Below are 115,003 nucleotides of genomic sequence, written 5' to 3'. Positions count from 1 at the left end.
GCTGCCACTGCTGCTCGCCTCGCCGCACCCGCGCCGCTACGTCGTCGACGTGACGGCCGTCGAGGGCCGCTTCGCCGTCCGCAACAAGACGGCCGGCCATCCGCACACCAACATGGCCAAGGCAGCCCTCAACATGCTCACGCGGACCAGCGCCGCCGAACTGGCCGAGCGGGGCGTGCACATGTGCGCCGTCGACACGGGGTGGATCACCGACGAGAACCCCGCTCCGAAGAAGGAGCGCATGGCGGACGCGGGGTTCCGTACACCGCTGGACATCGTGGACGGTGCGGCCCGGGTGTACGACCCGATCGTGCGCGGTGAAGCGGGCGCGCCCGCGTCCGGGGTGTTCCTCAAGGACTATCGGGAGGCGGAGTGGTGAGCGGGCCCGAGTCGGAGCCACGGGCGGAGGTCCGAGTCGCGTTCGCGGGCGTGCCCTCCGTCGTGCCGCGTCCGGTGGCCGAACTGGCGCCACTGCTCGACTGGTTGCGCGGTGGCCGTCCGGCGGGGGAACGGCTGGACTTCACGACGGGTACGGCGCTGCCCGACGGCCGGCTCGATCTGTGCAAGCAGGGGATCGGTCCTGAGGGCGCCGCGCTCGTCGCCGAGGCGCTGTCCGAGCGGTACTCAGCGTCTGAAGGGGTCGCGGGGTCCGAAGGGCCGTCTCCCGTACGGCACTTGCTGCTCGGCACCGACGGGCTCGGCGACGAGGGCGCCGCGGCCGTCACCGCGAGCGCGGACGTCGAAACGCTCTACCTCGGCTGCAACGGCATCACCGCGGGCGGCGCCTGCCGCATCGCCGACAACCTGCGCGCCTCGCCGCGCGTCGTCACCGGCGTGTGGCTCAAGCGCAATCCGCTCGGCAGCGGGGGAGGACCGGCCGCCGCCGAACTCATTGAGGCCGCACGGTCGTTGCGCACGCTCGACCTCGTGCAGACCGGGCTCGACGCGACGGGCGCGGTCGTTCTCGCCGAAGCCCTCCTCGCCGCGGCGGACAGCGGTCGCCGCATCGAGCGGCTGTTCCTCGGCGGAAACCCCCTCGGCGCGGACGGCGCGGTGGCCTTGGCCGCGTTGATCGCCGCGGGTGCGACCGACGAACTCTATGTGTCGGCCGCGCGGTTGGGCGACCGGGGTGCGCTCCGTCTCGCCGACGCGCTCGACCGGGCGCCCTACGGGCGGCTTGCCCGGCTCTCCGTCGCCAGCAACGGCATCGGGCCGCAGGCCGCCGCCCGCCTGGTGACGGCGGCGACCGCGGCCGGGGTCACGCTCCTCGACCTGGGGCGGGTACGGGCGGCCGCCGTCCTCGGCGCGGCCGACAACCACGTCGACCTCACTGCCGCCCAGGCCATCGCGGACACCCTGGCCGGTGCCGAGAACCGCCTCAGCCATCTCGTCCTCACCCACACCGGCATGCGCAGCCGCGAGGCCCACCGCCTCCTCGACACCGCACCGCGCGCCGTCACCGCCACCCGCTTCGTCCTCGGCCAGGGCATCGCGGCCAGTATCAAGCGCCGCCTGGAAGCACTGAGCGCGCATGTCCCGCCACCGTCGGTCCCGGCTGACATCGCCGCCGTACGAAGCGTCCACCGCACGGCACCCCCCGACGGCGACGGCTGAGACGACGGCAAGGACTACGGCTGAGACGACCGGTGATCAGCGCCGCATCCCCATGAATATCTCCGTCCAGAACCGCTGCTGCTCCTGCGTCGCCCCCACCAGATACGTCGCCCGCAGCTTCGGCGGCAGCAGGGGAACCAGCCGTCCCACCACCTTCCGGTGCTTCTTCAGCTGGGACAGCTCGGCGTTGGCGAGGATCTGGTGGACCACGTCGCTGTCGTCGGCACCCTCGTCGGAGTGCTCCGCGGCGCGCCGCAGCCGGGCCTCCCAGACGTCCGCCTCGCGGGCGAGCTCGCGCAGACCGGCCACCGGGCGGCCGTTCAGCCGGTCGATGAGCGCCGTCAGCGGCACCGGCGCGTACTCGCCGTCGCCGAGGTAGACGGTCGCCATCTCCAGGGGCAGTCCGCGCCGGTGCAGCTTGATGAGCCGCTCCAGGGTCCGCTTGGTGATCCAGGCACGGCCGTCGTCGTCGATGTCGTGCTTCCACCACTCCAGGACGGTCTCGGCGTCCGGGCCATAGCGCGCGAGCAGCCACTCATTGGCCGGGATGTCTTCCGGCTCGACCGTCAGCGAGGCCGTGAAACGGGTCGCCTGCGCGATGTTGTTCCGCGAGACGAGCAGCTTGCGGCCCAGGTGGTACGGCGGATTCTGTACGGCTACCTGCGCCCGCAGGTTCTCGATCCGGCGCCCCGCGAGCGACCACTCCTGGGTGATCTCCATCAACTTGGCGAACGCGGCCTTGTCCTTGGGCCGGTTGTACTCGTCCCAGACGATCGCCTTCGGCTCGGGACCGGTGAAGTTCGCCGCGAGCAGATTGTCCAGCGTGCCGTCCGCCGACGGGATCGGCACGCACAGGTCCTCGACGTTGGTCACCGGCAGCGAGAAGTACAGCGGCTCCCGGCCCAGCCCCTCGCGCACCGTCTCCCGGACGAGCTCGGTCTTGCCGCAGCCCGGCGGGCCCTGCAGCAGCACCGTCCAGCGATTGCGCAGCGCGGCCCGGACGACCTGACGTACGGGATCGGGAAGCGTCGACGGGTTGGACACGCCCACGTACTCGGCGATCCGGTTCAAGATCTCCGCCGTCCGGTTCTGACCGGGCTTGCCGTCCGGACCGGGCTCGACGAGGCGCAGCCGCTCGCCGTCCACCAGGGGCAGGCCCCAGCGCAGCGGGAAGCCCTCCCGGGCGTTGGCCAGGATGTGGTCCAGGGTGCGTGGCGACAGCAGTTCGCGGAGCGTGGGGGAGAGGGACGCCCACAGCGAGAAGACCGGAGCCAGGTCCCATTCCCGGTATGTGGCCGCGAGGTGGCGGCGCCACGACGTGTCGTTCGCGGTGATCCGCATCGTGACCATGCGGTCCAGGAGGGCGAGGTCACTGCGCCGCGCCGACGTCTCGGCCAGGGACTCGTTGTCGGTGAGGAAGACGCCGATGCAGCCCAGGGCCCGCAGATCGTGCTCGCCCAGCGTCCAGTTGCAGGCAACCTGCATCAGCTGCGACTGGATGGTCTCGCCGGCCTGCAGCGAGTCGTCGATGAGCAGCACGAACGGCGTGCCGGGCTTGAGCTGGTTCATCACGAGCTGGCGCAGCACGAGTTCGCCGGTGCGCGGGTCCCGTACCGGCGCGTTGACGAGCAGATCGTCGGGGGTGAGATTCGCCGCGGGCACGTAGACCAGCGTGGCGTCGGGGTGGGCGCGCGCCATATGGGAGAAGAACGTCGCCGTCTTGCCGATGCCGTGCTCGCCGAAGACCTGGCCCGTCTGCCCCATGTCGATCATCGCGTCGATGAACGCCTCGAGGCGGGACGGCACGGGTGCGGTGCGGTCGGTGCGGCCGGGGTTGGTAACGGTGGTCATCCGTCCTGATCCTGTGCTGAGGGGTGCTGCCGAGAGGTGTTGAGGAGTGTCACCATGAGGTGCTGAGGGTTTTACCGCGATCCTGTGGTCACGCGATGGCAGTCCATGGCCGGTATGTGGGTCTCGGGCCACTCATGGCCGCCCTCTGTGATCAGCCAGATCCATTTGCCGGGCTCCGCGGGTGTGATCGGCGGAGCGTATCCGTCGGTGAGCATCACCACGGCGTCCGGACTGACCTCGCAGCGGCGGCCGTTCACCTCCGTGCGTCCCTCCACGTAGTCGGCGACGGCCTGGAAGCTCGTGCCGCCTCCGCCGTAGACCCGGCTGCCCGGCTCGAAGGGCATCACCACCGCGTCGAAGGACAGCCAGTGCGCCTCGACCCCGTCGATCCGGCCGACGAGTTCGGTGAGCCAGTCGATAACCCGGTCCGGCATGGAGCCCGAGGTGTCGTACGCGATGACGAGTACCTTGTCGCGCACCGGGCCGCGCCGCGAGAGCACCGGTCCCGCCTGCCGGACTCGGTGGGTGAACTTCGCGTGCGAGCCGAACTGGGCGCGCAGCGCGGGCGGGCAATTGGGCCGTACGGCGAGGGCCCAGCGCGCGTAGCCCGGCAGCGGGCGCTCCCGGTCCGCGTCGGCGACCGCCTGCCAGCCGGGGCGCCCGAGGACCATGGACGCGGCAGCCCTGGCCGGTCCCATGGAGGCCGACACCCGCAGTGCGCCGATGAGCCCGTACTTGACGAAGTGCTCGGGCGCCGGCGGCTCTTCTACGCGGCGCAGTGCTTGCGCGACCGGCACGGCACGCGTGCGGCCGGGGCCGTGGGGTATGCCGAGCACAACGGCCCGGCGCATCGCGTCGTCCGCCGATCTGTGTCCCCACACGACGGCGTTCCGCTCCGGATCGTCCTCCTCCAGAACCCACAGCAGGACGGAGGACGGCAGGGCCATGCGCTTCCCGTAGGCGTACAACGCGTGGCGGTTGTCCTGACCTTCGTCGGCATCGGGCCGCTCCAGCCCGATCCGCCGCCGTACCCGCTCGGCGTCGTCGGACTCGATCAGACCGAGGAGGAACTCCACCGGCCGATCCCACGTGGTGATGTCATGCATGGGCGCATGATGCCCCGGCGGCTCAGCGGCCCGCATCTGGAAACGATTACGCCGCACGCCTTCCGGCAGGCAGAATCCCCGCATGGCCCGCACCCGCACCCCCGATGAGCACGCCGAGAGTCTGCTGAACGCCCTCGACCCGCTTCCGTACCCGCAGCGCATGCGCGAACTCGCCCTGCGGGTGCGGGAGACGGTCCCGCTGCGGCCGGTGCTGGAGGTGCTCGAAACCCGCGGACCCTACGAACGCGGGATCGCCGTCGTCGCGGCGTCCATCGGCCGGGACGCCGAGTGGATCGCGGACCGCATCGCCGACCCGGACGCCTTCGTACGCGGACACGCCCTGCGCGTCGCCGAGAGCCTCCACGTTCCCGACTCCGCCTACGAAGCGGCGCTCGACGACGCCCCGGAGGCGGTCCGCAGAGAGCTGCTGCGCGCGATCGTCGTGGGGCGGCGCACCGCGCTCGCGGACGGGCTGGTGGACGGGGTGCGGCGCGACTGGGGCGACGCGGAGGCGGCGCGGCTGCTGCCCGGGTGCACGGCGGATACGGTCGTCGGACTGCTTCCCGGACTCTTCCACGCCGTCACCGGCTGGAAGACCCTCGCGAAGCGGCATCCCGGCATCCTTCTCGACGTCGCCGAACAGGAGTTGGCGGCGCTGCCCGAGGCCGTCCGCGCCACCTGGTGGGGCCGGTACGCGGAGGGGGTGGCCGCCACGGTCGGCGCGGAGCCCCTGCGCGTGCTCGGCCTGCTCGAACGCTTCGGGCCCGCCACCCTTCCGTACGAACTCCGCGCCTGCTTCGGAGCGTTCGCGAAGGCCGACCCGAGCCGGCTCCTGAGGCTGCTGCTCACGCCGACCGGATACGCCGCCCGCCGCGGCCGCGCCCTGGAGCCCGCCGTGCTGCGCAGGCTGGCCCGCTCCGGAGCGCCCGAACTCGCCGCGTACGGCAGGGCCCTGGCCGAGCGGGGCGATCTCGCGCCGCTGGTGAAGGCGCTCCCGCCCGCGCGACGCCACGCCTTCTACCGGGCCGCGCAGGAAGGCCGCGGAGCCGGACACGGCACCGTCGACACGGTCATCCTCGACGTGCTGCCCCGCAGCCGTGTCGCCGAGGAGGCCCGGCGGATGGCCGCCGCCGCGCGCGAACGCGGCGCCCAGCAGAACTCCCTGCTCCTCGCCGAGTCCTTCCTGCCCGTCGCCGAGGTGCGCGAACGGCTCGTCGAGGCCACCCGCCGTCCGGCCGCCGAAGACCGCACCGCGGCCTGGCCGTTGCTCATCCGCAACGCCGCCCGCTTGGGCGACGGCGCGGCCGTCACCTCCGTACTGGAGGAGATGGGGCGGCTGCGCAACGAACACGACCCGGTGCGCTCGGCCGCGCTGCACGCCCTGTCCGGGGTCAGGCCCGCGCTGTTCACCGAGGACGCCGAGCCGCACCTCGACCGCATCGCCGCGGACGCCGTCGAGGCCCGCGACTCCTCGCCTGTCACCCGGCAGCACCTCAGCGCACTCGCGCTGTCCGTGCTGCGCGAGCACGCGGCGGGCGGGCGGCGGGAGTTGGTGAACTGGGCGCTGCGCACCCTGGTCCGGATATCCGGCAACACCGGCGGCGCCGACCTCGGCCGGCTCGACGCCAGGCTGCGCCGCGGCCAGGAACACCAGGTGTACGAGGCGCTGCGCCCCTGGATCGAGGCGGGCGCCGAGAAGGCCGACTACAGCCTCGCCTTCGCGCTCGCCCGCGCGGTGGGCCGCCGCGCGGCGGGCATGCCCGAGCTGCAGGAACTCCTGTGGCAGGCCATCCGTTACGGCGATGACGCGACCGCGCGCACCGCGGTCGGGCTGTGGCTGGAGCCGCCCGCGACCCGGGACGAACGGGTGGCACGCGTCCTCGCGCTCGAACCCTCGGTGGGCGCACTGTGGCCGGTCCGGCAGATCATCACCTGGCGCCGCACCGATCTGCTCGACGTGCTGCTCGCCGAAGCCCCGCCGTACGGGCGCTTTCTGACCAAGGGGACCCCCTGGACCGTACCGGTGGGCTGTGCCGTACGGCGTTGGGTGCCACGCCAACAGCGGGCGGTGGCCCGGCAGTTGAAGGAGCAGGCCGAGGCTGCCGGGCTGCCGCTCAACCAGCGGGCCGCGGCCGTCGCGTGGGGCGCGCTGATCCCGGGCACCGGCGCCGGTCTCGTACGGCGCTGGACGGACTCCCCGGACGTGGTGCTCGCCGAGGCGGCGCTCGCCGCCCTCGCCCGCACCGACCGCCCGGCCGACGCGCTGCCCGAGTTGCTCGCGCACGCGGGCGGCGAGCGGGCGCGGGTCGCCGTGTACGCGGCCACGCAGGCGTCCCGGTACGCGGCGCCGTCGCTGCTGGCCGAGCAGCTGCGCGCGGTGCTGTTCGCGTCGCGTGCCAAGGTGACCAGCCGCAAGGAGGCCGCCCGGCTCGCCGCCGTACGGCTCCCGATGCCGCGGGCGGCGGCGCTGCTGACCGAGGCGTACGCGGCGCCGGGCGCCCACGTCGACGTACGTGCCGCCTGCGTGGCCTTCGCGGGCGGCCTGCTCGCCGAGGAACCGGTCTGGGGCCTGCTGCGCGACGCCGCCGGCGCCGAACCGGTGCTCCGCACCGCGGTCCTGCGCGTCACCCCGCTGGACCTGCCCGAGCCCCACCGCGAGCGGTACGCCCGCCTCGTACGCGATGTGTCGTCCACCGATGACCCGGAGACCGCCTCTCCGGCCTTCGTCGAGCTGGCCCGTTGGGCGCCCTGGTCGCCTGAAGCCCCGAAGGTCCTCGCCGACGCCGTCACCGATCTGACGCGACGCACGAGCTGGCGCGCCGCCGCCGACGGTCTGGTGACCGCCGCCGCGGGCTCGCCACGGGGTGGCCGCGGCCTTGAGCAGGCGCTGAAGTCGCTGGCCGAGAAGGAGATCGCGGCCTCGGACGCCATCGGCGACGCTGATGCCGGAGACGCCGGCGGCCGCGCCGACGCCGACGAGCGCCGCGACCGGCCCGCCCGGCAGCGCGTCGACTACCTTGTCACCCGCCTTGCCCAGCAGGCCCGGACGGCCCCGGGACCCATCCGTCCCGCCGCCCTCGCCGCCGCTGAACTGCTCGCCGAGTACGACAGCTTCGTACCGCAGTCCGCCGCGATCACCGCGTTCCACCTCGACCTGGACGCCGAGCCGGAGCGACTGGAGCGACTGGCGTCGCTCACCGAAGGCCGCCCCGCGCTCGCCGCCCGCACGGCCAGGGAACTCGGGGAGCGGCTGGGGCGGCAGGCGCACGAGGGGGATCCCGGGACGCTGCTCGACGCCGCACGGCGGCTCGCCGCGCACGGCGGGTACGGCGAGGGGCTGCTCGCGGCGGCCGTCACCGAGGCGATCGGCACCCGGACCGGCTGGGCCGCGCCCTGGCGGGAGCTGCTGAGATCACTGCGCCGCCACCCGGTGGCCGACGTGCGGGACGCGGCGCTCGACCAAGTGACGGCGTACGAGTGAGGTGACCGGGTGGGGTGGCCGAACGGGGTGACCGAACGGGGTGACCGAGTGAGGTGCCCGCGAGCGGAGGCCGTCAGCCGGCGGCCCGTGCCGCCATCCGCGCCTTACGGGCCGCGAGCTTCGCGTCGAACTTCGAGGCCTCCGCGTCCAGACCGTCCATGAAGAGGCCGAGCTCCTCCTGGGCCTTGAGGCCCTGGGGGCCGAGGCCGTCGATCTCCAGGACCTTGAGGTGGCGCAGCACCGGCTGGAGCACGTCGTCGTGGTGGATGCGCAGGTTGTAGACCTCGCCGATGGCCATCTGCGCGGCCGCGCGCTCGAAGCCGGGCATGCCGTGACCGGGCATCCGGAAGTCGACGACGACGTCGCGCACGGCCTGCATGGTCAGATCGGGGGCCAGCTGGAACGCGGCCTTCAGGAGGTTGCGGTAGAAGACCATGTGCAGGTTCTCGTCGGTCGCGATGCGCGCCAGCATGCGGTCGCAGACCGGGTCGCCCGACTGGTGGCCGGTGTTGCGGTGCGAGATGCGGGTCGCCAGCTCCTGGAAGGCGACATACGCGACGGAGTGCAGCATCGAGTGACGGTTGTCCGACTCGAAGCCCTCGCTCATGTGGGCCATGCGGAACGCCTCGAGCTTGTCGGGGTCGACGGCGCGGGAGGCGAGCAGGTAGTCGCGCATCACGATGCCGTGCCGGCCCTCTTCGGCGGTCCAGCGGTGCACCCAGGTGCCCCAGGCGCCGTCACGGCCGAAGAGCGTGGCGATCTCGTGGTGGTAGCTCGGCAGGTTGTCCTCGGTGAGGAGGTTGACGACGAGCGCGGTCCGGCCGATCTCGGTGACCTTGGACTGCTCCTTGTCCCAGGCCTCGCCGTCCTCGAAGAAGCCGGGGAAGTTACGGGCGTCGCCGAACGGCACGTACTCGTGCGGCATCCAGTCCTTGGCCACGTTCAGGTGGCGGTTGAGCTCCGTCTCGACCACTTCCTCCAGCGCGTACAGCAGTCGAGCGTCGGTCCAGGCGGCTGACGGGCTGCCGAGGTGAGGCGAAGTGATCGTCACGGGTGCTCCAGGGGACGTGTACAGCGAGCGGAATATAACGAACGGGATACAGCGAGCGAATACAACGAGCAGGGACGGAACCTACGGCATCGTAGGCTACGTCTCCGTAGGTTACGAAGCCGTAGGTTAAGTTCGCTGTAAAGCCGCTGATCAGCGCGGACCCGAGCGAGGCCGCGCGCCCCGGACGCGCCCCGGACGCGCCCGGGCGCACGCCGGAAGCGCCTCGGATCCCCAGGCCTCGCGGCCGAACGGGCCTCTCGATCCCCCGTTCAGATGTACAACTCCCGAAGCCGTACCGAGAGGCATGTCACACAGCCTTCGAGCTTCTCCAACTCGCTGATGTCCACGAGGACCGGTTCGTGGCCGAGGTCCGCGAGCAGCTCCGCCGTCTTCGGCGCGCTCGCGGCCATCAGCAGCCTGCCGCCGCCCAGGAGCACGACATGCGCTCCGGACTCCTCCGGCACCGGCAGGAAGCGCGGGAACAGCGACGGTGTGTCCACCAGCGGCTCGTGCCCGATGACCGTCCCGTCGGGCAGCGCGGTGACCGCCGACTTCAGGTGCAGCACCTTGCTCACGGGTACGGCGACGACCCGTGCACCGAGCGGCTCGAAGGCCTCCCGCAACTGCTGGACCCCGGCCGCGTTCGTGCGCCCGCCGCGGCCCACGTACACCGTGTCGCCGACCTTCAGGATGTCGCCGCCGTCGAGGGTGCCGGGCTCCCAGATCCAGTTCACCGAACAGCCCAGCCGGGCCACGGCCTCCTCGACCCCGGCGGTCTCGCCGCGCCGCGACTCGGCGCCGGGGCGCGCGATCAGGGCGACATTGCGGAAGACGACCACGGTGTCCTCGACGAACACCGAGTCCGGGCAGTCGTCGGCGGGGTCCACCTCGACGGTCTCCCAGCCGTTCGCGCGCAGTGCCTCCGCGTACGCCTCCCACTGCTCGACCGCCAGGCCGACGTCCACCTTCGCGCGCTCGATGTGCGTCACCAGCCCCTCGGCGAGACGGGGACTGGGCCGACGGATGAGGGCTTTCTGGCTGGGCACGGGGAGAACTCCGAATCGGCAGGGGGTGTCGGCGCACATCATGCAGCGCGGGTCGTGCGCGCAAAAGCCCCCTGCCTGAGGTCGGGCACCACCTGGAACCGACGCTATGCGGCCCGCGCACCGGGTACTAAGCGGGAGACCCGACAGATTCCGGATCGGTTTCTTTCAGTTCTCCTCCTTCCAGGAGCAGCCAGCGCGTGATGCCGATCGACTCCAGAAAGGGCACGTCGTGGCTGGCGACGATCAGCGCTCCCTCGTAGGACTCCAGGGCCGTGGTGAGCTGCCGGACACTCGCCATGTCGAGGTTGTTCGTCGGCTCGTCGAGCATCAGGAGCTGCGGCGCGGGCTCGGCCAGCATCAGCGCGGCGAGTGCGGCCCGGAAACGTTCGCCGCCCGAGAGGGTGGCCGCGCGCTGGTCGGCCTTCGCCCCCTTGAACAGGAAGCGGGCCAGACGTGCCCGGACCCGGTTGTTGGTGGCGGCAGGCGCGTATCGGGCCACGTTCTCGGCGACGGTCAGCTCCCCGTCGAGGACGTCGAGCCGCTGCGGCAGGAAACGCAGCGGCACATGGGTCCGCGCGTCGCCGGACACCGCGTCCAGCTCCCCGGCGATCGTGCGCAGCAGCGTCGTCTTGCCCGCGCCGTTGCGCCCGATCAGCGCGACGCGTTCAGGCCCGCGCAGGTCGAACACGCCGTCCACGCGCGCTCCGTACCGCACCTCCAGGTTCTCGAGCGTGAGGACGGTGCGGCCCGGCGGCACGGCCGTGTACGGCAGGTCGACGCGGATCTCGTCGTCGTCCCGTATGGCCTCCACCGCGTCGTCGAGACGCTCCTTCGCCTCGGCGAGCTTCTCCTCGTGCATGATGCGGTGCTTGCCCGCGGACTCCTGCGCCGCGCGCTTGCGCGCACCCATGACGATCTTCGGCTCGCGCTTCTGCTCGAACATCTTCTGGCCGTAGCGCTTGCGGCGGGCCAACTTGACCTGAGCGTCGACCAGTTCGCGCTTCTGCTTCTTCAGGTCGGCCTCGGCGACGCGCACCATGCGCTCCGCCGCCTCCTGTTCGCTCGCGAGCGCCTCCTCATACGCGGAGAAGTTGCCGCCGTACCAGGTGACCTTCCCGGAGCGCAGATCGGCGACCTGGTCCACCAGGTCGAGGAGTTCGCGGTCGTGGCTGACCACGACCATGACCCCCGACCAGGCCTCGACGGCCGCGTACAGCCGCCGCCGCGCGTACAGGTCGAGGTTGTTGGTGGGTTCGTCCAGCAGCAGGACGTCGGGCCGGCGCAGCAGCAGCGCGGCCAGGCGCAGCAGCACCGACTCGCCGCCCGAGACCTCGCCGATGGTGCGGTCCAGCCCGATGTGTCCGAGCCCGAGTTCGCCGAGTGTCGCAAGCGCCCGCTCCTCGACGTCCCAGTCGTCGCCGACGACGTCGAAGTGCTCCTCGGCGACGTCGCCCGCCTCGATGGCGTGCAGCGCGGCGCGGGCGGCGGCGATGCCGAGCGTCTCGTCGACCCGCAGACCGGTGTCGAGCGTGACGTTCTGCGGCAGATAGCCGACCTCGCCTGCGACCCGGACCGTGCCGTCGGCCGGGGCGAGTTCCCCGGCGATCAGCTTCAACAGGGTTGATTTTCCTGATCCGTTGACGCCGACGAGCCCGGTCCTGCCGGGGCCGAAGGCGACCTGGAGTCCGTCGAAGACGGTGGTGCCGTCCGGCCAGCCGAAGGAGAGGGAGGTACAGGTGATGGAGGTGGGGAAGGTAGACATGAGGGCCTCGCGGTTGCTGGATGTGGTCAGGGGTACGCGTTCGGGACACCGCGAGGTGACGACGATCCAGTTCGGAGGGCCAGTTCAGAGGGTGGCAAGAAGGGCCCGCACCGGAGGACGGCTCGTACGCCGAGGTCGCACGCTGCGCACACGAAGGCCGGGGGAAAGCCGACTGTGTGTGACGCGGTGTCTCAGACCTCAGACGAGCAACGTCCTTCTCCTATCGACGGCAACAGAACCGATATGCACCGTAGAGCCGCCCCTGAACGCTGTCAAAGGATTAAGGATCAGGGCTTGAGGATCAATGCCTCAGGGTGGACGTGGCCCCCGACGAGAAGACGAGAAGGAGATCCCTTGCCGAACGGCTCGCTCTCGCTGCCCGCCCGGCTCTACCTCCTGGCCTGGGACACCACGAGGCTCAAGGTCACCGGCGCGACCCACCTCCACCACCTGGTGCGCGCCGGCGCCCTCACCGAGCTCGCGCAGCGCGGACTGCTCGTCGACGACGACGGCATCGTCACCCCTGTCGACGCCGACTCCCGCACCGGGGACGCCGTCCTCGACGGGCTCCTGGAACTCGTCGCGGAGTCCCGGCCGCGGAAGTGGAAGGCATGGGTGACGGTGCGGGCGGCGCGCGACACTCTGGACGCCGTACGCGCGCAGCTCGCGCTCGAGGGATACCTCCGGCCGGAGAAGAAGCGGGTCCTCGGGCTCTTCCCCTCCGTGGAGTACAAGCTGGAACAGGTGTCCGCCGTGGACGCACTGCACGCCGAAGCCCGCCAGGTACTGGAAGGCCCCCTGCCCGTCGCCGAGGTCTCCGACCGCGACGCGGCCCTCATCGCCCTCGCCGCCGCGGCCGAACTCCGCTCCCTCGTCCCGACCAAGGACCGCAAGCTCCACAAGACCCGCATCGAAGCCCTGAACGAACGCAGCGGCGCGGCGACTCCGGCCCTGGCGAAGGCCATCCAGGAGGTGCGCGCGGCGATCATCGTGGCGGTGACGGCGGGGGCGGCGACGGGGGCGGCTGCGGGGAGTTGAGGGCACGCGGAGCCGAGCCGCGCGCCCGAGCCGGCGGTGTCTTCGTCGTCGGAGCCGTCGATCCGGTGACCGTGAACACCCTCGCCGAAGGCACGCCCGCTGAACGCGCCCCGCACGAACTTCAGCAAGGACCCCGCATCAGCTCCGCCAGGTCGTGGTCCAGGTCCACCTGCAGGTGCTCAAGACCGGCGGGCACCAGCTCCGTCGTGCGCTGCAGGAACCGCCGCACCTCGCCCGAGCGGACATGCACCACCGCGGTGCCCTCGGGGGCGTGGAACTCCAGAACGGTGCGGTCGTAGCCGTACGGCCGCACCCGTACGTCGCCCCAGCCCACCGACTCCTCCAGCCCCGACGCGAGCAGCTCGCGCGAGAAGGTCCAGCAGACCTCCACGCCCTCCAGCGTGGCCGGGGCGGGGAAGGCCATGCGAACGGCGAAGGGATCGCGCCGGTCGTAATGGAGCGTCGCGGGAATGCTCGGCATCCGCGGCGCGGCGGCGACGAGTCGGGCCTCTACGGGCTGCTCGATGACGGTGGACAACGCCTTGCTCCCTTGTGACGGCTGGTCGAACTCCGGGCGGATGAGGTCGGTCAATGGAAGAGACGAAGAAACGTGCCAGTGCGTGCACCTGGGACCCGAGTGACCTCTGTCACCGAGTTCATTCACTGTGGTGATCCACCTGTGGTGATCCACCTGTGGTGATCCACCTGTGGTGATCCACCTGTGGTGATCCACCTGTGGTGATCCACCTGTGGTGATCCATTTCTTGTCCCGTGCTCTCCGGACATCCGAGAGGACACTCGGTCGAGGCCCCGGGGTTCCCGGAGGACGCCATCTGGACGGCCTCGGGGGAGTGGGCTAGCTTCCCCCGCCATGAGGGGCTTGGGGAAGACGAGACGTACGCGTCGGACGGTCACCGTGGGACTCTGTGCGGCCGCGCTCGCCGCCGCGCTGACACCGCCCGCGCTCGCCGCCGCGCCGACGGCACCCGCGCGGGCGGACGAGGCGGCGAAGGCGCCGCACTGGGAACTCAAGGACAGCGGCACGGACGTACGGTTCCGGGGACTCTCGGCAGTCAGCCGGCACACGGCCTGGCTGGCCGGCTCCCAGGGCACCGTGCTGCGCACCACCGACGGCGGCGCGAACTGGCGGAACGTCTCCCCGCCCGCGGCCGGGGACCTGGAGTTCCGCGACATCGAGGCGTTCGACGCGCGCCGCGCCGTGGTCCTGGCCATCGGCGAGGGCGAGGCCTCCCGCGTGTTGCGCACCGACGACGGCGGCGCGACCTGGACGGAGTCCTTCCGCAACACCGAAGCCCAGGCCTTCTACGACTGCCTCACCTTCTTCGACCGCCGCCATGGCCTCGCGATGAGCGACCCGGTGGACGGCAGGTTCCGCATTCTGTCGACCCGTGACGGCGGCCGCTCCTGGAAGGTGCTGCCCAACGCCGGGATGCCCGCGGCGCAGGACGGCGAGGCGGGCTTCGCGGCCAGTGGGCAGTGCCTGGTCAGTTCGGGGCCGCGCGATGCGTGGCTGGCCACCGGCGGGGGTGCACGCGCGCGCGTGCTGCACTCCTCCGACCGAGGGCTGACCTGGACGGCCGCCGACACGCCGATCCCGGCCGGCGACCCCGCGCGCGGTGTCTTCGCCCTCGCCTTCCGCGACCGTACGCACGGCCTCGCGGTCGGCGGCGACTACCGCGCCGGCCAGGCCTCACCCCAGGCCGCGGCGCTCACCCCCGACGGCGGCCGCACCTGGACCCCCGCCGCCCAGCCCCCGCCTGCGTACCGCTCCGGCGTCACCTGGCTCCCGCACAGCCGCACCGCCGCGCTCGCGGTCGGCCCCACCGGCACCGACCTGACGACGGACGGCGGCCGCACCTGGCGCACCGTGGACACCGGCTCGTACGACACCGTGGACTGCGCCCCCGACCTGGGCTGCTGGGCCTCCGGTGAGAAGGGACGGGTGGCCCGGCTGGAGCGCTGACGGTGATCCCCGGGGAAGCGGGTACTCGTAGGTGACCCCCACCCCGAAAGGAAGTGACCGGTCATGCCACGCGGTTCGAGCCCCAAGCGGGAACGCCAGTACGAGCGCGTCAAGGAGAGCGCACTCGACCGGGGCGAGAGCAGGAAGCGCGCCGAGGAGATCGCCGCGCGGACGGTGGCTGTGTTTTCCGGGGGACACCCCCGGGCCCCCGGCGGAGCGCGCCCGGTCCGGTGAGTCGAAGACCGCCAGCCGTACGTCCCTCGATGACATGTCGTCCGGCAAGCGCGGCGGTCAGCGCTCGCACAAGGGCGTCCAGGGCCCCACCTACGACCAGCTGTACGAGGAGGCCAAGCGGCGCAACATCCACGGCCGTTCGGACATGAACACGAGCGAGCTGAAGCGCGCCCTCGGCGACAAGTGGCCGGGGCCGTCCGGCTCAGCGAAGGGTCTCCCGGTACCCCTCCAGGGCGGGCGCGGTCTTGGTCGCGACGAACTCGGTGACGCGGTACGCGCACACGTCCGCCGTGACGAACGGGTCGCCCGAGACGATTTTCTCGATGTGCGCCCGGTCCTCCGCGACGGCGAGGATCACACCGCCGTCGCGGGGGTTCTTGCGCCCCGAGGCGAGAAAGAGTCCGGCCGCGTAGTGCTCGTCGAGCCAGGCGACATGGGCTGCGTGCGCGGCGTCAACGGCTTCGATCGGTGCGGTGAAACTCAGCTCCAGCACGAACATGATCGAGAGGCTACCCCTGCCCGACCGCCCGCTGCTGAACCTCCTAGGCTCGACACCACCATGACGACCGTAAGGATTCCCGCGGGCTGGCCCGCCACCGAAGAGCAGGCCCGAGCCGTGCAGGACGAGCTGCGGGAGCGGGTGGTGCTCGGCGAGCCGGGGCCCCCGCCCGGCAGCGGCCGGGTGACGGGGGTCGACGTCGCCTACGACGACGAGAGGGACGTCGTCGCGGCCGCGGCCGTCGTGCTCGACGCGGCGACCCTCGACGTCGTCGCCGAGGCCACCGCCGTCGGCCAGGTGTCGTTCCCGTACGTGCCCGGACTGCTCGCCTTCCGCGAGATCCCGACCGTCCTGGCCGCACTCGACGCCCTGCCCTGCGCCCCCGGCCTCGTCGTCTGCGACGGCTACGGCCTGGCCCACCCGCGCCGCTTCGGCCTCGCCAGCCATCTCGGCGTCCTCACCGGGCTCCCCACGATCGGGGTCGCCAAGAACCCCTTCACCTTCTCGTACGAGGAACCGGGCGCCCGGCGCGGCAGCGCGTCCCCGCTCCTCGCGGACGGACGCACCGGCGCCGAGGAGGTCGGCCGCGCGCTGCGTACGCGGGACGGCGTCAAGCCGGTGTTCGTGTCGGCCGGCCACCGGGTGAGCCTCGACAACGCGTGCGCGCACACGCTCGCGCTCACCCCGAAGTACCGCCTCCCGGAGTCCACCCGACGCGCGGACTCCCTCTGCAGGCGGGCTCTTCGGAAGGTAACCCCCTGAGAGCCCCGACTCGTTGACGGAGTGCGGCTTCTGAGTACGCGTTCTGAGTACCTGTACGGATGTGCCGGTCCCGCCATGATCGGCAGGCTGTGGGACATGACGACGCACCGTGCCCCGAAGCCCGCCGCCCATCCCACCCAGCCCGTCGAGCGCGCCGTGACGGCCGCGCTGGTCCTCGCCGTGCTCGCCGGACTCGCGTGGCTGGGCGGGATGATCTACACGGTCACGGGCTGGTCGTCCTGACGTCCGCAACACCGCGATGACGGCGCGCCCGGAACAACGCGATGAGCGGCGCGCCCGCAACACTGCGGTCGCCCGCTACAGGGCAGCCGCCACCCGGAACGTGATCCCCGCCTCGCGGAGGCGCCGCGTCAGCGCGTCGCCCATCGCCACCGCCGTCGTGACCTGCCCGGACGTTGTCGGAAGGTCGTCGAAGACGAGGGACAGCGCGGACTCGGCGAGCATCTTGGCGGTCTCGTCGTAGCCGGGGTCGCCGCCCGCGACCTCGGTGAAGACACGCCGCCCGCCGCCCTCGCCCACGAACCGCACCGAGAACCAGCTCTTCGCGCGCCGCGCGTCACTCGGCCCTTCCCCGGGCTTGATCCGGCTGGACAACCAGCGCCGCGCGGGCGGCAGTTGGGCCGCGGTGAAGAGCGCGCCCACCGCAGCGACCCCGCCCATGGCGACCGGCAGCCGCTCGACGGCCGCGTAGTTGCGGTAGCGGAAGTCCGGCCCGTACCGCTCCAGGGCCCGCGCGGACCGCTGCACCACCTGGGCGTCGATGGTGGGCAGCGGCAGCGCCCACGCCCCGACCTCCTTGGCGAACCGCGGCGCGCCCAGCGGCGCCTGCGCCCGCCGGCCCATCAGCCGCGGCTCGTGCCGTTTGCGGTCCCGCGCCGCGGCGAGCATGTGGCGTCCGCGCGCGAACTGGTTGAGCGCCGAGGCGAAGGTGCCTCCCGAGATCATGGCCTGGGAGCTGACGAACGCGTCGACCCTCAGCGGCACGCCCTCGGGAAGCTGCCGCACGGTGAAGTACGCGCCCAGGTCGTGCGGAATCGAGTCGAAGCCGCAGCCGTGCACGAGCCGAGCGCCCGTCTCCCGCGCGCGGGCGTCGTGGCGGACGTACATCAGGTCCACGAACTCGGGCTCACCGGTGAGGTCCACGTAGTCGGTCCCGGTGTCCGCGCAGGCGGCCACCAACTCCTCGCCGTACTGGATGTACGGCCCGACCGTCGTGGCCACCACGCGCGCGTGCCGGGCGAGTTCGCGCAGCGACTCCGGATCGGACACGTCCGCCAGGAGCACGCCGGGGGTGCCGGAAAGCCGCTCGCGCAGCCGGTCCAGCTTCTGCGCGTTGCGCCCCGCGATCGCCCAGCGCAGTCCTTCGGGCGCGTGCGCGGCGAGGTACTCCGCGGTCAGTGTCCCGACGAACCCCGTGGCTCCGAAAAGCACGATGTCGTACGCGCGATCCGTAGCGTTTTGCCTGCTCATGACACCCCTTGACCCTGTGCGAAGCGCCGTTGTCGGTGGCTGAGGCTAGCGTGAGGGACGAGCGGCCGAACGATGAGGTCGCGCGAAGAGGTCGGACGACGAGGTCGGAGGTAGCCGTGGCCGTGCCGAGGAACGCCCTGAAAAAGTGGCAGAGGGTCCGGGAGTTCGCCCTCGGCCTGCCCGGCGCCACGGAGGAGTTCCCCTGGGGCGACACCGTCGCGAAGGTCAACAAGAAGGTGTTCGTCTTCCTCGGCACGGACGACGGCAGCTATCCGATGGGCGTCACCCTGAAGCTCAAGGACGAGGCCGCACACGCCCACGCGCTCACCTCACCCGGCGCCGAGCCCGCCGGATACGGCCTCGGCAGGTCCGGCTGGGTGCGCATACCCCTGGAGGAGCGAGGCGCCCCGGCCGCGGAGCTGCTGTGCGACTGGGTCGAGGAGAGCTACCGGACGATCGCGCCGAAGAAGCTGGTCGCGGAGCTGGACGAGCGCTGACGCGCCAAGTTTCGTCCCGTTTCGTCACGATCCATCGACGGGATCGTCGCGATCCACCTGCCGGAATTTAACTAAGCGCTTGCTCGTCAAGGGCTTGTCTGGTGTGGCACCGGTTCTTAACATCGTTGATGTCACATCAGTAGTGTCACAGTGCTGGGGGCTTAATGGCAGGGACGCCGGGGCAAGGACCCCTCACTGGCGTGCGCGTGGTCGAGCTGGCGGGCATCGGCCCCGGCCCGTTCGCCGCCATGCTCCTCGCCGACCTCGGCGCGGACGTCGTCCGAGTCGACCGGCCCGGTGGTGCGGGGCTCGCGATCAACCCGGAGTACGACATCACCAACCGCAACAAGCGGTCCGTGATCATCGACCTGAAGACCAAGGACGGCCAGGACCGCGTCCTCGACCTGGTCGGACGCGCCGACATCCTGATCGAGGGGTACCGCCCCGGCGTCGCCGAGCGCCTCGGCGTGGGCCCCGAGACCTGCCACGCACGCAACCCGAGGCTCGTCTACGGACGCATGACCGGCTGGGGCCAGGAGGGCCCGCTCGCCCAGCGCGCCGGGCACGACATCGCGTACATCGCCCTGACCGGCACCCTCGGCATGATCGGCAGGCCGGACGAGCCGCCCACGGTCCCCGCGAACCTCGTCGGTGACTACGCGGGCGGCTCCCTCTACCTGGTCGTCGGCGTCCTCGCCGGGCTTCACCACGCGCGCGCGACCGGCGCGGGACAGGTCGTGGACGCGGCCATCGTCGACGGCGCCGCGCACCTCGCCGCGATGATCCACGGCATGTTCGCCGCCGGCGGCTGGCAGGACCGGCGCGGCGCCAACCTCCTCGACGGCGGCTGCCCGTATTACGGGACGTACGAGACGGCCGACGGGCAATACATGGCGGTGGGAGCCCTGGAGCAGCAGTTCTACGACGAGTTCGTCGAACTGCTCGGCATCGGGGAACACGCCTCCGCCCGCAAGGACCTGGCCCGCTGGGGCGAGCTGCGCGAGACGGTCGCCGCCCGCTTCAAGACCCGTACGAGAGACGAGTGGACCGCGGTCTTCGAGGGCACGGACGCGTGCGTGGCACCGGTCCTGTCGCTCAGCGAGGCGCCCGCCCACCCGCATCTCGCCGCCCGCGGCACCTTCGTCGACCACGACGGCATCACCCAGCCGGCTCCCGCGCCCCGCTTCTCGGTCACCCGCACCGCCGTCCGCACGGGGCCGGCCCGACCGGGCGCCGACACCGCGGACGTGGCCCGCGACTGGGACGTACCCGCATTGATGAAGGACGGCCCGATGAAGGACGGCCCGATGAAGGACGGCCCGATGAAGGACGGCCCGATGAAGGACGGCCCGATGAAGGACGGCGACTGATGCGGCTCTCCCTCCCGCTCGACTACGCGGGCGATCCCCGGCAGGCCGCCGACGACGTCGCCGCCCTGGAAGCCGCGGGCCTCGACGCCGTCTGGCTCGCGGGCCCCGCCAACGTCCGGATGACCGCCGAACTCGCGGACGGCTGGCTGCCCACCCTGTTCATCCCGGAGAGGGCGCGCCAGGTGTGGGGCACACCCCTGGCGGAGGGCGCCGCGCGCCGGGACAAGGAGGCCGAGGCCGCCGTGCCGGACGAGTTCTGCGAGCTCATCTCGCTGTGCGGTCCCGAGGGGTACGTCCGCGAGCGTGTCGAGGCCTTCCGCGAGGCCGGAGTGACGATGCTCAACGTCATCCCCGTCGGACCGGAACCGGCCCGGCTCGTCGAAACCGTCAAGGGCTGGCTCTAGGAAGGCGTGTCCCGTATGAACTCCAGGAGGGCGTTTCCCGCATGAAGCGGCAGATCTTCACCGCCGAGCACGACGCGTTCCGCGACACCGCGCGCACCTTCCTCGCCAAAGAGGTGGTGCCCCACTACGAGCAGTGGGAGAAGGACGGCATCGTCTCGCGCGAGGCCTGGCGGGCGGCAGGGAAGCAGGGGCTCCTCGGGCTCGCCGTCCCCGAGGAGTACGGGGGCGGCGGCGATACCGACTTCCGCTACAGCGCCGTACTCGCCGAGGAGTTCACCCGCGCGGGAGCCGCCGGGCTCGCCCTCGGGCTGCACAACGACATCATCGGGCCGTATCTGACGGGCCTGGCCACCGAGGAGCAGAAGCGGCGCTGGCTGCCCGGCTTCTGCGACGGCTCGCTGATCACGGCGATCGCCATGACCGAGCCCGGCGCCGGATCCGACCTCCAGGGCATCGCGACGCATGCCGAGGACCAGGGCGATCACTGGCTTCTCAACGGCTCCAAGACCTTCATCTCCAACGGCATCCTGGCCGACCTCGTGATCGTGGTCGCGAAGACGACTCCTGAAGGGGGCGCCCACGGGCTCTCCCTGCTCGTCGTCGAGCGCGGCATGGAGGGCTTCGAGCGCGGCCGCAACCTCGACAAGATCGGCCAGAAGTCCCAGGACACGGCCGAGCTGTTCTTCAACGACGTACGCGTCCCCAAGGAGAACCTGCTCGGCGAGCTGAACGGCGCCTTCGTCCACCTCATGACGAACCTGGCGCAGGAGCGCATGGGCATCGCCGTCGCCGGGATCGCGGCCGCCGAGTACCTGCTGGAGATCACCACCGAGTACGTCAAGGAGCGCGAGGCCTTCGGACGGCCGCTCTCCAAGCTCCAGCACATCCGCTTCGAGATAGCCGAGATGGCCACCGAGTGCGCCGTCACCCGGACGTTCCTCGACCGCTGCATCGTCGATCACTCGAAGGGGGAACTCGACGCGGTGCATGCCTCGATGGCCAAGTGGTGGGCCACCGAACTGCAGAAGCGGGTCGCGGACCGCTGCCTCCAACTGCACGGCGGCTACGGCTACATGACGGAGTACCGCGTCGCCCGGGCCTTCACCGACGGACGTATCCAGACCATCTACGGCGGGACCACCGAGATCATGAAGGAGATCATCGGCCGTTCCCTGCTCGGCTAGCCCTGCCCTCCCCACCCTCCCTGAAAGGCTTGTCAGTGAGCACCGAAGCGTACGTGTACGACGCGATCCGCACCCCGCGCGGCCGCGGCAAGGCGAACGGCGCCCTGCACGGCACCAAGCCCATCGACCTGGTCGTTGGGCTCATCCACGAGATCCAGCGCCGCTTCCCGGGCCTCGACCCGGCCGCGATCGACGACATCGTGCTCGGTGTCGTGGGCCCGGTCGGCGACCAGGGCTCCGACATCGCCCGCATCGCGGCGATCGCCGCCGGACTGCCCGACACGGTGGCCGGCGTCCAGGAGAACCGCTTCTGTGCCTCGGGCCTCGAAGCCGTCAACCTGGCGGCGATGAAGGTCCGCTCGGGCTGGGAGGACCTGGTGCTCGCGGGCGGCGTCGAGTCGATGTCGCGGGTGCCGATGGCCTCGGACGGCGGCGCGTGGTTCGCCGACCCGATGACCAACATGGCCACCAACTTCGTGCCGCAGGGCATCGGTGCCGACCTCATCGCCACGATCGAAGGCTTCTCGCGCCGGGATGTCGACGAGTACGCGGCCCTGTCCCAGGAGCGCGCCGCCGCCGCGTGGAAGGACGGGCGCTTCGACAAGTCCGTCGTCCCCGTAAAGGACCGCAGCGGGCTCGTCGTCCTCGACCACGACGAGCACATGCGCCCGGGCACCACCGCCGACTCCCTCGGCAAGCTGAAGCCGTCGTTCGCGGACATCGGCGAGCTGGGCGGCTTCGACGCCGTGGCGCTGCAGAAGTACCACTGGGTCGAGGAGATCGACCACGTCCACCACGCGGGCAACTCCTCGGGCATCGTCGACGGCGCGTCCCTGGTCGCCATCGGCTCGAAGGAGGTCGGCGAGCGCCACGGCCTCACCCCGCGCGCCCGGATCGTCTCCGCGGCCGTCTCCGGCTCCGAGCCCACCATCATGCTCACCGGGCCCGCGCCCGCGACCCGCAAGGCGCTCGCCAAGGCCGGCCTGACCATCGACGACATCGACCTCGTCGAGATCAACGAGGCCTTCGCGGCCGTCGTCCTGCGCTTCGTGAAGGACATGGGCCTGTCCCTGGACAAGGTCAACGTCAACGGCGGCGCGATCGCGCTCGGCCACCCGCTCGGCGCGACCGGCGCGATGATTCTCGGCACCCTCGTCGACGAACTGGAGCGCCAGGACAAGCGCTACGGCCTCGCCACGCTGTGCGTGGGCGGCGGCATGGGCATCGCGACCATCGTCGAGCGTCTGTAACTCCCCGGCGGACCACCCGACTTCCACGGCTACACGGCTTCTACGGAGACCCTCCTCATGACCGAGAGCACCACCATCCGCTGGGAACAGGACGAGACCGGCATCGTCACGCTCGTCCTCGACGACCCCAACCAGTCGGCCAACACGATGAACCAGGCCTTCAAGGACTCGATCGCGGCGATCGCCGAGCGCGCCGAGGCCGAGAAGGACTCCATCCGCGGGATCATCTACACCTCCGCGAAGAAGACCTTCTTCGCCGGCGGCGACCTGAAGGACATGATCCAGGCCGGGCCGGAGAACGCCCAGCAGGCGTTCGACACCGGTACGGCCATCAAGTCCTCCCTGCGCCGCATCGAGACCCTCGGCAAGCCGGTCGTCGCCGCCATCAACGGCGCGGCGCTCGGCGGAGGTTACGAGATCGCCCTCGCCTCCCACCACCGCGTCGCCCTCGACGCGCCCGGCTCCAAGATCGGCCTGCCCGAGGTCACCCTCGGCCTGCTCCCCGCCGGCGGCGGCGTCACCCGCACCGTCCGCCTCATGGGCATCGCGGACGCCCTGCTGAAGGTGCTGCTCCAGGGCACCCAGTACTCGCCGCAGCGGGCCCTGGAGAACGGACTCGTCCACGAAGTCGCCGCCACCCCCGAGGAGCTGCTCGCCAAGGCGCGCGCCTTCATCGACGCCAACCCCGAGTCGCAGCAGCCCTGGGACAAGCCGGGCTACAAGATCCCGGGCGGCACGCCGTCCAACCCTAAGTTCGCCGCCAACCTGCCCGCCTTCCCGGCCAACCTGAAGAAGCAGCTGAACGGCGCCCCCTACCCGGCCCCGCGCAACATCCTCGCGGCCGCCGTCGAGGGCTCCCAGGTCGACTTCGAGACCGCCCTGATCATCGAGGCGCGCTACTTCACCGAGCTGGTGACCGGGCAGACCGCGAAGAACATGATCCAGGCGTTCTTCTTCGACCTCCAGGCGGTCAACTCCGGCGCCAACCGGCCCCAGGGCATCGAGCCGCGCCAGGTCCGCAAGGTCGCCGTCCTCGGCGCCGGGATGATGGGCGCGGGCATCGCCTACTCGTGCGCCCGCGCGGGCATCGACGTCGTCCTCAAGGACGTGTCGGCGGAGGCGGCGGCCAAGGGCAAGGCCTACTCCGAGAAGCTCTGCGCGAAGGCCGTCTCCCGGCGACGTACGGCGCAGGAGAAGGCGGACGAGCTGCTCGCCCGCATCACGCCCACCGCCGACCCTAAGGACCTGGCCGGCTGCGACGCCGTGATCGAAGCCGTCTTCGAGGACACGGCGCTCAAGCACAAGGTGTTCCAGGAGATCCAGAACATCGTCGAGCCGGACGCGCTGCTGTGCTCCAACACCTCGACCCTGCCGATCACCGTGCTCGCCGAGGGCGTCGAGCGGCAGAACGACTTCATCGGACTGCACTTCTTCTCGCCCGTCGACAAGATGCCGCTCGTCGAGATCATCAAGGGCGAGCAAACCGGCGACGAGGCACTGGCGCGCGCCTTCGACCTCGTCCGGCAGATCAAGAAGACCCCGATCGTCGTCAACGACTCGCGCGGCTTCTTCACCTCGCGTGTCATCGGGCACTTCATCAACGAGGGCGTCGCGATGGTCGGCGAGGGCATCGAGCCCGCGTCCGTCGAGCAGGCCGCCGCCCAGGCCGGCTACCCGGCCAAGGTCCTGTCCCTGATGGACGAGCTCACGCTCACCCTGCCGCGCAAGATCCGCAAGGAGTCGAAGCAGGCCGTCGAGGAGGCGGGCGGCACCTGGCAGACGCACCCGGCCGAGGCCGTGATCGACCGCATGGTCGACGAGTTCGGGCGCACCGGGCGCAGCGGCGGCGCGGGCTTCTACGAGTACGGCGAGGACGGCAAGCGCGGCAGACTCTGGCCGGGGCTGCGCGAGCACTTCACCAAGCCGGGCTACGAGATCCCCTTCAAGGACATGCAGGAGCGCATGCTCTTCGCCGAGGCGCTGGACACCGTCCGGCTCCTCGAGGAAGGTGTGCTGACGTCCGTCGCCGACGCCAACATCGGCTCCATCTTCGGCATCGGCTTCCCGGGCTGGACCGGCGGCGTGCTCCAGTACATCAACGGATACGACGGCGGTGCCGGCGCCGGGACGGGTACGGGGCTGCCCGGATTCGTGGCACGCGCGCGTGAGCTCGCCGAGCGCTACGGGGAGCGCTTCACGCCGCCCGCGCTGCTCGTCGAGAAGGCGGAGAAGGGCGAGAAGTTCGCCGACACGAAGTAACCCTCAGTGGCCCGCCACTGAGTCGTACGCGGGAGTGGCTCAGGACTCCTTGAGCCACTCCCGGAGCTCCTCCTTCAGCGAGCGCTGGAACGTGGTCAGCAGCGCCTGCACCACCAGCGGCTGCATGTGCGCCGACAGCGACTTCACCGCCGCCACGGACTCACGCCCGCTCACCGCCTCACGCAGCAGCGTGGACAGCTCGTGGGCCGCCGCGCGCGAATGCTCCAGGAGGACGGTCCGCGCCGCCAGGATCGTCTCGTGCGCGAGCGGTACGTCGAGCAGCTGTACGCCGAGCCGCAGCAGCCCCGGGTCCACGCGGAAGGAATCCCCGGTGTGCTCGATGACGTTCATCGCGGCGAGCCGGTCGAGATCCTCGTCGTCCAGGGCGCGCCCGGCCCGCCGCTCGAGCTCCTCGCGCGGCATGTCCTCCGCGGCGTCGGGTGTCCAAGAAGCCACCACGGCGCGGTGCAGGGCGAGGTCGTGGGCGCTCAGGTCGGGCGGCAGCTGCGTCAGATAGCGCTCGATCGCGGCGAGCGTCATGCCCTGGTGCTGCAGTTCCTCGATGAGCGCGAGCCGGGCCAGATGCTGCTGGCTGTAGTGGCCCACGCGCCGGGGACCGATCATGGGCGGCGGCAGCAGGCCCTTGGAGCTGTAGAAGCGGACCGTACGGACCGTGACGCCCGCGTGCGCGGCCAGCTCGTCGACCGTGAGCGTCGGCTCCTCGGTGTCCGTCGTCATGGCAGGTCCTGTCGTAACGTAGTGCGGCTGCCTGCGCCGTCGTGCGGCGATCAGATGCAACAGTATTGCTGTCTCACCAGTCGTGTGAAAGTGCCCGGAGCGGATGGTGGTCCTGGCTGACCACTATGTGAGATGTACTGCTATGTGACGCGTGTCATCGCATATGCGGTTTTGTGTGGGGGATGGTGGGCCTTCGGGCTGTGCCGCCTCAGAGGTGGCGCGGTCCGAGGCGCATCCGGACACCCGCGTACGCCGTGCGTCGGGCGCACCAGACAGTAGATGCACCTTTGAGGAAAGACGTCGTCGACACGGCCAAGGCCGCATCCCGCACCGAGGCTGCCCGCACGCCCGTGGACGCGGGCGATGCCGGTTACAGCAAGGACCTCAAGGCCCGCCACGTCAACATGATCGCGATCGGCGGGGCGATCGGCACCGGGCTCTTCCTCGGCGCCGACGGTCGCCTCCACAGCGCCGGTCCCGCGCTGGCCATCGCCTACCTCGTCTGCGGCGTCTTCGCGTTCTTCGTCGTCCGCGCGCCGGGCGAGCTGGTCCTCTACCGGCCGTCCTCCGGGTCCTTCGTGTCGTACGCGCGCCTGGTCGTCCTGACCGCCGCCATGTCGTCGCTGAACTCCGGCCCCGCCCGGGACCTCCGCCGTATACCCCAACTGGCAGCTGCCGGTGGCCGATCCGTCCGGGCGCACCGTAACGCTGGAGGACCTCTCCGAGCACCCCGGCCCGCGCGCGGTCGCCGAGGTCTACCGCGACGTGAAGGGCGCCGCCCCCAACGGCCGTGAACCGCAACGGAAATGACTTGCGGAAAGATTCTGCAAGTCATTGCCAGGATTCGGACGGCCTGCTTGACTCACCTGCCGAGAGAGCCGAGAGGAACCCCATGAGCAGTCGCGAGATCGACGTCCTCGTTCTGGGCGGCGCGGGTGTCGACACGATCGTGTATGTCCCCGAGCTGCCCCTCCCGTTCGCCGACAGCTACATGATCCGGCCCGGCATCGAGACCCGGGCCGGGCAGAGCGGAGACTTCGTCGCCCTCGGCGTACACGCCCTGGGCCTGCGCACCCACCATCTCGACATGATCGGCGACGACCACGAGGGCGAGCTGGTCCGCGCGCTGCACCGCGACCACGGCATCCCGCTCACCGACGTCCTCCAGCCCGGCGGCACCAAGCGCGCGGTCAACCTCGTCGACCCGCAGGGGCGCCGGCTGTCGCTGTACGACGAGAGCCGTTCGGGAGAGGAGGACCGGCTGCCCGAGGAAACGGTCAAGACGCTGGCCGCCGCGAGCTGCCACGCCCACGTCGTCATCACGTACCCGTGCTCGTTCACGCTCCCCGCGCTGCGCGAGGCCGGGCTCACCCTCTCGACCGACCTGCACAACTGGGACGGCGTGAACCCATACCACGAGCCCTTCGCCTACGCCGCTGACATCGTCTTCGTGTCGACCACCGCGCTCGCGGACCCGGAGTGCACGATGCGTCAGATCGTCGAGCGGGGCCGGGCGGAGGTGGTCGTCGCCACGGCCGGGGCCGACGGCGCGTATCTGCTGGCCGACGACGAGGTGACCCACATTCCGGCCGTCACGCCCCCCGGGCCGGTGGTGGACTCCAACGGCGCCGGCGACGCCTTCGCCTCCGGCTTCCTCCTCGGCCGGCTTGCCGGGGAGCCACCGCTGCGATGCGGCCTGTATGGCGCGGTGGCCGGAGCGTACGCCTGCACCGTGCCCTCGACGCGCGCCGACGCCATCAGCCGCTACGAACTCCTCACCCGAGTCCAGGAGTTGGATTCCAAGGGCGTCCTCGTGAGCGGAGGGGGTGCGTGAACATCCCCGGCGCGAGCGGGCGGTTACGACGTCGTGGTGCTCGGCGGGGGAGTGGCCGGTGGCCACTGGCCGCCACGACTACGAGGCAACGGTCGCGAGCATGCACGAGGGCCAACTCGCCTGGTGCCAGGGATATTTGGCGCGCTACTTCCGAGGCGGAGAGGCACTCGACACGACCGACTCCGTCGCCATGCTCGCCGATTTTGGCTGAGCGAGTACTGAGTCCCTGTGTGCCCGGGCGTGTCCACGGCCGCAGCTGTCACACGAATGCCATTCGGCCGACATGAGCCGACCGTCCCCGGAGCCATCACGGATCTCAGGCGCGTCTGATTGCCCTCTTCTGTACGGGAGTTGACCGATGTACCGTCCGCGCATGCCGATACGCATGCGCTTCACGACCTGGAGACCGCTCGTCGCGGCCGCCGTCGCCGCCCTGACGGCCGCCGTCCTCACCCCGGCCGCGGCCCACAGCGCCCCGCGCGAGAGCCGACCGCTCTACTCGTACGAGAACGCCGTCCGTGAATCCGTCTGGGTGGACACCGGCCTCGACGGCGACAGCGACGGCAAGAACGACCGCGTCGCCGTCGACATCGTCCGGCCCCGCGAACTCGCCCAGCAGGGCCGCAAGATACCCGTGATCATGGACGCCAGCCCGTACTACTCCTGCTGCGGGCGCGGCAACGAGAGCCAGAAGAAGACGTACGACGCGAACGGCAACGTCGTCCAGATGCCGCTGTTCTACGACAACTACTTCGTGCCGCGCGGCTACGCCTTCGTCGGCGTCGACCTGGCCGGCACCAACCGCTCCGACGGCTGCGTGGACGTCGGCGGCCGCTCCGACATCCAGTCCGCGAAAGCGGTCGTCGACTGGCTGAACGGCCGGGCCAAGGGCTACACCACCCGGACCGGCACCGGCACGGTCAAGGCGACCTGGACCAACGGCAAGACCGGAATGATCGGCAAGAGCTGGGACGGCACCATCGCCAACGGCGTCGCCGCCACCGGTGTCGAGGGCCTGAAGACCATCGTGCCGATCAGCGCCATCTCGTCCTGGTACGACTACTACTTCGCCAAGGGCGCCCCGCTCTACGACTCCGGCCCCGACTGGCTGTCCGACTACGTCGACAGCCCCGACGCCCGCGCCAAGTGCGCCGCCGTCCAGCAGAAGCTCGTCGACGGGGCACCGCGCACCGGCGACTGGACCCCGCTGTGGACCGAGCGCGACTACGTGAAGGACGCCCCGAAGGTGCAGGCGAGCGTCTTCCTGATCCACGGCATGCAGGACCTCAACGTCCGTATGCAGCACGTCGGCCCGTGGTGGGACGCCCTCGCCAGGAACGGCGTCGAGCGCAAGGTCTGGCTCTCCCAGACCGGCCACGTCGACCCCTTCGACTTCCGTCGCGCCACCTGGGTGGACACCCTGCACCGCTGGTTCGACCACGAACTCCTCGGCTATGACAACGGCATCGACGACGAGCCCATGGCCGACATCGAGCGCCACCCCGACCAGTGGGTCACCTCCAAGGTCTGGCCCCCGCGCGGCACGGCGGCGGCGACCCTGCACCCCGCCTCCGGCACCCAGGCCGGCGTCGGCACCCTCGGCCTCACGAAGAGCGAGGGCACCGAGACCTTCACCGACAACCCGCAGCTCAGCGAGACCGACTGGGCGGCCAGGATCGACACGCCGACGCCCGACAAGGCCGGCTTCGTCACCGGGCCGCTCACCGGGGACCTGCGCCTGTCCGGCTCCTCCAAGGTCACCGTCACCGCGACCCCGACCACCTCGACGGCCCACCTGACCGCCGTCCTCGCGGACCTCGGCCCCGACACCATCCGCGACTACGCCGCGAGCGGCGAGGGCATCACCACGCTCACCGACCGCACCTGCTGGGGCGCGAGCACCACGGGCGACAGCCCCTGCTTCAAGGAGACGCGGGCGACGACCGCCGCCGTCGACTACACGGTCGTCAGCCGCGGCTGGGCCGACCTCGGCAACCACGCCTCCGACCAGGGCGCCCCGCTCACCCCGGGCAGGGCGTACACGATCACCCTCGACCTGGCCGCCACCGACCACGTCGTCCCGGCCGGCCACCGCCTCGCGCTGATCGTCGCCGGCACGGACAAGGACCTGATCGACCCGCCGTCGAGCACTCCGACGCTGGCCGTGGACCTGTCCCGTACGTCGGCCCGCGTACCGTTCGTCGGCGGTGCGGCCGCGTTCGACCGCGCCACCGCCGGCGCCGGTTCCGCTGCGCCGGAGGCCACGACCCTGGACGGCGTAGGCGTGCCGCGCACCGTCCAGCGGATCCCGGGGGGAGGCCTGTGATGCGCCTGCCTGCCCTGACCCTGACCGCGGCGGCGATCGTCGCGTCCCTGGTGACGGTGCCCGCCCACGCCTCGGACGCCCCGCCCCGCACCGGCTTCGAACAGTCCAACGGCGCGCGCTGGACCACCCAGCCCGAGGAGCAGGACTTCCTCGCCGCCGTCGACCAGGCCACCGACCGGGTGTCGGTCGCGAGCATCGGCAGCACCGCACAGGGCCGCCCGCTCCAGCTCGTCCGGATCGGCAACCACCGCGCCGAACACCGGGTGCTGCTCGTCTGCTCCCAGCACGGCGACGAACCGTCGGGCCGCGAGGCCTGCCTGACCACGATCCGCGACCTGGCCTACGCAACCGATGGGCGCACGCGGCGCTTCCTGGACCGCACCACGGTGCTGGTCGTGCCCACCGCCAACCCGGACGGCCGGGCCGCCGACACCCGCGGCAACAGCGACGGCGTGGACATCAACCGTGACCACATCGCCCTCCAGACGGCGGAAGCCCGGGCACTGGCCGCCGTCGTGCGGGACCAACGACCGGACGTGGTCTACGACTTGCACGAATACGGCGCCACACCCCCGTACTACGACAAGGACCTCTTCGACCTCTGGCCCCGCAACCTCAACACGGCCGCGGCCGTCCACGACGAGGCCGAAACGCTCTCCCTGTCGTATGTACGACCCGCCGCGGAGAGCGCCGGGTACTCGACCGGCACCTACGGCATCTGGACCGACCCCGTCACCGGCGACCCGATCAAACAGACCGCCGGAGACGGCCAGGAGCGCATCCTGCGCAACATGTCCGGCATCAAGCACGGAGTCGGCCTCCTCATCGAGAGCCGCGTCGACGCGCTCACCGACGAGGAACAGGCCGACGAGTCGCTCAACAACCGCCGCCGGGTGAAATCCCAACTCGCGGCACTCAAAGGCCTGTTCGCGTTCGCGGGCGAGCGCCGCGCTGCGGTCGAATCGGCCACGCGCCGGGCCCTGCTGGCGGGTTGGCGTGACGAGGGCCCGGTCTACCTCGGCGGCGCCGACAACGACCCGGCCGAACCGTCCGAAATGATCCAGGACCCGCCCTGCGGCTACCGGCTCACCGCCGGCCAGTACACGGAGGTGAAGGACGAACTCGCCCTGCACGGCGTCAGGGTGAGGAAGGAAGCGACGGGCGCGTACGTCCCCCTGCGCCAGTCCCTGCGCGCCCTGGTCCCGCTCCTCTTCGACGAGCGCGCGCCGTACCATGTCACGGTCGGCGCGCCCGACACCGACTGCTGAGTTCACGAGTTCACGCGGAGGACACTGAGGGCAGGAGTGCTCACGACTTTGTTGTGGACAGTCCTGCCCTGGGCGCAGTGTCAGGGGGGGCGCTCGGGTGAGGACCCCTTCGACCATGCGTACGTCGGCCGGCCCGGGCCGCTCCGCCGGCTCCTCGTACAGGTCCCGTGACCGCAGCGCCCACCTGCGCGCCGGCCCGGCCGGCTCGATCCGGTGCGGCCACCACAGCGCCCCCGCAACCGCCGAGGTGGTCCGCTCGGCGGGCTCCCGCGCCACACCCGCACCCGCCGGCCCCGCTCGGCCGGCACCACGGCGGTCGTCATCCCGATGACGCCCCGGCCGACCACCATGACGTCGCCCTTCCGTTCGCCGGCCACGCCGGACGTTAGCGGAATATGTCATGCCGTGCTCAGACTGCTCCCACACTGGGGATACTCACAGCATGTCTGCCGAGTACGCGACCTTCGGCCTGGCACCGGCGATGCGTGCCGGTGGAGTCCTCGCCAACGGTGACTTCCAAGTGCACCGGGATTTCGTGGACTTCATCGTCGACGGTCGCCCGCTGCTGTTCCAGCTCTCCGACCTCGACGCGGTGTCCCCGCTCGCCTCCGACGTGCCGCCCGCGATCTTCACCGCCCAAGTGCGCAGCCTCCTCCTGGAGGCCGAGGCCCCGCTCGGCGGCGGCCGGTACGTCATCTACGGCTGCCCCGAGTGCGAGGGCCTCGAATGCGGTGCCGTCACCGCCGTCATCGAGAAGGCGGCCGACGACTATGTGTGGCGCGACTTCGCCTGGCAGACCGACGAACGGGTGGACCTGGAGCGCAACGGCTACCACGGGATAGGACCGTTCCGTTTCCACGGCACCGATTACCGCAGCGCACTGAACTCCCTCCTCGACGGCGACACGGGACCCCGCCGCGGCGTTCTGCTCATCGGCGACCGTGTCTCGCTGCTCGCCAAACTCGCCGCCGCCCTGCGCACCATCGGCATCGGCGCCGACATCACCCGCGACGCCACGGACGTCCCGGCCGACGAACTCCGTACGTACGGCGCGGTGGTCTTCGGCCGGACCGTCGGCGAGGGGGAGCGCGCCGCCGTACGGCAGTCCTTCCAGCGCGCGGGCGTCGAGGTCGCGTACGTCGAGGGCCTCGCCCCGATCGTTCCGCTCCTGGTCGCCCAGATCGAGCACGCCCTGGACCGCAGCCCTCTGGAGTTGCGGCGCCTCACACGTCTGGTCGCCGCCGACGGCGAGGCGGGCATCGAGGTCACCTCCACCTGCCGGGTCCAGCTGACCGCGTACCGGCTGGACCGCCTCTCCCGCAGCCACACGCACGAGGTCTTCGACGGGATCCTGGAGACGGGCCGGCACCGGGTCGCGCTGGACGCCAAGGCGGTGAAGGGGGAGTCGTTCATCGTGGCGCGCACGTCGGGGAGTGTGCTGGTGGAGGCGATGGCGCGCTGACATGCGGCTGATGACGCTGACGTGAGGGGCGGTGGCACCGACATGGGGCCGGTGGCACCAGACACGTGGCCGGTGACAATCGCGGCGCTGGTCGCCGGGCGGGGCCGTTAGGATCGGCCTCCTGATGACTGCCACTCTCGTCGCCAAGAACCTCGCCGCCGGACACGGCGACCGCTCGCTCTTCGCCGGGCTCGACCTCGTCGTCGCGCCCGGCGACGTGATCGGCCTCGTCGGTGCCAACGGCGCCGGCAAGTCCACGCTGCTGCGGCTGCTCGCCGGTCTGCTCACGCCGGAGCAGGGGGAGCTGCGGCTGTCCCCGCCGTCCGCGACCGTCGGGCATCTGCCGCAGGAGCCGGAGCGGCGGGAGGGCGAGACGGTACGGGAGTTCCTCGCGCGCCGCACGGGCGTCGCCGAGGCCCAGCGGGTGATGGACGAGGCGACCCAGGCGCTCGTCGACGGGGCGCCCGGCGCGGACGACGCGTACGCCACGAGCCTGGAGCGCTGGCTCGACCTCGGCGGCGCCGACCTCGACGAGCGTGCCGAGGACGTCTCCGACTCCCTGGGACTCGGCGTGGACCTGGACCAGCCGATGACGTCCCTGTCCGGCGGTCAGGCGGCCCGCGCGGGACTGGCCTCCCTCCTGCTCTCCCGCTACGACGTGTTCCTGCTCGACGAGCCGACGAACGACCTGGACCTGGACGGCCTGGAGCGCCTCGAACGCTTCGTGAGCGGCCTGCGCGCCGGAACCGTCGTCGTCAGCCACGACCGCGAGTTTCTGACCCGCACGGTCACCAAGGTGCTCGAACTCGACCTCGCGCAGCAGCAGATCACGCTGTACGGCGGTGGATACGAGGCCTATCTGGAGGAGCGGGACGTGGCGCGCCGGCACGCCCGCGACGACTACGAGGAGTACGCCGACAAGCGGGCCGCGCTCGAAGGCCGGGCCCAGATGCAGCGCTCCTGGATGGACAAGGGCGTCAAGAACGCCCGGCGCAAGGCGGGCAACGACAACGACAAGATCGGCCGCAAGTTCCGCAGCGAGGCCAGCGAGAAGCAGGCCGCGAAGGCCCGGCAGACCCAGCGCATGATCGAGCGGCTCGATGTCGTCGACGAGCCGCGCAAGGAGTGGGAACTGCGCATGGAGATCGCGGCGGCCCCGCGATCCGGCGCGGTCGTCGCCACGCTCCGTGACGCGGAGGTGCGGCGCGGCGACTACACCTTCGGCCCGGCGACCCTGCAGATCGACTGGGCGGACCGGGTCGCGGTCACCGGCGCGAACGGCGCGGGCAAGTCCACGCTGCTCGGCGCCCTGCTCGGCCGGATTCCCCTGGACGCGGGCCACGCCGCGGTCGGCTCGGGCGTGATCGTCGGCGAGGTCGACCAGGCCCGCAAGCTCTTCCACGGCTCGGAATCCCTGCTGGACGCGTTCTGCGCGGCCGTCCCCGACACGGAGCCGGGCGAAGTCCGCACCCTGCTCGCCAAGTTCGGCCTCAAGTCCGACCACGTCCTGCGCCCCGCGGCAACCCTCTCCCCAGGCGAACGCACCCGCTCAGCACTGGCCCTCCTCCAGGGCCGAGGCGTCAACCTCCTCGTCCTCGACGAGCCGACCAACCACCTCGACCTCCCAGCGATCGAACAACTGGAATCGGCCCTGGACTCCTACGAGGGCACCCTGCTCCTGGTCACCCACGACCGCCGCATGCTGGACGCGGTAAGCACAACACGCCGCTTGGAGGTCGCGAACGGCAAGGTGACGGAACTCCCGTAGGCGGAATGCCGCGGGCATTCGCGCCGCGAGGATCGGAAGCCCTGTGGCCCCCGCAGCTGCAGGAATGCGTGCCGCGAGGGCCGGCAGCCCACCCGCGTAGCTGCGGGCAATCGTGCCGCTGGGGCGGCACCCGTCCCCAAGAGAGCGGCACCCTGGGAGCGCCGGTAAGCGCACCCACCTCAAGCTCAGCCCCAGCGCCGGGGCCCTGTCACCAAGGCCCCGGCACCGGAAAACCTCAGCCCCGCCCCCGCTTGGGGTCAACCAACCCCGCGCGCCGCAGCGCATCAGCCATCGCACTGTTGGCGGGCGGCGGCGCCTGCCGCGACCCACCACCCCCGCGCCCCTGGCGCGGCTGCTGCCCCCGCTGCTGCGGCGGCCGCCCCCCACGCTGGGGGCGTCCACCGTCCTGGGCGGCCGGCGCCGCCTCGTCGTCCAACCGCAGCGTCAACGAGATCCGCTTACGCGGGATATCGACGTCCAGCACCTTCACCTCGACGATGTCACCGGGCTTCACAACGTCCCGCGGGTCCTTGACAAAGGTCTTGGACATCGCGGATACGTGCACGAGCCCGTCCTGGTGGACACCCACATCCACAAAGGCACCGAACGCCGCGACGTTGGTGACGACACCCTCCAGCACCATTCCGGAGGCCAGGTCGGAGATCTTCTCGACGCCCTCCTTGAACGTGGCCGTCTTGAAGGCGGGCCGCGGGTCGCGCCCGGGCTTCTCCAGCTCCTTCAGGATGTCGGTGACGGTCGGCAGACCGAACGTCTCGTCGACGAAGTCGTCCGGCCGCAGCGAGCGCAGCACACCGGTGTTGCCGATCAGGGAGGCGACCTCGCTCCCCGCCGTCTTCACCATGCGCCGCACCACGGGGTACGCCTCGGGGTGCACGCTGGACGCGTCCAGCGGATCGTCCCCGCCCCGGATGCGCAGGAAGCCCGCGCACTGCTCGTACGCCTTGGGGCCGAGCCGGGCCACGCCCTTGAGGGCCGTACGGGACCGGAAGGGCCCGTTGGCGTCGCGGTGCGCCACGATGTTCTCGGCGAGTCCGGAGGTGATGCCGGAGACGCGGGCGAGCAGCGGAGCAGACGCCGTGTTGACGTCCACGCCCACGCCGTTCACACAGTCCTCGACCACCGCGTCCAGCGAGCGGGACAGCTTCACCTCGGACAGGTCGTGCTGGTACTGCCCGACACCGATGGACTTCGGATCGATCTTCACCAGCTCGGCGAGCGGGTCCTGGAGCCGGCGCGCGATGGACACGGCGCCACGCAGCGACACGTCCATGTCGGGCAGCTCCTGCGAGGCGAACGCGGACGCCGAGTACACGGACGCCCCCGCCTCGGACACCATCACCTTGGTGAGCTTCAACTCCGGGTGCTTGGTGATGAGTTCACCGGCGAGCTTGTCGGTCTCGCGGGACGCCGTGCCGTTGCCGATCGCGATCAGCTCGACCGCGTGGTCCTTGGCGAGCCGCGCGAGCTTGGCGATGGCCTCGTCCCACTTGTTGGCGGGGACGTGCGGGTAGATGACGTCCGTGGCGACGACCTTGCCGGTCGCGTCGACGACGGCGACCTTCACACCCGTACGGAAGCCGGGGTCGAGGCCCAGCGTCGCGCGCGTGCCCGCCGGGGCGGCGAGCAGCAGGTCCCGCAGGTTCGCCGCGAAGACGTTCACCGCCTCGTCCTCGGCGGCCGTCCGCAGCCGCAGCCGCAGGTCGATGCCGAGGTGCACGAGAATCCGGGTCCGCCAGGCCCAGCGGACGGTGTCCGCGAGCCACTTGTCGGCGGGACGGCCACGGTCGGCGATCTGGAAGCGGTGGGCGACGATCCCCTCGTACGACGAAGGACCGGGCTGCTCGGACGGCTCCTCGGGCTCCAGGACGAGGTCGAGGACCTCCTCCTTCTCGCCGCGCAGCATGGCGAGGATGCGGTGCGAGGGCAGTTCCTTGAAGGGCTCGGCGAAGTCGAAGTAGTCGGCGAACTTGGCGCCCGCCTCCTCCTTGCCGTCCCGCACCTTGGCGGCGAGCCGCCCCCGTACCCACATGCGCTCGCGCAGCTCGCCGATCAGGTCGGCGTCCTCCGAGAACCGCTCGGTGAGAATCGCCCGGGCGCCGTCGAGGGCGGCCTGCGAGTCGGCCACCCCCTTGTCGGCGTCGACGAAGGCCGCCGCCACGGCGAGCGGCTCGACCGACGGGTCGCCGAGGAGGCCCTCGGCCAGCGGCTCCAGACCCGCCTCGCGCGCGATCTGCGCCTTCGTACGCCGCTTCGGCTTGAACGGCAGGTAAATGTCCTCGAGGCGCGCCTTCGTCTCGGCGCCTCTGATCTGGGCCTCGACCTCGGGGGTGAGCTTGCCCTGCTCGCGCACCGAGTCGAGGATCGCGGCGCGCCGCTCCTCCAGCTCCCGCAGATAGCGCAGCCGCTCCTCGACGGTGCGCAGCTGCGCATCGTCGAGCATCTCGGTCGCTTCCTTGCGGTAGCGGGCGATGAAGGGCACCGTCGAACCGCCGTCGAGCAAGTCGACGGCGGCCTTGACCTGCCGCTCCCGTACGCCGAGCTCCTCGGCGATCCTGCCTTCGATGGACCCTACGAGGGGTGTCGTCACGATCCCGTACCGCCTTCTCCACTGAGGTTGCGCGGCAATTGTGGCAGGTGACACCGACAACGAGGGATCAGGGCGGCACGACGACGTGTCCCGCGCCGGAAAACGGCACAGCGGACACGGAGTCCCTCAGGCCCTGCGGGTCCGCCCCGAGCGCGAGGCGCCGCCGAACAGCCGGGCCAGCGCCCGGAACGGCAGCGTCACGACCGTGGCGATCGCGCCGCCGGTCTGCCGCAGCACATCGGCGATAGCACGCAACATGTCTCTCCCCTTTCGTCTCCCGGCACGGAAGGCCGGGAGACGTCCGGGTACCTCAGTTCTTGCCGATCATGTCCTCCGGGAACGCTCCGGCGGCGAGCGCCGTCATCAGGAACCCCCTCGCCAGTTCGGTGAGCCGTTCCACGCCCGCCGCGCCCAGGTGCTCGTACGGCGCACGGTCGAGCCGGTCCGTGCGCGCCTCGATCTCCTGGCGCAGGGCCACTCCGGCCTCCGTCAACTCGCCCTCCGAGTCGAGCAATCCACGCTCCCGCAGCCGCCCGGCCGCGGCCTCCCAGTCGTCCCGGGACCAGCCGCGGGTGGCCAGTACCCACTTCGGGGCCATGCCCTTGCCGGTCGCGGTGTGGCTCACCAAGGCCTCCACCGGGTCGAGCTCCGCGTCGAGCAGCACCGTGAGGTGACCGTCGCCGCGGTGCTCGCGCAGCAGGGTGGCCGCGTGCCAGAAGGCGAGGTGCGGCGCCTCGGGCACGGGGAGGTCCGCGTGGGCGGCGTACAGCGGGCGCGCGGTCCTGCCGCAGGCCTCGGCCGCGCGCAGCGCGAGCTCCGCCGCCTCGGCCACCTCCTTGGAGGCGATGACGTCCTCTCCGAGCAGCCGCCGCAGCGTCGCGTCGACGGCACGCGCGCGTGCCGCGAGCACGGTCTCCGGGGAGGCCGTCCGCCACACCTCGGGCACGTGCCGCGCCACGAGCTCGTGGCGGAAGTTGTAGAACGTCGCCGTCACCGTGCCCGGGCCCACCGCCCCCAGGGCCGCGACCCGCACCGCGAAGTACGCGGCCCTGCTGTCCTCGATCCCGACCGCGGTCAGCTCCCGGTCAAGATCGGGCGAGAAGTAGTGCGTCGAGTGCAGTGGGTTGAGGACGTTGTGGCAGCGCCGCCCGGCGCGCTCCGGCAGTGGAGTGGTCATACCGGGCACATTACCGACTGGTCAGTACGTCGGGAACCGCCGGACACGGGATGGCAGGAAAGGTGGGGTACTGGTCATTGCGGCCATCGCGTTGGGGCGCGAAGAATTGAGCACATGCGAATCGTCCTGGTCGTCCTGTTCGACGATGTGCAGAGCCTCGACGTCACGGGCCCCATGGAGGTCTTCGCGGGCGCCGAGCTCTACCGCGAGGGCTCGTACCGCATCCGCACCGCCTCCCTGGACGGCGCGCCGGTGCGCACGTCCAGCGGCCTCACCCTCGTCCCGGACCAGGCACTCGCCGACGTGCCCACCCCGCACACGCTGATCGTCCCGGGCGGCCGGGGCACCCGCGCCCCGGACCTCCGCCTGACCGCCTGGCTGCGCGCGCACGGCCCGCGCGCCGAACGCCTGGTCTCCGTCTGCACCGGCGCCATCCTGCTCGCCGCGGCGGGACTCCTGGACGGCCGCCGCGCCACCACCCACTGGGCCTACTGCGACAAGCTGGCCCGCGACCACCCGGCGGTCGAGGTCGACCCGGACCCCATCTACGTGCGCGACGGCGAGGTGTCCACGTCGGCGGGCGTCACCTCAGGCATCGACCTGGCCCTCGCGCTCGTGGAGGAGGACCTGGGCCGTGCGGCCGCCCTCACCATCGCCCGTCACCTGGTCGTCTTCCTGCGACGCCCGGGCAACCAGGCCCAGTTCAGCGCCCAGCTGGCCGCCCAGACCGCGCAGCGCGAACCGCTGCGCGAGGTCCAGCAGTGGATCACCGAGCACCCCGAAGGCGACCTGAGCGTCGAGTCCCTCGCCGCCCGTGCCCGCCTCTCGCCCCGCCACTTCGCCCGCGCCTTCCAGACCGAGACCGGCATGACGCCGGGCCGGTACGTCGAGCGGGTGCGCCTCGAACACGCGCGGCGCCTCCTGGAGGACACCGCCGACGGCATCGAGGAGATCTCCCGGGCGTCCGGCTACGGCACGCCCGAGGGGATGCGCCGCGCCTTCGTGAAGACGCTCGGCGCGGCACCGGCGGAGTACCGACGCCGCTTCCGGCCCGCCCACATCAACTGAACTCCGCGGACCCGCCCGCCTCAACGGAACTCCGCGGACCCGCCCGCCTCAACTGAACTCCGAGGAGGAGAACCTCATGCAGATCGCCATCGTCCTCTACGACAGCTTCACCGCCCTCGACGCCGTCGGCCCGTACGAGACCCTCGGCCGCCTGCCCGGCGCGCAGACCGTCTTCGTCGCCGAGCACACCGGCCCCGTCCGCGCCGACACCGGCAATCTGGCACTGATGGCCGACAGGACCCTGGCCGAGGTGCCGAACCCGGACATCGTGGTGGTCCCGGGAGGCCCGGGCCAGATCCCGCAGATGGACAACGAGGCACTCCTGGGCTGGCTGCGGGCCGCCGACCGCAGCAGCACCTGGACCACCTCGGTGTGCACGGGCTCCCTGCTGCTCGCCGCCGCTGGGCTCCTCGACGGCCGCCGGGCCACCTCCCACTGGCTGGCCCTCGACCTCCTCAAGCGATACGGCGCCGAGCCGACGGGAGAGCGGGTCGTGTTCGACGGCAAGTACGTCACGGCGGCCGGCGTCTCCTCCGGCATCGACATGGGCCTCACCCTGCTGGGCCGGATCGCGGGCGACGAACGCGCCCAGGCCGTCCAGCTGATGACCGAGTACGACCCGCAGCCGCCCTACGACGCCGGATCCCCGCAGAAGGCACCCGCGCACCTCGTCGAGGAGTTCCGCACGACCGTCACTCTCAGGTAGTCCGGAGGTAGCCTCGCGCGGCCGGGATGAGGCCTCAGGGAGTCCAGGTGAAGCGGGGCTGCCGGCGTTCCAGGAAGGCGGTGACGCCCTCCGCGGTGTCGCCGCTGCTCCGCGCCTGCTCTGCCCAGTGCGCGTCCCGGTCCGTGTGCCCGTTCGCGAACTCCTTGGCCGCCGCCTGCGTCAGCAGCGAGCGCGCGGCCAGGACGCGCGTGAACTCCCCGACGCGCTTGTCGAGTTCACCCTCGGGCAGCACCTCGTCGACCAGGCCCGTGCGCAACGCCCGCTCCGCGTCGATCAACTCGCCCGAGAACAGCAGATACTTGGCGGCTCCCGGACCCACCAGCGACACCAACCGCCGTGTGGAGGAGGCCGGATAGACGATCCCCAGCTTCGCCGGAGTCACCCCGAACAGCGACCCCTCCTCCGCGAACCGCAGATCGCAGGCCGCCGCGAGCTGCGACCCGCCGCCCACGCAGTACCCGCGGATCGCGGCCAGCGTCGGCTTGGGGAAGGCGGCCAGCGCCTCCTCGGCGAGCACGGCGAGGCCCTGCGCCTCGTCCGGGGAGCCCCGCAGCGTCGATATGTCGGCGCCCGCGCAGAACGTGCCGCCCTCTCCGGTGAGCACGAGTGCCCGCACGGCGGGGTCGGCGGCCAGCCCGTCGAGCAGGGCGGGCAGCGCCCGCCACATGGCGGCCGTCATGGCGTTGCGCTTGGCCGGGTGGTGGATCACGACGGTGGCGACGCCGTCGCCGACACGGTGCAGCAGCTGAGGCTCCATACGCCGGATGCTAGCGGCATACCGCGAACGTACGATCAAGGAGGGACCGGAGGCGAGGAGACGCCGATGACCAGGTTCAGAGGCAAGGCGGCGACCAACGAGACCACGCGACTGCGCCGCGGCTTCGGCCGGCTCGCCGCGCTGGGCGTGATCCTCGTGCTCGCGGGCATCGTTGGGCTCGTCTACACCGGGTCCTGGGCATGGTCTCGGAGCGCCACGAGGACGAGCGGACCGACGGGCACGAATCGGGCGAGGCCGGCGCCAAACCCGTACAACCCGAATAGCTCTGGAAGTCGGCACAACGGGGACAGGAGCAGTCTCACAACTGACCGTGTCATACGCCGACGTTCAGAAGCTGTCGATAACTGCTGACTTCTGTTCAGGTATCCGGTGCGGACCAGCGCGTTACCAACACTCAAGGTGTGGTGACAATCGAGCGCAAGGGTGGCGACCGGACGATGGAGAACCTCGGGCGGAGGGCCGACCCGAGCCCTGAAAGCGGGACGGACGTGCCTCTCGGCCGGAGACCGCCGGGCCCGCTGCCGTACGAGGGGGTGTGGCGGTTCACCGCTCCCGCCATCGACGCCTCCGTGCCGCAGGCGCGACACGCCGTCCGCGACCTGCTGGCACGCCAGGGGGTGCCCGTCTCGGACGACCTCGTCCAGGGACTCCTGCTGATCGTCTCCGAACTGGTCACGAACGCGGTCCGGCACGCGGTGCTGCTGTCCCCGATGCTCGCCGTGGAGGTCGCCGTCGGCGCCGAATGGGTGCGCGTCTCCGTCGAGGACAACCATCCCTACCGCCCGACCGCCCTGGAGGCCGACCACGGGCAGACCGGCGGCCGGGGGCTGCTGCTGGTGCGGGAGGTCACCCGGGAGTCGGGCGGTGTGTGCGACGTCGAGCACACAGCGAGCGGCGGCAAGGTGATCTGGGCAGCCCTGCCGCTCACCGCCGGCGTCGTTCAGCGGGACGGGCTCACCAGCCCGCGGACGGGCCCGTCAGTTCCCTGATTGCGGGACGGGCCGCGTCCAGCACCGTCATGAACCACGACGAGAAGGTGTTCTTCGCGTGCCGCTCCGCCAGCTCGGCGGCGCTGACAAAGGCCGTCGAGCCGACCTCCTCCGGGTCGGGGCGCAGCGGCGACTGCACCATCCCGACGAAGAGGTGGTTGTACTCCTGCTCCACCAGGCCCGATGCCGGGTCCGGGTGGTTGTAGCGGACCGTGCCCGCCTCGGCGAGCAGCGACGGGGAGACCCCGAGCTCCTCGTACGTGCGCCGGGCCGCCGCCGCGAAGGGCGCCTCGCCCGGGTAGGGGTGGCCGCAGCAGCTGTTCGACCAGACGCCGGGGGAGTGGTACTTGCCGAGGGCGCGCTGCTGCAGCAGCAGCCGGCCGTGCTCGTCGAAGAGGAACACGGAGAACGCGCGGTGCAGCTGCCCGGGCGCCTGATGGGCGGCGAGCTTCTCCGCCGTGCCGATCGTGTTGCCGTCCTCGTCGACCAGCTCCAGCAAGATCGCTTCAGCGGTGCCGTTCGACGTACTGTGCGTCGCGGTGGCAGGTGTGATCGGCATACCCATCCTTCGCATCGGTCTCCGAACCCCAAGTCTGCCGTACGAGACCGGCACTCCCGGCACTTGGCGGCTCCCGCATGTCCTGCCCGGTGCCGCCGGCGAGGAATCGTCCAGGACATGGGGCATCAGGTGTTCGATGAGTACGCCGAATCCGCGTCAACAGCAGAGCGCGTCAATAGCGGAGCGCGTCAATGGCAGAGCTTCGTCTCGTGCTGCGCGTGCCCGCTCGGCTCCAGCTGGAACGTGCAGTGACCGACGTCGAAGTGGACGCCGAGGCAGCCCTGGAGCTCGTGGAGCATCTTCTCGTGGCCGATCGCGCTCAGGACGTCGGAGCTCACGACCACATGCGCGGACAGCACCGGCATGCCGGACGTGATCGTCCAGGCATGCAGGTCGTGCACGTCCTCGACGCCCGGCAGCGCCAGTATGTGCGCCCGCACCTCCGCCATGTCGACGTCCTTGGGGGCGGCCTCCAGCAGCACGTCGAGCGTCTCCTGGAACAGCTTCCAGGTACGCGGGACGATCATGAGGCCGATCAGGATCGAGGCGATCGGGTCGGCGGTCTGCCAGCCCGTGGTCATGATCACCGTCGCGGCGATGATGACCGCCAGCGAGCCCAGCGCGTCCGCCGCCACCTCCAGGAAGGCGCCACGTACGTTCAGGCTGTCCTTCTGTCCGCGCATCAGCAGCGACAGCGAGATCATGTTCGCGACCAGACCGATCACGCCGAACACGACGGTCAGACCACCGTGGGTTTCGGCGGGCGTCACGAAGCGCTGGATCGCCTCGTACAGGACGTAGCCGCCGACGCCGAGCAGCAGCAGACAGTTGGCGAGCGCGGCGAGGATCTCGGCCCTCGCGTACCCGAAGGTGCGCTTCTCGCTCGGCGGGAGGCTCGAGAAGTGGATCGCGAGCAGTGCCATGCCCAGGCCCAGCGCGTCCGTCGCCATGTGCGCCGCGTCGGCGATGAGCGCGAGCGAATCGGCGACGACACCGCCGACGATCTCGACCACCATGACGGTGAGCGTGATCGACAGCGCGACGCGCAGCCGCCCGCGGTACGCCGCTGCCGCCGTACCGGTGGCGAGAGCGTCGTGCGTATGCCCGTGGTCGTGCCCTGCCCCCATGAAAGCCGCCTCCTGTTCTCTGCTCGGGATCACAGTGAACTATGGGCGGCGGGTTTCGGGCAACGCGGCACTGAACACCGTTGTCATATGCTTTGACCTGCGGAAACTGTCCAGAAGCGATCCGCAGGTCAGAGCGCCGGCAAGGTCAGTGGGCCTGGGGCCCGGCATGGTGCAGCTGCCAGCCTTGCCACGCCGACTCGACCATCTCGCGCACCCCGCGCCGCGCGCTCCAGCCCAGCTCCCGCGCGGCCAGCGCGGCCGAGGCGACCGCGCGCGGGGCATCACCGGGACGGCGCGGCTCGACGACCGGCTGCCGGGTGTCGCCGCTGACCTCGCCGATGAGCGTGATGAGTTCGCGGACCGATACGCCTTCGCCGCGGCCGATGTTCACGGTCAGATCGCCCGTCGCGCCGCCGGCCAGCCGCTTGGCCGCCGTCAGGTGCGCGTCGGCGAGGTCGGCGACGTGGATGTAGTCGCGGACACACGTGCCGTCCGGCGTCGGGTAGTCGTCGCCGAAGATCCGCGGGGCCTCGTCGCGGGTGAGGCGGTCGAAGACCATCGGGATGACGTTGAACACTCCGGTGTCGGCGAGCTCCGGAGCGGCCGCGCCCGCCACGTTGAAGTAGCGCAGGCACACGGTCGCGATGCCGTGCGCCCGGCCCGCCGCCCGCACCAGCCACTCGCCGGCGAGCTTCGTCTCGCCGTACGGGCTCATCGGGGCGCAGGGGGTGTCCTCCGTGATGAGGTCCACATCGGGGTTGCCGTAGACGGCCGCCGACGAGGAGAAGACGAACCGCTTGATGCCCGCCTCCGCGACCGCCTCCAGGAGTGTCGCGAGACCGCCCACGTTGTCCTGGTAATAGCGCGTCGGCCGGTCCACGGACTCGCCGACCTGCTTGCGGGCGGCGAGGTGGACGACGCCCGTCACCGCATGGTCCGCGAGGACCCGCTTGAGCAGGTCCGCGTCGAGTGACGAGCCCCGCACCAGCGGAATGCTCTCCGGAAGCCGGTTCGGTATCCCGGCGGACAGGTCGTCGAGGGCGACGACGCGCTCCCCGGCCTCCGCCATCGCCCGCGCCACATGTGCCCCGATGTATCCGGCTCCGCCTGTGATCAGCCATGTCATGGGCGCCCACCCTAAGCGACCCCCGCGGTCTCCTATGCCGGGAATGCCGCGGTCTGGGAGCACGGGTTTGGAGCGCGGGCCCCGGATCCCTGATGATGATCGCGGTGGAGGTCAAGCGAAACCAGGTGGATCGGGCCGTGAACGGGTGGTGAACGCCCGCTTCCATTCATCCGATAGCCTCTGCCGACATGCCGCCCGGCCACGCTCCAGCCGTCGGGCCATACCATCACGCACTTGCCCGGCGCGGACGCGTCGGCACCCAGGGAGTGAGTTCGCTGTCGACCGCCATCCTCACCGGCCAGCCGGTCCCCGGATCGTCGCTTGAGGGCGATCTGCGGTCGCTCGGCTTCGACGTGCGGCTCGCCTCGGACGCGGGCGAGGCCGAGACGCTCCTCGCCGCCGTCCCGGCGGACCAGCGGGTCGCTGTCGTCGACGCCCGCTTCGTGGGCCACCAGCACGCGCTGCGCCTCGGCCTCACGGACCCCCGGTTCGCCGCCTCCGCACTGCCCGGCGCGATATCCGTGCGGCCCGAGGCCCGCCGCGCGCTGACCCGGGCCGTGGCCCGCGAGAGCTCCGCCCCGGGCGGCCTCGCCGAGCGTCTCACCACGGCCCTCGACGCGGACGGCGTCACCGTCCACCGCCCCGAACTCGGCACGCTCGTCGCCGCCGTCCCCACCGACCCGCAGGAACGCAACGAGGCCCGCCAGGCCGTCTCGGCCGTGGACGACGAAGCCGTACGCCTGCGCAGCGCCGTCAAGGCCCGCGACGGCTTCTTCACCACGTACTGCATCAGCCCGTACTCGCGCTACATCGCCCGCTGGTGCGCCCGCCGCGGCCTGACCCCCAACCAGGTCACCACCGCCTCGCTGATCACCGCCCTGATCGCCGCGGGCTGCGCCGCCACCGGTACCCGCGCCGGCTTCGTCGCGGCGGGCTTCCTGCTCCTGTTCTCCTTCGTCCTGGACTGCACCGACGGGCAGCTCGCCCGTTACTCCCTGCAGTACTCGACGCTCGGCGCCTGGCTGGACGCGACCTTCGACCGCGCCAAGGAGTACGCCTACTACGCGGGCCTCGCCCTCGGAGCCGCCCGCGGCGGCGACGACGTATGGGCGCTCGCGCTCGGCGCGATGATCCTGCAGACCTGCAGGCACGTCGTCGACTTCTCCTTCAACGAGGCGAACCATGACGCCACCGGCAACACCAGCCCCACCGCCGCGCTCTCGGACAAGCTCGACAGCGTCGGCTGGACGGTCTGGGTGCGCCGGATGATCGTCCTGCCCATCGGCGAGCGATGGGCGATGATCGCCGTGCTCACCGCGCTGACCACACCGCGCATCACCTTCTACGCGCTCCTCATCGGCTGCGCCTTCGCCGCGACGTACACGACTGCGGGCCGCGTGCTGCGTTCCCTGACCCGCAAGGCCGAGAGGACGGTCCGCGCGGCGCGGGCGCTGGCGGACCTCACCGACTCGGGTCCCATCGCCGAGGCGGTGGCCGCGGGACCGGTCCGCAGGGCGAAGACCCGCACCTATGCCGCGCCCCTCTGGGCCGCACTCGGCACCGTGATCCTGCTGGTCGACGTGTCGTTCCGGTCGTTCGGAAACTGGCAGGTGATCGTCGGCGCCCTCGTCTACGCGGCCTGCGCGGGCCGCGCGGTCGCGCACTCCCTCAAGGGCCCCCTCGACTGGCTCGTGCCACCACTCTTCCGGGCAGCGGAATACCTCACCGTGCTGATACTCGCTGCTCGCTCGGAGGTGAACGGGGCCTTGCCTGCGGCTTTCGGCCTGGTGGCCGCCGTCGCCTACCATCACTACGACACGGTCTACCGCATCCGCGGGAGCGCCGGCGCGCCCCCGCACTGGCTGGTGCGGGCGATCGGCGGGCACGAAGGCAGGACGCTGCTGGTCACCGTCCTGGCCGCGCTGCTCACCGCCGCACAGTTCAAGGTCGCGCTCACGGTGCTCGCCGTGGCTGTGGCCGTGCTGGTGCTCGTCGAGAGCATCCGCTTCTGGGTGTCCTCCGGGGCCCCCGCCGTACACGATGAAGGAGAACCCGCATGATCGGCCTCGTGCTGGCGGCCGGCGCCGGACGGCGTCTGCGTCCCTACACCGACAGCCTCCCCAAGGCTCTCGTGCCGGTGGGGCCCGCGGGCATAGAGGACAGCATCACGGTCCTTGACCTGACGCTCGGCAACTTCGCCGAGATCGGTCTGACCGAGGTCGGGATCATCGTCGGCTACCGCAAGGAAGCCGTGTACGAGCGCCATGCGGCCCTTGAGGAGAAGTACGGCCTCAAGATCACCCTCATCGACAACGACAAGGCCGAGGAGTGGAACAACGCCTACTCCCTGTGGTGCGGGCGTGACGCCCTCAAGGAGGGTGTGATCCTCGCCAACGGCGACACCGTGCACCCGGTCTCCGTCGAGAAGACGCTGCTCGCCGCCCGCGGTGACGGCAAGAAAATCATCCTCGCCCTCGACACGGTGAAGAACCTCGCCGACGAGGAGATGAAGGTCGTCGTGGACCCCGACAAGGGCGTCCAGAAGATCACCAAGCTCATGGAGCCGTCCGAGGCGACGGGCGAGTACATCGGCGTCACCCTCATCGAGGGCGTGGCCGCCGCCGAGCTGGCCGACGCGCTGAAGACGGTGTGGGAGACCGACCCCCAGCAGTTCTACGAGCACGGCTACCAGGAGCTCGTCAACCGCGGTTTCAAGATCGATGTCGCGCCGATCGGCGAGGTCAAGTGGGTCGAGATCGACAACCACGACGACCTTGCCAAGGGACGTGAGATCGCGTGCCAGTACTGACGAGGCTCATCCCCTCGCCGGTCGTCGTCGACATCCGTCCGGGTGCCCTGGACGATCTGGCGAGCGTGCTCTCCGACCAGCGGATCTCGCACTCGGGCAAGCTCGCCGTCGCGGTGAGCAACGGCTCCGGCGCGAAGCTGCGCGAGCGGATCGCCCCGGCCCTGCCGGGCGCCACCTGGTACGAGGTCGGCGGCGGCACCCTGGACGACGCGATCCGGCTGGCCGGTGCCATGAAGGCCGGACACTACGACGCGGTCGTCGGCCTGGGCGGCGGCAAGATCATCGACTGTGCGAAGTTCGCCGCGGCGCGTGTCGGCCTCCCGCTGGTCGCCGTGCCCACGAACCTCGCCCACGACGGCCTGTGCTCGCCCGTCGCGACGCTCGACAACGACGCCGGCCGCGGCTCGTACGGTGTGCCGAACCCGATCGCGGTCGTCATCGACCTCGATGTGATCCGCGAGGCCCCCGTACGGTTCGTGCGCGCTGGCATCGGCGACGCCGTGTCCAACGTCTCCGCCATCGCGGACTGGGAACTCTCGAACCGCGTCAACGGCGAGAAGATCGACGGTCTCGCCGCCGCGATGGCCCGCCAGGCCGGTGAGGCCGTCCTGCGGCACCCAGGCGGCGTCGGGGACAACGACTTCCTCCAGGTCCTCGCCGAGGCGCTGGTCCTCACCGGCGTCGCGATGTCGATCTCGGGCGACTCACGCCCCGCCTCCGGTGCCTGCCACGAGATCAACCACGCCTTCGACCTCCTCTTCCCCAAGCGCGCGGCGAGCCACGGCGAGCAGTGCGGCATGGGGGCGGCCTTCGCGATGTATCTGCGGGGGGCGCACGAGGAGTCGGCGTACATGGCGGAGGTGCTGCACCGGCACGGGCTGCCGGTGCTGCCGGAGGAGATCGGCTTCACCGTCGACGAGTTCGTGCAGGTCGTCGAGTTCGCCCCGCAGACCCGGCCCGGCCGCTACACGATCCTCGAACATCTCGACCTGACCACCCACCAGATCAAGGACATCTACGTCGACTATGCCAAGGCCATCGGTAGCTGAACTCCGCCCCGTCGTTCACCCCGCAGGGGTGAAGGACCGGCGCAGCGGTGAGCACTGGGCGGGACGCCTGTACATGCGAGAGATCTCGCTGCGCTGCGACCGCTACCTGGTGAACACCAGGATCACGCCCAACCAGCTCACCTACCTGATGACCGTCTTCGGCGTCCTCGCGGCCCCGGCCCTGCTGGTGCCGGGGATCGCGGGTGCCGTGCTCGGCGTGGTGATGGTCCAGCTGTACCTGCTGCTCGACTGCGTCGACGGCGAGGTCGCGCGCTGGAAGAAGCAGTTCTCGCTCGGCGGGGTCTACCTGGACCGGGTCGGTGCCTATCTGACCGACGCCGCGGTGCTCGTCGGCTTCGGCCTGCGCGCCGCCGATCTGTGGGGTCCCGGGCGGATCGACTGGCTCTGGGCGTTCCTCGGCACCCTGGCCGCCCTCGGCGCGATCCTGATCAAGGCCGAGACCGATCTCGTCGGCGTCGCCCGCCACCAGAGCGGGCTGCCGCCGGTCAAGGAGGCGGCGTCCGAGCCGCGCTCCTCCGGCATAGCGCTCGCCCGCAAGGCCGCCGCGGCGCTGAAGGTCCACCGGCTGGTGCTCGGGATCGAGGCGTCGCTGCTGATCCTGGTCCTGGCGGTGCTGGACACCGTGCGCGGTGACCTGTTCTTCTCCCGGCTCGGCGTCGCGGTGCTGGCCGGCATCGCGCTCCTGCAGACCCTGCTGCACCTCGTGTCCATCCTCGCCTCGAGCAGGCTGAAGTGAGCGCCGCGATGAAGGTCGGCGCGGTCGTCATCACGATGGGCAACCGCCCCGACGAACTCCGGGCCCTGCTGGACTCCGTCGCCAAGCAGGACGGCGACCGCATCGAGGTGGTCGTGGTCGGCAACGGCTCGCCCGTCCCCGACGTCCCCGCGGGCGTCCGTACCGTCGAACTGCCCGAGAACCTCGGCATCCCCGGCGGCCGCAACATCGGCATCGAGGCCTTCGGCCCCGGCGGCACCGACGTCGACATCCTGCTCTTCCTGGACGACGACGGCCTTCTCGCGCACCACGACACGGCCGAGCTGTGCCGCGAGGCCTTCGCCGCCGACCCCGAGCTCGGCATCATCAGCTTCCGTATCGCCGACCCCGAGACCGGCGCGACCCAGCGCCGCCACGTCCCGCGGCTGCGCGCCGCCGACCCGATGCGCAACTCGCGCGTCACCACCTTCCTCGGCGGCGCCAACGCGGTCCGTACGAAGGTCCTGGCCGAGGTCGGCGGGCTCCCGGACGCATTCTTCTACGCCCACGAGGAAACCGACCTGGCATGGCGGGCCCTCGACGCGGGCTGGATGATCGACTACCGGTCCGACATGGTGCTGTACCACCCGACGACCGCGCCCTCGCGGCACGCGGTCTACCACCGCATGGTCGCCCGCAACCGCGTCTGGCTCGCTCGGCGAAACCTTCCCGCGCCGCTCGTTCCGCTCTACCTCGGCGTCTGGCTGCTCCTGACGCTGCTGCGCCGCCCCTCGCGCCCCGCCCTCAGGGCGTGGTTCGGCGGTTTCAGGGAGGGATGGACCAGTCCGTGCGGGCCCCGGCGTCCCATGAAGTGGCGTACGGTGTGGCGGCTGACCCGACTGGGCCGACCTCCTGTCATCTGACAAGCTCGTTTCTGAGAGCATTCGTGGCCGTAACCCGGTCTCTGGCTCATGCCTACGCCCGACCAGGCTGTGCGCATCTTGAAGACGAAAGTTTCCACTTGTGAGTGAGACAACGCATGACGGCGGAGTCGCGGTGAGCGACCGACCGTCGCCCGACGACGGGCTCTCCGCGGCCGAGCTGGCCGCCAAGTACGGGCTCGCGGTCAGCGGTGCCCGGCCCGGACTCGGCGGATACGTCCGGCAGCTGTGGGGACGGCGGCATTTCATCCTCGCCTTCTCGCAGGCGAAGCTCACCGCCCAGTACAGCCAGGCCAAGCTGGGCCAGCTGTGGCAGGTCGCCACACCGCTGCTGAACGCGTTCGTGTACTACCTGATCTTCGGCCTGATCCTGAAGGCCAACCGCGGGATGTCGCAGGAGGTGTACATCCCGTTCCTGGTCACGGGCGTCTTCGTCTTCACCTTCACGCAGAGCTCGATCATGGCCGGCGTCCGGGCGATCTCCGGCAACCTGGGCCTGGTGCGCGCGCTGCACTTCCCGCGCGCCTCGCTGCCCATCTCGTTCGCGCTCCAGCAGCTCCAGCAGCTGCTCTTCTCGATGATCGTGCTGTTCGTCGTGGCGGTCGCCTTCGGCAGCTACCCCGGCCTGTCCTGGCTGCTGATCATCCCGGTGCTCGCACTGCAGTTCCTCTTCAACACGGGCCTCGCGCTGATCGTGGCGCGCATGGGCGCCAAGACGCCGGACCTGGCCCAGCTGATGCCGTTCGTCCTGCGTACGTGGATGTACGCGTCCGGTGTCATGTTCTCCATCCCGGTCATGCTGCAGGACAGGCCTGAGTGGATCGCCGACATCCTTCAGTGGAACCCGGCCGCGGTCTACATGGACCTGATGCGCTTCGCCCTCATCGACGGCTACGGCTCCGAGAACCTGCCTCCGCACGTCTGGGCGGTCGCGGGCGGCTGGGCCGTCCTCGTCGCCATCGGCGGGTTCGTGTACTTCTGGAAGGCGGAAGAGAGGTACGGCCGTGGCTGAGAACGTGTCCCACATTCCCACCGTCATCGCGGACGAGCTGCACATCGTCTACCGCGTCAACGGCGCCAAGACCGGCAAGGGCAGTGCCACCGCCGCCCTCAGCCGCATCCTCAAGCGCGGCGAGGAGCGCGGCGTCCGCAAGGTGCACGCGGTGCGGGGCGTCTCCTTCGTCGCCTACCGCGGCGAGGCCATCGGTCTGATCGGCTCGAACGGCTCCGGCAAGTCCACCCTCCTGCGGGCCATCGCGGGTCTGCTCCCCGCCGAGAAGGGCAAGGTCTACACCGACGGCCAGCCCTCGCTGCTCGGCGTGAACGCGGCCCTGATGAACGACCTGACGGGCGAGCGGAACGTCATATTGGGCGGGCTCGCGATGGGCATGTCCCGCGAGCAGATCAAGGCGCGCTACCAGCACATCGTCGACTTCTCGGGCATCAACGAGAAGGGCGACTTCATCACCCTGCCGATGCGCACCTACTCGTCCGGTATGGCGGCCCGCCTGCGCTTTTCCATCGCGGCCGCCAAGGACCACGACGTCCTGATGATCGACGAGGCCCTCGCCACCGGCGACCGCTCCTTCCAGAAGCGCTCCGAGGCCCGCATCCGCGAGCTGCGCAAGGAGGCCGGCACGGTGTTCCTGGTCAGTCACAACAACAAGTCGATCCGCGACACCTGCGACCGCGTCCTGTGGCTGGAGCGCGGCGAGCTGCGCATGGACGGCCCGACCGAAGAGGTCCTCAAGGAGTACGAGAAGTTCACGGGCAAATAGCCCAGGTAGCCCAGGGCCCCGCCGGAACTCCTCGGCGGGGCCCTGCGTCTGCAAAGGAAACGTCAACTCCGGCTGGCCTTAGGAGTCTTGACGCCAATCGGTGTGTTGTTGTGATGTGCAGGACACCCCCACGGGGTGCGCCGCGTTGTACAACGTAAGCTGTACACGTGCCGAATCGCGGCAAGTAGGGCGATAATGCGCGACACCCGGCACCGGCGCGCTGCACGGACCTCCGGGCGGCGTGTCCGAAATGGGCACTATTGGGTCGGCAGTGTAGAACGGGAGATGTGACGGCAATGGCTACGCAAACTCTCCAGCTCCGCGATGCGTGTGCCGTCCCCGCGCCGGGTGGCGAGCGGTGACCGATGCCGGTTCGGCGCGTACCGGCGATCCGGAGCGCGACACGCTCGACAAAGCCGCGGCCGAGAACTTCCCTGTGGCGCCCTTCTTCCTGCCCAGGGCCTGGCGCGACGACCTGATGGCCGTGTACGGCTTCGCCCGCCTCGTCGACGACATCGGTGACGGCGACCTCGCCCCCGGCGGCGCGGACGCCTGCCTGCTCGGCGTGTCGCCCGAGGAGGCCGAGGACCGCCTCCTCCTGCTCGACGCCTTCGAAGCCGATCTTCACCGCGTGTTCGACTCGACCCCGCGCCACCCCCTGCTGCGCCGGCTCCAGCCCACCGTCCGCCGCGCGGGCCTCACCCCAGAGCCCTTCCTCGGGCTCATCGCCGCCAATCGCCAGGACCAGCTGGTGAGGCGGTACGAGACCTACGACGACCTCCTCGCGTACTGCGAGCTGTCCGCCAACCCCGTCGGCCGCCTGGTTCTCTCCGTCACCGGCACCTCCACACCCGAGCGCGTCCGCCGCTCCGACGCGGTGTGCACGGCTCTGCAGATCGTCGAGCACCTCCAGGACGTCGCCGAGGACCTCGGCCGCGACCGGATCTACCTGCCCGCCGTGGACATGAAGCGCTTTCACGTCCAGGAGGCGGATCTCGCCGCCGCCACGGCAGACGCATCGGTGCGCGCACTGATTGCCTACGAGGCGGAACGCGCCGTGCACCTCCTGAATGAAGGCACCCCCCTCGTGGGTAGCGTCCACGGCAGGCTGAAGCTGCTGCTCGCGGGGTTCGTTGCGGGGGGAAGGGCGGCGATCCGTGCGGTTGCCGCCGACGGATACGACGTACTTCCCGGCCCGCCCAAGCCCGGCAAGCTCCAGTTGCTGCGCGAGGTGGGAGTGATTCTGCGAGGAAAGGGGTGATCCGGACCGTGGAGTCTCTACCGCACACGTCCGCACCGGTACTCGCCGCTTACAGCTACTGCGAGGCAGTGACCGGTCAGCAGGCCCGCAATTTCGCGTACGGCATCAGACTTCTGCCCACGCCCAAGCGCCGCGCGATGTCGGCGCTCTACGCGTTCTCGCGGCGTGTCGACGACATCGGCGACGGCGCGCTCGCACCGGACGTCAAGGTGGCCCGCCTCGAGGACACCCGGGCCCTGCTCGCCCGCATCCGCGCCGGCTCCGTCGACGAGGACGACACCGACCCGGTCGCCGTCGCCCTCAGTCACGCCGCCGCGTACTTCCCGGTACCCCTCGGCGGCCTCGACGAACTCATCGACGGCGTCCTCATGGACGTACGCGGTGAGACCTACGAGACCTGGGACGACCTGAAGGTCTACTGCCGCTGCGTGGCCGGAGCGATCGGGCGGCTCTCGCTCGGCGTGTTCGGCACGGAACCGGGGGCGCGCGGCGCCGAGCGCGCGCCGGAGTACGCCGACACGCTCGGGCTCGCGCTCCAACTCACCAACATCCTGCGGGACGTACGCGAGGACGCCGCGGGCGGGCGTACCTATCTGCCCGCCGACGACCTCGCCAAGTTCGGCTGCTCGGCCGGGTTCGACGGGTCGACACCACCGCCCGGCTCCGACTTCGCGGGCCTCGTGCACTTCGAAGTGCGTCGGGCCCGCGCCCTTTTCGCCGAGGGCTACCGCCTGCTGCCCATGCTCGACCGGCGCAGCGGCGCCTGCGTCGCGGCCATGGCCGGCATCTACCGCCGCCTCCTCGACCGCATCGAGCGCGAGCCGGAGGCCGTGCTGCGCGGCCGGGTCTCGCTGCCCGGGCGCGAGAAGGCGTACGTCGCCGTGCGCGGCCTGTCCGGTCTCGACGCCCGGCATGTGTCCCGCCGTACCGTCAGGAGGCGTGCCTGATGGACAAAATGGGCCAAGGTGATTCCATCGGCGAAAAGTGGCGGGCAACCCTCCGCTGCCGGGTGGCGTCCCAGACTGCAACGGCCGGCCGCGCACCGCTCGATCATCACGGCGCGGCCGCGGGGGAGGGTGCACGATGAGCGACGTCACGCGTTCCGCGGGCAGCTCCGGCGGGGCAGCCGCGGTAGTGGTCGGCGGAGGACTCGCCGGGATCACCGCCGCGCTCGCGCTCGCCGACGCCGGTGTACGGGTCACCCTGCTCGAAGGGCGCCCGCGGCTCGGCGGTCTCGCGTTCTCCTTCCAGCGCGGCGACCTCACCGTCGACAACGGCCAGCATGTGTATCTGCGCTGCTGCACCGCCTACCGCTGGTTCCTCGACCGCATCGACGGAGCCGCGCTCGCGCCTCTGCAGGATCGTCTCGACGTGCCCGTTCTCGACGCCGAGGGCACACCAGGACGGCGCCTGGGCCGGCTCAGCCGCGCCGCGCTGCCCGTTCCGCTGCATCTGGCGCGCAGCCTCGCCACCTACCCGCACCTCTCGCTCGCCGAACGCGCCAAGGTCGGGCGTGCCGCACTGGCCCTCAAGAGCCTGGACCTCGCCGATCCGGCACTCGACGCGCAGAACTTCGGCAACTGGCTCGCCCGGCACGGTCAGTCGCAGCGTGCCGTCGAAGCACTGTGGGACCTTGTCGGGGTCGCCACCCTCAACGCGGTGGCCGGCGACGCCTCGCTCGGGCTCGCCGCGATGGTGTTCAAGACCGGTCTGCTGTCCGACCCGGGCGCGGCCGACATCGGCTGGGCTCGCGTCCCGCTGGGCGAACTGCACGACACCCTGGCCCGCAAGGCGCTCGACTCCGCGGGCGTCCGTACCGAGGTCCGTACACGCGTCACCTCCATCTCCCTTGACGAAAACGGGCGTTGGGGCGTTCAGGTTCCCGGCGAGAGCATCGAGGCCGACTCGGTCGTCCTCGCCGTACCCCAGCGCGAGGCCCACGAACTGCTGCCCGAGGGGGCGCTCGACGCCCCTGAACGGCTCCTGGAGATCGGCACCGCGCCGATCCTCAACGTCCATGTCGTCTACGACCGGAAGGTGCTGAGCAGGCCGTTCTTCGCGGCGCTCGGCTCCCCGGTGCAGTGGGTCTTCGACCGGACCGGGGCGTCCGGGCTCACCGAGGGCCAGTACCTCGCGCTGTCGCAGTCGGCCGCGCAGGAAGAGATCAACGATCCCGTTTCCGTCCTGCGCGAGCGCTATCTGCCGGAGCTGGAGCGACTGCTGCCGGCCACGCGCGGGGCGCACGTGAAGGACTTCTTCGTGACCCGGGAGCGCACGGCGACGTTCGCACCCACCCCGGGCGTCGGGCGGCTGCGGCCCGGCGCTCGCACCAATGCCCCCGGCCTGTACCTGGCCGGATCGTGGACCGCCACCGGGTGGCCCGCGACCATGGAGAGTGCGGTCCGCAGTGGCGTCGGCGCGGCGGGAGCCGCGCTCGGCGCCCTGGGCCGGCCCAGCGATCATCTCTTCGAGCTCTTCGAGGAGGCAGCGTGACGCTCGATCTGCACGGGACCGGTCCCCGCACCCCCGGTATCGCAACAAGAGGAGAGACTGTGCCCACTGTGCCCCCGGCCGAAACGGCTGCCGACGCGGTGGACGTGACCGCGCTCCTGGAGCGCGGCCGGACCCTGACCACACCGGTACTGAGGGCGGCCGTCGACCGCCTGGCAGCTCCCATGGACACCGTCGCCGCTTACCACTTCGGCTGGATCGACGCCGAGGGCAACCCCGCGGACGGCGACGGCGGCAAGGCCGTACGCCCCGCGCTCGCCGTCCTGTCCGCGCAGGCCGCCGGCGCCGCCCCCGAGGTGGGCGTGCCGGGCGCGGTCGCCGTGGAACTGGTCCACAACTTCTCGCTGCTGCACGACGACCTGATGGACGGCGACGAGCAGCGCCGCCACCGCGACACCGTCTGGAAGGTGCACGGCCCCGCCCAGGCGATCCTCGTCGGCGACGCCCTGTTCGCGCTGGGCAACGAGATCCTCCTGGAACTCGGCACCGTCGAGGCGGGCCGCGCCACCCGCCGCCTCACCTCCGCCACCCGCGCCCTGATCGACGGTCAGGCCCAGGACATCTCCTACGAGCACCGCGACCGCGTCACGGTCGAGGAGTGCCTGGAGATGGAGGGCAACAAGACGGGCGCCCTGCTCGCCTGCGCCAGCTCCATCGGCGCGGTGCTCGGCGGCGCCGACGACTTCACCGCCGACGCGCTGGAGAAGTACGGCTACCACCTGGGCCTCGCCTTCCAGGCCGTCGACGACCTCCTCGGCATCTGGGGCGACCCGGAGGCCACCGGCAAGCAGACCTGGAGCGATCTGCGCCAGCGCAAGAAGTCCCTGCCGGTCGTGGCCGCGCTCGCCGCGGGCGGGCCCGCCTCCGAGCGCCTCGGCCAACTGCTCGCCGAGGACGCCAAGGCCAGCGACTTCGCGAACTTCTCCGAGGAGGAGTTCGCCGCGCGCGCCGCGCTCATCGAGGAGGCGGGCGGCCGCGAGTGGACCGCCCAGGAGGCGCGCCGCCAGCACACCATCGCCGTCGAGGCCCTGGACGCGGTCCAGATGCCCGGCCACGTGCGGGCCCGGTTCGTGGCGCTCGCGGACTTCGTCGTCGTACGGAAGAGATGATCACTATCGGTCGCATAAGCCTCGCGTAGTCGCCGGCCGGTGCCGCGGGCATCGAAGCACCGGCCGACGGCGGACCCACAGCAGAGACGTACCACTGCACGAAGGGGAAGCCATGACAGCGACGACCGACGGAAGCACCGGGGCACTGCCGCCCCGCGCTGCCTCGGCCAGCGGAACACACAGTGAGACGACTCCCGAGGCGGCCGGGACAGTCGAGACCCGAGACGCCGCCACGCGCGCCGTACAGCGCGCCACCGACTTCCTGCTCTCGAGGCAGGACGCCCAGGGCTGGTGGAAGGGCGACCTCGAGACGAACGTCACCATGGACGCCGAGGACCTGCTCCTGCGTCAGTTCCTTGGCATCCGCGACGAGTCGACCACACGCGCGGCGGGACTGTTCATCCGCGGCGAGCAGCGCGAGGACGGCACCTGGGCCACGTTCTGCGGCGGACCTGGCGAACTCTCCACCACCATCGAGGCATACGTCGCCCTGCGGCTCGCCGGGGACGCCCCGGACGAGCCGCACATGGCGAAGGCGTCCGCGTGGATCCGGGAGCGGGGCGGCATCGCCGCCTCCCGGGTCTTCACCCGGATCTGGCTCGCCCTGTTCGGCTGGTGGAAGTGGGACGACCTGCCCGAACTCCCGCCGGAGCTCATCTACTTCCCGAAGTGGATGCCGCTGAACATCTACGACTTCGGGTGCTGGGCGCGGCAGACCATCGTGCCGCTCACCATCGTCTCGGCGAAGCGTCCGGTGCGGCCCGCGCCGTTCCCGCTCGACGAGCTGCACGTCGACCCGCGGAACCCCAACCCGGTCAAGCCCCTTGCTCCCGTGGCGAGTTGGGACGGTGTCTTCCAGCGCCTCGACAAGGCCCTGCACCAGTTCCGCAAGGTCGCGCCGCGCGGGCTGCGCAGGGCCGCGATGAACACGGCCGCCCGCTGGATCATCGAGCGGCAGGAGAACGACGGCTGCTGGGGAGGCATCCAGCCGCCCGCCGTGTACTCGATCATCGCCCTGCGTCTGCTCGGCTACGACCTCGAACACCCGGTGATGCGCGAGGGATTGGCCTCGCTGGACCGTTTCGCCGTGTGGCGCGAGGACGGCGCCCGGATGATCGAGGCCTGCCAGTCGCCGGTGTGGGACACCTGCCTCGCGACCATCGCGCTCGTCGACGCGGGTCTGCCCGCCGACCACCCACAGCTCGTCAAGGCTGCGGACTGGATGCTCGGCGAGGAGATCGTGCGGCCCGGTGACTGGGCGGTCAAGCGGCCCCAACTCCCGCCGGGGGGATGGGCGTTCGAGTTCCACAACGACAACTACCCCGACATCGACGACACCGCGGAGGTCGTCCTCGCGCTGCGCCGCGTCCAGCACCACGACCCGGAGCGCGTCGACAAGGCCATCGGGCGCGGGGTGCGCTGGAACCTCGGCATGCAGTCGAAGAACGGGGCATGGGGCGCCTTCGACGTCGACAACACCAGTGCCTTCCCCAACCGGCTGCCGTTCTGCGACTTCGGGGAGGTCATCGACCCGCCGTCCGCGGACGTCACCGCGCACGTCGTGGAAATGCTCGCCGTCGAGGGACTCGCGCACGACCCGCGCACCCGCCGGGGCATCGAGTGGCTGCTCGCCGAACAGGAGTCGAACGGCTCCTGGTTCGGGCGCTGGGGCGTCAACTACGTCTACGGAACCGGGTCGGTGGTCCCGGCGCTCGTCGCCGCAGGACTGCCCGCCTCGCACCCGGTGATCCGGCGTGCCGTGGCGTGGCTGGAGTCCGTGCAGAATGACGACGGAGGCTGGGGCGAGGACCTGCGCTCCTACCGCTACGTCACCGAGTGGAGCGGACGCGGCGCCTCGACCGCCTCCCAGACCGGCTGGGCCCTCCTCGCCCTGCTCGCCGCCGGGGAGCACGACTCCAAGACCGTGGAGCGCGGGGTCGCATGGCTCGCGGAGACCCAGCTGGCGGACGGTTCCTGGGACGAGCCGTACTTCACCGGTACCGGCTTCCCGTGGGACTTCTCGATCAACTACCACCTCTACCGGCAGGTCTTCCCGCTCACCGCGCTCGGCCGGTATGTGCACGGCGAGCCGTTCGCCACGGCCAAGGGGGGTTGATGAGCACCAAGCCCGACCCGGCCCCGCTCCTGATCGCCTGCGCGCTCGGCATCGAGCACCTCGCCCTGCGCAGCGGCGACCGGACGGGGGCCGCCGGGCCCGTCACCGTGCTGCGTACGGGCATGGGGCCCAAGGCCGCCGCGCGCTCGGTCACCCGGGTCCTCGCCGACCCGGCGCTGCGCGAGGCCGCCGTGCTGGCCACGGGCTTCTGCGCCGGGCTCGCGCCGGGCATGCACCCCGGTGACCTGGTCGTCGCCGAGGAGACCCGGGACCCACGCGGCACCACTGTGTGCGCGGGAACCGACCTGCTGGTCAAGGAACTCGTGCGCACCATGCCCGGGCGCACCGTTCACACGGGGCCGCTCATCGGCTCCGATCACGTCGTCCGCGGTCACGAACGGGCGGACCTGCTCGCGACCGGCGCGATCGCGGTTGACATGGAATCGGCGTCCACGCTCCACAGCGCCGCGCGCACGGGCGCACGCCCGGTTGCGGCCGTACGGGTGGTCGTGGACGCTCCAGAACATGAACTCGTCCGTATCGGCACGGTCCGCGGTGGAATATCAGCTTTCCGTGTTCTTCGTGCCGTCCTTCCCGCTTTCTTTGAATGGCACCGTTCTTTGCTGCTCCCCCGGAGGTGAGCCAGATGGCCATGCCGCTTCGGCAGTCCATGAAGGTCGCTGCGTACCTGTTTGAACAGAAGCTCAGGAAGCGGGACAAGTTCGCGCTGCTCGTCGAGTTGGAGCCGCTCTTCGCGTGCAACCTCAAATGCGAGGGCTGCGGCAAGATCCAGCACCCGGCGGGCGTGCTCAAGCAGCGCATGCCCGTGGCCCAGGCCGTGGGCGCTGTGCTCGAATCCGGTGCGCCGATGGTGTCGATCGCCGGTGGCGAGCCCCTGATGCACCCGCAGATCGACGAGATCGTACGGCAGTTGGTCGCCAAGAAGAAGTTCGTCTTCCTGTGCACCAACGCGCTGCTCATGCGCAAGAAGATGGACAAGTTCAAGCCCTCGCCCTACTTCGCGTGGGCCGTGCACATCGACGGGCTGCGCGAGCGCCACGACGAGTCCGTGGCCAAGGAGGGCGTCTTCGACGAGGCGGTCGAGGCCATCAAGGAGGCCAAGCGGCGCGGCTTCCGGGTCACCACCAACTCGACCTTCTTCAACACCGACACCCCGCAGACCGTCATCGAGGTCCTCAACTACCTCAACGACGACCTGAAGGTGGACGAGATGATGCTCTCGCCCGCCTACGCCTACGAGAAGGCCCCCGACCAGGAGCACTTCCTCGGCGTCCAGCAGACCCGGGAACTGTTCAAGAAGGCCTTCGCGGGCGGCAACCGGCGCCGCTGGCGGCTCAACCAGAGCCCGCTCTTCCTGGACTTCCTGGAGGGCAAGGTCGACTTCCCGTGCACCGCCTGGGCGATCCCCAGCTACTCGCTCTTCGGCTGGCAGAGGCCGTGCTACCTGATGAGCGACGGGTACGTGCAGACGTACCAGCAGCTCCTGGACGAGACCGACTGGGACTCCTACGGCCGCGGCAAGGACGACCGGTGCGCCAACTGCATGGCGCACTGCGGCTACGAGCCGACCGCGGTCCTCGCCACCATGGGCTCCCTCAAGGAGTCCCTGCGCGCCGCCCGCGAGACCTTCACGGAAAGCCGCGGGTGACGTCATGACCGCCGTTTCCTTGGGCCTCCCCGAGGTGCCGGTCCGGCCGATCGCGGAGCGTCGCGTGTCGCGGCAGATCCAGGTCGGACCGGTGGCGGTCGGGGGCGGAGCACCGGTGTCGGTGCAGTCGATGACGACGACGCGTACGTCGGACATCGGCGCCACGCTGCAGCAGATCGCCGAGCTGACCGCGTCCGGCTGCCAGATCGTGCGCGTCGCCTGCCCCACGCAGGACGACGCGGACGCCCTCGCGACCATCGCCCGCAAGTCCCAGATCCCCGTCATCGCGGACATCCACTTCCAGCCGAAGTACGTGTTCGCGGCGATCGCCGCGGGCTGCGCCGCGGTGCGTGTGAACCCGGGCAACATCAAGCAGTTCGACGACAAGGTGAAGGAGATCGCGCGGGCCGCCAAGGACGCGGGAACCCCGATCCGTATCGGGGTGAACGCCGGGTCGCTCGACCGGCGGCTGCTCCAGAAGTACGGCAAGGCGACGCCGGAGGCGCTCGTCGAGTCGGCGCTGTGGGAGGCGTCGCTCTTCGAGGAGCACGGGTTCCGGGACATCAAGATCTCGGTGAAGCACAACGACCCGGTGGTGATGGTCAATGCCTACCGGCAGCTGGCCGCCCAGTGCGACTACCCGCTGCACCTCGGTGTGACGGAAGCCGGCCCGGCGTTCCAGGGGACCATCAAGTCGGCCGTCGCCTTCGGAGCGCTGCTCAGCGAGGGGATCGGGGACACCATCCGGGTCTCCCTGAGCGCGCCGCCCGCCGAGGAGGTCAAGGTCGGCATCCAGATCCTGGAGTCGCTCGGGCTGCGTCAGCGGCGTCTGGAGATCGTGTCGTGCCCGTCCTGCGGGCGCGCCCAGGTCGATGTGTACAAGCTGGCCGACGAGGTCACGGCCGGTCTGGAGGGGATGGAGGTCCCGTTGCGCGTCGCGGTCATGGGCTGCGTCGTCAACGGCCCCGGCGAGGCGCGGGAGGCGGACCTGGGGGTCGCCTCCGGCAACGGCAAGGGGCAGATCTTCGTCAAGGGCGAGGTCATCAAGACCGTACCCGAGTCGAAGATCGTCGAGACCCTCATCGACGAGGCGATGAAGATCGCCGAGCAGATGGAGAACGACGGCGTCGCGTCCGGAGAACCGGCCGTCACCGTGAGTTGACCAGCACGGACCGAGAGGGGGCCCGAGCGTGACGATTCTGGAGAACATCCGGGGACCACGCGACCTGAAGGCGCTGTCCGAGGCAGGGATCGGTGAACTGGCCGCCGAGATAAGGGAGTTCCTGGTGCACGCGGTCGCCAGGACCGGCGGTCACCTGGGACCCAACCTGGGCGTGGTGGAACTCTCCATCGCACTCCACCGGGTCTTCGAGTCACCCGTCGACCGCATCCTGTGGGACACCGGACACCAGAGCTACGTACACAAGCTGCTGACGGGACGTCAGGACTTCTCCAAGCTGCGCGGCAAGGGCGGCCTGTCGGGCTACCCCTCGCGCGAGGAGTCCGAGCACGACATCATAGAGAACAGCCACGCGTCCACCGCGCTCGGCTGGGCGGACGGGCTCGCCAAGGCCCGCCAAGTACAGGGCGAGAAGGGCCATGTCGTCGCCGTCATCGGCGACGGCGCCCTCACCGGCGGCATGGCGTGGGAGGCGCTGAACAACATCGCCGCCGCCAAGGACCGCCCGCTGATCATCGTCGTCAACGACAACGAACGCTCGTACGCGCCCACCATCGGCGGCCTCGCCAACCACCTCGCGACCCTGCGGACGACGGACAGTTACGAGCAGATCCTCGCCTGGGGCAAGGACGTACTGCTGCGCACGCCGGTCATCGGCCACACCATCTACGAGTCGCTGCACGGTGCCAAGAAGGGCTTCAAGGACGCCTTCGCGCCGCAGGGCATGTTCGAGGACCTCGGGCTCAAGTACGTCGGGCCGATCGACGGGCACGACGTAGGGGCCGTGGAGTCGGCGCTGCGGCGTGCGAAACGCTTCCACGGGCCCGTGCTCATTCACTGCCTGACGGAGAAGGGACGCGGCTACGAGCCCGCGCTCGCGCACGAGGAGGACCACTTCCACACGGTCGGCGTGATGGACCCGCTCACCTGCGAGCCGCTCGCGCCCTCCAACGGGCCGTCCTGGACCTCGGTGTTCGGCGACGAGATCGTGCGGATCGGGGACGAGCGCGAGGACGTCGTGGCGATCACGGCGGCCATGCTGCATCCGGTCGGGCTCGGGAAGTTCGCCGAGAAGTTCCCCGACCGGGTGTGGGACGTCGGGATAGCCGAGCAGCACGCGGCGGTGTCCGCGGCCGGGCTCGCGACGGGTGGCCTGCATCCCGTCGTCGCCGTCTACGCCACCTTCCTCAACCGGGCCTTCGACCAGCTCCTCATGGACGTCGCGCTGCACCGCTGCGGTGTCACCTTCGTCCTGGACCGGGCCGGCGTCACGGGCGTCGACGGAGCCTCGCACAACGGCATGTGGGACATGTCGATCCTCCAGGTCGTACCGGGCCTCAGGATCGCCGCGCCGCGCGACGCCGACCAGTTACGGGCCCAGCTGCGCGAGGCGGTCGCCGTGGACGACGCGCCGACGCTCGTCCGCTTCCCGAAGGAGTCGGTGGGGCCCTCGGTTCCCGCCGTCGACCGGGTGGGCGGGCTCGATGTCCTGCATCGCGGGGACCGCCCGGAGGTGCTGCTCGTCGCTGTCGGCGTCATGGCGCCCGTCTGCCTCCAGGCCGCCGAACTGCTCGAAGCCCGCGGCATCGGCTGCACCGTCGTCGACCCGCGCTGGGTCAAACCCGTCGACCCCTCGCTGCCCGGCCTCGCCGCCGAGCACCGGCTCGTCGCCGTCGTCGAGGACAACAGCCGGGCGGCCGGGGTCGGCTCGGCGGTCGCGCTGGCGCTGGGCGACGCCGAAGTCGACGTACCCGTACGGCGGTTCGGCATCCCGGACCAGTTCCTCGCGCATGCCAAGCGCGGTGAGGTGCTGGCCGACCTCGGTCTCACGCCCGTCGAGATAGCCGGGCGGATCAGCGCCGGCCTGGCCGTCAAGGACGAGCTGTCCAAGGCCGACGACGAACTGGCCAAGGTCGCGGACGAGCTGTCCAAGGAAGAGTTGTTCAAGGAGAAACAGGAATGACCGACCCTGCTCAGAAGCGGGAGTTCGACCTCGGCGCGCTGCTGGCCGAGCGCGGAGCCGAGCGCTACGAGCTGCACACCAAGTACCTCAACCACCAGCTCCCGCGCATGCTGCACACCATCGGATTCGACAAGGTGTACGAGCGCGCCGAGGGCGCCCACTTCTGGGACGCGGACGGCAACGACTACCTGGACATGCTCGCCGGGTTCGGGGTGATGGGCCTGGGCCGCCACCACCCCGTCGTCCGCCAGGCGCTGCACGACGTCCTCGACGCCTCGCTCGCCGACCTCACCCGCTTCGACTGCCAGCCGCTCCCCGGTCTCCTCGCGGAGCGGCTGCTCGGCCACAGCCCGCACCTGGACCGGGTGTTCTTCGGCAACAGCGGCACGGAGGCCGTCGAAACCGCGCTGAAGTTCGCCCGGTACGCCACCGGCAAGCCGCGGATCCTCTACTGCACGCACGCCTTCCACGGGCTGACCACCGGCTCGCTGTCCGTGAACGGCGAGTACGGCTTCCGCGACGGCTTCGCCCCGCTGCTGCCCGACACGGCCGTCCCGCTCGGCGATCTCGACGCCCTGGCACGGGAGTTGAAGAAGGGCGACGTCGCCGCGCTCATCGTCGAGCCCATCCAGGGCAAGGGCGTGCACGAGGCTCCGCCCGGATATCTGCGCGCCGCCCAGGAACTGCTCCACAAGCACAAGGCGCTGCTCATCGCCGACGAGGTGCAGACGGGCCTCGGGCGGACCGGGGACTTCTACGCCTACCAGCACGAGGAAGGCGTCGAACCGGACCTCGTGTGCGTGGCCAAGGCCCTCTCCGGCGGCTATGTGCCGGTCGGCGCGACCCTCGGCAAGGACTGGATCTTCAAGAAGGTCTACTCGTCGATGGACCGGGTCCTCGTCCACTCGGCGAGCTTCGGCTCGAACGCCCAGGCCATGGCGGCGGGCCTGGCCGTGCTCTCCGTGATGGAGAACGAGCAGATCGTGGCGGGCGTCCGGGCCACCGGGGAGCGGCTGAAGTCCCGGCTCGCGGCGCTCGTCGACACGTATGAGCTGCTGAGTGACGTACGCGGCCGGGGCCTGATGATCGGCATCGAGTTCGGGCGGCCCACGTCGCTCAAGCTGCGCAGCCGCTGGACCATGCTGCAGGCCGCGCGCAAAGGCCTGTTCGCCCAGATGGTGGTCGTACCGCTGCTGCAACGGCACCGCATCCTCACCCAGGTCTCCGGCGACCATCTGGAGGTGATCAAGCTGATCCCGCCGCTGATCATCGGCGAGCAGGACGTGGACCGCTTCGTCGAGGCCTTCACGGCCGTCATGGACGACGCGCACAGCGGGAGCGGGCTGATGTGGGACTTCGGGAAGACGCTCGTGAAGCAGGCAGTCGCGAACCGATGAGGAGTTTTGCCTCTGGGGCAAGGAATTTGCCCCAGAGGTAAATCTGGGGCTTAATGGAGACATGAGCCCTGTAGAGCCAGGGGCAGTGGACGAGCCGCCCGCCGAGCCGCCCGCCGAACTGCCCGTCGTCGCACCACACCTCCGTGCGCTGCGCCGCCGCGCCTCCCTCACGCTGGAGGCCGCCTCCCGCGCCGCCGGGCTCTCGCCCGCCCACCTCTCGCGCCTGGAGACCGGGCAGCGCCAGCCGTCGCTGCCGATGCTGCTCGCGCTCGCCCGTATCTACGGTACGACGGTCTCCGAACTGCTCGGCGAGACGGTCGCCGACCGGGACGCGGTCGTGCGCGCCGCCGGCATGGACCCGACCTCGGCGGGCGGCTGGACGTACTGGCAAGCGGGCGCGGCCGGTCGCGGCATGCAGGCGCTGCGGGTGCGCGTCCCCTACCGCTCGCAGGGCGACATCGTGCGTGTCCACCCCGGGGAGGAGTGGCTGTACGTCCTCCAGGGGCGGCTGCGAATGCGCCTCGGGGACACCGCGTACGTGCTCGCGCCGGGCGACAGCGCCCACTTCGACTCGCTCACCCCGCACCGCATCGCCGCCGCCGATGGCGACGGGGCGGAGCTCCTGTTCGTACACACCCTGCTGCAGAGCCCCACCGCCGCGCTGTGCCTCGGCCCGGCGACGGGGCTTCCGACCCCCGGAGAGACGTCATGACAGAACCCACGGAGCCCAAGAAGCGGTCGTCCCTGGAGGAGAAGTTCCCGCGTGCCCTGTGGGTGCGGCTGATCATCTACATCGCTGTCGGCCACCTCTTCGCGGCCTTCATCTATCTGCTGTTCGAGCTGGGCGCGCAGCACCAGTAGCCGTCAGTCGAGAAGCTTCTCGCGCAGGCGCCCCCGGAGCTCCGGGGTGATCCGCAGCGCCTGCTCCAGGTAGGGGTCGACGCCGCCCCAGGTCTCCTCGATCGTCTCGAAGGCCGCCGCAAGGTATTCGGCGCGCGCGTCGAAGAGCGGGCTGAGCAGATCCATGACCTCCGGGGAGTACGCGGAGGCGGAGGTGCTGCTGCGGCGCACCCGGTAGCGGCGGTGCTTGGCGTTCGACTCCAGGTAGTCCGCCACGATCGCGTCGCGCTCGACACCGAGGGCGAGCAGGGTCACGGCTATCGACAGGCCCGCGCGGTCCTTGCCGGCCGCACAGTGCATCAGCGCGGGCACGCTGTCGTTCGCCAGTGAATGCAGCACCTGGGAATGCTCGGAGGTGCGCTCCTTGATGATCGTGCGGTAGGAGGCGATCATCCGGTTCGCGGCCTGGCCGTCCGAGAGAAGTGTGCGCAACTGGTCGATGTCACCGTCGCGGACCATCTTCCAGAACTCCACACCGTCGGCCGGGTCGGTCAGCGGAAGATTCACATTCCGTACACCCGGCAGTTCGACGTCCGGGCCCTCCAGCTTCTGGTCCGCGGCATTGCGGAAGTCGAAGATCGTGTGCAGCCCCAGGGAGGTGAGGAACGCGGCGTCCTCCTCGCTGGCGTGCGCCAGGTGGCCGCTGCGGAAGAGCTGTCCGTGCTTCACTCGCCGGCCGTCCACGGTGGGCAGTCCGCCCACGTCCCGGAAATTGCGCACTCCGGCAAGCTCGGGCTCGGTCGACGGGACCTGCTGCGTCACGGGGGCTCCTCCCATTCGGCCGTCGTCGCTGCCGGGCCTCGCTCGGCGGCCCCGACGGCTCCTGCTTTTCGGGTCGCGCTCTTGACGATACGACATGGGTTCCTGAGGCAATGAGTTGTCCACAGGCACTGCCGTCGGAGCCCTTGCCCCGCCCCGCCCTCGCCCTTGGCCCGCCCCGCCTTCTCCGTGCGGACGGACGAGCGGCGGCGCCGAGTGGCGCTTCGAGGAGCACGCGTCGGACGGCGACGAACTGGGGCCGCGCTTCCCGGACGCCGGGCCGGTGGATCGGCCTCTCCGGCGCGCCCTCCGGCTCTATTCCCTAGTTGGCCAATACTTGGCGAGTGGCTTATCTCACCATCCGTCAACCCCTCCCTACGGTCGCGTAGCTCACATCGGAACGGGAATCATGGGCCGACGTGGCAAACGATTCGAAGAGTGACAACACATCAGTGATCGGGTCGTACGTGGCGGTGGGGGACAGCTTCACCGAGGGCGTCGGCGACCCCGGCCCTGACGGGGCCTTTGTCGGTTGGGCCGACCGTTTCGCGGTTCTTCTCGCGGACCGGCGGCCCGAGGGCGACTTCAAATACAACAATCTAGCCGTACGCGGCAAGCTGCTCGACCAGATCGTCGAAGGCCAGCTCCAGCGCGCCAAAGAGCTTGCCCCCGAACTGGTTTCCTTCTGCGCGGGCGGCAACGACATCATCCGGCCCGGCACCGACCCCGACGAGGTCGCGGAGCGCTTCGAGCGCGCGGTCGCCGACCTCACCTCCGCCGTCGGCACCGTCATGGTGACCACCGGCTTCGACACCCGTGGCGTGCCCGTGCTGAAGCATCTGCGCGGCAAGATCGCCACGTACAACGGACATGTGCGGGCCATCGCGGACCGGTACGGCTGTCCCGTGCTCGACCTGTGGTCGCTCAAGACGGTCCAGGACCGCCGCGCCTGGGACGGCGACCGGCTGCACCTCTCGCCCGAGGGCCACACCCGGGTGGCGCTCCGCGCCGGCCAGGTGCTCGGTCTCGACGTACCCGCCGACCCGGACCAGGCGTGGCCGCCGCTGCCGCCGCGCGGCACGCTCGAAGTGCGGCGCGACGACATCCAATGGGCGCGCGAATACCTGGTCCCGTGGATCGGGCGGCGGTTGCGCGGGGAGTCGTCGGGGGACCATGTTGCGGCCAAGGGGGCCCTTTCGCCCGACGACATCAAGATGCGGATCGAGGCGGTGGCCTGAGCCGCGCGGGTCGCGTCGGGGCCTGAGGCCGCGCGGGTCGAGGCGGAGGGCATGAGTCGTAAGGGTCGCCTCGGGGGGCCTGAGGCGCGCGGGCCGAGTCGTGGCCTGAGGCTCGGCAGCCGAAGCCCCGGCGGCACGTGGAGGAACCGCCGGTGGCTCGACCGGTGAGGTGACAGCGTGGGAGTGGCGCGGGGCGGGGCGCGGTCGGTGGTGCTGGGATGACCGCGAACCGCCCCGCCGTCCCGAGAGGGGAGACGCCCGAAGGAGACTCCGCATGCCGCTCGGCCTCGGTGCGTCCACCGCACTCGCCGTGACCCTCCTCGCCGTAGGCCTCCAACAGGCGGTGACGGCACCCGCGTTCGCGCTGCCCGGGCGCCCGGGACTGAGCGCCGAGCCCACCCCCTCGACGGTCACCGTCACCGGCCAGGGCAGCACCACCGCCGCGCCGGACCTCGCGATCATCGGCGCGGGCGTCGACGCCACCGCGAAGACGGCGAAGGAGGCGTTCGCCGGGTGGAGCGCCGCGTCGGACGCCCTGCTCGACGCCGTACGCGCCCAAGGTGTGGCGGAGCGCGACATCCGTACCGACAGCCTCTCGCTGTTCCCGGTCTACGAAGACCAGGGCGGCGTCTCCCAGTTGACGGTCTACCGAACGCTTGCCCAGTGATCCACGCTTCAGGGGAGAGGTGAAGGGCATCCTTGGCTCAGCGGCCCGGAGGGCTGCAGAGCTGCTGCTAATGTCGCCTTGTCCGACAACGTAGTTGGCGGACCTACCGCCGGACGGGCGGGAAGTCACGCCTGTGGAGACCAGGTAAGACCGCTCCTCGCGGAACGGCACAGGTCGCTGAAGCAGGAACCCACGGTGGTTCCGCGGAGCGGTACGGACCGGAATCGCCGCCCTTCAGGGCGACGTGGACGTCAAAAGGCCGCGCAGTCGTTCGCGGCGAAGGTCCGTGACATCAGCAGGACGGGTGCGGTTTTGCTGATGTCACGGACGCGACCGGCGACGCGGGCCGCGGTGGGCCGGCGGCTCCGCGAGGCGAGGCGCAATCAGCGCACCGCCGCCGCCAACGCCTCCCGCTCAAGCCCCAGTTCACGCGCGAGCGCCTCGTCCACCCACTCCTGGGTCCGCGCCCGCGACACCGCACCCGTGTACGCCGTCATCTGGACGGCCAGCCCGTCCAGCAGCGCCGTGAGCCGCAGGGCCGCCCCCGTGGGATCCGGGCAGTGGAACTCGCCCGCGGCCACCCCCTGCGCGATCACCTCGGTGATCGCGGCCTTCCACTGCTTGTCGAGGTCACGCGTGACCTCGCGCAGCGCGGGCTCGCGCAGCGCCGCCGCCCAGCCCTCGATCCACAGCCGCCATCCCTTGGCCTGCCCGGTCGGCGCGTACCAGCGTACGGCGGCCCGTAGCCGTCGTAGCGCCGTCGTCCGGCGGCCGAGCAGCTTGCGCAGATGGGCGAGGTCGTCCTCGGCCGCGTACGTGAATGCGGCGGCGACCAGCTTCTCCTTCGTCGAAAAGTGGTACAGCACCAGCGCGTTGCTCACCCCGAGTGCCGAGGCCACGTCGGCGATCCGCACCGCCGCCACACCCCGCGCCTCGATCTGCTCGACGGCGGCCCGCAGCAATTCCTCACGCCGCTCCGCCACGCTCAACCGCACTCTCGCCACGCGGCAACCCTAATCCCTCGCCGGGGCGCCGCCGGACGGTGGCTGCGAGCAGAGGAACTCCGGGCCGCCACCCGGCACTTGTCCGTGCCCGGTGTGGAAGGACTCCCGGCGGAACGTGATCACGTCCCGCAGCTGCCCGTCACCCGTACCACCCGAACCGCTCCGCGATCACCGGCAGCCGGTCGGTGACGATGGCGTGCGCGGCGGTCCGCGGCGTCGTGCCGTCGGCCTCCGCGCGGGCCAGCATCTGGTCGATCAGGGCGCGCATGGAGCGCCGCGTGTACGCGAACGCCTCCTCCGCGTCGGCGCCGATGTCACCGAACAGCGTCCACCACCACCAGGCGTTCGTCCCGGAGTTGACCACCACGTCCGGCAGGACGGTGACTCCGCGCGCGGTGAGCAGTTCCTCCGCCTCGGCCAGGACGGGCATGTTGGCCGCCTCGACAATCCAGCGGGCGGTGATGTGCCGCTGATTCACGGCGTCGATCGTGTACGAGACGGCGGCGGGCACCAGCACCTCCGCGTCGGCGGACAGCCAGGCGTCGCCGGGGAGTCCACGGTCGGCGGGGCGCAGCGCCGAGCGGTCGACCGTCCCGTACGCGTCACGCGCCGAGAGCAGCGCCTCGACGTCGAGGCCCTCGGGGTTGGCGATCGTGCCCTCGACGTCGGCGACGGCCACGACGTTGAGTCCCGCGCGCGTGAGGAACCGCGCCGTGGCCCCGCCCATGGTGCCAAGACCCTGCACGGAGACACGCGTCCCCGCGTACGCCACCCCGGCGCGGTCCAAGGCCGCGAGCACCGACTCGGCGACGCCGCAGCCGCCGACCAGTTCGTCGAGACCGATGCCGTCCACCTCGACCGCGAAGGCGTCCGCGAGCCGCCGGCGTGCCGTCTTCTCGTCGTCCAGCAGTGGGTAAACGGCCTGGATGGACGAGACGAGCCCCGCCTCGTCGGCCGCCCGGTCAACGAGGTCCTGGGTGAGGCCCAGGTCCTCTCCGGTGGTCCAGAAGCTCTCGATGTACGGGCGCATGGCGCGCAGATAGCGCACCAGAAGTCCGTACGCCGCCGGGTCCTGGGGGTCGCAGTCGATGCCGCCCTTGGCGCCGCCCAGCGGGATGTAGTGGCCCTCGGGGTTGTAGTGCAGCGCTTCCTTCATGGTCATGCCGCGGGCGAGCCCGGCGACCTCGTCCAGCGTGCAGCCGGGCCGCATCCGCAGTCCGCCGCTGGAGACGCCTCGCACCAGCCGGTCGACGACGAGGAACCCCTGGCGGCCGGTGACATGGTCCGTCCAGGTGAGCGTCATCAGGGGGGCGGTCATGAGGTCTCCGTATGTTGTCGGGTGGTCGGGGCCGACTGTGCCGATGGGGCAGTTACTGAATCATCGGTCAGTATTGGGAGCGGGTGCGGCTGTGTCAACGTACTGAATGGATGATCAGTATGGGGTCGTGGGCCCGGTGGCTTCAGCTCGTACGCGGTTCCGCGGGCAGTGAGCACCCGTGTGCCCAGGGTGTTCGCGTACTTTTCCTTCGCGTGGAAGAAGCGCGTGCGCGGTGGGGTTGAGGAGATGGCGACCGAGGGCGCTATGGACATCGCGCTGTGACAGGGGCGACCCGGTGCTGTCAGAGGCGTCGACCATAATGAAAGCCTGACTGACTCCATCTGGAGGTATCCGTGACCGGTTTCCGTACCTTGAGCTCCGGGCTGCGTTCGCTGAGGCCCGCCGCATTTGGCGCGGATCCGGGTGGTGAGCGCCTTGAGCGCATCCGCAGATCACCGAATTTCGCGGACGGTGCCTTCAAGAACCCGGAGAGTGCCCGGATCAGCCCGGACGGCTCCATGATCGAGCTCGCGAGGGTCTACTTCCGCAAGGAGGAGCGCGTCCACCGCGCCCCGGCAGGGACGGTGCCGGTGCATGCGACGACGGTCGCCGACCTGGCCAGGCCCGCGCCGAGCGGGCTGCGGCTGACCTGGATGGGGCACTCCAGCGTGCTCGCCGAGATCGACGGACACCGCGTGCTCTTCGACCCGGTCTGGGGCGAGCGCTGCTCCCCGTTCAGCTTCGCCGGGCCCAAGCGGCTGCACCCGGTGCCCCTGCCGCTGGCCGCGCTCGGCCCGGTCGACGTGGTCGTCATCTCGCACGACCACTACGACCACCTCGACCTGCCCACCATCAAGGCCCTGGCCGGCACGGACACGGTCTTCGCGGTGCCGCTCGGTGTGGGAGCCCACCTCGAACACTGGGGTGTGTCGGCGGACCGACTGCGCGAGCTGGACTGGAACGAGACGACGAAGGTCGGCGGAATCTCCCTGACCGCCACACCGGCCCGGCACTTCTGCGGCCGCGGCCTGCGCAACGCGCAGCACACGCTCTGGGCCTCCTGGGCCGTCGCGGGCGACGAGCACCGGATCTACCACAGCGGCGACACCGGCTATTTCGACGGCTTCAAGGACATAGGCGCCGCGCACGGCCCGTTCGACGCCACGATGATCCAGATCGGCGCGTACAGCGAGTTCTGGCCCGACATCCACATGACGCCCGAGGAGGGCATGCGCGCCCACCTGGACCTTCAGGGCGGGCAGCCCTCGGGAGTAATGCTGCCGATCCACTGGGCGACGTTCAACCTGGCGACCCACCCCTGGGTGGACCCCGGCGAGGGGACGATGGCCGCCGCGCGCGCGATCGGCGCGCGCGTCGCGCTGCCCTGCCCCGGCGAGCCCTTCGAGCCCACCGCGGAGACCGTCCCGTCCGCGCCCTGGTGGCGCGGCGTGGCCCTGGCGCCGGCGGGTGGCTGGCCCGCCATCGAGGAGACCGTCGCCGACACACCGCGTGATGTCGCCGATGGCTCGACGGAGGACAGCGGAGAGCCGGAGACGGTGCCCGCGGGCTGAATGTCCGAACGCCGGCGAGGGCCGGGGAGCGTACTGCTCCCCGGCCCTCGCCGTTTGTTTGTGACCACTTCTGACCAGCTCCGATCGGGTCGACGCCCCGATAGAACGCGTGCCCGATGGAGGTATCGGTCTGTCGTACGAGGCCTCATACCAGAGCGGGACCATGTGCGGGGGAGTTTGTCAACTGCCCACCGCAGATGATGGGTTGGCGACTACTGTCAGTTGCCGTCGGGCGACGTGGGGCCGTTTTTTTCGGCTCTCTCGACCGGCACCGCGATGGCGCACGCCCGAGTCGCGCACGATCCGAGGGGGCCCCTGTGCCCCCGACGCCACAGTACGAGGACACCGATGTCTCAGCTTCGCGCACCGGCCGCACGCCCAGACCGCCGCGAGGGCGGGCGGCACGGGCGACCCGTCGCCCACACCGCCCCCTCGCTCCCCGAGACCCACCTGCGGCCCCAACTGCTGCGCCTGGCCGTCCTGCCGCCGATCGCGGTGGCCCTCAGCGCGAGCGCGGCCGTCCTGTTCACCGTCCGCTCCACAGGAGCCCGGCCCGGCCTCACGCTGTGGGCCGTCCTCGCCGGAGCCGTGGGCGTGACCCTGGCCGGCATCCTGATCGCCGCCGTGGCCGCCGACCGCGCCGCCCAGTCCGTACGGGAGCGGCTGGGCGCCCTGCGACGCACGAGCGCGCGCACCGAGGCCGACCTGCGCGCCCTCGTCGAAGGGCTGCGCCGGGGCGACAGTCCGCCCGCCCGCAAGGCGCGTCGCCAACCTCCCGCGGACGCCGACGACTTCGAACTGCTCGCCGCTGACCTCTCGCGCGCCCACGACGGTGCCGTCGCGGCCGTCGTGCAGGCCGCGCAGCTCTCCAGCCACGCGGGCAGCGAACAGAAGGTCGAGGTCTTCGTCAATCTGGCCCGGCGGCTGCAGTCCCTCGTGCACCGCGAGATCTCGATCCTTGACGAGCTCGAGAACGGCATCGAGGACCCCGACCTGCTCAAGGGCCTCTTCCACGTCGACCACCTCGCCACCCGCATCCGGCGTCACGCCGAGAACCTCGCCGTGCTCGGCGGTGCGGTCTCGCGCCGCCAGTGGAGCAACCCCGTGTCCATGACGGAGGTGCTGCGGTCCGCGATCGCCGAGGTAGAGCAGTACTCGCGGGTCAAACTGGTTCCCCCGATCGATGGCATGCTGCGCGGGCACGCGGTCGCGGACGTGATCCACCTGCTGGCCGAACTCGTCGAGAACGCCACGGTGTTCTCGGCCCCGCACACCCAAGTGCTGCTCCGCGCAAACCTCGTCACCTCCGGGCTCGCCGTCGAGGTCGAGGACCGGGGCCTCGGCATGCCGCTCGGCGAGCAGAACAAGATGAACGCCCTGCTCGCCGACCCCGACCAGGTCAACGTCGCCAGCCTGCTGCAGGATGGGCGCATCGGCCTGTTCGTGGTCTCGCAACTCGCCCGGCGGCACGGCATCCACGTCCGGTTGCAGTCCAACATCTACGGCGGTGTCCAAGCCGTACTCGTCGTGCCACAGGGGCTGTTGGGGGCGGCGCCGGGCGCCCCTGGGGGCGTAACGCAGGGGCAGCACCGGGAGATGACCGGGGGACGGGGGCCGTCAGAGAGGCCGCAGACCGCGCAGGCGGCGTCGGCACCCGCGGCGCCCGGAGGCCGTGCGGTGCCCGCTGTGCCGCGGCAGTCCCAGCGCGACCAGGCACCGCCGCCCGCCGCGCCGGGTGCACCGGCCCCGCCGGTCGCGGGTGGCGGCGGTCCCACGCCGCTGCCCATGCGAGATACCCACAGGGACCGGCCCAATCCGGCGGACGCCGTGCCCGGCATTCGCCCCGAAGACCGGCGCATCGCCGTGGAGAACGTGGCCGCTCCGCTCACACCGCAGGGCGGAACCGTCCGCGGCACTATGGGCAAGCCCCAACTGCCCACGCGACGCGCCCAGGAGCACCTCGCGCCCCAACTGCGGGACGGGCCCGCGCCCCGACAGGACACGGAGTACGTCGTCGGCCACGACCCGGGTCTCATGGCGGCGTTCCAGCGCGGCATCGGACTCGCGGAGGCGGCCCACGCGGAGGCGGAGCGCAGGGAGGCACCGTCGATGGAGGCGCCATCCATGGAGGCATCGCCCAGGGAACGGGCACACCTCGACCTGGTGCACACGGAGCCGCTGCCGCCCCTGGAAGTGGTCCGGGTGGAGGTGCCGCCTGTGGGTGCGCCCCACATGGACCGTGCCCTCGGAGACAAGGCGGCCAGGGACCGCGCCCACATGGATAACGCGCATATGGACAACGCGCATATGGACAACGCGCATATGGACAACGCGCATATGGACAACGCGCATATGGGCAGTGCGCACATGGAGCGATCGCACATGGATGCGCTGCACATGGACGGCGGGGCCCAGGTCGGCGAGGCATCGTCCGCGCGTGCCACTCCCCGCGGCGCGACCTCCACCGGCGCCGCCTCCACCGGCGCGACCTCCACCGGCGCCGCCTCCACCGGCGCCGCCCCCACGGACGTACGACCGACAGACGCGACGCGCGCATCCTCGGCGCACATAGCCGAAGCGCACACGGCGCACGCGCCGGCGCCCCACGAGGCGCACGGGACGCGGGGCACCGCTCCCGCGCCCGCCCCCGGACACGACCTCACCGCCCGGCACGACGGGAGCGCACCGGCCGAATGACCACGCCCCTCACCACGCCCCTCACTACCCCCACCCTCACCCCCACCCCCTCCGCTCCCGCAGACCTGCGTACTTCAAGGAGTCGATCCACTATGGCGAGCGATGCGCCGACCGGCCATGTATCCGATCTCGACTGGCTGATGAGCGGCCTCGTACAACGCGTACCGCACACCACAAGCGCGGTACTGCTGTCCTGCGACGGACTTGTGAAGTCGGTTCACGGCCTCGACCCGGACAGCGCCGACCACATGGCGGCGCTGGCGTCCGGCCTCTACTCCCTCGGCCGCAGCGCGGGCCTCCGCTTCGGGGACGGCGGCGACGTACGGCAGGTCGTCGTCGAGCTCGACTCGACCCTGCTGTTCGTCTCCACCGCGGGCTCCGGCACCTGTCTCGCCGTGCTCGCCGGCCGCGAGGCCGACGCGGCGGTGCTCGGCTACGAGATGGCGATGCTGGTCAAGAGCGTGCGGCCGTACCTGATGACCGCGCCCCGGCAGCCCGCCGTCGGACCCTCGGCACTGAGGCCTTGAGTGTGGCCGCGGCCGGCGACGGCCCCTGGCTCGATGACGCGGCCGGACGCCTTGTGCGCCCCTACACGGTCAGCAACGGCCGGACCCGGCCGACGACCGCGCTCGACCTCCTCTCGCAGGTGAGGGCCACTGGATCCACCCCCCTCGGCTACCTCGGCCCCGAGCACACCCAGGCACTCGAACTGTGCCGGGCGCCCGTCTCGGTCGCTGAGACGGCCGCCCATCTGAAGCTGCCGGCGGCGGTCACCAAGGTGCTGCTCTCCGACCTCGTCGACTGCGGGGCGCTCACCACGAAGCCCGCGACCTTCCACCACAACCCCACTGACCAGTCTCTTCTGGAGGCAGTGCTCGATGGACTACGACGACAGCTCTGACCCCTTCCCCACCGCGCTGAAGATCCTGGTGGCGGGAGGTTTCGGGGTCGGCAAGACGACCTTCGTCGGCGCGGTGAGCGAGATCGCACCGCTCAGCACGGAGGAGCTGCTGACCACGGTCAGCGCCGCGACCGACAGTCTCGACGGCATCGAGAACAAGGTCGAGACCACCGTGGCGATGGACTTCGGCCGCATCACCCTCGATCGGGACCACGTCCTCTATCTGTTCGGTACGCCCGGGCAGCAGCGGTTCTGGTTCATGTGGGACGAGCTCTCCGAAGGCGCGCTGGGCGCGGTGATCCTCGCCGACACCCGCCGCCTGGAGGACTGCTTCGCCGCCGTCGACTTCTTCGAGCAGCGCGGCCTCGGATTCATCGTCGCCATCAACGAGTTCGACGGCTCCTACCGCTACGACCCCGAGGAGGTGCGCGCGGCCATCGACCTCGACGCCGAGATCCCCGTCGTGTGCTGCGATGCCCGGATCTCCAGCTCGGGCGTGCAGACCCTGCTCACCCTGGTCCGTCACCTCCTCGCCCACGCGCCCGCACACGCCCCGAGCCACGGAGCCCACATATGACGCCCATGCCACGTCACGGAGCCCACATATGTCCCCTGCGCGAGAGGCGGCACAGTGCCGGAGGCCAGGGTGCTGAGCGGGCGCCTCGGCATCGCCAACGTGTACATCGGCGACTGGCCCACCTACTGGATGGCGCCGGGGGCCCACGACAGCTACCTGTCGGATTTCCTGATGCGCAGCAAGGCAGTCGTCGGCGGTCTGTGAACCGGGGGCGGGCCGTCCCCGGGCCGTGTGACACCGGGCCCGGGGCGGGGTCGGCGCACTGCGGTCACGGCGAGGGCGGCGCATCCCGCCAGCGCGGCGGACAGCAGGCGGCCGGGGCGCCGTCGCCAGGCCAGGGCGCGCCCCGGGGGGCCGCCCTGGCCTGGCACACGGCACTGCACACAACATGCGGACATCACCTGTGTGGTGAGGGATTGTCAGCATGTGCCCCCTGGGGGGCGGTTGCGGTGGCGGGTGGGCGGAGGTCAGTGCGGCATGAGTAGCATGATGACCGTGCCCAGGGCCATCGACCCGTCCCAGAAGTGCCCGTAGGGCTCCTGCCCGGCGTGCGGGCCCGCCGCGGGGTACGGGGCGGTGCGCAGGGCAGGCATGACGCGGATCAGCGACCACAGGGCGTACGTCAGGAGGTACAGCGCCAGCGCGGCGGTGGTCGCTTCGGCGGCTGCCGGCGGGCCCGCGGTGTGGGCCGTCCACGCCATCCACGCCATCGCGGCCATGCCGACGGTATAGGGCAGTCTTCTGACGGTGGCGGCGAGGCGGGACTCCTGGTGCCGGCAGACGGCGGTGAGCGGGAACCACAGGGCGGCGGCCGCGAAGAACACCGCCTGCGCGGTGTGGTGCAGCGACCTGCCCCAGCTCCACGGCATCACCGCCATGACCAGGGCCATGGCGGTGTGCAGCAAGTGGTCGCCGCGTCCGCGCCATCCGGTGTTGCGGGACATCACGCCGCGCCGCAGCCCGTGGACGGCGGTGGCCGTGAACAGCGCGGTCAGCATGCAGTACACGGCATCGGAGGCACTCATGCCTGATCGCGCCCTCTCGCTCCGGAGCGACCTGCTCCGTTCGGAACCGGCGTGGATGTGCGGGTCAGGCGGTGGGCCGCGGGGCGCGCAGGTGGGCGCGCTGCTTGAGCTCCTCCTCGTCGACGAGCTCGAGCATGGGCTTGCCCGGCGCGCACATCATGGTGACCACGAACTCGGTCTTGGCGTCGGTGAGGGCGTTGCCGTCCTGGTAGTGGATGACGTCGCCGCCCGGCTCCCAGAACGTGCCGCCGGCCTCGACGACGCGCTCGGGCTCGCCCTCGAGTTCGAAGCGGACCGCACCCCTGATGACGTAACCGAACGCCGGGCCGGAGTGCCGGTGCGGCGGGGTGCCGGGGTCGCCGGGCTCCCACTCGACGTGGATCGTCATCGCCGAGGCGCCCTCGGGGACGGTGATCGGGGAGGCGTCTTGGAGCATCTTCGCCGCCCTGGTCCAGCTCGGGCCGTCCTCGCCGCCGGTCCCATGGCCGTGGCCGTGGCCGTCGTGCCCGTGCTGTGAGTTCTCCGACATTGTGTCTCACCTTCCATAGGCCCACCACGTCGTGGGCGGCACACCGTCCGCCGGACATGTGGTCGCGTATCTGGTCTCAAGATTGTTTCCTCACCATGACCGAGCACGCGGTGGATCCGTGACATCGGCGACGGCGGGCGGTGCCGTTCGCGCCCCTGTGCCGGTGGTGCGGTGTCACAACAACGCGGCGAGTCCTGTCCTATTAGGGCTTTGTCAGGTAACTGGTCTGTCCTGCCGGGTGTGGGTTGTGATCTCCTCAGGTGTGACACCTGAGGAGATGGAAGAGGTCCGTCCGCGGCTGGAGGCGTTCGCGGCCCAGATGCTGGGCTCGCCGCCGCGGCGGGACCAGCGGGCCATGTCCCTGGCGACGGAGCTGGTCGAGCGGCTCGAACGGCGGGAGGGCGAAGACCACTCACAGGGCACGCGAGGCATCTGACGGACGGGAGGCCAGGAGGCTGTACGCGGATTCGACGTCATTCAGTGAGAATCGGACGCCCCAGGTCCGGCGCGTTGTGAAGGGCGGCCGTGTCCACCGCGATCGCCGCGAAGAGTTCGGCTGCGTGTGCCAGAAGCATGCGCTGGTCGCCCGTATCTATCAGCGGGTCCTCACCCAGCGCCGCGACACGGCGGGCGAACTCCGCCCGAGTTGAAAGACCTTCCGCACTGAGCCCGGTGCCGAACGCCTGGTTGCGGACGAGCGCGAGATTGCCCCGCTGGTCCGTGGTCTGCTGCCGAGGACGCGGCAGGCACCCGTTGGACTCCTCCGACGCCGTGCAGCGCGTAGTGGGCAGCACCACGGAAAGGTGATGGAAGACTGTCTGCAGGTCCAGATACTGCGGGCCGTCCGGAATCCCTTTCTCGAACAGGTCCAGCAGGCTTCCCGTGAACCCCGTGTGGCGCCCCGTCAACTCGTAGAGCGCCGGAGTGTTCTTGTCGGTGGCGCACAGAATGTGAACGTCCCCGGCACCGGGTTCGTCCAGTGCTCGGGCGGCCCAGCAGCAGTCGAGGACCACAACTGACTGTTTTGCCCTCAGATACCGGAGGCGGCTGAAGACGGAACTGACGGGCAGGCCGGTGCGGACCGCTTCGGCCTGTTCGTCGATCGACCCGGGAAGCGCGAGGAACAGCTCCTTGCGTCCGCTGCCGGCGTCGGCGAGCGACCCCTGCATGCCGTGACCGACGTAGTAGAACAGGACGACGTCCGGCTTATGGCCCGCTATGCGATCGAGGACGCCGAGAACCTCCTCGGTGCTTCTGGGATTCGTCACCGTGAAGACGCGTTCCTTCGCGAACAGGCCTACGGGCCCGGTCAGGACCTGGGCGAAATCCTCAACGCTTGTCGCGGCCTGCGGAATCGGGGGCAGGTTACTGGGCGGAGAGTGCTGCTCGGACGTTCCTACGAGCACCGCCCACGAGTTCTCCCGGTCGACCAGACGTGTCGGCCACGGCACCTTCATCGAGCTCCCCTTCACACCTGGCAGTCGCGACGGAGTCGCTCCTTGATCGTGGAGACGTCATCCGACGTTTTCGCTGTGCCGCTGATCACTACTCCGTTGGGGCACGTGATGCTCACCTTGACAGTCTTCGTCTTGATCCTCTGGTACAGCCAGGTGAAGTAGGCCGTCACGCCGGCGGCGACCACAGGGTCCGACTCGCTGAAGTAGCGCAGCGTTTCGTCGAGGAGGCCCTGTCTGCCTGACGGTATCCGGCCCTTCACCCTGGTGATATCGGCCTGCCGTACGGTCTGTGTCTCATCGAACCACTCCGCGAGGCTCTGCACCTCATCGGCGATCTCCTGCGCGTCGTTCCCACCGAAACCGAAGATCATCTCAGGCATCGCGTCCCCCTTGCAGTCAGCCGAATCGTGAACTGCGTGGCGCCTTTCCATCACGGAGGATCCGAGCCGCCGCCCCAAGAACAGCGAAGGCAGGCAGCAGTAGGCCTCTGGTGCACGGCACTTGACGGAAATCAGAGAGTAGCCAACCGAACACGCCTTGACCACAGGCCCTGACTCTCCTCATACGGAACCGGCCGCTCGCGGAAGGTTGACCTCGCCCCCACGGAGGAACTCGGCGCCCGAGCCCCCACGACATCACCCGGACCGGATCCTGCGCACCGCCTTCGAGGCGGGCACCCGCCTGTACGTGGGCCACAACATGCTCCGGGAGAGCCCAAGACGGACGACTGGTACACGGTGGACGGCCATTGACCCCCGCACACCCGACTGGCGCTGAACCCGGTCATCGACTCGAGGGCGTGTCGTTCGTCAACATGCGTTTGGACAGTAGTGTGTTGGCGGCCTATCAAGAGTGCCATTTCACGCCCGACTACTGGCGCAACGACACCGTCTTCGGCGGCGTCGGCCGTCTGGAGAACTCCGGGGACGGACCCAGGAGGGCGGTGAAGGTGTGGAACGTGCGCTGCTCGGGGCAGCGCGACCGGGCCGACGCCGAGTATCCGGTGCCGGAGGTCGGCGAGGGCGCCGAGCACGGGGGAGCCGATCCGTTGCTGATCGACGAGTTCCTCGGGTTCGTACGGGCAGGCGGGCGCACCGACACCCCCGGGAACCGCTCCTACCTGCGCAGACGCGGCATTCGCCGCACCATCCCGGACAAGGTCAACCAGGCCCGCAACCCAAGGAACCTCGGCTCCCACGGCGGCCGTCCGCCCATGTCCGACTCGGAGGATTACGAGCCCAGGCACGCGGTTGAGTGCGGTAGCAATCGCCTCAATAGACACTGCGCCGTGGCGACGCGGTACGACAAACTCGCCGTCCGTTACGAGGCGACCGTTAGCGCGAGCGGGGGCGGCCATCAACGAGTGGCTGTAACCAGCACTTTCGATACACGCCCCAGGGCAGGCGTGAAGGAAAGCTGCGGCCGCGCTTAAGAAAACCTCGATGGACCAAGGGCACCGCCGTACGGCAGATTCTTACAGGAATTCACCCCTCTCCCCGGTACGGGCCCCTTCGGCATGCCCTGCTCCGGGACCTCACCCACAGGAGCCGTTGCGTGAAGGCGCTGGTCAAGGACAAGGCGGAGCCCGGGCTCTGGCTCGCGGACGTTCCGGAGCCGCAGGCCGGCCCCGGCGACGTACTGATCAAAGTCCTCAGGACCGGGATCTGCGGCACCGACCTGCACATCCGCAACTGGGACGGCTGGGCGCAACAGGCCATCCGTACGCCGCTCGTGGTCGGCCACGAGTTCGTCGGCGAGGTCGTCGAGACCGGCCGCGACGTCGCCGACATCAAGGTCGGCGACCGCGTCAGCGGCGAGGGCCATCTCGTCTGCGGCAAGTGCCGCAACTGTCTGGCCGGGCGCCGCCACCTCTGCCGCGCCACGGTCGGCCTGGGCGTCGGCCGCGACGGCGCGTTCGCCGAGTACGTGGTGCTGCCCGCCGCCAACGTGTGGGTGCACCGCGTCCCCGTCGACCTCGACATCGCCGCGATCTTCGACCCGTTCGGCAACGCCGTGCACACGGCGCTGTCCTTCCCGCTGGTCGGCGAGGACGTACTGATCACCGGGGCGGGACCGATCGGTCTGATGGCCGCGGCCGTGGCCCGCCACGCGGGCGCCCGCAACGTCGTCATCACCGACGTCAGCGAGGAGCGTCTGGAGCTGGCCCGCAAGATCGGCGTGAGCCTCGCCCTCAATGTCGCGGGCTCGACGATCGCCGACGGCCAGCGCGAGCTGGGCCTGCGCGAGGGCTTCGACATCGGTCTGGAGATGTCCGGCCGCCCCGAGGCGATGCGGGACATGATCGCCAACATGACGCACGGCGGCCGGATCGCGATGCTCGGCCTGCCGTCGCAGGAGTTCCCGGTCGACTGGTCCCGGATCGTCACCTCCATGATCACGATCAAGGGCATCTACGGCCGCGAGATGTTCGAGACCTGGTACGCCATGTCGGTGCTCCTCGAAGGCGGCCTCGACCTCGCGCACGTCATCACCGGCCGGTACGGATTCCGTGACCACGAGGCCGCCTTCGCCGACGCGGCAAGCGGCCGCGGCGGCAAGATCATTCTCGACTGGACCCTCTGAGGACTTCAAGGAACTGATGATGTTCGATTCCGTACGCGACGATCTGCGCACCACCCTCGACGAGATCCGCGCCGCCGGCCTGCACAAGCCCGAGCGCGTCATCGGCACCCCGCAGTCCGCGACCGTGAACGTCACCGCGGGCGGTCGCCCCGGTGAGGTCCTCAACTTCTGTGCCAACAACTACCTCGGTCTCGCCGACCACCCCGAGGTCGTCGCGGCCGCCCACGAGGCCCTCGACCGCTGGGGCTACGGCATGGCCTCCGTGCGCTTCATCTGCGGTACGCAGGAGGTGCACAAGGAGCTGGAGGCACGGCTGTCGGCGTTCCTCGGCCAGGAGGACACGATCCTCTACTCCTCCTGCTTCGACGCCAACGGCGGCGTCTTCGAGACCCTCCTCGGCGCGGAGGACGCGGTCATCTCCGACGCGCTCAACCACGCCTCGATCATCGACGGCATCCGGCTGTCCAAGGCGCGCCGCTTCCGCTACGCCAACCGCGACATGGCCGACCTGGAGCGGCAGTTGAAGGAGGCGTCCGGCGCCCGCCGCAAGCTGATCGTCACCGACGGCGTCTTCTCGATGGACGGTTATGTCGCACCCCTGAAGGAGATCTGCGACCTCGCCGACCGCTACGACGCCATGGTCATGGTCGACGACTCGCACGCCGTCGGCTTCGTCGGCCCCGGCGGCCGCGGCACCCCCGAACTGCACGGTGTCATGGACCGCGTCGACATCATCACCGGCACCCTCGGCAAGGCGCTCGGCGGTGCGTCCGGCGGTTACGTCGCCGCCCGCGCCGAGATCGTCGCCCTGCTGCGCCAGCGCTCCCGCCCGTACCTCTTCTCGAACACGCTCGCCCCGGTGATCGCGGCGGCCTCCCTGAAGGTCCTCGACCTGCTGGAGTCGGCCGACGACCTGCGCGTCCGGCTCGCCGAGAACACTGCGCTGTTCCGCTCCCGGATGACCGAGGAGGGCTTCGACATCCTCCCCGGCGACCACGCGATCGCCCCGGTCATGATCGGCGACGCTTCCGTCGCCGGGCGCATGGCGGAGCTTCTCCTGGAGCGCGGCGTATACGTGATCGGCTTCTCGTACCCCGTGGTGCCGCAGGGGCAGGCCCGTATCCGGGTGCAGCTGTCCGCCGGGCACTCGATGCAGGACGTGAACCGGGCGGTGGACGCGTTCGTGGCGGCGCGAGCGGAACTGGCGGGCTGAAGGGCGTGTGTGCCCTGGGAGAGCTGAAGGGCGTGTGCGACCTGGCGGGCCATGCGTATAGGGCGTGTGTGACCTGGTCGGTATAGGGCGTGTGTGACCTGGTGGGCGGAAAGACGGGCGTGACCTGAGAGAATCGGTCACATGATCGAAGCGCGGCGGCTCCACATCCTTCGTGCGGTGGCCGACCACCGCACGGTGACGGCGGCTGCCGCCGCGCTCTATCTCACCCCGTCGGCCGTCTCCCAGCAGCTGGCCGCGCTGGAGCAGGAGACCGGCCACCGGCTCGTCGACCGCGGCGCCAAGGGCGTCCGGCTGACGCCCGCCGGCGAGATCCTGCTCAGCCACACCAACGCCGTGCTCGCCCAACTCGAGCGCGCCGAGGCCGAGTTGGCCGCATACAGCTCGGGCTCCGCGGGCACGGTCACCGTCGCCTCCTTCGCGACCGGCATCGGCCTGGTCGTGGGCCCCGCGCTGGCCCGCCTCGCCGCGACCGCGCCCGGCATCCGCCTCCGCGTCCAGGACGCCGAGGGCGATGCCAGCCTCCCGATGGTGCTCGACCGGCAGGTCGACATCGCGGTCGCCGTCGAGTACCGGGGCGCTCCGGCCGCCGACGACCCGCGCCTCGCGCACGTCCCGCTGTACGCCGAGCCCTTCGACGCGGTCGTCCCGGTCGCCCACCGTCTGGCCGACGCCGACGAAGTCCCGCTCGCGGAGCTGGCCAAGGACCCGTGGATCGGCCCGTACCCGGGTAACCCCTGCCACGACGTGGTGGTCCTGGCCTGCGAGAACGCCGGATTCCAGCCCCGTCTCGAACACTCCTCGGACGACTTCCGCGCCGTCGTCGCCCTCGCCTCGGCCGACGCGGGCGTGGCCCTGGTGCCCCGCTCGGCGCTGCGCGGCATGGACCTCGCGGGCGTTGTCGTACGCCCGGTGGACGGCATCGCGCCCACGCGCCGCGTCTTCGCCGCCCTACGCCGCGGCGCGGAGGACCATCCGCTGATCCGGCCGGTGCTGGACGCGTTGGCGGAGGCCGCGATCGTGGACTGAGGGGCGCGCACGCTCGTCCCGTGTCTGAGCGCGCACGCTCGTCCCGTGTCCGAGATGGCGTCCCGAGCACGTGGGCAGGGCCGCTTCCGGGAGGTGAGGGCCGCTGTCCCCGGCGTCTGATTGTCAGTGCCGTTGGCTACGGTGCGTCTCATGCAGGATGCCGAAGACGTACGCCGTATTGCCCTCTCCTTGCCGGACACGACGGAGAAGATCGCCTGGAGCATGCCCACGTTCCGGGTCGCGGGAAAGATGTTCGCCACGCTGCCCGAGGAGGAGACCTCCATCGCCGTGCGCTGCCCCAAGGAGGAGCGCGACGAACTGGTCCTGGCCGAACCCGGGAAGTTCTGGATCGCCGACCACGAGGCGGGCTTCGCCTGGGTCCGGGTCCGCCTCTCCGCTCTGGAGGACGAGGACGAACTCCGCGACATCCTCGCCGACTCCTGGCGCCAGGCGGCCCTGCCCCGACTGCTCGATTCCTACCCGGAGTTGGGCCGCCCGTCCGTCGGCTGACATCCCTCAGGCGTTCACGGGGTACGAGGGCAGCGGGCGTTCGTGTGTGACGCGGTCCGGCGGCCGGAATCCGGCGGTCAAGCTTGGACCCGCTCTCCCAGGAAGCCGTCGATCCGCTTCCGCAGCGACCCCGCGTCGAGGCCGTGTGCGGCCACGTGCTCGTCGATGTCCCCGTAGCGGCGCAGTTCGCGGCGGCCCACGCCGAGACCGAGGACGCGGTGGGGCACGTCGGCGAGCGCGTCGCCCGCGGCGGCCGTGGAGGTGCCGGCCAGGTAGGGCTCGACGAGGACGACATCCGCGCCCGCCGTTTCGGAGGCCCGGCGCAGCGAGGCCGTGTCGAAGGGGCGGACCGTGGTGGCGTACAGCACGGTGACGTCGAGCCCCTCCGTGGCGGCCAGCACGGCGTCGAGCATCGGCCCGACGGCGGCGACGACACCGGCCCGCCCTTCGCGGACGGTGAGGAAGTGCGCTCCGTCGACCGCGAGCCCCTGTGCGTTGGACTGCATGGAGAGCCGCACGTACACCTTGTCGTCCCCGGCGGCGACGGCGTGGCGCAGCAGCGTATCCGCCTCGTCCGGGTGGCCCGGGACGTGTACGGTCCAGCCGTCCAGCGTGTCGAGCAGGGCTACATCGCCGGGCGCCATGTGGGTGAAGCCACCGGCGGGCCAGTCGAAGGACGCGGCCGCGCTGACGAGTACCGCGCCCGCGTCCTGGTGCCCGAGGTCCAGCTTGACCTGCTCGAAGGGCCGCTCCACGAGGAAGCTGGCGAAGGTGTGCACAACCGGCCGCAGTCCGGTGAGCGCGAGGCCCGCGCCCGTCCCGATCAGGAGCTGCTCGCGGATACCGACGTTGATCACCCGGTCCGGATGCTTGCGCTGGGCCTCGGCGAAGCCGTCCTTGCCGATCTCGGCCAGGACGACCGCGACCCGCGGGTCCTCGTCGAGCAGCTGCGAGACGACGGGGGCGAAACGGTCACGCATGGTGTCCATGGAATGTCGTGTCCTTCCGGGGCGTACGGGGGGCGGGTGGCGGCGGAGGGGGCTCAGGCGTCCTTCGGCTCGACCTGGGCGACGACCACCCGTGGGCGACCCGGATGCGGGGCGGTGAAGGCGGCGTACAGGGCCTCGTGGTCACGGCCGTCCACGGTCGCCGCGGACCAGCCGGCGGCCTCGAACCGGGCGGCGATTCCGCCGGGCCGTGCGTGGCTGGCGGAGGAGTTGTCGATCACCACGGTGTGCAGCCGTTCGAGACCGGCGGGCCCGGCGAAGGCGATCGCCTCGTGGTTGCTGCCCTCGTCGAGTTCCGCGTCGCCGATCAGTACCCACACCCGCGGCTCGTCGAGGCCTTGCGCCCGCAGCCCGAGGGCCGTGCCGACGGCGATCGGCAGCCCGTGCCCGAGCGACCCGCTGCCGATCTCGGCGCCCGGCACCAGCACCCGGTCCGGGTGATGCCCCAGCGGCGAGTCGTACGAGCCGAATCCGGGCAGCCACTCGGCGGGCAGGAATCCCTTGGCCGTGAGCACCGCGTAGTACGCCATCGGCCCGTGCCCCTTGGAGAGCAGGAACCGGTCCCGCCGTGGATCACCCATTCGCTCGGGCGTGACGCGCAGCACCCGGTCGTACAGCACCCATAGCGCGTCCATCGTGGACGTCGCCGCGGGACCGTGCTTCTCGTCGCCGGTCATCAGCCCCATCAGCCGGGACAGGTCCGCGTAGGTGTAGCTCTGCTTCGCTGTGAGCGTCATGCCGACGATCGTGCAACCTCAAGCAAACTTGAGGTCAACCCCGGTCTGTGCCGACCGTCGACCCCGCCCCGCGCCGCCCCTCGGCCTCGCCCCGCGCGGCCCTCGGCCCCGAATAACCGGTGCGCGATCACCGGTACGAGTGCGGTATTGTTTCCGTGCGCGTTCGGCCAGGGGAAACCCCAGGTCAGACGGGCACCGGGACGTGGCGCAGCTTGGTAGCGCACTTGACTGGGGGTCAAGGGGTCGCAGGTTCAAATCCTGTCGTCCCGACGGTGTTCACCAGCGGGTTTGCCGGAGACGGCAGACCCGCTGGATGCGTTCGGGGGACACGTGATGGCGGGCGTGATGGCAACCCCTGAGCGCGCGGCGGCCGGTCTCAGGCCGCGCGGCCTCCTGAGGCTGGGTTTGTCTGGTTGTGGTGTTTGCGGTCGGCGCGTGTGAGGGCCCTGTCGATGGCGGTGACGGCGTCGCGGGCGGCGTGGGGCAGCAGATGGCCGTAGAGGTTGACGGTGGTGGACAGCGTCGAGTGGCGCAGCGTCTTGGAGAGCACGGCCAGGGGAACCCGTGAGCTGATCATGATGGTGGCGGCGGTGTGGCGTAGATCGTGGACGCCGATCCGGGGGAGGCCGAGCTCCGCGGAGCGGCGGCGCAGCTCGGGCGCACCGTGAGGTTGGCCTGACGGACAGGGCTCAAGCTGCTCCGATTGGAGTGAGCCGCTCTTTTGGCACTACAAACCGAACGCGGTGGCCACGAGCGAGGGAGTTCGGCACCGTCGCCGAGTATGAGCGCGTCACGCACGGGGTCCGGGTTCGGTGTAGCGGAGCAGTACGCCCACGCCCTCGTGCAGCCTCACCTGCTGCTCGGGTACGAGGACGAGCTCGGCCCGGGTGCCGACCAGGGCGCGGGTGAGCACCGCGTCGGCACGCTCCTCGCGCATGTCCTGGATGCCGTAGGAGCGCAGTTCCTGTTCGGTGAGGGCGAGTTGGCTGGGTTCCGGGCCCGCCCACAGACGGAGCGGCGACTCGGGGTGGTTGTTGAGGAAGAGGGCTTTGACCTGGCCGCGTTGCAGGGCTGACACGGCTGGGGCCAGGCCTTCGGCAGACGCTCCGTTGTGTGCGCGTTGGGCGAGGAAGGCTGCCAGCAGGGACCGGTCGTGCGCGCCCATGCGTCCGCTGAAGAGGCTTTCGAGCCGGTGCTCCAGCAGCGCCCGTCGCGGCCGGGACTCACCGGCGCCCTTGACGGTGATGACCCGTCCACGCAGGGGGGTGGGAAGCCGGCGGACGAGAATGCCGCGTGCCCACACGTCTCCCGCGACGACCACTGCCTCGGCGTCGATCCGCAGTGCGTGGCCCTCCAGCTCCCGGCCTATGACTTCGGCGGCGTTCAGCCAGTCGCTCACCGGGATCTCCTCGTGGAGGCGGTGCCCCGGCGTGACCTTGGTCAGGGGCCATACGCCGATCTCGGCCTCGATCCGCACGGTGCCGGGGGCGTCCGTGGAGTGACGGCCGCTGTAGTGGACGTACGCCGCCAGGTAAGGGATCTCGGGGGAGTGCTGGACGATCAGGGGCAGGGTGTACGGCAGTGTTCCGAAGTGCGCTGTGTCCCGTGCGGGTGGGACGGGCAGTTCGTCCAGCAGGGCCAGTCGGCCGTGAGCGGTGAACACCGCCTGCCCGTGGGTGCCGGGGACGTCGGTGTCGCTGCCCACGGCCTCTGCTGCCGCGGCGAGGGAGTCCTGATCGGCTCCCTCGGACGTCAGCGCGTCCCGCAGGTGCCGCCAGCGCAGTTCTATGGCGGCGTCGGGATCCTCGATGACGTTGTCGCGGGAGGTGTCCAGATAGACCGATGTGAAGGGACCCGGCCGTTTGTACAGGTGTTCGAGGAACGAAAGTCTCATGGTCCGCTCCCGAGTGCACTCTCGACGGGACTGCCGCTGCAGGTCCCGCTTCGGGGTCAGTGGATGACAGTCTGTGTCTGTCTGGCCTGATCCGCTGCTCTGTGGGCCGAGGACGTCGCGAGCAGGCGCTCTGCCTTCGCTGCGGCGTCGGCGGCGTTGCGTTGGTCCATGAGGGCGGCGGAGTCGAGCCGACGGTAGCGGAGGGGGTTCGCCGGATCACGCAGCAGACCCCCTGTGTGTACCGGTAGGCGCGCAGCGCCGCGGTGACGGTCCTGACATTGTGCATCAGGATCTTCGTGTCCGTTCTCCCTGGGTGGGCCGAGCGGCCGTAGCACGGCAGCCAGGAGAGCAGAGCCGGCGGCTCGACTGCCGTGCGACGGCATCGCGATGCACCGGACCGGGCTGTCAGGACTCGGTGCCACCGTACCGTCTCGAAGCCGTCGCCGTCGCCCTCGGCGGGGTCGAGGTCGAAGACCAGCCGGTCCGGGCAGTCAAGGCAGTTCGCGGGGCTCAGCCACGGGTGCGGCGTGATGCACGCCTGGTTGGCGAGGTAGACGAGGGTGGCCGTGTCGTCGCAGACCGCCATGGTGAGGCTGCCGCCCTCCTTGGGTACGCGAACGGTACGGATCCAGTCGGGGAAGTAGTCGGGAACGTCCTTGTGGAAGAAGGACTTTCCCCGGTACCCGTCGGGATAGCGCTGCATCACCAGCGGACGGTCCTTGAGGTGGGTCAGCACGACGAGCAGCACGACCGCACACGACGGACCGTGCGCATCGCCAGGCGCTTGTCCTCGGGGTTGGTGGACGGGCCCTTCGGGACCGCCCACGGCCCGTGTGCCCGAGACCGTTGGTGACAAACGGCCGCATCGTTCGGACCTGGACGGGTACTCCCAATAAAACCCGCTTTGGCACTTTGGAAGACCCGTGAAACGTTGAATCGGTGACTAGGCGATGACTACGAAGACCGACAGGACGTCTGGTGGGAAGGCGACCGCCGCGAGGGACGAAGCGGTGGTTCGCGCACTGCTCGACCGGCAGCAGCGCACCTATACGGCGCAGGCCGGCATCCGACTGCGCAATACCCCGGCGCCGCTGTACCAGACGCTCGTACTCGCGATACTTCTCAGCGCCCGTATCAGGGCCGACATCGCGGTGGCGGCGGCCCGGGCGCTGTTCGATGCCGGGCTGCGCGACCCGCGGTCGATGGCGAACGCATCCTGGCAAGAACGCGTCGACGCGCTCGGCGAGGGCGGCTACCGCCGCTACGACGAGCGCACCTCGACCATGCTCGGCAAGGGAGCCGAGCTGCTGCTCGAACGGTACGACGGCGATCTGCGCCGCCTGCGCGAGGAACCCGACCCGAAGAAGGCCCTGATGGACGTACCGGGGATCGGGCCCACGGGGGCCGACATCTTCCTGCGTGACGTCCAAGGGGTGTGGCCGGAGTTCGCACCGTACATCGACCGCAAGGCCTTGGACGGCGCCCGACGGCTCGGACTGCCGGCCTCGCCCCAAAAGCTCAGCGGCCTCGTCGCCGGCCGCGAGATGCCCCGCCTGGCGGATGGCCTCGTCCACGCGGCCCTCGACAAGCCGCTGGCCGACGAGGTGCTCGCCGCCGCCAAGGCAGCGTGACAGATCCCCGATCCACGGAATTACTCTGATGACTCTCCGACTCCTGATCTTCGACCACCCCCGAATCCGGTTGCTCCTCGGGCACCCCGTCCTTGCACTCGCGAGTGCATCTGAAGGTCATGCGCACCGTCATCGAAACGGGACGCATGGAGAGGGACCGGACTCGCCCGGTACCGTCCCGCGGGACCCGCCGCCCACGGAGGACATGCCGGAAGAGGTGAAGGAACCTTCCCCTGGCCCGGAAGGACAGGGGGGAAGAGGCGGTGAAAACGACGCGGCAGTACAAGAACCGCCGGATTAAGACACCACATGTTCACCTGAGAGCTATCAAAAATGCGCCGGAGCAGCACCCGCGGTGCAGGAAAGTGCTGCATTGTCTGGTTTCAGACACCCGTATCCGAGTACAGAAAGTCAGCCAACATGGCCGAGATACTGGCAGCCGTGGCAACGAAGATCGCCGTAGCGCTCGCTGAGGCGTTCATCATGCGCCTGGTGTGGCAGCTGTGGTCCGCTTACTCACGCTCTGTGCGCACGGTCTCCGCACCGGCCGCCGCGTAACACCACGGCGCCCGGCAGCGCTCACGCCACCGCGCGCCATCTGGTTGTGGCTTCGTCCGGCGGCCTTCCCGGCCGAGCGACCGGCCCGGGCGCCGAACGTCCCCTATGCCTGGACGCCTATGTCTTGGCATCCACGTCCTGCTTCTCCTCCTTTTCCCTCTGCCGTCCGCTGCGTACCAGCCAAGTGGCTCCGCCGACGGCCAGGGCGACCGGCCATTCCAGAGCCCCCGCCACGGCCAGTACTCCGAGGCCTCCGTAGAACGCGAGATCCTTGGCGGCGGGCGTACCGGGCAGCCGTGCCGTCGCGGCTCGGGCCGTGCTCGTTACGTCTTCCCTGCTGAGGTACGGAATCGGTACCGGAGGATGCAGCGTGCGCATGTGCAGGTGCAGACCTGCGCCGTCGTGCGCATGGGTTTCCTGTCCTGTTTTCTCCGCTGTCTTGGCCATCCCCACTCCTCCCTTCATCGGAGTCGGTGTGGTGTGCCTCCTCAATTCTCTCGCGCTTCCGGTGGCGTGCGCGCATGGAAAGCGTTGCCATGGAAACGAGGGATGCCTGGCCTGACCGTGCACGCGGAGTGAGTGCCGGACCGCAGGGAGCTGGTGATGTGCTGTGGCGCTGCCGGGACGCGGTCTGCTGCGGGCTGTGGTGTCCTCCGCGGCCGGCACGCTGCAGGATGGTGCCCGGGCGCGCGTTCGGTTCTTCGGAAGGCGCGCGCACGTCGCCGTACGGGGTCTGCGCCCCGGTGACCTGCCTGAGTCCGCGGCGACGAAGCTGGCCGAGGACGTCGAGCGGGCGCTCGCCGACCTGCCCTCGGTGGAGTGGGCGGTGGTGAACACCGTGCTCGGTCACGCCGTCGTCGGCACCAAGGGCCCGTCCGGGACCGAAACGATTGCGGACGCCCTGATCGAGGCGGTCGAGGCGGTGGAGGAGGCCCACGGCGTCGCGCATCCGCTGCCCGAGCATCCCGTGTCGGGTGGGGCGGTCCGCCGGGCCGCCTCGGCCATGGCGCTGCACGTGGCGGCGGCACCCGTGGCAGCGTTGGCCGGTCTGACGCGCCGCACCCCCATCCCTGCGGGCATCGCGGCGCTGGCCCCGCTCGTCGACACCCACCCCCGGCTGCGGGGTCTGGTGGAGCAGGCGGTCGGCGCCGACAACGCCGGAGTGCTCCTGGCCTCCCTCACCGCGCTGGGCCAGGCGGGCTCCGGCGGTCTGGCCGGGGTCGGCGTCGACACTCTGCGGCATGCCCTGCGCGCGATGGAGGCCGACGCGGAGGCGGCCGCCTGGGCCGCGGCCGAGCCGCGCCTCGCAGGCAGCGCCGCAGCAGGGGCCCATCGCGCGGCGCCCGAGCCGCCTGCCCGCGAGGCGCCGCTGAAGCCCGGGCCGGTCGAGCGCTACGCAGACCAGGCACTCGCCGTGGCGGCGGCGTCGTTCGCCGGATCGTTGCTGGTCACCCGGCACCGCGGGCGGGCCGCCGGTGCGGCGCTGGCGGCGATCCCGAAGGCGCCGATGCTCGCGCGCGAGGGCTTCGCCTGCGCCGTCGGCCGGGGTCTGGCCCGCCGGGGAATTGTCGTGGCCGACCCTGGGGCGCTGCGGAGGCTGGACCGGATCGGCACCGTGCTGCTCGACACGGAGGCCCTTGCCACCGGTTCTCATCTCCTGGCCGATCTGGTCGCCCTCGACGAGGACGCGCCCGCGGGTGAACTCGCCGCGACGGCCCACCGGCTCTTCGACGGCTCCGCCCCGGAACGCGTACAGCGGGACGCGGAGTGGGTGCTGGGGCCGGTCGAGCGTCTGACGTTGCGGGGACGCACCGGGAAGCGTGCCGTGGAACGCATGCAGCGGGAGGGTGCGCGGCTCGTGCTGGGCCTGGCGCAGGGACAGCGCCTGCTCGCCGTGATCAGCGTGCTGCCCGAGATGCACGACGCCGCGAGCGCCTTCGTCCTGGCCGCCCACGCGGCCGGGCTCAAGGTCGTGGCCGCGGGTGGGCACACCGCCGACGCGTCCGTGCGGGAGGCCGACGCGGTGAGTGAGGGAGGCGATCGGCTGCTCGACTCCGTACGGGCCCTGCAGCGCGACGGCGACGGCGTGCTGCTGCTCTCACACGACCGGCGCGCGCTCCTGGCCGCCGATGTCGGCGTGGGCCTCGCCGACCGGCAGGGGACACCGCCCTGGGGCGCGGACCTGTACCTGGACGGCGATCCCGCATCGGCCGTGGTGATCGTGGATGCCTGCCGCACCGCCAGGGAGACCGCGCGCCGGGGTGTGCGGCTCGCCCAGGCCGCGGCCGTGGTCGGTGCGACGGCGGTGCTGGCGGGACGGGCGCGGCGCCCGGCAGCCCTGGGTGTGACGGCGTTCAACGCGGCGGCCGCACTGGGCACTGCGGTCGGTGTCTGGGCGGCGGTACGGCTGCTGCGGCGCCCCCCGCCGCTGCCCCCGCCGCGGCACCCGTGGCATGCCATGGACCCGGCCACCGTACTCGCCAGGGCCGGTGGCAGCGAGGACGGCCTCACGGCCGAAGAGGCGCGGGCGAGGGCCACGACCACCGGCGAACCGGCACCGACCACATCGCTCGTTCAGGCCTACCTGTCCGAGATGGCGAACCCGCTGACGCCCGTGCTCGGCGCCGGGGCGGCCATGTCGGCGTCGGTGGGCGCCGTCCTCGACGCCGTCGTGATCGTGGCGGTCACCGCTCTGTCGGGGCTCTTCGGCGGCTTCCAGCGGTACCGGACCGACCGCGCGGTCGCCCAGCTGCGGCGGGAGTCGGCCGTGATGGCCAACGTGGTGCGGGACGGGGAGGAGACCATCGCCCCCGCCGAGGAACTGGCCGTGGGCGACGTGGTGAACCTGAACCCGGGGGACGTGGTGCCGGCCGACGGACGCCTGCTGGAGGCGCACCACCTGGAAGCCGACGAATCCGCGCTGACCGGCGAGTCGCTGCCGGTGGCCAAGAGCGTGGCGCCCGTTCTGGCCTCGGACCTCGGGGACCGTACGTCCATGGTCTACGAGGGCACCACCGTGGCGGCCGGCCGTGGCCGCGCGGTCGTCGTCGCGACCGGAACGGCCACCGAGGCCGGCCGCGCCGCGGCGGGCGGACGGGGTGCGGCACCCTCCGCCGGGGTCGAACGCCGACTGGCCCGGATCACCCGCACCACGCTGCCGGTGGCTCTCGGTTCGGCCGCTGCCGTGGTGGCGGCGGGCATGCTGCGCGGGCGCCCCGCCCGGGACACGGTCGGGGCGGGTGTCGGGCTGGCCGTGGCCAGCGTGCCCGAAGGACTGCCGTTTTTGGTCTCCGCCGCCCAACTCGCCTCCGCCAGACGGCTTTCCGCACGCGGAGCCTTGCTCAGACATCCCCGTACCATCGAGGCGGCCGGCCGTACCGACGTCCTGTGCTTCGACAAGACGGGAACCCTCACCCAGGGGCGGATCTCCCTCGTCGCCGTCGCCGCCGACGGCCACAGCCGCCCCCTCGAACGGCTCGAGGACGAGCAGCGCGCCGTCCTTGCCGCGGCGCTGCGGGCGACGCCACGCCCGCACAACGGCGGGGAACTGGAACACGCCACCGATGGCGCGGTCACCGACGGCGCCGAGGAGGCCCGAGTCAGCCGCACCACGGCCGCATCGGGCTGGCGGCGCGCCTCCAGCCTGCCGTTCGAACCCAGCCGTGGCTTTCACGCGACGCGAGGCCGCTGCGGTCGGCATCGGATTCTGTCGGTGAAGGGGGCACCGGAGGAGGTCGTGGAGCGCTGCGCCACCCGCGCCGGGCGACCCCTGGACCGCAAGGGCAGGAAGGCCATCCTCGCGACGGGCGAGAAGCTGGCAGCCAAGGGCCACCGGATTCTCGCGGTCGCCGAGCTCCGGGACGCACCCGGCGGCAAACTCACCGACGAGACGGTGGACGGCCTCGACTTCCTCGGCTTCCTCGCGTTCGCCGACCGGGTGCGCGGAACCGCCCGCGACGCGGTGCGCCAACTCGTGGACGCCGGGGTGCACATCGTGATGATCACCGGAGACCACCCGGGCACCGCGGAGTCGATGGCCCGTGAACTGGGCGTCCTGGACGGCAGACGGGTGGTGACCGGAGCCGAACTCGACGACCTGGACGACCGCGCCCTCGACAAGCTGCTGCCCGACGTCGGTGTTGTCGCCCGCGGCACCCCCGTGCACAAGGTCCGCGTGGTGCAGGCGTTCCAACGCCTGGGCCGCACAGTCGCGATGACCGGCGACGGCGCCAACGACGCGCCCGCCATCCGGCTCGCCGACATCGGGATCGCGTTCGGCACGCGGGCCACTCCTGCCGCGCGTGCGGCGGCCGACCTCGTCGTCACGGACGACCGGCTGGAGACGGTGCTCGCCGCGCTCGTGGAGGGCCGCGCGATGTGGGCCTCCGTGCGGCAGGCCCTGGCGATCCTGGTCGGCGGCAATCTCGGCGAGATCGCCTTCACACTCCTCGGTGCGGCTGCCACCGGGACCTCGCCCCTGACGGCCCGCCAGCTCCTGCTGGTCAACCTCTTCACCGATCTTGCTCCGGCCATGGCCGTCGCCCTGCGCCCGCCGCAACCGGAGGCCGCCGAGCGCATGCTCCGCGAGGGACCCGAAGTCTCGCTCGGCACGGCTCTGAACGAGGAGATGGTGTGCCGTGCGGTGGCCACCGGCCTGGGCGCCACGGCCGGTTGGCTCGCCGCGCGGTTCACCGGCCGCGCCACCCGCGCCCGCACCGTCGCCCTGGTTGCGCTCGTCGGCGCGCAGCTCGGCCAGACCCTCCTGGTCGGGGGCCGCAGTAGAGCGATCGTCATCTCCTCGCTCGGCTCCCTGGTCGCATTGGCGGCCGTCGTCCAGACCCCGGTCCTGAGCCAGTTCTTCGGCTGCACCCCCCTCGGCCCGATCGCGTGGAGCATCGCCCTGTCCGCCGCGGCCGGGGCAACGGTGATCTCACCGTTCCTCCCACCGCTGATCACGCGCGTCAGGACGCATGTCCGGCATTTCTGACGGGTGGCTCTTCACGTGCGTTTCCGGGTTGTGGGCGAGTGCGGAGGGGCGATCGAGTGTGAACTACCAGGAGTTACCGAGCAGGCGATCCGGGCGGTGGCGGCGCGTGGAAAGCCTCTGGTGTCGGTTCTCTGGGGGGCGTGACGCGCGCATCACAAGGCACGCGCCGCCACCGTTGAGCAGCAGCGACCCCGTTCGGCCTCGGTTCAGCGCGCGAGGTCGCCGCCGATGCCGGGCGCGTCGGCCATCGCGGTGGTCGTCCGCAGGAAGGTGTTCCAGCCGCCCTCGGGCGACTGTCCGACCTCGAGCGTACGGAGCTTCGCGAGGATCTTCGGGTCCTGGACGTCGAGCCAGTCGCAGAACTGCCGGAAAGACACGAGGCGTACATCCTTCTTGCCGGCCATGCCTTTGAGCGCCTCTTCGACGGCGTCCATGTAGATGCCGCCGTTCCACTGCTCGAAGTGGTTGCCTATGAAGAAGGGCGCGCGATTCGACTCGTACGCCCGGTTGAATCCGTTGAGATAGGCCTCGGTGGCCTGCTTGCGCCAGCCCGGATAGCGCGAGGGCATGCCCTTGGTCGAATTCTGCGACTGGTTGGCGAGGATGTTGTAGTCCATCGAGAGCACCTCGAAGGACCGTCCGGGGAACGGCACGGCCTGCAGCGGCAGGTCCCAGACGCCGCCCCGCTTCTCGGGCCACATCTGGCGGCCGCCGGGCGAGCTGGCGTCGTAGCGCCAGCCGAGCTTCTTGGCGGTGGGCAGGAGATTGTCCCGGCCGAGCAGGCAGGGCGTGCGGGCGCCGACGAGTTCCTTGCGGTAGTCGAAGGGCAGCGGCTCGACGTCCGTCCAGCCGCTGTTCGTCTTCCATTCGGTGACGAAGGACACGGCCTGGTCGATCTCGCTCTGCCACTGCGCGGGCGTCCAGTTTCCGACCGAGCCGGAGCCGGCGCAGAAATGCCCGTTGAAGTGGGTGCCTATCTCATGGCCGTCGAGCCAGGCCTGGCGGACGTACTTCAGGGTGTCCTTGATGTGGTCATCGGTGAGATAGCCGATGTCGGACGCGCCGATCCCGTTGTTCGGCGGCCGGTAGAGCGTCTTCTTCGACTCGGGCAGCACATAGATCCCGGAGAGAAAGAACGTCATCGCCGCGTCGTGGTTCCTGGCGAGTTCCAGGAAACGGGGGAAGAGTCCGTTCCCGACCTCGCCCGCGCCGTCCCAGGAGAAGATCACGAATTGCGGTGGGGTCTCGCCCGGCTGGAGCGGGACCGGCCGTTCAGGCTGGTTCGGCTGCTTCCCGGTGTCGGCGGTCGAACCGTCACCTATGAGCCGGACGGGCTTGGCGGTGGAGCCCGGCGGCTTGCCGTTGCCCCCGCCCTTTCCCCCGCCACCGCCACCCGACCCTGCCGGGCCGTCCTTGCCGGAAGCGGTGCCGCAGCCGGCGGTTCCTATCGCCGCTGCGGCACCGAGTCCCGCCCCGAGCAAGCCCCTTCGGCTGATCTCGCGCATGTACCGGGGCACGGGACTCTGCGCAGGGGCGGGAGCCGCGGTGGCGCGATCGTCGGGCTGGCGATCGGCGGCTTCGGCCTGTTGCCAAGTGACCTGCAGTGCATCGCGCTTGCCGATCTTCTGCAGGCGTCCGGTGATCAGCTGCTGGATGCGCTGGAGGCTGTCCTGGTCGGTGGCTTCGACGCGGACTGTCAGCGAATCGGGGCCAGCCTCTAGGGTGCACCGGCCCGAGCCGACGTCGATGGTCCCGTGTGTGTCGGACCATTCGACGTGCTGGATCTGGGGCGGTGTTTTGCCGTCGCGGTGCAGGCGGGACCGCATGTGGCCGCCCATCTGGCTGGGTTGCTTGCACAGCTGTGTCAGATATCGGCTCGGGCGGTCGGTCCGAACGTGGGCTTCGGCGATCAGCATGAAGGTCCTTATGGGGGGCGTGGCGAGGGTTGCGCGGTGTTCAAAGATGCGGGTGAGGGTGGCCCGCCAGGCCTGAAGGCCGTTGGGACGGTGGTGATTTCGATCGTGACTGGTCTTCTCATTCAGTCGGCGCGCCGGCCCAGGCCACCGATCTGGAACGGCAGAGGGCCGCGGCCAGTGCCTGCCGCAGCCGGGACATATCCACCCGGCCCCGGGCCACGGCCGCATAGAGCCCGCCATAACCGCGGCGATGTTCACCCACCAGCGACAGCTCGGCCAGCGACCTCACCGGCCCGTCGCCACACGGGACTGCGTCGACCAGCTCCAATACCGCGTCCAAACGTGCGGTCGGACAGGAGTGGAACACGCCCCAGAAGCACGGAAGTTCCGCAAGCGACTCCATGGGGGTATCGCGAAGCAGCAGACACCGAGTGATCAAGTACGGCGCGTCGCTCAAAGACCGAGGTCAAAGATCAAGCTAGTGCGTCACGTCAAGGCGGACGACCGCGCCGATCTCGACGAGCTGGTCGGGCAGCGCGAGGTCGGACACACCCATGACGGTGCTGGCGGGCCAATGGTCGCCGCAGTACTCGGCGTGCAGGCGGGCGACCGTGTCGACGTGCTCCCGCAGGTTCTTGACGAGGACGGTGGTCTCGACGATCTGGTCGCGGGTGGCGCCGAAGTGCTCCAGCCCCCGGTCGAGGTTGTCGAAAGTAGTCCTCACCTGGAGCTCGAAGTCGCCCGCCCCGACGAAGGCCCCGGTGCTGTCGTGCGACAACTGCCCGGAGACGTAGATCGTGTCGCCGGCCTGCACGGCCTGGCTGAACCCGTAAAGAGATTCCCACGGCATACCGAACGCGAATTCCCTGGACCGAACAGTCACGGTTCTCTCCTTACAGCCGACCGAACCATCCCCGCGGGGGCGGGACGACAACTAAGACCGGCCTCGCGCCGATGGTGTGACAGAGCCCTCCCCGCGCGGGTGGTGACGACTACCAGAGCCAGCAGTAACCCTCCATGAGGTCGAACCTTCGTCAGCCTGGACTGCGGCAACATTTGCTCGGGCGACCGGATCCCCGGCGCGGCCCTGGGCAGGTTCGCCGCGTAGGGCTGTCACAAACGGGGAGGCTGCCTTGTCTTTACCGTGGACAGTTCCTTCTGGAGGAATACATGAGTGCTGAGCACGCACACCTGCACCCGGGCGTTGAGGTGATCGCGACCCTGCCGGATGCAGCGGTCCGGATCCCGGCCGGCGCCGAGGCCAGGACCGTCCGGGTCACCCTGGCGCCCGGTGACCCCGGCGCGCCGCCGCACCGGCACCCCGGGCCGCTCTTCGGCTACGTGTCCGAGGGTGAGATCCTCTTCGAGCTGGAGGGGCAGCCGCCCCGGGTGCTCAAGGCCGGTGACGCCCTGTTCGAGCCCGGGGGCGACGTGATCCACTACCAGGGCGCCAACAACCTTCCGGACGCGCAGTCGCAGCTGGTGGTGACCATGTTCGCGCTGCCGGGTACCCCGGTTCTGACCGTGGTGAGCGCGGAGGAGCTGGCCGAACGGCGACACCTGCGGGTTACCCAGCCATGATGACCACCCTCGGCTGAGCCGCAGTCCCGGGTCACCGCCGGGTCAGCCGCACCACCGCACTCGGCCGGTCGCCCGTCGGCAGACGCATCGGCAGGCCGTGCGTGAGCAGGCTCGCCGCGTGATATTCGGCGCCGGTGGCGTCGTCGACGTAGACCGCCGAAGGGGAGAGCCCGGCGAGGCGCAGGGTGCGGGTCCGGCCCCAGGCGATCACTACGATCCGGTCGTCCGCACGGTATTGCACGGCGTCCGTCAGCCGGTACTGCTCGCCGAACTGCACCACCGGGCGGATCTCCTTGTAGAGCGCCACCAGCTCGCGGGCCTCGGCCAGTTCGGCATCGGTCCAGCGCGCGAGGTCGCCGCCGATGCCGAGCGCGCCGGCCATCGCGATGTGGAAGCGGTAGGGGAGGGGTGTGGTGCGTCCGGTGTGCGGGTTGGGGCTGTCGGTGACCCAGGCGGACATGGTGCGGGCCGGGTAGATCTGGCTGTAGCCGTGCTGGATGGCGATCCGGTCGTCGGCGTCCGTGTTGTCGGAGATCCAGGTCTGATCGGTGCGGGCCAGCATCCCCAGGTCCGCACGGCCGCCACCGCCCGCGCAGCCCTCGATGCGCAGGCCGGGGTGGGCGCGGCGCAGGCGTTCGAGTACGGCGTACACGCCGCGCGTGTGATCGGTCCACAGGCGCTCGGCGTCGGGGTGGCCGGGCCAGCCGGCCTCCGTGAGCGCGCGGTTCATGTCCCATTTGAGGAAGTCGATCGCGTGCGTCGCCACGAGCCGGTCGAGCCACTTGAAGGCCCACTCGGTGACGTCGGTGCGGGCGAAGTTCAGGACGAGCTGGTGGCGCAGTTCGGTGCGGCGGCGGTGCGGCATGTGCAGCACCCAGTCGGGGTGCGCGCGGTACAGATCGCTGTCCGGGTTGGTCATCTCCGGCTCGACCCACAGGCCGAAGCGCATTCCGCGTCGCCGGACCTCGTCGACGAGCGGGCCGAGTCCGTGCGGGAAACGGTCGGGGTTCGGGTGCCAGTCGCCGAGTCCGGCCCGGTCGCTGGTGCGCCGGCCGAACCAGCCGTCGTCCACGACGAACAGTTCCGCGCCGAGTCCCGCGGCGCGCTCGGCAAGCGCGCGCTGGCCCTCCAGCGTGACGTCCCAGCCCGTCGCCTCCCAGCTGTTGTAGACAACGGGGCGTACCTCGTCAGGGCGGGGCAGCACATGAGCGGCGACGTAACGGTGCCAGCCCCGGCTCGTCCCGCCGAAGCCGCTCCGGCTGAACTGCCCGGCGAAGACCGGCGTTCGATGACTCTCGCCGGGGTTCAGTCGCCAGGTCAGTCCCTCGTGTCCCGCGCCGCCGGTGAGCGTGAACGGGCCACCGGTGTGGTCGCGGTGCGCCGAGATCCGCCAACTCCCCGACCAGGCAAGGACCATGCTCCACACATCGCCGTGGTCCTCGTCCGCGTTGCCCGCGTCGACCATCAGCCAGGGGTTCGCGTAGTGCCCCGAGACACCGCGTCGGCTGGTGAACACGGTCTCCGCGTACGGCGCTTCGGTCCGCCGCAGCTGCGTCTCGCCCGCCCATTCGCCGACCGTGTGGCTCAGCCGGACGCCGGATGCGGGGGGGACGGACCAGGCGGCGGCGTCGCAGCGCAGGATCTCGATCGGAGCGTCCGCCCGGCCCGTGCCCAAGTGGCCCAGCGTCAAGGAGCGTTCGAGGACGTCGCTGTCCTTGTGGACCGCGTAGTGGAGGGTGAGCGCGAGCGGGTAGTGGCGGTCGCGCAGCCGTACGTCGAGTCGGCCGCCGTCGATGTCATGGCCCTCGTACGCCCATTCCACACCGCGCGCCCCGTCCTCGTACCGCACGAGCAGCGACGGCACGCCGAACCGGGGTCCGCCCTCAACCGCCAGTTCCTCACCGCTGGTCGAGGCGAAGCTGCTGGTCGCTCCGTCGTACGTCGGCAGGGCGGCGGCCTGGTCGAGCGTGAGGGGAGCGCCCCAGTGCACGTGCCGCGGGGTGTCGTCCGCGCCGATGCGCAGCGCGTACGAGGTGGCGGGCGTCGTGAGCAGGAACGTGCGGGTGGGCGCGTCGAAGGTCACCTGTGACATGGGCAAGGAGCCTAGATCTCAACTCCTTGAATTTAAATATTGACGAAGGAAATTAATGCCCCTACGTTTCCCCCATGTTGCTGAACCGAGCGGAGCTGCTCGCGTCTCCGGCGGCCAACACGGTGTTCACGACCGTGCTCACCCGTGGACCCGTCGTCCGTCCCGAGATCGCCCGGATCACCGGTCTCTCCTCCGCTGCCGTCACCAAGGCGGTCAAGCCGATGATCGAGGCCGGCTATCTGGAAGAGCTGCCACAGGGGGAGCGGGCGGTCGAAGGCGCGGGTCGCCCCGCGTACCCCCTCGCTGTCCGGGCAGACCGGGAGTTCTTCGTCGGCGTCAAGGTCACCGCCGATGAACTCATCGGTGTCGTCACGGACTTGAGGGCACAGGTGCGCGACGCGCACCGGATGGCCGTGTCCGGGCGGTCCGTCGAGCAGGTCGTGGCCGACATCGCCGCGCTCGTGCGGGAGCTCGGCCCCGAGTACGCCGAGCGCACGCATCACCTCGGCCTCTCGGTCTCGGGTGACGTGGACCGGCCCGGCGGCGTCGTGCGCTACTCGCCGTTTCTCGGCTGGCACGATGTTCCGCTGGCCGAACTGGTCGCCGGGGAAACCGCGTTGATGGTGACCGTCGAGAACGATGTGAAGGCGCTGACCGTCGCCGAGCAGTGGTTCGGCGAGGGCGTGGGCGCCGACTCCTTCGCCCTGGCCACGGTCGGTGTCGGCATCGGCTGCGGCCTTGTGGTGGGCGGCCGTCTGGTGGCGGGCGGTTACGGGGTGGCCGGCGAGATCGGCCATGTACCGGTGGCCGCCGGTGACGGTCCCGCGTGCCACTGTGGTGCCCGCGGTTGTGTCGAGGCCATCGCCTCCGAGGAGGCCATCGTCGGCCGGGCCCGTGCGGTCTCCGGTGACCCCGCGCTCGACATGGCCGGCGCGATCGAACGTGCCCACGGCGGCGACGCGGCAGTCCGCGCCGTGTTCGCCGAGGCGGGCCAGGCGATCGGGCTCGGCCTCGCCGCCATGGTCAACCTGGTCGGACCCGAGCGGGTCGTTGTCTCCGGCGAGGGCCTGGCCGCGTACGACCTCTTCGAGGAGGACATCCGCGCCGCCTTCACCACCCAGCTCTTCGGAGCAGCCGCCCGCTGCCCGCTCGTCGTGCGGCCGCTGCCCTGGGAGGAGTGGGCGCGGGGCGCCGCCTCCGTCAGCATCCAGTCACTCTTCGCCGCGTGAAGCCCAAGTCGTCGTGAAACCCCAAGTCCCTGCACACCCCGAGCCGTCCCCCGGAAGGACCCCGCCATGACCGCCAGTTCCGCTCTGAACCGCCGGACATTCCTCGGCACCTCCCTGCTGTTCGTGGCCGGCACCGCCGTCGCCTGCTCCAGCAACCCGCAGGGCACCGCCGCCGCCAAGGGCGCCAAGGTCACGCTCACGCAGTGGTACCACCAGTACGGGGAGGAGGGCACCCAGGCCGCGGTGAAGCGGTACGCCGAGGAGTTCACCAAGGCCAACCCGGACATCGCGGTCAATGTCGTGTGGGGCGCCGACGTCTCCCAGTACGAGACCAAGCTCAACGCCGCGCTGCTCGGCGCGGACGCTCCCGACATCTTCGAACTCGGCGACTTCCGGGCGGAGATGGCCCGCAAGGGGCAGCTCGAACCGCTCGACGATGTCTACGGCACCGCCAAGGCCGGCTTCAACAAGGCCGACCTCGGCTACCTGACCGTCGACGGCAAGCTGTACGGCATCAAGACCATCGACGACATCATGATGCTGTACTACCGCAAGTCGATGCTGAACAAGGCGGGCGTCACCCCGCCCACCACCTTCGCCGAACTCGTCGACACCGCGAAGAAGTTGACGGACGGCGACGTGAAGGGCCTGTTCATCGGCAACGACGGCATCGGCGACAGCCCCTACCTCCTCGCCTGGTCGCAGGGCGTCGACATCATCAAGGGAGACAAGGTCGCCTACGCGGACGCCGCACGCTCCATAGGCGGCCTGCGCGAGCTGCACGCCGACAAGTCGCTGCTGCTCGGCTTCACCACCGACTGGTACGACCCCGGGGCCCTCAACCAGGGCGCCGTCGCGATGCAGTGGGGCGGCCTGTGGTCGCTGCCCGCCGTCGAGGAGGCGCTCGGCGACGACTTCGGGGTCGTGCCCTGGCCGGCGTACGACTCCTCGGGCCGGGCCGTCGCCCGGCTCGGCGGCTGGAGCCAGTGCGTGAACGCCAAGAGCAAGCATGTCGCGGAAGCCAAGAAGTACCTCGAGTGGCTGTGGATCAAGCAGACCGACATCCAGGTCGACTGGGCCGTGAAGTACGGCTTCCATGTGCCGCCGCAGACGGAAGTGGCGCAGCAGACCCTGGAGTTGAGCAAGGGCGCGGCGAAGGACGCTGTCGCCATCGCAAACCAGAACGGCGTCTCTTTCCCCGCCGAGTGGACCCAGGCCATGCAGACGGGCTTCATCGCCGCGGCCGCCGACATCGCCAAGGGGGCGGCGCCCGAGAAGACCCTGCTCAAGGCCCAGGCCAGGGCACAGTCCGACCTCGACAAGCAGATGGACTGACGCCACATGACCGCCACCGGCACTATGCGCCCCCGCAAGAGTGCCGCCCGGCCGGCGCCGGCCACGGCGCCGCGCCGACGGCGGCTGACCGAGCGGCAGTCGAAGATCCTCACCTTCGTCGCGCTCACCGCGCCGATGCTCATCGGCCTCGGTATCTTCCGCTACGTCGCCATCGGCTGGAGCTTCCTGCTCAGCTTCAGCGAGGCCCGCCGCACCATCACACTCGGCAACTGGGTCGGCCTCGACAACTACCAACAGCTGCTCAGCGACGAACGGTTCCGTGACGCGCTCACGATGATCGTGCTGTTCACCGCGCTCATCGTGCCGCTCACCTTCGCCGCGTCCCTCGGCCTCGCCGTCCTCGTCAACCGGGTGCGGCGCGGCCGGGCCTTCTTCCGCACGGCGTTCCTGCTGCCGGCGGCCGTCAGCTATGTGGCCGCCGCGATGATCTGGAAGATGGCCCTGTTCAGCGGTGTGCCGTCCGGCCTCGCCAACACCCTCGGTGCGCTCTTCGGCGCCGAGGCCACTCCCTGGATCCAGACGCAGAGCCCGCCGCTGTACTGGATCGTGCTGGTCACCCTGCGGCTATGGCTCCAAGTCGGCCTGTACATGATCCTCTTCATCGCCGGACTCCAGGCCATCCCCCAGCACTTGTACGAAGCCGCGGCCCTCGACGGCGCCGGATCCTGGCGCACCTTCCGCAGCATCACCTTCCCCATGCTGCGCAACACGTCGATCGCGATCCTGTTGCTCATGCTCATCGCGGCGCTCCAGGCCTTCGACGAGTTCTACGCGATCTTCTCCACCGGTGCCTCGCTCGGCAGCGAACCCGTACGCACCCCCCTCATGCATCTGTACGGCGTCGCCCTCCAGGACCAGGACTACGGCGTCGGCTCCGCCGGTGCCTTCCTGCTCACCCTTCTGATCGTGCTGGTCACGCTCGTCCAGGGCCGGATCCTCGGGTTCGCCCGTGACAAGGACTGAACCCATGAACCGTTACCGAGGCGGCTTGCTCGGCTCCGTCGTCACCTATGTGGTGCTGTGTGCGCTGGCCGTGGTCTTCCTGATCCCGTTCTACGTGCTGCTGCGCAACGCCTTCATGACGACGCCGGAGGTCACCAGCACGGACTGGCACTGGCTGCCGGGCGCCCTGCGCCTGGAGAACTTCACCGGGCTCTTCGACAATCCGGAACGCCCGTTCGGCAGGTCCCTGGTCAACTCGCTGCTCATCGCGGTGATCACGGCGCCGCTGTCCACGCTGCTCGCCTCGATGGCGGGTTATGCGCTGGCCCGGCTCGCGGTGCCCGGCCGGGCCCTCGTCCTGTCGCTGATCGTCGGCACGCTGATGATCCCCCAGTCCGTCACGTTCCTGCCGACCTTCGTCGTGGTCGGGTCGATGGGCGGCGTCAACACGATGTGGGGGCTGATCGCACCGGGCCTGTTCAGCGCGTTCGCCGTCATCCTCTTCCGCAGCTTCTACCTCTCCTTCCCCGCGGAGATCGAGGAGGCGGGCCGCCTCGACGGCCTGAGCCACCTCGGCGTCTACTGGCGCGTCATCCTGCCCAACTCGACCACGATGATCGCCTCGCTCGGTGCGCTCTCCTTCATCGAGGCGTGGAACTCCTTCCTGTGGCCGCTCATGATCGGCCAGGACCCCGGCAGCTGGACCGTCCAGATCGCCCTCTCCAGCTTCCTCGCCTCGCAGACCGTCAACCTGCCCGAGCTGTTCGCGGGCACGACCGTGGCGGTCCTCCCGCTCGTGGTCATGTTCCTGGTCGCCCAGCGCCACATCGTCCAGGGCATCGCGATGTCCGGTCTCAAGTCCTGATTCCCGTCCCCCTTTTTCCCCGGAGGTACGTCCAGTGATCAGAATGTCCCGTCGTACGGCACTCGCTGCTGCCTGCGCGCTGCCGTTGACCTTCGCTCTGCCGTCCGGCACCGCCCAGGCGAAGACCCCGTACGTCAAACCCTTCATGGGCTGGAGCAGTTGGAGCGTGGAGTCCTCCGCACACAGCGACTACGGCACCCGGTGGCTGAACGAGGGCAACATCAAGAACGCCGCCGACTCCCTCAGCGGCAAGCTGGCCTCGGCCGGCTACAACCACCTCAACATCGACGCCGGCTGGAACGCCGACTTCGACTGGAACTTCCACACCGATGCCAACGGCATCCCCGACGCCGACAAGGGCCGCTTCCCCAGCGGCATGCCCGCGCTGTCCGACCACGTCCACGGCAAGGGCCTCAAGCTCGGCCTGTACGGCGCCGCCGGTCTGGAGAAGGAGGTGTACGACAAGAACGCGCCGATCCTCGGTACGGACTGTCATGCACAGGACATCGCGGTGAAGCCGCTGACCCCGTCCAACATGTGGGGCGGCAACTGGAAGATCGACTACAGCAACCCCTGCGCCCAGGACTACATCGACTCCATCGTCGCCCGGTACGCCTCCTGGGGCGTCGACTTCATCAAGATCGACGGCGTGACGAAGGACAACGTCGCCGACATCAAGGCCTGGTCGACCGCCATCGACCACAGCGGCCGCCGTATGTGGCTCAGCGCCAGCGGCTGGCCCGTCGACATCGCCGCGGCCGACGGCCTCAAGGACGCCGCCAACGGCGTACGCATCGACACCGACATCGAGTGCTACTGCCAGACGACCAGCACCTGGACCAGCTCCGTCGACGACCGCTTCACCGATCTGCCCAAGTGGCTCGAGAAGCTGGACGCCCCCGGCTACCTCGCCGACCTCGACGCCATGCCGATCAACAACAACACCGGCAGCGGCCTCCAGGACGGAATCAGCGACACTGAGCGGCAGACCGTCATGACCTTCTGGTCGATGGCCTCGTCCCCGCTCTACGTCGGCGGCGACATCTGGTTCCTCGACGACAAGGCCAAGGCCATCCTGACCAACCCCGAGGTCATCGCCGTCGACCAGGCCGCCGTCCTGCCCCGGCAGATCCGCTCCGGCGACACCCAGGTGTGGACGAAGCGCATCGGTGACGACACGTACGCGGCGGTCTACAACCTCGGCTCCTCGGCCGCCGACATCACGGTCGACTTCAAGGACCTGGGCGTGCGCGGCCCGCAGCAGCTGCGCGACGTCGTCGCGCGCGAGGACTTCGGTTCCTTCAAGCACACCTGGACCGCCAAGTCCGTGCCGGCCCACGGTTCCCGGCTGATCAAGCTGTCGTAGGCCCCTCAGACGTTCCCGGCGAGGTCCCGCGTTCCCGGGGCCTCGCCGTTCCCCACGGAAGGACCGCACATGAGCAACGGACCATCCCGCCGCATGATCCTCGGGCTCGGCACCGCCCTCGCTCTCGGCACCCCGCCCGCCTTCACCGCCCACGCCGCACCGCGCCGCCCCACCGCCTCTCCGCTCGTCCCGGCCGAGGCGGCCACCACCCTGTGGTACCCCGAGCCCGCCGACGAGGACCTCCTGATCGAGCAGGGCCTCCCGCTCGGCAACGGGCGCCTGGGCGCGCTCGTCGGCGGCGATCCCGCCCGCGAACTCCTGCACGTGACCGATGCCTCCCTGTGGACCGGCGGCTCCAACACGACCCTCGACAGCGAGGGGCAATTCCCGTACGGACGCGAGGACTTCGGCAGTTTCACGCTCCTGGCCCGGGTCACCCTGAGCCTGCCCGGACACGACCGCTCCGCCGTCACCGGCTACCGCCGCACCCTCGACCTCAGCAACGGCCTGGTCACCACGGCGTACTCCAAGGACAAGGTCGCTTACGTCCGGGAGATGTTCGCCTCCGCCGCCGACGACACCATCGTCATCAGACTCCGTCAGAGCGGCGGCGGCAGCATCACCGGCAGCGTCCACCTGTCCGGCACCCATGGCGAGACCACCGGCGTCGACCGCACCCGGCGCCTCGCCTCCTTCAACTCCTCCTTGGCCAACGGCCTGCGCTACGCCGCCGCCGTCACCGCCCGCGCGGACGACGGCACCGTGACCGCCGCCGGCAACCGCGTCACGTTCACCGACTGCTCCGAGGTCACCGTCGTCATCAGTGGCGGCACCGACTACGCGCCCGACCACAGCACCGGTTACCGCACGCCGGACGCCGACCCGCTGCGGCTCGCCGAGTCCAAAGCCCTCGCCACTGCGGCGACTTCGGGTACGGCGCTGCGCGACACCCATGTCGCCGACTACCGGTCCCGCTACGACCGGCTCACCCTCGACCTCGGCCCGTCCAGCAAGCGGCAGCGCGGGCTCGACTCCTGGTTGCGGCTGAAGGCGCGGGCGAGCGAGGGATCCGAACCTGATCCTGAACTGGAGGCGAGCTACCTGCAGTTCGCCCGCTACCTGGCGATCTGCGGTTCGCGCGACGGGCTGCCCGTGGGGCTCCAGGGGCTGTGGCTGGAGGGCAACACCCCGGACTGGATGGGCGACTACCACACGGACGTCAACATCCAGATGAACTACTGGCTGTCGGACCGCGCAGGCCTCGGCGACACCTTCACCGCATTCGCCGACTACTGCCTGTCCCAGCTTCCCGCCTGGAGCGAGGTCACCCAGGAGCAGTTCAACGACCCGCGCAACCGCTACCGCAACACGTCCGGCAAGGTCGCCGGCTGGACCGTCGCCTTCTCCACCAACCCGTACGGCGGCCTGGGCTGGTGGTGGCACCCGGCGGGCAACGCCTGGCTGTGTGAATCCCTTTACGAGCACTACGAGTTCACGCAGGACCAGAAGTACCTGGCCCGCATCCTTCCGCTACTGAAGGGCGCGTGCGAGTTCTGGGAGGCGCGCCTGATCACCACCACGGTCACCGACCCCGGCACCGGCGCCGCACGCGAGGTCCTGATCGACGACCACGACTGGTCACCCGAGCACGGCCCGCAGGACGCCCGCGGCATCACCTACACCCAGGAACTCCTGTGGTCCCTCTTCGGCCACTACGAGCAGGCGTGCCGCACCCTCGGCCGCGACACCGCCCACGCCGACACCATCCGTGACCTGCGCGAGCGCCTCTACCTCCCGCGCGTCAGCCCGACCTCCGGATGGCTGGAGGAGTGGATGAGTCCGGACAACCTCGGTGAGACGACGCATCGCCATCTCTCCCCGCTCATGGGCCTGTTCCCCGGCGACCGCATACGCCCCGATGCCGACGACCCCGACACCCTCGAGGGAGCCACGGCTCTGCTCGCCGCCCGGGGCATGGAGAGCTACGGCTGGGCCTGCGCCTGGCGGGCGCTGTGCTGGGCGCGGCTCAAGGACGGGGAGAAGGCGTACCGACTGCTCCTCACGAACCTGCGGCCGTGGGCCGGCGGTGACACCGGCACGGCCATGAACTTCTTCGACATGTACCGGGTGTCGGACACCCGAGCCATCTTCCAGATCGACGCCAACCTGGGCACACCCGCCGCGATGCTGGAGATGCTCGTCTACTCCCGCCCCGGCCACATCGAACTGCTCCCGGCCCTGCCCGAGGCCTGGGCCCCCTCCGGTTCGCTCAAGGGGGCCGGGGCCCGCGGGGGATTCACCGTGGACGTGTCCTGGAAGCGGGGACGCGTCAGCGAGGCGACCCTTCGCAGTGTCGGGGGCCGCAGGACCACCGTGACCGCGGGCGGGCGGAGCACGACCGTGACCCTGGAGCCCGGTGAGGAGCTGACGCTGACCGAACTCGTGGCGGTGGACTGAGCGGGCGGGCACCACGGCTTCGCGCCCGCCCCTCGGAGCGCCAGACCCGCTGCCGTGCGCGCGCCGCTTCGAAGCGGGCGGCCCAGCAGGCTCGTTCTCGGCGTCCGCGCCGCCGGCCTGGCCGCCGGCCCGATGACCGGCTTCGACGCCGAGGGAGTCGACAAGGAAATCCGGTCGTTCCTGATCACCGAGTAGCCGAAGGGGATCAGCTGCAGAACGGTCCCCGCGCTGGTACGGGTGAGGGTGCCGTCAGAGGCCACGTACGGGTGCAGACCCGCGAGGGCGCGCCAGGCCGCGGCCCGCAGCCGCTCGGGCTCGATGCCGAGTGCGGCGGCACGGAACATGGCGGCGGCGATACCCGCGGCCGCCGAAGTCTCGAGAATGCCGCGGGTACGCCGCTCATAGGGGGCGCCCGTGCTCGAGGTCGATGACATGTGGTCCGATCGCCAGTGAGGTCGCCTCGTCCGTGAGCCGGGCGTACGGGTTGTCGAGTTGTGGCGGGGTCGCGATCGTCCCGTCCTCGGCGAGGTCGGCGGGCCGGCCGTCGACCAGGAACGGGCCGCTCCAGTCGAGGGAGAGGTCGGTGCCCTCGGGTGTACGGAAGGCGACCTTGGCCGTCCCGAAGACAGGGGTGCTGAGCGTACGCGCGAACTCTTCGAGTCCGCCGTGTACGGCGCGTCTTCCCACGGTGCACACCCAGGCCGTGCCGGGGCCGGCGGGCCTCAGTTCCTGCCGGGCATCCGGTCCCGAGGACACCGGCAGCGCCCCGCCCTCGGTCGCCAGCGCCACGTATCCGCCGCCCTTGCGTCCGACCGTCCACACACCGTGCTGCAGCCACTCGTCGAACTCCGCGAGCGGGAACCACGCGTGGGTGTAGCCCATGACGTCGTCCGCGGGGATGCGGTAGAGCGCCATGACAGTGCCGAGGTGGTGGCGGGCGCGGGGCAGGATGCGGTTGCCCGCCCAGGCGTTGGGCCGCGCCGAGGGCGACAGGGAGGCGTTGGGCGCATGGGTGACGAACACCTGGGTCTCGGGGCCGAGCGTGGCGCCCCAGATGTGCTCCTGCAGTCCTGGCAGGCCTGGGCGGTAGTCGTTCACGCAGGAGAGCAGCGCGTCAGGGGTCTTGTAGACGGTGAGGTCGGAGCCGTAGGGGCGGGAGAGGAGGTCGTGGGCGAACCGGTAGTCACCGCGGTAGTTCTGCCGGCCCCACCAGCTCTCCGGGAGGTCCTGCGCGGCCTGCCGGATGATCTCCGGCATCCGATAGCGGCCGGCCGTGGCGACGACCGCCGCCGGCAGCACCGCGTCGTTGAGGGCGCCGGTGCCGAAGCAGACCCACATGATCGGCGCGGTCTCCTCCAGCCGGGACGAGCGCAGGGTCGAGACGTAGGAGCGGCCGTGGGCGCAACCATGTATGCCGCGCCAGGAGTTGGCCGCCAGGCTGAACAGCACCCGGTCGGCGACGCCCGCCGCGAGCTGTACGACTTCTTGGTCACCGGTGCCCGCCGCGAGCCGTGCGACGACCTCCTGGTCACCGGTGTCGGGGGAGTCGTCGACGGACTCCACGGACTCCACGGACTCCACGGACTCCACGGACTCCACGGACTCCACGGACTCCACGGACTCCACGGACTCCACGAACTCCACGAACTCCACGAACTCCACGAACTCCACAAGCGACACGAGCGCGAGCAGATCGATGGCGAGATACGCGTTGGAGTCGAACTCGCTGAATCCACCGGCCAGTTTGCGGTGCATCCACTCGACCATGATGTCCCGCGCATGGGCGGCGTGCTCCGCGCCTGTCCATCCGGTGTTGCCGAAGGTCTCCCCGGCGAGCTCCAGGCCCCACAGCAATTCGGCGGTGTGCCACACCAGTTGGTGGTTCTCGGTGAAGTAGCACATGGCGTCGAGACCGGGTTGGTCGATCCAGAACTTGAAGCCGAGAACCGCGGCGCGCACGCGCTCGCGCAGCCCCGGCTCCCAGCGCTCCGCGGGGATCCGCCGCCAGAGGTGGAACAGCCCGACCGCCTCGAAGTCGGCGCAGTCCGCCCTGTTGTCGATCATCCACAGGGCGCGGTCGAGGCCGGATGCGGACACCTGGTGGCCGGGGTCGGTGAGGGCCCGTACGAGTTCGCCCCCTGTGCCGTCCGAGCCCGCCGCGTGCCGCAGGAACTCCGCGCGCCACTCAGCGGGTTCCCCCTCAGGGGCGGACCGGTACGTGCTCGGCAGGACGGCTATAGGGAGCTCACGGAACACCGGCGACCGGTCGTCGTCCACCGAGACGCGCAGCGTGGTCGCGCCGGTGGACAGCATGGAGGCGCTGCCCACCTCGTTCCCCGCGCCGGGTCCGGCCAGGCGCAGCGTCGACTGCCCGCCGGTGAGCCGTATCCGGCTGGTGCGGCCCGCCCACCGCACCCGCAGCGCGGCGCCTTCCGGCCCGGTGAGGGTGGCCTCGCCGTCGGTCGTCCCCCACCGTGTCACGCCCACGGCGTCGAGGACGCGCTCGGCGACGGCGGCGGCGTATTCGTCGGCACCCTCGCAGGGCACGACGACCCGCACCGGCAGGCCGTCGACGCGCAGCCGCACGACCTGCCGCACCTCACGGAACGCCACCTGCCAGGAGGCGACGACGACGGTCGTGGTACCGGACGGCAGCCAAAGGCGTACCTCCCGCTCGGCCGGCTCCATGTACGTCACGGAACCGGACTCGCCGACCAACTCCCCACCCACGAACAGCAGCGAGGGCCCGGTGGTGGCCAGCCGCAGCGTCCGCCACTCCGCCTGGTCGACCTCCAGCACGCAGGCCGCGAGGGCGACCCGGTACTCCGGGATGAAGCAGAACTCGCTCCAGTCGACCAGCCCGTCGGCCGCCGTGTGCACCCGCTGCCACTGCCCGGAGTGCCGGACACCGCCCGGACCGGTGTACTCGATCTCCCCGCCCTCGACGACCGGCACCGTCACCGGACCACGGCGCAGCGGCCGGTGCCGGTACAACTCCTCCTTGAGCGGCGTGACATCGGGCCCGTTGGTCAGCCGCCACCGCCCGCGCTCGCCCCACGGATCCCCGTTCGCGGCCAGATGCCTGGCCAGGTCGTCCGCGGGCTCCCGCCACGCCGGGCTGACCAGCCAGTCCCGTACGGTGCCCCGCTCGTCCAGGGCATGCACCGTCCGCCCCACGCCTGTCTCCACGGCTCTCCTCACTTCAGGCCCGTGCTGGCGATGCCGCGAACGATGTGGCGCTGCAGCACCAGGAAGATCACCACGACCGGGATCATGCGACCGCGGCCGGGCAGGGTGAAGGACCGGGATGCTCCGACTCGACTCAGTGAGCCAGCGCAAGGCCGACCACAGCGTCCTGCACGACATCAGCCTCAGCGTGCCCGACGGCCAACTCCTGTGCGTCGTCGGCCCGTCGGGCTGCCGCAAGTCCACGCTGCTGCGCGCGATCGCCGGATTGATTTCCGCCCGCGAGGGCACGATCACCGTCGACGGCACACCGGTCACCGGCGTGCCCGAACGGCTGGCGGTCGTCTTCCAGGACTACGGCCGCTCCCTGTTGCCCTGGCTCACGGCCCGTCAGAACGTCGCACTACCGCTGCGCCGCCGCGGCCTGGACCGGGCCACCCGCCGGGCCGAAGCCGAACGCATCCTGGAACGCGTCGGCCTCGACGGCGCCGTCGGCAGCCACTCCTGGCAGCTCTCCGGCGGCATGCAGCAGCGCCCTCGTCCGGCGCCGGGATCATCCCCGGGCCGCATCCACCTGGCGCGCGCAGGCGTCGTGTGGGGCGGGGCCGAAGCGGGCGCTCCAACCCGGCGGTACGGCGCGCCAGGCGGGCCACAGGGACAGCTGCCCGTGGGCGTTCTCCAGCACGAGGTGGGTGTCCTTGCCGTCGGGGCCCGGATCGAACGGACCGGCTTCACGGCTCATGCGTCGAGCTCCTTCAGGCGCGCCGCCAGGATGGCGGCGATGGCGTCGAGGTGGCGGTCCTGGAACAGCTGCGGATGGGTGCAGTCCAGGTCGTGGTTGACGATCCCGCCGCTGACGTGCGGGCGCCATGCCTTCCAGCTGAGCCAGTCCTCCGCCCGCGGCGCGGCTGCCGTGAAGAAGAGCAGGTCGCCGTCGTAGCGGCGGTGCTGGTGTTCGCGCACCATACGCGCGTGGCGGGGCACGATGTCGATGATCTTCGACAGGGTCCGGTCGGCGAGCCCGGCGAGCGGGCTGCCCGCCCGGCGCAGCGTGGCCAGCACGTCGTCGCGGGTGCGCTCGTCGGTGCGGTCGAAGCCGGCCATGCGCAGCACCGCCGTGAGCGCGTCGCCCTCCTCGGGCGCGGGCCGCTCGCGCCACTGGTCGGCCGGGAACGCGTCGAACAGCGCGAGGAGTTCGACCTTCTCCCCGGCCTCCTGGAGCACGCAGGCCACGGTGTGGGCGAGGATCCCGCCGAGGGACCAGCCGAGCAGCCGGTACGGACCATGTGGCCGCACCGTGCGCAGGCGCTCGGCGTAGTCGGCCGCCAGCTCCCGCAGCGTGCGCGGCAGCGGCTCGTCGCGGACCAGGCCGCGCGCCTGGATGCCGTACAGGGGCTGGTTCGGACCGAGGCGGGCGGACAGGCCCGCATAGCACCAGGAGATGCCACCGCCGGGGTGGAACGCGAACAGCGGGGGCCGCTCGCCCTCGGTACGCAGCGGAAGGAGGACCTCCAGGGCGTCCTCGGCCGCGCTCCCTCTGGGGCCGGCACCGCGTGGTCGCCCCGCGGCCTCGAGACGGGTGGCGAGAGCGGCGGGGGTCGGCGCCTCGAACAGCGAGCCGATGGTCAGCTCGGTGCCGAACTCCTCCCGCACCCGCCCCACCAGCCGAACCGCGAGCAGCGACGTCCCGCCCAGGTCGAAGAACGCGTCGTCGGGACCGGCCCGTCCGACCCCGAGCACCTCCGCGAACAGCCGCGTCAGCGCCTCCTCGACCGGGCCGGACGGACGTCTGGCGCCCTCACCGCCGGTGAAGACGGGGGCGGGCAGTGCGCGGCGGTCGAGCTTCCCGTTGGGGCTCAGCGGGAACGCGTCCATGGCGACGACGGCCGACGGGATCATGTGCTCGGGCAACTCGCGTGCCAGTGACGCCCGTACGGCCGCGGGGTCGGCGCCCCCGGTCACGTACCCGATGAGCCGGTCCTCCCGCACCACGGCGCAGGCGCCGTCCACGCCGGTCTGCCCCACCAGCGCGGCCTCGATCTCGCCCAGCTCGATGCGCTGCCCGCGCAGCTTCACCTGGTCGTCGGAGCGGCCGAGGTACTCGACCTCGCCCTGACCGGTCCAGCGCGCCAGGTCGCCTGTGCGGTACATCCGGCTGCCCGGCGGCCCGAAGGGGTCGGCGACGAACCGGGACGCCGTCAGCGCGGGGCGGTTCAGATAGCTGTCGGCCAACTGCCGGCCCACCAGGTACAGCTCACCCGGGATGC

97 protein-coding genes, 1 tRNA gene and 13 pseudogenes (2 of these 111 cut by a window edge) are annotated in these 115,003 nt (G+C 70.8%); 73 read left to right on the top strand and 38 right to left on the bottom strand.

What is annotated here, in order from left to right; genetic code table 11:
* Positions 1-379, top strand: the 3' portion of a protein-coding gene (locus tag C4B68_RS05065; RefSeq protein ID WP_099502388.1) for an SDR family NAD(P)-dependent oxidoreductase. The gene continues 965 nt to the left of window position 1, outside the view; only the last 379 of its 1,344 coding nucleotides appear in the window; its start codon lies beyond the left edge, outside the window; it ends in the stop codon at positions 377-379.
* Positions 376-1,614: a leucine-rich repeat domain-containing protein gene (locus C4B68_RS05060; RefSeq protein ID WP_240634180.1), complete on the top strand. Its 1,239-nt coding sequence runs from the start codon at positions 376-378 to the stop codon at positions 1,612-1,614. The genes C4B68_RS05065 and C4B68_RS05060 overlap by 4 nt, the downstream gene beginning before the upstream one ends.
* Before the next feature lie 36 nt (positions 1,615-1,650).
* Here C4B68_RS05060 and C4B68_RS05055 read toward each other — a convergent pair whose 3' ends face one another.
* Together C4B68_RS05055 and C4B68_RS05050 are read right to left on the bottom strand one after the other, a co-directional pair.
* The gene (locus C4B68_RS05055) at positions 1,651-3,465 is read right to left on the bottom strand and encodes a MoxR family ATPase (protein WP_099502390.1); all 1,815 of its coding nucleotides are present in this window, start codon (positions 3,463-3,465) and stop codon (positions 1,651-1,653) included.
* Positions 3,466-3,536: 71 nt separating this feature from the next.
* A pseudogene (locus C4B68_RS05050) lies at positions 3,537-3,968 on the bottom strand (hypothetical protein); the annotation flags it as partial.
* Between the two features lie 685 nt (positions 3,969-4,653).
* Between C4B68_RS05050 and C4B68_RS05045 the strand changes: the two are divergent.
* Positions 4,654-8,052, top strand: a complete 3,399-nt coding sequence (locus C4B68_RS05045; RefSeq protein ID WP_099502391.1) for a hypothetical protein — start codon at positions 4,654-4,656, stop codon at positions 8,050-8,052.
* A 73-nt stretch (positions 8,053-8,125) separates the two neighbouring features.
* Here the strand turns inward: C4B68_RS05045 and C4B68_RS05040 are convergent, their stop codons facing one another.
* The 3 genes from C4B68_RS05040 to C4B68_RS05030 form a co-directional block, all read right to left on the bottom strand.
* Positions 8,126-9,103: an acyl-ACP desaturase gene (locus C4B68_RS05040; RefSeq protein ID WP_099502392.1), complete on the bottom strand. Its 978-nt coding sequence runs from the start codon at positions 9,101-9,103 to the stop codon at positions 8,126-8,128.
* A 269-nt stretch (positions 9,104-9,372) separates the two neighbouring features.
* Positions 9,373-10,149 carry a dimethylargininase gene (ddaH, locus tag C4B68_RS05035; protein WP_099502393.1) on the bottom strand — a complete coding sequence of 259 codons (777 nt, stop codon included), beginning with the start codon at positions 10,147-10,149 and terminating at the stop codon, positions 9,373-9,375.
* Positions 10,150-10,276: 127 nt separating this feature from the next.
* On the bottom strand, positions 10,277-11,911 hold the full coding sequence (locus C4B68_RS05030) for an ABC-F family ATP-binding cassette domain-containing protein (protein ID WP_099502394.1): 1,635 nt from the start codon (positions 11,909-11,911) through the stop codon (positions 10,277-10,279).
* A gap of 354 nt (positions 11,912-12,265) precedes the next feature.
* On the opposite strand from C4B68_RS05030, the gene C4B68_RS05025 reads away from it, so the two are divergent.
* Positions 12,266-12,949, top strand: coding sequence for a GOLPH3/VPS74 family protein (locus tag C4B68_RS05025; protein ID WP_099502395.1), 684 nt, complete (start codon positions 12,266-12,268; stop codon positions 12,947-12,949).
* A gap of 121 nt (positions 12,950-13,070) precedes the next feature.
* Here C4B68_RS05025 and ssgD read toward each other — a convergent pair whose 3' ends face one another.
* Positions 13,071-13,487, bottom strand: a complete 417-nt coding sequence (ssgD, locus tag C4B68_RS05020) for a spore wall synthesis regulator SsgD (protein ID WP_099502505.1) — start codon at positions 13,485-13,487, stop codon at positions 13,071-13,073.
* Between the two features lie 333 nt (positions 13,488-13,820).
* Between ssgD and C4B68_RS05015 the strand changes: the two genes are divergently transcribed.
* Together C4B68_RS05015 and C4B68_RS05010 are read left to right on the top strand one after the other, a co-directional pair.
* Positions 13,821-14,933: a WD40/YVTN/BNR-like repeat-containing protein gene (locus C4B68_RS05015; RefSeq protein ID WP_107475404.1), complete on the top strand. Its 1,113-nt coding sequence runs from the start codon at positions 13,821-13,823 to the stop codon at positions 14,931-14,933.
* Between the two features lie 63 nt (positions 14,934-14,996).
* A pseudogene (locus C4B68_RS05010) lies at positions 14,997-15,345 on the top strand (hypothetical protein); the annotation flags it as partial.
* A gap of 24 nt (positions 15,346-15,369) precedes the next feature.
* Here C4B68_RS05010 and C4B68_RS05005 read toward each other — a convergent pair.
* On the bottom strand, positions 15,370-15,666 hold the full coding sequence (locus C4B68_RS05005; RefSeq protein WP_099502506.1) for a YciI family protein: 297 nt from the start codon (positions 15,664-15,666) through the stop codon (positions 15,370-15,372).
* A 60-nt stretch (positions 15,667-15,726) separates the two neighbouring features.
* Here C4B68_RS05005 and C4B68_RS05000 point away from each other — a divergent pair, with 60 nt between their 5' ends.
* Positions 15,727-16,428: an endonuclease V gene (locus C4B68_RS05000; RefSeq protein WP_099502507.1), complete on the top strand. Its 702-nt coding sequence runs from the start codon at positions 15,727-15,729 to the stop codon at positions 16,426-16,428.
* Between the two features lie 96 nt (positions 16,429-16,524).
* Entirely contained in the window at positions 16,525-16,671 is a 147-nt protein-coding gene (gene mmpA, locus C4B68_RS41730; protein ID WP_167458936.1) for a morphogenic membrane protein MmpA, read from the top strand.
* A 75-nt stretch (positions 16,672-16,746) separates the two neighbouring features.
* Here the strand turns inward: mmpA and C4B68_RS04995 are convergent, their stop codons facing one another.
* Positions 16,747-17,919, bottom strand: a complete 1,173-nt coding sequence (locus C4B68_RS04995) for a saccharopine dehydrogenase family protein (RefSeq protein ID WP_099502398.1) — start codon at positions 17,917-17,919, stop codon at positions 16,747-16,749.
* Between the two features lie 116 nt (positions 17,920-18,035).
* Between C4B68_RS04995 and C4B68_RS04990 the strand changes: the two genes are divergently transcribed.
* From C4B68_RS04990 to C4B68_RS04965, 6 genes and pseudogenes are all read left to right on the top strand, one after another.
* Positions 18,036-18,416 (top strand): MmcQ/YjbR family DNA-binding protein, encoded by a 381-nt coding sequence (locus tag C4B68_RS04990; protein WP_099502399.1) that lies wholly within the window; start codon positions 18,036-18,038, stop codon positions 18,414-18,416.
* Between the two features lie 164 nt (positions 18,417-18,580).
* Positions 18,581-19,786, top strand: coding sequence for a CaiB/BaiF CoA transferase family protein (locus C4B68_RS04985; RefSeq protein WP_099502400.1), 1,206 nt, complete (start codon positions 18,581-18,583; stop codon positions 19,784-19,786).
* Between the two features lie 101 nt (positions 19,787-19,887).
* A pseudogene (locus tag C4B68_RS04980) lies at positions 19,888-20,190 on the top strand (LLM class F420-dependent oxidoreductase); the annotation flags it as partial.
* A gap of 41 nt (positions 20,191-20,231) precedes the next feature.
* Complete coding sequence (locus C4B68_RS04975) at positions 20,232-21,374, top strand: acyl-CoA dehydrogenase family protein (RefSeq protein ID WP_099502402.1); 1,143 nt, start codon at positions 20,232-20,234, stop codon at positions 21,372-21,374.
* Between the two features lie 35 nt (positions 21,375-21,409).
* Complete coding sequence (locus C4B68_RS04970) at positions 21,410-22,624, top strand: acetyl-CoA C-acetyltransferase (RefSeq protein ID WP_099502403.1); 1,215 nt, start codon at positions 21,410-21,412, stop codon at positions 22,622-22,624.
* A gap of 57 nt (positions 22,625-22,681) precedes the next feature.
* Entirely contained in the window at positions 22,682-24,883 is a 2,202-nt protein-coding gene (locus C4B68_RS04965; protein ID WP_099502404.1) for a 3-hydroxyacyl-CoA dehydrogenase NAD-binding domain-containing protein, read from the top strand.
* A 39-nt stretch (positions 24,884-24,922) separates the two neighbouring features.
* Here the strand turns inward: C4B68_RS04965 and C4B68_RS04960 are convergent, their stop codons facing one another.
* Positions 24,923-25,621, bottom strand: a complete 699-nt coding sequence (locus C4B68_RS04960) for a MerR family transcriptional regulator (RefSeq protein ID WP_099502405.1) — start codon at positions 25,619-25,621, stop codon at positions 24,923-24,925.
* Positions 25,622-25,908: 287 nt separating this feature from the next.
* Here C4B68_RS04960 and C4B68_RS04955 point away from each other — a divergent pair.
* The 5 genes and pseudogenes from C4B68_RS04955 to C4B68_RS04935 all read left to right on the top strand — a co-directional run.
* A pseudogene (locus C4B68_RS04955) lies at positions 25,909-26,214 on the top strand (amino acid permease); the annotation flags it as partial.
* 299 nt (positions 26,215-26,513) lie between these two features.
* On the top strand, positions 26,514-27,455 hold the full coding sequence (locus C4B68_RS04950; protein WP_099502406.1) for an adenosine kinase: 942 nt from the start codon (positions 26,514-26,516) through the stop codon (positions 27,453-27,455).
* Positions 27,456-27,513: 58 nt separating this feature from the next.
* A complete protein-coding gene (locus C4B68_RS41725) occupies positions 27,514-27,666 on the top strand; it encodes a hypothetical protein (protein WP_167459010.1) in 153 nt (50 codons plus the stop codon).
* 162 nt (positions 27,667-27,828) lie between these two features.
* Entirely contained in the window at positions 27,829-29,781 is a 1,953-nt protein-coding gene (locus tag C4B68_RS04940; protein WP_099502508.1) for a Xaa-Pro dipeptidyl-peptidase, read from the top strand.
* A complete protein-coding gene (locus C4B68_RS04935; RefSeq protein WP_180289275.1) occupies positions 29,781-31,049 on the top strand; it encodes a M14 family metallopeptidase in 1,269 nt (422 codons plus the stop codon). Before C4B68_RS04940 ends, C4B68_RS04935 begins: the two co-directional genes overlap by 1 nt.
* Before the next feature lie 99 nt (positions 31,050-31,148).
* Here the strand turns inward: C4B68_RS04935 and C4B68_RS42965 are convergent.
* Positions 31,149-31,399 (bottom strand): annotated as a pseudogene (locus C4B68_RS42965) (FAD-dependent oxidoreductase); the annotation flags it as partial.
* Between the two features lie 92 nt (positions 31,400-31,491).
* Here C4B68_RS42965 and C4B68_RS04925 point away from each other — a divergent pair.
* Positions 31,492-32,511 carry an oxidoreductase gene (locus tag C4B68_RS04925; protein ID WP_099502408.1) on the top strand — a complete coding sequence of 340 codons (1,020 nt, stop codon included), beginning with the start codon at positions 31,492-31,494 and terminating at the stop codon, positions 32,509-32,511.
* Positions 32,512-32,635: 124 nt separating this feature from the next.
* The gene (locus C4B68_RS04920) at positions 32,636-34,279 is read left to right on the top strand and encodes an ABC-F family ATP-binding cassette domain-containing protein (protein ID WP_099502409.1); all 1,644 of its coding nucleotides are present in this window, start codon (positions 32,636-32,638) and stop codon (positions 34,277-34,279) included.
* A gap of 235 nt (positions 34,280-34,514) precedes the next feature.
* Here C4B68_RS04920 and C4B68_RS04915 read toward each other — a convergent pair whose 3' ends face one another.
* The 3 genes from C4B68_RS04915 to C4B68_RS04910 all read right to left on the bottom strand — a co-directional run bounded on the left by C4B68_RS04915 (position 34,515) and on the right by C4B68_RS04910 (position 38,064).
* The gene (locus C4B68_RS04915) at positions 34,515-36,887 is read right to left on the bottom strand and encodes a Tex family protein (protein ID WP_099502410.1); all 2,373 of its coding nucleotides are present in this window, start codon (positions 36,885-36,887) and stop codon (positions 34,515-34,517) included.
* A gap of 126 nt (positions 36,888-37,013) precedes the next feature.
* Complete coding sequence (locus C4B68_RS44045; protein ID WP_257217354.1) at positions 37,014-37,145, bottom strand: LPFR motif small protein; 132 nt, start codon at positions 37,143-37,145, stop codon at positions 37,014-37,016.
* A 52-nt stretch (positions 37,146-37,197) separates the two neighbouring features.
* Positions 37,198-38,064, bottom strand: a complete 867-nt coding sequence (locus C4B68_RS04910; protein WP_099502411.1) for an SCO6745 family protein — start codon at positions 38,062-38,064, stop codon at positions 37,198-37,200.
* A gap of 114 nt (positions 38,065-38,178) precedes the next feature.
* Here C4B68_RS04910 and C4B68_RS04905 point away from each other — a divergent pair, with 114 nt between their 5' ends.
* Positions 38,179-39,132, top strand: coding sequence for a GlxA family transcriptional regulator (locus tag C4B68_RS04905; protein WP_099502412.1), 954 nt, complete (start codon positions 38,179-38,181; stop codon positions 39,130-39,132).
* Between the two features lie 76 nt (positions 39,133-39,208).
* Positions 39,209-39,838, top strand: coding sequence for a DJ-1/PfpI family protein (locus C4B68_RS04900; protein ID WP_099502413.1), 630 nt, complete (start codon positions 39,209-39,211; stop codon positions 39,836-39,838).
* Positions 39,839-39,872: 34 nt separating this feature from the next.
* Here the strand turns inward: C4B68_RS04900 and C4B68_RS04895 are convergent, their stop codons facing one another.
* The gene (locus C4B68_RS04895) at positions 39,873-40,616 is read right to left on the bottom strand and encodes an enoyl-CoA hydratase/isomerase family protein (RefSeq protein WP_099502414.1); all 744 of its coding nucleotides are present in this window, start codon (positions 40,614-40,616) and stop codon (positions 39,873-39,875) included.
* Positions 40,617-40,682: 66 nt separating this feature from the next.
* Between C4B68_RS04895 and C4B68_RS44620 the strand changes: the two are divergent.
* Both C4B68_RS44620 and C4B68_RS04885 read left to right on the top strand, forming a co-directional pair.
* Positions 40,683-40,808: pseudogene (locus tag C4B68_RS44620) on the top strand (HdeD family acid-resistance protein); the annotation flags it as partial.
* Between the two features lie 266 nt (positions 40,809-41,074).
* Complete coding sequence (locus C4B68_RS04885; RefSeq protein ID WP_099502509.1) at positions 41,075-41,626, top strand: ATP-binding protein; 552 nt, start codon at positions 41,075-41,077, stop codon at positions 41,624-41,626.
* Here the strand turns inward: C4B68_RS04885 and idi are convergent.
* From idi to galE, 3 genes are all read right to left on the bottom strand, one after another.
* Positions 41,592-42,185, bottom strand: a complete 594-nt coding sequence (idi, locus tag C4B68_RS04880; RefSeq protein ID WP_099502415.1) for an isopentenyl-diphosphate Delta-isomerase — start codon at positions 42,183-42,185, stop codon at positions 41,592-41,594. The genes C4B68_RS04885 and idi overlap by 35 nt on opposite strands.
* 188 nt (positions 42,186-42,373) lie before the next feature.
* The gene (locus C4B68_RS04875; RefSeq protein ID WP_099502416.1) at positions 42,374-43,312 is read right to left on the bottom strand and encodes a cation diffusion facilitator family transporter; all 939 of its coding nucleotides are present in this window, start codon (positions 43,310-43,312) and stop codon (positions 42,374-42,376) included.
* 145 nt (positions 43,313-43,457) lie between these two features.
* Positions 43,458-44,438, bottom strand: a complete 981-nt coding sequence (gene galE, locus C4B68_RS04870; RefSeq protein ID WP_099502417.1) for a UDP-glucose 4-epimerase GalE — start codon at positions 44,436-44,438, stop codon at positions 43,458-43,460.
* A gap of 275 nt (positions 44,439-44,713) precedes the next feature.
* On the opposite strand from galE, the gene C4B68_RS04865 reads away from it, so the two are divergent.
* From C4B68_RS04865 to C4B68_RS04775, 20 genes are all read left to right on the top strand, one after another.
* Positions 44,714-46,498, top strand: coding sequence for a DUF5941 domain-containing protein (locus C4B68_RS04865; RefSeq protein ID WP_099502511.1), 1,785 nt, complete (start codon positions 44,714-44,716; stop codon positions 46,496-46,498).
* Entirely contained in the window at positions 46,495-47,247 is a 753-nt protein-coding gene (locus tag C4B68_RS04860; RefSeq protein ID WP_099502418.1) for a phosphocholine cytidylyltransferase family protein, read from the top strand. Before C4B68_RS04865 ends, C4B68_RS04860 begins: the two co-directional genes overlap by 4 nt.
* Complete coding sequence (locus tag C4B68_RS04855) at positions 47,235-48,296, top strand: iron-containing alcohol dehydrogenase family protein (protein ID WP_099502419.1); 1,062 nt, start codon at positions 47,235-47,237, stop codon at positions 48,294-48,296. The genes C4B68_RS04860 and C4B68_RS04855 overlap by 13 nt, the downstream gene beginning before the upstream one ends.
* Positions 48,274-49,053, top strand: coding sequence for a CDP-alcohol phosphatidyltransferase family protein (locus C4B68_RS04850; RefSeq protein ID WP_099502510.1), 780 nt, complete (start codon positions 48,274-48,276; stop codon positions 49,051-49,053). Before C4B68_RS04855 ends, C4B68_RS04850 begins: the two co-directional genes overlap by 23 nt.
* Positions 49,050-49,934 (top strand): glycosyltransferase family 2 protein, encoded by an 885-nt coding sequence (locus C4B68_RS04845; RefSeq protein WP_099502420.1) that lies wholly within the window; start codon positions 49,050-49,052, stop codon positions 49,932-49,934. The genes C4B68_RS04850 and C4B68_RS04845 overlap by 4 nt, the downstream gene beginning before the upstream one ends.
* A gap of 100 nt (positions 49,935-50,034) precedes the next feature.
* Entirely contained in the window at positions 50,035-50,964 is a 930-nt protein-coding gene (locus C4B68_RS04840) for an ABC transporter permease (protein WP_099502421.1), read from the top strand.
* Positions 50,957-51,730 (top strand): ABC transporter ATP-binding protein, encoded by a 774-nt coding sequence (locus tag C4B68_RS04835; protein WP_099502422.1) that lies wholly within the window; start codon positions 50,957-50,959, stop codon positions 51,728-51,730. The genes C4B68_RS04840 and C4B68_RS04835 overlap by 8 nt, the downstream gene beginning before the upstream one ends.
* A gap of 358 nt (positions 51,731-52,088) precedes the next feature.
* Entirely contained in the window at positions 52,089-52,991 is a 903-nt protein-coding gene (gene hpnC, locus C4B68_RS04830; protein ID WP_099502423.1) for a squalene synthase HpnC, read from the top strand.
* The gene (gene hpnD / locus C4B68_RS04825; RefSeq protein ID WP_167459009.1) at positions 52,988-53,938 is read left to right on the top strand and encodes a presqualene diphosphate synthase HpnD; all 951 of its coding nucleotides are present in this window, start codon (positions 52,988-52,990) and stop codon (positions 53,936-53,938) included. The genes hpnC and hpnD overlap by 4 nt, the downstream gene beginning before the upstream one ends.
* A complete protein-coding gene (locus C4B68_RS44615; protein ID WP_420824022.1) occupies positions 53,938-54,078 on the top strand; it encodes a DUF6380 family protein in 141 nt (46 codons plus the stop codon). Before hpnD ends, C4B68_RS44615 begins: the two co-directional genes overlap by 1 nt.
* Positions 54,075-55,484 (top strand): hydroxysqualene dehydroxylase HpnE, encoded by a 1,410-nt coding sequence (gene hpnE / locus C4B68_RS04820; protein WP_099502424.1) that lies wholly within the window; start codon positions 54,075-54,077, stop codon positions 55,482-55,484. The genes C4B68_RS44615 and hpnE overlap by 4 nt, the downstream gene beginning before the upstream one ends.
* Positions 55,481-56,611 (top strand): polyprenyl synthetase family protein, encoded by a 1,131-nt coding sequence (locus C4B68_RS04815; protein WP_099502425.1) that lies wholly within the window; start codon positions 55,481-55,483, stop codon positions 56,609-56,611. Before hpnE ends, C4B68_RS04815 begins: the two co-directional genes overlap by 4 nt.
* 112 nt (positions 56,612-56,723) lie before the next feature.
* Positions 56,724-58,727, top strand: coding sequence for a squalene--hopene cyclase (shc, locus tag C4B68_RS04810; RefSeq protein WP_099502426.1), 2,004 nt, complete (start codon positions 56,724-56,726; stop codon positions 58,725-58,727).
* Entirely contained in the window at positions 58,727-59,368 is a 642-nt protein-coding gene (locus C4B68_RS04805) for a phosphorylase family protein (protein WP_099502427.1), read from the top strand. Before shc ends, C4B68_RS04805 begins: the two co-directional genes overlap by 1 nt.
* 5 nt (positions 59,369-59,373) lie before the next feature.
* Positions 59,374-60,396 carry an adenosyl-hopene transferase HpnH gene (hpnH, locus tag C4B68_RS04800; RefSeq protein WP_099502428.1) on the top strand — a complete coding sequence of 341 codons (1,023 nt, stop codon included), beginning with the start codon at positions 59,374-59,376 and terminating at the stop codon, positions 60,394-60,396.
* Positions 60,397-60,400: 4 nt separating this feature from the next.
* The gene (gene ispG, locus C4B68_RS04795) at positions 60,401-61,558 is read left to right on the top strand and encodes a flavodoxin-dependent (E)-4-hydroxy-3-methylbut-2-enyl-diphosphate synthase (RefSeq protein ID WP_099502429.1); all 1,158 of its coding nucleotides are present in this window, start codon (positions 60,401-60,403) and stop codon (positions 61,556-61,558) included.
* Positions 61,559-61,586: 28 nt separating this feature from the next.
* Positions 61,587-63,539 (top strand): 1-deoxy-D-xylulose-5-phosphate synthase, encoded by a 1,953-nt coding sequence (gene dxs, locus C4B68_RS04790; RefSeq protein WP_099502430.1) that lies wholly within the window; start codon positions 61,587-61,589, stop codon positions 63,537-63,539.
* Positions 63,536-64,936: an aspartate aminotransferase family protein gene (locus tag C4B68_RS04785; RefSeq protein WP_099502431.1), complete on the top strand. Its 1,401-nt coding sequence runs from the start codon at positions 63,536-63,538 to the stop codon at positions 64,934-64,936. The genes dxs and C4B68_RS04785 overlap by 4 nt, the downstream gene beginning before the upstream one ends.
* Before the next feature lie 61 nt (positions 64,937-64,997).
* On the top strand, positions 64,998-65,648 hold the full coding sequence (locus tag C4B68_RS04780; RefSeq protein WP_099502432.1) for a helix-turn-helix domain-containing protein: 651 nt from the start codon (positions 64,998-65,000) through the stop codon (positions 65,646-65,648).
* Positions 65,645-65,797 carry a DUF6126 family protein gene (locus C4B68_RS04775; RefSeq protein ID WP_099502433.1) on the top strand — a complete coding sequence of 51 codons (153 nt, stop codon included), beginning with the start codon at positions 65,645-65,647 and terminating at the stop codon, positions 65,795-65,797. Before C4B68_RS04780 ends, C4B68_RS04775 begins: the two co-directional genes overlap by 4 nt.
* A 3-nt stretch (positions 65,798-65,800) precedes the next feature.
* Here C4B68_RS04775 and C4B68_RS04770 read toward each other — a convergent pair whose 3' ends face one another.
* Complete coding sequence (locus C4B68_RS04770) at positions 65,801-66,598, bottom strand: tyrosine-protein phosphatase (protein WP_099502434.1); 798 nt, start codon at positions 66,596-66,598, stop codon at positions 65,801-65,803.
* A gap of 449 nt (positions 66,599-67,047) precedes the next feature.
* Here C4B68_RS04770 and C4B68_RS04765 point away from each other — a divergent pair, with 449 nt between their 5' ends.
* Both C4B68_RS04765 and C4B68_RS04760 read left to right on the top strand, forming a co-directional pair.
* Positions 67,048-67,833, top strand: coding sequence for an SGNH/GDSL hydrolase family protein (locus C4B68_RS04765; RefSeq protein ID WP_099502435.1), 786 nt, complete (start codon positions 67,048-67,050; stop codon positions 67,831-67,833).
* Positions 67,834-68,107: 274 nt separating this feature from the next.
* Positions 68,108-68,500 carry an SIMPL domain-containing protein gene (locus C4B68_RS04760; protein WP_099502436.1) on the top strand — a complete coding sequence of 131 codons (393 nt, stop codon included), beginning with the start codon at positions 68,108-68,110 and terminating at the stop codon, positions 68,498-68,500.
* Between the two features lie 383 nt (positions 68,501-68,883).
* On the opposite strand, the gene C4B68_RS04755 is transcribed toward C4B68_RS04760, so the two are convergent.
* Both C4B68_RS04755 and C4B68_RS04750 read right to left on the bottom strand, forming a co-directional pair.
* Positions 68,884-69,504 (bottom strand): TetR/AcrR family transcriptional regulator, encoded by a 621-nt coding sequence (locus tag C4B68_RS04755; protein ID WP_276311549.1) that lies wholly within the window; start codon positions 69,502-69,504, stop codon positions 68,884-68,886.
* Positions 69,505-69,643: 139 nt separating this feature from the next.
* The gene (locus C4B68_RS04750; RefSeq protein ID WP_099502438.1) at positions 69,644-70,822 is read right to left on the bottom strand and encodes a Glu/Leu/Phe/Val dehydrogenase dimerization domain-containing protein; all 1,179 of its coding nucleotides are present in this window, start codon (positions 70,820-70,822) and stop codon (positions 69,644-69,646) included.
* A gap of 353 nt (positions 70,823-71,175) precedes the next feature.
* Here C4B68_RS04750 and C4B68_RS04745 point away from each other — a divergent pair, with 353 nt between their 5' ends.
* From C4B68_RS04745 to C4B68_RS41720, 6 genes are all read left to right on the top strand, one after another.
* On the top strand, positions 71,176-72,393 hold the full coding sequence (locus C4B68_RS04745; RefSeq protein WP_099502439.1) for an MBL fold metallo-hydrolase: 1,218 nt from the start codon (positions 71,176-71,178) through the stop codon (positions 72,391-72,393).
* 348 nt (positions 72,394-72,741) lie between these two features.
* Complete coding sequence (locus C4B68_RS04740) at positions 72,742-75,090, top strand: sensor histidine kinase (RefSeq protein ID WP_240634179.1); 2,349 nt, start codon at positions 72,742-72,744, stop codon at positions 75,088-75,090.
* Between the two features lie 92 nt (positions 75,091-75,182).
* Positions 75,183-75,617, top strand: coding sequence for a roadblock/LC7 domain-containing protein (locus C4B68_RS04735; RefSeq protein WP_099502440.1), 435 nt, complete (start codon positions 75,183-75,185; stop codon positions 75,615-75,617).
* Between the two features lie 2 nt (positions 75,618-75,619).
* Positions 75,620-75,991: a DUF742 domain-containing protein gene (locus C4B68_RS04730; protein WP_099502441.1), complete on the top strand. Its 372-nt coding sequence runs from the start codon at positions 75,620-75,622 to the stop codon at positions 75,989-75,991.
* Positions 75,969-76,568 carry a GTP-binding protein gene (locus C4B68_RS04725; RefSeq protein ID WP_099502442.1) on the top strand — a complete coding sequence of 200 codons (600 nt, stop codon included), beginning with the start codon at positions 75,969-75,971 and terminating at the stop codon, positions 76,566-76,568. The genes C4B68_RS04730 and C4B68_RS04725 overlap by 23 nt, the downstream gene beginning before the upstream one ends.
* Before the next feature lie 54 nt (positions 76,569-76,622).
* The gene (locus tag C4B68_RS41720) at positions 76,623-76,772 is read left to right on the top strand and encodes a hypothetical protein (protein WP_167458935.1); all 150 of its coding nucleotides are present in this window, start codon (positions 76,623-76,625) and stop codon (positions 76,770-76,772) included.
* Positions 76,773-77,035: 263 nt separating this feature from the next.
* On the opposite strand, the gene C4B68_RS04720 is transcribed toward C4B68_RS41720, so the two are convergent.
* On the bottom strand, positions 77,036-77,593 hold the full coding sequence (locus C4B68_RS04720) for a DUF5134 domain-containing protein (RefSeq protein WP_099502443.1): 558 nt from the start codon (positions 77,591-77,593) through the stop codon (positions 77,036-77,038).
* Positions 77,594-77,657: 64 nt separating this feature from the next.
* Positions 77,658-78,122 carry a cupin domain-containing protein gene (locus tag C4B68_RS04715; protein WP_099502444.1) on the bottom strand — a complete coding sequence of 155 codons (465 nt, stop codon included), beginning with the start codon at positions 78,120-78,122 and terminating at the stop codon, positions 77,658-77,660.
* A 277-nt stretch (positions 78,123-78,399) separates the two neighbouring features.
* Here C4B68_RS04715 and C4B68_RS41715 point away from each other — a divergent pair, with 277 nt between their 5' ends.
* The gene (locus C4B68_RS41715; protein ID WP_167459008.1) at positions 78,400-78,558 is read left to right on the top strand and encodes a hypothetical protein; all 159 of its coding nucleotides are present in this window, start codon (positions 78,400-78,402) and stop codon (positions 78,556-78,558) included.
* 37 nt (positions 78,559-78,595) lie between these two features.
* Here the strand turns inward: C4B68_RS41715 and C4B68_RS04710 are convergent, their stop codons facing one another.
* A complete protein-coding gene (locus C4B68_RS04710) occupies positions 78,596-79,579 on the bottom strand; it encodes a caspase family protein (RefSeq protein WP_143674353.1) in 984 nt (327 codons plus the stop codon).
* A gap of 11 nt (positions 79,580-79,590) precedes the next feature.
* A complete protein-coding gene (locus tag C4B68_RS04705) occupies positions 79,591-79,959 on the bottom strand; it encodes an effector-associated constant component EACC1 (RefSeq protein ID WP_099502446.1) in 369 nt (122 codons plus the stop codon).
* A gap of 315 nt (positions 79,960-80,274) precedes the next feature.
* Here C4B68_RS04705 and C4B68_RS44610 point away from each other — a divergent pair.
* The 5 genes and pseudogenes from C4B68_RS44610 to C4B68_RS04675 form a co-directional block, all read left to right on the top strand.
* Positions 80,275-80,681: pseudogene (locus tag C4B68_RS44610) on the top strand (gfo/Idh/MocA family oxidoreductase); the annotation flags it as partial.
* Positions 80,682-81,133: 452 nt separating this feature from the next.
* Complete coding sequence (tdh, locus tag C4B68_RS04690; RefSeq protein WP_099502447.1) at positions 81,134-82,162, top strand: L-threonine 3-dehydrogenase; 1,029 nt, start codon at positions 81,134-81,136, stop codon at positions 82,160-82,162.
* A gap of 19 nt (positions 82,163-82,181) precedes the next feature.
* A complete protein-coding gene (locus C4B68_RS04685) occupies positions 82,182-83,375 on the top strand; it encodes a glycine C-acetyltransferase (protein WP_099502513.1) in 1,194 nt (397 codons plus the stop codon).
* 141 nt (positions 83,376-83,516) lie between these two features.
* Positions 83,517-84,422: a LysR family transcriptional regulator gene (locus C4B68_RS04680; RefSeq protein WP_099502448.1), complete on the top strand. Its 906-nt coding sequence runs from the start codon at positions 83,517-83,519 to the stop codon at positions 84,420-84,422.
* Between the two features lie 150 nt (positions 84,423-84,572).
* The gene (locus C4B68_RS04675; RefSeq protein WP_099502449.1) at positions 84,573-84,932 is read left to right on the top strand and encodes an MmcQ/YjbR family DNA-binding protein; all 360 of its coding nucleotides are present in this window, start codon (positions 84,573-84,575) and stop codon (positions 84,930-84,932) included.
* 77 nt (positions 84,933-85,009) lie between these two features.
* Here C4B68_RS04675 and C4B68_RS04670 read toward each other — a convergent pair whose 3' ends face one another.
* Both C4B68_RS04670 and C4B68_RS04665 read right to left on the bottom strand, forming a co-directional pair.
* Complete coding sequence (locus C4B68_RS04670; protein ID WP_099502450.1) at positions 85,010-85,921, bottom strand: transketolase family protein; 912 nt, start codon at positions 85,919-85,921, stop codon at positions 85,010-85,012.
* 53 nt (positions 85,922-85,974) lie between these two features.
* Entirely contained in the window at positions 85,975-86,676 is a 702-nt protein-coding gene (locus C4B68_RS04665) for a thiamine pyrophosphate-dependent enzyme (protein ID WP_099502451.1), read from the bottom strand.
* Positions 86,677-86,872: 196 nt separating this feature from the next.
* Between C4B68_RS04665 and C4B68_RS04660 the strand changes: the two genes are divergently transcribed.
* Positions 86,873-86,946 (top strand) — tRNA-Pro (locus tag C4B68_RS04660).
* A 106-nt stretch (positions 86,947-87,052) separates the two neighbouring features.
* Here the strand turns inward: C4B68_RS04660 and C4B68_RS04655 are convergent.
* From C4B68_RS04655 to ligD, 3 genes and pseudogenes are all read right to left on the bottom strand, one after another.
* Positions 87,053-87,328 (bottom strand): tyrosine-type recombinase/integrase, encoded by a 276-nt coding sequence (locus C4B68_RS04655; RefSeq protein WP_099502452.1) that lies wholly within the window; start codon positions 87,326-87,328, stop codon positions 87,053-87,055.
* A gap of 138 nt (positions 87,329-87,466) precedes the next feature.
* On the bottom strand, positions 87,467-88,570 hold the full coding sequence (locus C4B68_RS04650) for a baeRF2 domain-containing protein (RefSeq protein ID WP_099502453.1): 1,104 nt from the start codon (positions 88,568-88,570) through the stop codon (positions 87,467-87,469).
* 436 nt (positions 88,571-89,006) lie between these two features.
* Positions 89,007-89,306, bottom strand: a pseudogene (gene ligD / locus C4B68_RS44330) (non-homologous end-joining DNA ligase LigD); the annotation flags it as partial.
* Positions 89,307-89,520: 214 nt separating this feature from the next.
* Between ligD and C4B68_RS04645 the strand changes: the two are divergent.
* Positions 89,521-90,201 (top strand): HhH-GDP family DNA glycosylase, encoded by a 681-nt coding sequence (locus tag C4B68_RS04645; RefSeq protein WP_099502454.1) that lies wholly within the window; start codon positions 89,521-89,523, stop codon positions 90,199-90,201.
* Between the two features lie 420 nt (positions 90,202-90,621).
* Positions 90,622-90,759, top strand: coding sequence for a hypothetical protein (locus C4B68_RS41710; RefSeq protein ID WP_167459007.1), 138 nt, complete (start codon positions 90,622-90,624; stop codon positions 90,757-90,759).
* 117 nt (positions 90,760-90,876) lie between these two features.
* Here C4B68_RS41710 and C4B68_RS04640 read toward each other — a convergent pair whose 3' ends face one another.
* The gene (locus C4B68_RS04640; RefSeq protein WP_099502455.1) at positions 90,877-91,206 is read right to left on the bottom strand and encodes a hypothetical protein; all 330 of its coding nucleotides are present in this window, start codon (positions 91,204-91,206) and stop codon (positions 90,877-90,879) included.
* A 163-nt stretch (positions 91,207-91,369) separates the two neighbouring features.
* On the opposite strand from C4B68_RS04640, the gene C4B68_RS04635 reads away from it, so the two are divergent.
* Positions 91,370-95,746, top strand: a complete 4,377-nt coding sequence (locus tag C4B68_RS04635; protein ID WP_099502456.1) for a cation-translocating P-type ATPase — start codon at positions 91,370-91,372, stop codon at positions 95,744-95,746.
* 72 nt (positions 95,747-95,818) lie between these two features.
* Positions 95,819-95,907, top strand: a pseudogene (locus C4B68_RS44325) (uracil-DNA glycosylase); the annotation flags it as partial.
* 45 nt (positions 95,908-95,952) lie between these two features.
* On the opposite strand, the gene C4B68_RS04625 reads toward C4B68_RS44325, so the two are convergent.
* From C4B68_RS04625 to C4B68_RS04615, 4 genes and pseudogenes are all read right to left on the bottom strand, one after another.
* Positions 95,953-97,251, bottom strand: a complete 1,299-nt coding sequence (locus C4B68_RS04625) for a polysaccharide deacetylase family protein (RefSeq protein WP_167459282.1) — start codon at positions 97,249-97,251, stop codon at positions 95,953-95,955.
* A 93-nt stretch (positions 97,252-97,344) separates the two neighbouring features.
* Positions 97,345-97,662, bottom strand: a pseudogene (locus C4B68_RS42955) (DUF2218 domain-containing protein); the annotation flags it as partial.
* A gap of 172 nt (positions 97,663-97,834) precedes the next feature.
* Positions 97,835-98,065 (bottom strand): annotated as a pseudogene (locus C4B68_RS04620) (transposase); the annotation flags it as partial.
* A gap of 75 nt (positions 98,066-98,140) precedes the next feature.
* The gene (locus C4B68_RS04615) at positions 98,141-98,545 is read right to left on the bottom strand and encodes a RidA family protein (RefSeq protein WP_099502458.1); all 405 of its coding nucleotides are present in this window, start codon (positions 98,543-98,545) and stop codon (positions 98,141-98,143) included.
* Between the two features lie 287 nt (positions 98,546-98,832).
* On the opposite strand from C4B68_RS04615, the gene C4B68_RS04610 reads away from it, so the two are divergent.
* Positions 98,833-99,243, top strand: coding sequence for a cupin domain-containing protein (locus tag C4B68_RS04610; RefSeq protein WP_099502459.1), 411 nt, complete (start codon positions 98,833-98,835; stop codon positions 99,241-99,243).
* Positions 99,244-99,274: 31 nt separating this feature from the next.
* Here C4B68_RS04610 and C4B68_RS04605 read toward each other — a convergent pair whose 3' ends face one another.
* The gene (locus C4B68_RS04605) at positions 99,275-101,335 is read right to left on the bottom strand and encodes an alpha-galactosidase (protein ID WP_099502460.1); all 2,061 of its coding nucleotides are present in this window, start codon (positions 101,333-101,335) and stop codon (positions 99,275-99,277) included.
* Positions 101,336-101,409: 74 nt separating this feature from the next.
* On the opposite strand from C4B68_RS04605, the gene C4B68_RS04600 reads away from it, so the two are divergent.
* The 7 genes and pseudogenes from C4B68_RS04600 to C4B68_RS04570 form a co-directional block, all read left to right on the top strand.
* A complete protein-coding gene (locus tag C4B68_RS04600) occupies positions 101,410-102,564 on the top strand; it encodes an ROK family transcriptional regulator (RefSeq protein ID WP_180289277.1) in 1,155 nt (384 codons plus the stop codon).
* 66 nt (positions 102,565-102,630) lie between these two features.
* The gene (locus C4B68_RS04595; RefSeq protein WP_206337067.1) at positions 102,631-103,899 is read left to right on the top strand and encodes an ABC transporter substrate-binding protein; all 1,269 of its coding nucleotides are present in this window, start codon (positions 102,631-102,633) and stop codon (positions 103,897-103,899) included.
* A 6-nt stretch (positions 103,900-103,905) separates the two neighbouring features.
* Positions 103,906-104,883 (top strand): carbohydrate ABC transporter permease, encoded by a 978-nt coding sequence (locus C4B68_RS04590; protein ID WP_240634177.1) that lies wholly within the window; start codon positions 103,906-103,908, stop codon positions 104,881-104,883.
* Positions 104,884-104,887: 4 nt separating this feature from the next.
* Positions 104,888-105,727 (top strand): carbohydrate ABC transporter permease, encoded by an 840-nt coding sequence (locus C4B68_RS04585; RefSeq protein WP_099502461.1) that lies wholly within the window; start codon positions 104,888-104,890, stop codon positions 105,725-105,727.
* Positions 105,728-105,770: 43 nt separating this feature from the next.
* A complete protein-coding gene (locus tag C4B68_RS04580; protein WP_206337066.1) occupies positions 105,771-107,093 on the top strand; it encodes a glycoside hydrolase family 27 protein in 1,323 nt (440 codons plus the stop codon).
* A 69-nt stretch (positions 107,094-107,162) separates the two neighbouring features.
* Positions 107,163-109,550, top strand: coding sequence for a glycosyl hydrolase family 95 catalytic domain-containing protein (locus C4B68_RS04575; RefSeq protein WP_099502462.1), 2,388 nt, complete (start codon positions 107,163-107,165; stop codon positions 109,548-109,550).
* A gap of 96 nt (positions 109,551-109,646) precedes the next feature.
* Positions 109,647-109,718: pseudogene (locus C4B68_RS04570) on the top strand (malonic semialdehyde reductase); the annotation flags it as partial.
* Between the two features lie 231 nt (positions 109,719-109,949).
* On the opposite strand, the gene C4B68_RS42950 reads toward C4B68_RS04570, so the two are convergent.
* Complete coding sequence (locus C4B68_RS42950) at positions 109,950-112,739, bottom strand: hypothetical protein (RefSeq protein ID WP_218963937.1); 2,790 nt, start codon at positions 112,737-112,739, stop codon at positions 109,950-109,952.
* A gap of 118 nt (positions 112,740-112,857) precedes the next feature.
* Between C4B68_RS42950 and C4B68_RS04560 the strand changes: the two are divergent.
* Positions 112,858-113,271, top strand: a pseudogene (locus C4B68_RS04560) (ATP-binding cassette domain-containing protein); the annotation flags it as partial.
* A gap of 18 nt (positions 113,272-113,289) precedes the next feature.
* On the opposite strand, the gene C4B68_RS04555 reads toward C4B68_RS04560, so the two are convergent.
* Both C4B68_RS04555 and C4B68_RS04550 read right to left on the bottom strand, forming a co-directional pair.
* The gene (locus C4B68_RS04555; RefSeq protein ID WP_099502518.1) at positions 113,290-113,478 is read right to left on the bottom strand and encodes an MbtH family NRPS accessory protein; all 189 of its coding nucleotides are present in this window, start codon (positions 113,476-113,478) and stop codon (positions 113,290-113,292) included.
* Positions 113,475-115,003 carry the 3' end of a non-ribosomal peptide synthetase gene (locus tag C4B68_RS04550; protein WP_099502463.1) on the bottom strand. 2,404 nt of this gene lie beyond the right edge of the window, so 1,529 of the gene's 3,933 nt are visible here — the last part of the coding sequence; its start codon lies off the right edge, out of view — the gene reads right to left on this strand; it ends in the stop codon at positions 113,475-113,477. Before C4B68_RS04550 ends, C4B68_RS04555 begins: the two co-directional genes overlap by 4 nt.

This window comes from Streptomyces dengpaensis, assembly GCF_002946835.1.
GTDB classification, from domain to species: domain Bacteria; phylum Actinomycetota; class Actinomycetes; order Streptomycetales; family Streptomycetaceae; genus Streptomyces; species Streptomyces dengpaensis.
The sequence above is the reverse complement of the archived record's forward strand: the minus strand, read 5'-3'. Positions and strand labels throughout refer to the sequence as shown.

Coding starts and splice junctions, on each gene's coding strand:
- ispG (WP_099502429.1), top strand. CDS start 60,401: ATGACCGCCGTTTCCTTGGGCCTCCCCGAGGTGCCGGTCCGGCCGATC.
- C4B68_RS04590 (WP_240634177.1), top strand. CDS start 103,906: ATGACCGCCACCGGCACTATGCGCCCCCGCAAGAGTGCCGCCCGGCCG.
- C4B68_RS04600 (WP_180289277.1), top strand. CDS start 101,410: ATGTTGCTGAACCGAGCGGAGCTGCTCGCGTCTCCGGCGGCCAACACG.
- C4B68_RS05030 (WP_099502394.1), bottom strand. CDS start 11,911: ATGTCTACCTTCCCCACCTCCATCACCTGTACCTCCCTCTCCTTCGGC.
- C4B68_RS04910 (WP_099502411.1), bottom strand. CDS start 38,064: ATGACCACTCCACTGCCGGAGCGCGCCGGGCGGCGCTGCCACAACGTC.
- C4B68_RS04575 (WP_099502462.1), top strand. CDS start 107,163: ATGAGCAACGGACCATCCCGCCGCATGATCCTCGGGCTCGGCACCGCC.
- C4B68_RS04850 (WP_099502510.1), top strand. CDS start 48,274: ATGCCAAGGCCATCGGTAGCTGAACTCCGCCCCGTCGTTCACCCCGCA.
- C4B68_RS04685 (WP_099502513.1), top strand. CDS start 82,182: ATGTTCGATTCCGTACGCGACGATCTGCGCACCACCCTCGACGAGATC.
- C4B68_RS04985 (WP_099502400.1), top strand. CDS start 18,581: ATGGCAGGGACGCCGGGGCAAGGACCCCTCACTGGCGTGCGCGTGGTC.
- C4B68_RS04995 (WP_099502398.1), bottom strand. CDS start 17,919: ATGAGCAGGCAAAACGCTACGGATCGCGCGTACGACATCGTGCTTTTC.
- C4B68_RS04925 (WP_099502408.1), top strand. CDS start 31,492: ATGTCTGCCGAGTACGCGACCTTCGGCCTGGCACCGGCGATGCGTGCC.
- galE (WP_099502417.1), bottom strand. CDS start 44,438: ATGACATGGCTGATCACAGGCGGAGCCGGATACATCGGGGCACATGTG.
- C4B68_RS04900 (WP_099502413.1), top strand. CDS start 39,209: ATGCAGATCGCCATCGTCCTCTACGACAGCTTCACCGCCCTCGACGCC.
- C4B68_RS04595 (WP_206337067.1), top strand. CDS start 102,631: ATGACCGCCAGTTCCGCTCTGAACCGCCGGACATTCCTCGGCACCTCC.
- C4B68_RS05055 (WP_099502390.1), bottom strand. CDS start 3,465: ATGACCACCGTTACCAACCCCGGCCGCACCGACCGCACCGCACCCGTG.
- C4B68_RS04665 (WP_099502451.1), bottom strand. CDS start 86,676: ATGACGCTCACAGCGAAGCAGAGCTACACCTACGCGGACCTGTCCCGG.
- shc (WP_099502426.1), top strand. CDS start 56,724: ATGACAGCGACGACCGACGGAAGCACCGGGGCACTGCCGCCCCGCGCT.
- C4B68_RS04785 (WP_099502431.1), top strand. CDS start 63,536: ATGACCGACCCTGCTCAGAAGCGGGAGTTCGACCTCGGCGCGCTGCTG.
- C4B68_RS04715 (WP_099502444.1), bottom strand. CDS start 78,122: ATGTCGGAGAACTCACAGCACGGGCACGACGGCCACGGCCACGGCCAT.
- C4B68_RS04760 (WP_099502436.1), top strand. CDS start 68,108: ATGCCGCTCGGCCTCGGTGCGTCCACCGCACTCGCCGTGACCCTCCTC.
- C4B68_RS44045 (WP_257217354.1), bottom strand. CDS start 37,145: ATGTTGCGTGCTATCGCCGATGTGCTGCGGCAGACCGGCGGCGCGATC.
- C4B68_RS04605 (WP_099502460.1), bottom strand. CDS start 101,335: ATGTCACAGGTGACCTTCGACGCGCCCACCCGCACGTTCCTGCTCACG.
- C4B68_RS04585 (WP_099502461.1), top strand. CDS start 104,888: ATGAACCGTTACCGAGGCGGCTTGCTCGGCTCCGTCGTCACCTATGTG.
- C4B68_RS04775 (WP_099502433.1), top strand. CDS start 65,645: ATGACAGAACCCACGGAGCCCAAGAAGCGGTCGTCCCTGGAGGAGAAG.
- idi (WP_099502415.1), bottom strand. CDS start 42,185: ATGCCGATCACACCTGCCACCGCGACGCACAGTACGTCGAACGGCACC.
- C4B68_RS04680 (WP_099502448.1), top strand. CDS start 83,517: ATGATCGAAGCGCGGCGGCTCCACATCCTTCGTGCGGTGGCCGACCAC.
- C4B68_RS04950 (WP_099502406.1), top strand. CDS start 26,514: ATGAGCAGTCGCGAGATCGACGTCCTCGTTCTGGGCGGCGCGGGTGTC.
- C4B68_RS41715 (WP_167459008.1), top strand. CDS start 78,400: ATGGAAGAGGTCCGTCCGCGGCTGGAGGCGTTCGCGGCCCAGATGCTG.
- C4B68_RS04640 (WP_099502455.1), bottom strand. CDS start 91,206: ATGGCCAAGACAGCGGAGAAAACAGGACAGGAAACCCATGCGCACGAC.
- C4B68_RS04805 (WP_099502427.1), top strand. CDS start 58,727: ATGAGCACCAAGCCCGACCCGGCCCCGCTCCTGATCGCCTGCGCGCTC.
- C4B68_RS41710 (WP_167459007.1), top strand. CDS start 90,622: ATGGCCGAGATACTGGCAGCCGTGGCAACGAAGATCGCCGTAGCGCTC.
- C4B68_RS04905 (WP_099502412.1), top strand. CDS start 38,179: ATGCGAATCGTCCTGGTCGTCCTGTTCGACGATGTGCAGAGCCTCGAC.
- C4B68_RS04720 (WP_099502443.1), bottom strand. CDS start 77,593: ATGAGTGCCTCCGATGCCGTGTACTGCATGCTGACCGCGCTGTTCACG.
- C4B68_RS04735 (WP_099502440.1), top strand. CDS start 75,183: ATGGCGAGCGATGCGCCGACCGGCCATGTATCCGATCTCGACTGGCTG.
- mmpA (WP_167458936.1), top strand. CDS start 16,525: ATGACGACGCACCGTGCCCCGAAGCCCGCCGCCCATCCCACCCAGCCC.
- C4B68_RS04555 (WP_099502518.1), bottom strand. CDS start 113,478: ATGAGCCGTGAAGCCGGTCCGTTCGATCCGGGCCCCGACGGCAAGGAC.
- C4B68_RS04940 (WP_099502508.1), top strand. CDS start 27,829: ATGCCGATACGCATGCGCTTCACGACCTGGAGACCGCTCGTCGCGGCC.
- C4B68_RS04975 (WP_099502402.1), top strand. CDS start 20,232: ATGAAGCGGCAGATCTTCACCGCCGAGCACGACGCGTTCCGCGACACC.
- C4B68_RS04710 (WP_143674353.1), bottom strand. CDS start 79,579: ATGAAGGTGCCGTGGCCGACACGTCTGGTCGACCGGGAGAACTCGTGG.
- C4B68_RS05045 (WP_099502391.1), top strand. CDS start 4,654: ATGGCCCGCACCCGCACCCCCGATGAGCACGCCGAGAGTCTGCTGAAC.
- C4B68_RS04750 (WP_099502438.1), bottom strand. CDS start 70,822: ATGACCGCCCCCCTGATGACGCTCACCTGGACGGACCATGTCACCGGC.
- C4B68_RS04625 (WP_167459282.1), bottom strand. CDS start 97,251: ATGCGCGAGATCAGCCGAAGGGGCTTGCTCGGGGCGGGACTCGGTGCC.
- C4B68_RS04645 (WP_099502454.1), top strand. CDS start 89,521: ATGACTACGAAGACCGACAGGACGTCTGGTGGGAAGGCGACCGCCGCG.
- C4B68_RS05005 (WP_099502506.1), bottom strand. CDS start 15,666: ATGTTCGTGCTGGAGCTGAGTTTCACCGCACCGATCGAAGCCGTTGAC.
- C4B68_RS44615 (WP_420824022.1), top strand. CDS start 53,938: ATGGACAAAATGGGCCAAGGTGATTCCATCGGCGAAAAGTGGCGGGCA.
- C4B68_RS04895 (WP_099502414.1), bottom strand. CDS start 40,616: ATGGAGCCTCAGCTGCTGCACCGTGTCGGCGACGGCGTCGCCACCGTC.
- C4B68_RS05015 (WP_107475404.1), top strand. CDS start 13,821: ATGAGGGGCTTGGGGAAGACGAGACGTACGCGTCGGACGGTCACCGTG.
- C4B68_RS04875 (WP_099502416.1), bottom strand. CDS start 43,312: ATGGGGGCAGGGCACGACCACGGGCATACGCACGACGCTCTCGCCACC.
- C4B68_RS04650 (WP_099502453.1), bottom strand. CDS start 88,570: ATGAGACTTTCGTTCCTCGAACACCTGTACAAACGGCCGGGTCCCTTC.
- C4B68_RS04740 (WP_240634179.1), top strand. CDS start 72,742: ATGTCTCAGCTTCGCGCACCGGCCGCACGCCCAGACCGCCGCGAGGGC.
- hpnE (WP_099502424.1), top strand. CDS start 54,075: ATGAGCGACGTCACGCGTTCCGCGGGCAGCTCCGGCGGGGCAGCCGCG.
- C4B68_RS04960 (WP_099502405.1), bottom strand. CDS start 25,621: ATGACGACGGACACCGAGGAGCCGACGCTCACGGTCGACGAGCTGGCC.
- C4B68_RS04885 (WP_099502509.1), top strand. CDS start 41,075: ATGGAGAACCTCGGGCGGAGGGCCGACCCGAGCCCTGAAAGCGGGACG.
- C4B68_RS04725 (WP_099502442.1), top strand. CDS start 75,969: ATGGACTACGACGACAGCTCTGACCCCTTCCCCACCGCGCTGAAGATC.
- C4B68_RS04580 (WP_206337066.1), top strand. CDS start 105,771: ATGTCCCGTCGTACGGCACTCGCTGCTGCCTGCGCGCTGCCGTTGACC.
- C4B68_RS04610 (WP_099502459.1), top strand. CDS start 98,833: ATGAGTGCTGAGCACGCACACCTGCACCCGGGCGTTGAGGTGATCGCG.
- C4B68_RS04675 (WP_099502449.1), top strand. CDS start 84,573: ATGCAGGATGCCGAAGACGTACGCCGTATTGCCCTCTCCTTGCCGGAC.
- C4B68_RS04965 (WP_099502404.1), top strand. CDS start 22,682: ATGACCGAGAGCACCACCATCCGCTGGGAACAGGACGAGACCGGCATC.
- C4B68_RS04705 (WP_099502446.1), bottom strand. CDS start 79,959: ATGCCTGAGATGATCTTCGGTTTCGGTGGGAACGACGCGCAGGAGATC.
- C4B68_RS04935 (WP_180289275.1), top strand. CDS start 29,781: ATGCGCCTGCCTGCCCTGACCCTGACCGCGGCGGCGATCGTCGCGTCC.
- C4B68_RS04920 (WP_099502409.1), top strand. CDS start 32,636: ATGACTGCCACTCTCGTCGCCAAGAACCTCGCCGCCGGACACGGCGAC.
- C4B68_RS04780 (WP_099502432.1), top strand. CDS start 64,998: ATGAGCCCTGTAGAGCCAGGGGCAGTGGACGAGCCGCCCGCCGAGCCG.
- C4B68_RS04670 (WP_099502450.1), bottom strand. CDS start 85,921: ATGGACACCATGCGTGACCGTTTCGCCCCCGTCGTCTCGCAGCTGCTC.
- C4B68_RS05000 (WP_099502507.1), top strand. CDS start 15,727: ATGACGACCGTAAGGATTCCCGCGGGCTGGCCCGCCACCGAAGAGCAG.
- C4B68_RS04860 (WP_099502418.1), top strand. CDS start 46,495: ATGATCGGCCTCGTGCTGGCGGCCGGCGCCGGACGGCGTCTGCGTCCC.
- hpnH (WP_099502428.1), top strand. CDS start 59,374: ATGGCCATGCCGCTTCGGCAGTCCATGAAGGTCGCTGCGTACCTGTTT.